General features: G+C 68.6%; 122 protein-coding genes, 4 tRNA genes, 1 other RNA gene, 7 pseudogenes and 2 riboswitches (1 of these 136 running past the window's edge). Of the genes and pseudogenes, 57 read left to right on the plus strand and 77 right to left on the minus strand.

Annotated elements, in window-relative coordinates; genetic code table 11:
• Window positions 1–83: 83 nt before the first annotated feature.
• The 18 genes from IQ220_RS00005 to IQ220_RS00080 all read right to left on the minus strand — a co-directional run bounded on the left by IQ220_RS00005 (window position 84) and on the right by IQ220_RS00080 (window position 13176).
• Window positions 84–509 carry a hypothetical protein gene (locus IQ220_RS00005; RefSeq protein ID WP_193912700.1) on the minus strand — a complete coding sequence of 142 codons (426 nt, stop codon included), beginning with the start codon at window positions 507–509 and terminating at the stop codon, window positions 84–86.
• A gap of 126 nt (window positions 510–635) precedes the next feature.
• Window positions 636–899, minus strand: a complete 264-nt coding sequence (locus tag IQ220_RS00010) for a hypothetical protein (protein WP_193912702.1) — start codon at window positions 897–899, stop codon at window positions 636–638.
• A 287-nt stretch (window positions 900–1186) separates the two neighbouring features.
• Entirely contained in the window at window positions 1187–1846 is a 660-nt protein-coding gene (locus IQ220_RS00015; protein ID WP_193912704.1) for a bifunctional 2-polyprenyl-6-hydroxyphenol methylase/3-demethylubiquinol 3-O-methyltransferase UbiG, read from the minus strand.
• Between the two features lie 86 nt (window positions 1847–1932).
• Window positions 1933–2229: a DUF2442 domain-containing protein gene (locus IQ220_RS00020; protein WP_193912706.1), complete on the minus strand. Its 297-nt coding sequence runs from the start codon at window positions 2227–2229 to the stop codon at window positions 1933–1935.
• A gap of 100 nt (window positions 2230–2329) precedes the next feature.
• Entirely contained in the window at window positions 2330–2440 is a 111-nt protein-coding gene (locus IQ220_RS16245; RefSeq protein WP_228008771.1) for a DUF4160 domain-containing protein, read from the minus strand.
• A gap of 136 nt (window positions 2441–2576) precedes the next feature.
• Window positions 2577–2792 carry a type II toxin-antitoxin system HicB family antitoxin gene (locus tag IQ220_RS16250; protein ID WP_193913097.1) on the minus strand — a complete coding sequence of 72 codons (216 nt, stop codon included), beginning with the start codon at window positions 2790–2792 and terminating at the stop codon, window positions 2577–2579.
• Window positions 2793–3145: 353 nt separating this feature from the next.
• Window positions 3146–3760 carry a DUF6338 family protein gene (locus IQ220_RS16255; RefSeq protein WP_228008772.1) on the minus strand — a complete coding sequence of 205 codons (615 nt, stop codon included), beginning with the start codon at window positions 3758–3760 and terminating at the stop codon, window positions 3146–3148.
• A 217-nt stretch (window positions 3761–3977) separates the two neighbouring features.
• Entirely contained in the window at window positions 3978–4322 is a 345-nt protein-coding gene (locus IQ220_RS00035; RefSeq protein ID WP_197686652.1) for a hypothetical protein, read from the minus strand.
• Between the two features lie 166 nt (window positions 4323–4488).
• On the minus strand, window positions 4489–4845 hold the full coding sequence (locus IQ220_RS15400) for an AAA family ATPase (protein WP_228008773.1): 357 nt from the start codon (window positions 4843–4845) through the stop codon (window positions 4489–4491).
• Window positions 4755–5537 carry an AAA family ATPase gene (locus IQ220_RS16260; protein ID WP_228008774.1) on the minus strand — a complete coding sequence of 261 codons (783 nt, stop codon included), beginning with the start codon at window positions 5535–5537 and terminating at the stop codon, window positions 4755–4757. The genes IQ220_RS15400 and IQ220_RS16260 overlap by 91 nt, the downstream gene beginning before the upstream one ends.
• Window positions 5538–5865: 328 nt before the next feature.
• Window positions 5866–6333: a PIN domain-containing protein gene (locus IQ220_RS00045; RefSeq protein ID WP_193912710.1), complete on the minus strand. Its 468-nt coding sequence runs from the start codon at window positions 6331–6333 to the stop codon at window positions 5866–5868.
• Entirely contained in the window at window positions 6320–7492 is a 1173-nt protein-coding gene (locus IQ220_RS16265) for an ImmA/IrrE family metallo-endopeptidase (RefSeq protein WP_193912720.1), read from the minus strand. The genes IQ220_RS00045 and IQ220_RS16265 overlap by 14 nt, the downstream gene beginning before the upstream one ends.
• A 396-nt stretch (window positions 7493–7888) precedes the next feature.
• Complete coding sequence (locus tag IQ220_RS00055; RefSeq protein ID WP_193912722.1) at window positions 7889–9349, minus strand: Ni/Fe hydrogenase subunit alpha; 1461 nt, start codon at window positions 9347–9349, stop codon at window positions 7889–7891.
• Window positions 9350–9367: 18 nt separating this feature from the next.
• Window positions 9368–9943 carry an oxidoreductase gene (locus IQ220_RS00060; protein WP_193912724.1) on the minus strand — a complete coding sequence of 192 codons (576 nt, stop codon included), beginning with the start codon at window positions 9941–9943 and terminating at the stop codon, window positions 9368–9370.
• A 7-nt stretch (window positions 9944–9950) separates the two neighbouring features.
• Window positions 9951–10676 carry a bidirectional hydrogenase complex protein HoxU gene (gene hoxU / locus IQ220_RS00065; RefSeq protein ID WP_193912726.1) on the minus strand — a complete coding sequence of 242 codons (726 nt, stop codon included), beginning with the start codon at window positions 10674–10676 and terminating at the stop codon, window positions 9951–9953.
• Window positions 10673–12286, minus strand: coding sequence for a NuoF family protein (locus IQ220_RS00070; protein WP_193912728.1), 1614 nt, complete (start codon window positions 12284–12286; stop codon window positions 10673–10675). Before IQ220_RS00070 ends, hoxU begins: the two co-directional genes overlap by 4 nt.
• On the minus strand, window positions 12286–12831 hold the full coding sequence (locus IQ220_RS00075; RefSeq protein ID WP_193912730.1) for an NAD(P)H-dependent oxidoreductase subunit E: 546 nt from the start codon (window positions 12829–12831) through the stop codon (window positions 12286–12288). Before IQ220_RS00075 ends, IQ220_RS00070 begins: the two co-directional genes overlap by 1 nt.
• Before the next feature lie 72 nt (window positions 12832–12903).
• Window positions 12904–13176 (minus strand): hypothetical protein, encoded by a 273-nt coding sequence (locus IQ220_RS00080; protein WP_228008775.1) that lies wholly within the window; start codon window positions 13174–13176, stop codon window positions 12904–12906.
• A 45-nt stretch (window positions 13177–13221) separates the two neighbouring features.
• Here IQ220_RS00080 and IQ220_RS00085 point away from each other — a divergent pair, with 45 nt between their 5' ends.
• The gene (locus IQ220_RS00085; protein ID WP_186700891.1) at window positions 13222–13362 is read left to right on the plus strand and encodes a hypothetical protein; all 141 of its coding nucleotides are present in this window, start codon (window positions 13222–13224) and stop codon (window positions 13360–13362) included.
• Here the strand turns inward: IQ220_RS00085 and IQ220_RS00090 are convergent.
• The 4 genes from IQ220_RS00090 to IQ220_RS00105 form a co-directional block, all read right to left on the minus strand.
• The gene (locus IQ220_RS00090; protein ID WP_193912732.1) at window positions 13331–13624 is read right to left on the minus strand and encodes a hypothetical protein; all 294 of its coding nucleotides are present in this window, start codon (window positions 13622–13624) and stop codon (window positions 13331–13333) included. The two genes, IQ220_RS00085 and IQ220_RS00090, sit on opposite strands and share 32 nt — an antisense overlap.
• A gap of 44 nt (window positions 13625–13668) precedes the next feature.
• Complete coding sequence (gene gluQRS, locus IQ220_RS00095; RefSeq protein ID WP_193913101.1) at window positions 13669–14640, minus strand: tRNA glutamyl-Q(34) synthetase GluQRS; 972 nt, start codon at window positions 14638–14640, stop codon at window positions 13669–13671.
• Window positions 14637–14912 carry an HU family DNA-binding protein gene (locus IQ220_RS00100; protein WP_186697163.1) on the minus strand — a complete coding sequence of 92 codons (276 nt, stop codon included), beginning with the start codon at window positions 14910–14912 and terminating at the stop codon, window positions 14637–14639. The genes gluQRS and IQ220_RS00100 overlap by 4 nt, the downstream gene beginning before the upstream one ends.
• 203 nt (window positions 14913–15115) lie before the next feature.
• Window positions 15116–15733, minus strand: coding sequence for an MBL fold metallo-hydrolase (locus IQ220_RS00105; RefSeq protein ID WP_370566280.1), 618 nt, complete (start codon window positions 15731–15733; stop codon window positions 15116–15118).
• A gap of 167 nt (window positions 15734–15900) precedes the next feature.
• On the opposite strand from IQ220_RS00105, the gene IQ220_RS00110 reads away from it, so the two are divergent.
• Window positions 15901–17970 (plus strand): isoamylase, encoded by a 2070-nt coding sequence (locus IQ220_RS00110; protein WP_193913105.1) that lies wholly within the window; start codon window positions 15901–15903, stop codon window positions 17968–17970.
• 107 nt (window positions 17971–18077) lie between these two features.
• The gene (locus tag IQ220_RS00115; RefSeq protein ID WP_186697162.1) at window positions 18078–18281 is read left to right on the plus strand and encodes a hypothetical protein; all 204 of its coding nucleotides are present in this window, start codon (window positions 18078–18080) and stop codon (window positions 18279–18281) included.
• Window positions 18282–18428: 147 nt separating this feature from the next.
• Here IQ220_RS00115 and IQ220_RS00120 read toward each other — a convergent pair whose 3' ends face one another.
• Complete coding sequence (locus IQ220_RS00120; protein ID WP_186697161.1) at window positions 18429–18572, minus strand: chlorophyll a/b-binding protein; 144 nt, start codon at window positions 18570–18572, stop codon at window positions 18429–18431.
• A 169-nt stretch (window positions 18573–18741) separates the two neighbouring features.
• Here IQ220_RS00120 and IQ220_RS00125 point away from each other — a divergent pair, with 169 nt between their 5' ends.
• Window positions 18742–19395, plus strand: a complete 654-nt coding sequence (locus IQ220_RS00125) for a DoxX family protein (protein ID WP_186697160.1) — start codon at window positions 18742–18744, stop codon at window positions 19393–19395.
• 83 nt (window positions 19396–19478) lie between these two features.
• Here the strand turns inward: IQ220_RS00125 and IQ220_RS00130 are convergent, their stop codons facing one another.
• Window positions 19479–20228 (minus strand): hypothetical protein, encoded by a 750-nt coding sequence (locus tag IQ220_RS00130; protein ID WP_193912734.1) that lies wholly within the window; start codon window positions 20226–20228, stop codon window positions 19479–19481.
• Between the two features lie 62 nt (window positions 20229–20290).
• Window positions 20291–20500, minus strand: a complete 210-nt coding sequence (locus tag IQ220_RS00135; RefSeq protein WP_370566281.1) for a hypothetical protein — start codon at window positions 20498–20500, stop codon at window positions 20291–20293.
• Between the two features lie 90 nt (window positions 20501–20590).
• Between IQ220_RS00135 and IQ220_RS16270 the strand changes: the two genes are divergently transcribed.
• The 12 genes and pseudogenes from IQ220_RS16270 to IQ220_RS00185 all read left to right on the plus strand — a co-directional run bounded on the left by IQ220_RS16270 (window position 20591) and on the right by IQ220_RS00185 (window position 29439).
• Entirely contained in the window at window positions 20591–21877 is a 1287-nt protein-coding gene (locus IQ220_RS16270; protein ID WP_370566282.1) for a PhoX family phosphatase, read from the plus strand.
• A complete protein-coding gene (locus IQ220_RS16275; RefSeq protein WP_370566312.1) occupies window positions 21835–22749 on the plus strand; it encodes an alkaline phosphatase PhoX in 915 nt (304 codons plus the stop codon). The genes IQ220_RS16270 and IQ220_RS16275 overlap by 43 nt, the downstream gene beginning before the upstream one ends.
• 3 nt (window positions 22750–22752) lie before the next feature.
• On the plus strand, window positions 22753–23202 hold the full coding sequence (locus tag IQ220_RS00145) for a CopD family protein (RefSeq protein WP_193912735.1): 450 nt from the start codon (window positions 22753–22755) through the stop codon (window positions 23200–23202).
• A 35-nt stretch (window positions 23203–23237) separates the two neighbouring features.
• Window positions 23238–23531 carry a hypothetical protein gene (locus IQ220_RS00150; RefSeq protein ID WP_228008777.1) on the plus strand — a complete coding sequence of 98 codons (294 nt, stop codon included), beginning with the start codon at window positions 23238–23240 and terminating at the stop codon, window positions 23529–23531.
• Window positions 23532–23559: 28 nt separating this feature from the next.
• Window positions 23560–23667 (plus strand): annotated as a pseudogene (locus IQ220_RS00155) (pyridoxamine 5'-phosphate oxidase); the annotation flags it as partial.
• Window positions 23668–23755: 88 nt separating this feature from the next.
• Window positions 23756–23898: riboswitch (cobalamin riboswitch) on the plus strand.
• Between the two features lie 25 nt (window positions 23899–23923).
• Window positions 23924–24301 (plus strand): HupE/UreJ family protein, encoded by a 378-nt coding sequence (locus tag IQ220_RS15410; RefSeq protein ID WP_228008778.1) that lies wholly within the window; start codon window positions 23924–23926, stop codon window positions 24299–24301.
• Between the two features lie 11 nt (window positions 24302–24312).
• Window positions 24313–24531, plus strand: a complete 219-nt coding sequence (locus IQ220_RS15415) for a hypothetical protein (protein WP_228008779.1) — start codon at window positions 24313–24315, stop codon at window positions 24529–24531.
• A gap of 32 nt (window positions 24532–24563) precedes the next feature.
• A riboswitch (cobalamin riboswitch) is annotated at window positions 24564–24739 on the plus strand.
• Between the two features lie 196 nt (window positions 24740–24935).
• Window positions 24936–25982 carry a fatty acid desaturase gene (locus IQ220_RS00165; protein ID WP_228008780.1) on the plus strand — a complete coding sequence of 349 codons (1047 nt, stop codon included), beginning with the start codon at window positions 24936–24938 and terminating at the stop codon, window positions 25980–25982.
• 1 nt (window position 25983) lies between these two features.
• On the plus strand, window positions 25984–26457 hold the full coding sequence (locus tag IQ220_RS00170) for a hypothetical protein (RefSeq protein WP_193912737.1): 474 nt from the start codon (window positions 25984–25986) through the stop codon (window positions 26455–26457).
• Between the two features lie 64 nt (window positions 26458–26521).
• Window positions 26522–27418, plus strand: a complete 897-nt coding sequence (locus IQ220_RS00175; protein ID WP_228008781.1) for an arsenic resistance protein — start codon at window positions 26522–26524, stop codon at window positions 27416–27418.
• 111 nt (window positions 27419–27529) lie between these two features.
• Window positions 27530–28696, plus strand: a complete 1167-nt coding sequence (locus IQ220_RS00180) for an acyltransferase family protein (RefSeq protein WP_193912739.1) — start codon at window positions 27530–27532, stop codon at window positions 28694–28696.
• Window positions 28697–28707: 11 nt separating this feature from the next.
• Window positions 28708–29439 (plus strand): TIGR04283 family arsenosugar biosynthesis glycosyltransferase, encoded by a 732-nt coding sequence (locus IQ220_RS00185; RefSeq protein ID WP_193912741.1) that lies wholly within the window; start codon window positions 28708–28710, stop codon window positions 29437–29439.
• A 12-nt stretch (window positions 29440–29451) separates the two neighbouring features.
• Here the strand turns inward: IQ220_RS00185 and IQ220_RS00190 are convergent, their stop codons facing one another.
• Both IQ220_RS00190 and IQ220_RS00195 read right to left on the minus strand, forming a co-directional pair.
• Window positions 29452–30138, minus strand: a complete 687-nt coding sequence (locus IQ220_RS00190) for a DUF547 domain-containing protein (RefSeq protein WP_193912743.1) — start codon at window positions 30136–30138, stop codon at window positions 29452–29454.
• A gap of 33 nt (window positions 30139–30171) precedes the next feature.
• Complete coding sequence (locus IQ220_RS00195) at window positions 30172–30375, minus strand: hypothetical protein (protein WP_193813906.1); 204 nt, start codon at window positions 30373–30375, stop codon at window positions 30172–30174.
• 143 nt (window positions 30376–30518) lie between these two features.
• Here IQ220_RS00195 and IQ220_RS00200 point away from each other — a divergent pair, with 143 nt between their 5' ends.
• Complete coding sequence (locus IQ220_RS00200; protein ID WP_193912745.1) at window positions 30519–31214, plus strand: DUF305 domain-containing protein; 696 nt, start codon at window positions 30519–30521, stop codon at window positions 31212–31214.
• 64 nt (window positions 31215–31278) lie between these two features.
• On the opposite strand, the gene IQ220_RS00205 is transcribed toward IQ220_RS00200, so the two are convergent.
• Both IQ220_RS00205 and IQ220_RS00210 read right to left on the minus strand, forming a co-directional pair.
• Window positions 31279–31734 carry a cupredoxin domain-containing protein gene (locus tag IQ220_RS00205; protein WP_193912747.1) on the minus strand — a complete coding sequence of 152 codons (456 nt, stop codon included), beginning with the start codon at window positions 31732–31734 and terminating at the stop codon, window positions 31279–31281.
• Window positions 31735–31751: 17 nt separating this feature from the next.
• Window positions 31752–33851, minus strand: coding sequence for a copper-translocating P-type ATPase (locus IQ220_RS00210; protein ID WP_370566283.1), 2100 nt, complete (start codon window positions 33849–33851; stop codon window positions 31752–31754).
• Window positions 33852–34095: 244 nt separating this feature from the next.
• Between IQ220_RS00210 and IQ220_RS00215 the strand changes: the two genes are divergently transcribed.
• Together IQ220_RS00215 and IQ220_RS00220 are read left to right on the plus strand one after the other, a co-directional pair.
• The gene (locus tag IQ220_RS00215; protein ID WP_193912749.1) at window positions 34096–34485 is read left to right on the plus strand and encodes a heavy metal-responsive transcriptional regulator; all 390 of its coding nucleotides are present in this window, start codon (window positions 34096–34098) and stop codon (window positions 34483–34485) included.
• 58 nt (window positions 34486–34543) lie between these two features.
• A complete protein-coding gene (locus tag IQ220_RS00220; protein ID WP_193912751.1) occupies window positions 34544–35350 on the plus strand; it encodes a hypothetical protein in 807 nt (268 codons plus the stop codon).
• Between the two features lie 155 nt (window positions 35351–35505).
• Here the strand turns inward: IQ220_RS00220 and IQ220_RS00225 are convergent, their stop codons facing one another.
• Together IQ220_RS00225 and IQ220_RS00230 are read right to left on the minus strand one after the other, a co-directional pair.
• Entirely contained in the window at window positions 35506–36021 is a 516-nt protein-coding gene (locus IQ220_RS00225) for a lysozyme inhibitor LprI family protein (protein ID WP_193912753.1), read from the minus strand.
• A tRNA-Gly gene (locus IQ220_RS00230) sits at window positions 36021–36091 on the minus strand. Before IQ220_RS00230 ends, IQ220_RS00225 begins: the two co-directional genes overlap by 1 nt.
• A gap of 80 nt (window positions 36092–36171) precedes the next feature.
• Here IQ220_RS00230 and IQ220_RS00235 point away from each other — a divergent pair.
• The 5 genes from IQ220_RS00235 to plsY all read left to right on the plus strand — a co-directional run bounded on the left by IQ220_RS00235 (window position 36172) and on the right by plsY (window position 40535).
• Complete coding sequence (locus IQ220_RS00235; protein ID WP_370566284.1) at window positions 36172–37575, plus strand: MFS transporter; 1404 nt, start codon at window positions 36172–36174, stop codon at window positions 37573–37575.
• 62 nt (window positions 37576–37637) lie between these two features.
• Window positions 37638–38384 (plus strand): ABC transporter permease, encoded by a 747-nt coding sequence (locus tag IQ220_RS00240; protein WP_193913116.1) that lies wholly within the window; start codon window positions 37638–37640, stop codon window positions 38382–38384.
• Window positions 38385–38406: 22 nt separating this feature from the next.
• Window positions 38407–38841, plus strand: a complete 435-nt coding sequence (locus tag IQ220_RS00245) for a DUF3119 family protein (protein ID WP_193912755.1) — start codon at window positions 38407–38409, stop codon at window positions 38839–38841.
• Entirely contained in the window at window positions 38834–39835 is a 1002-nt protein-coding gene (locus IQ220_RS00250; RefSeq protein WP_193912757.1) for a DUF3086 domain-containing protein, read from the plus strand. Before IQ220_RS00245 ends, IQ220_RS00250 begins: the two co-directional genes overlap by 8 nt.
• A gap of 37 nt (window positions 39836–39872) precedes the next feature.
• A complete protein-coding gene (gene plsY / locus IQ220_RS00255; RefSeq protein ID WP_193912758.1) occupies window positions 39873–40535 on the plus strand; it encodes a glycerol-3-phosphate 1-O-acyltransferase PlsY in 663 nt (220 codons plus the stop codon).
• 4 nt (window positions 40536–40539) lie between these two features.
• Here plsY and proC read toward each other — a convergent pair.
• The 7 genes and pseudogenes from proC to IQ220_RS00290 all read right to left on the minus strand — a co-directional run bounded on the left by proC (window position 40540) and on the right by IQ220_RS00290 (window position 45836).
• A pseudogene (gene proC / locus IQ220_RS00260) lies at window positions 40540–41294 on the minus strand (pyrroline-5-carboxylate reductase).
• Between the two features lie 89 nt (window positions 41295–41383).
• Complete coding sequence (locus IQ220_RS00265) at window positions 41384–41932, minus strand: cell division protein SepF (RefSeq protein WP_193912760.1); 549 nt, start codon at window positions 41930–41932, stop codon at window positions 41384–41386.
• Between the two features lie 23 nt (window positions 41933–41955).
• A complete protein-coding gene (locus IQ220_RS00270) occupies window positions 41956–42690 on the minus strand; it encodes a YggS family pyridoxal phosphate-dependent enzyme (protein WP_193912762.1) in 735 nt (244 codons plus the stop codon).
• On the minus strand, window positions 42650–42916 hold the full coding sequence (locus IQ220_RS00275; protein WP_186697135.1) for a PipX family protein: 267 nt from the start codon (window positions 42914–42916) through the stop codon (window positions 42650–42652). Before IQ220_RS00275 ends, IQ220_RS00270 begins: the two co-directional genes overlap by 41 nt.
• A 22-nt stretch (window positions 42917–42938) precedes the next feature.
• Window positions 42939–43888, minus strand: a pseudogene (locus IQ220_RS00280) (CbiQ family ECF transporter T component).
• An 11-nt stretch (window positions 43889–43899) separates the two neighbouring features.
• Window positions 43900–45264 (minus strand): ribosome biogenesis GTPase Der, encoded by a 1365-nt coding sequence (gene der, locus IQ220_RS00285; RefSeq protein ID WP_186697133.1) that lies wholly within the window; start codon window positions 45262–45264, stop codon window positions 43900–43902.
• Between the two features lie 80 nt (window positions 45265–45344).
• Window positions 45345–45836 (minus strand): DUF1823 family protein, encoded by a 492-nt coding sequence (locus tag IQ220_RS00290; protein ID WP_193912764.1) that lies wholly within the window; start codon window positions 45834–45836, stop codon window positions 45345–45347.
• A gap of 23 nt (window positions 45837–45859) precedes the next feature.
• Between IQ220_RS00290 and dusB the strand changes: the two genes are divergently transcribed.
• Window positions 45860–46897 (plus strand): tRNA dihydrouridine synthase DusB, encoded by a 1038-nt coding sequence (dusB, locus tag IQ220_RS00295; RefSeq protein WP_193912766.1) that lies wholly within the window; start codon window positions 45860–45862, stop codon window positions 46895–46897.
• Here dusB and cobI read toward each other — a convergent pair.
• Window positions 46846–47555, minus strand: a pseudogene (cobI, locus tag IQ220_RS00300) (precorrin-2 C(20)-methyltransferase). The gene dusB and the pseudogene cobI overlap by 52 nt on opposite strands.
• A gap of 76 nt (window positions 47556–47631) precedes the next feature.
• Between cobI and IQ220_RS00305 the strand changes: the two are divergent.
• On the plus strand, window positions 47632–48201 hold the full coding sequence (locus IQ220_RS00305) for an acireductone dioxygenase (protein WP_193912768.1): 570 nt from the start codon (window positions 47632–47634) through the stop codon (window positions 48199–48201).
• A 214-nt stretch (window positions 48202–48415) separates the two neighbouring features.
• Here IQ220_RS00305 and IQ220_RS00310 read toward each other — a convergent pair.
• Window positions 48416–48489: transfer RNA gene (locus IQ220_RS00310), tRNA-Arg, on the minus strand.
• Window positions 48490–48578: 89 nt separating this feature from the next.
• Between IQ220_RS00310 and IQ220_RS00315 the strand changes: the two genes are divergently transcribed.
• A complete protein-coding gene (locus IQ220_RS00315) occupies window positions 48579–49460 on the plus strand; it encodes a hypothetical protein (RefSeq protein WP_193912770.1) in 882 nt (293 codons plus the stop codon).
• Here IQ220_RS00315 and IQ220_RS00320 read toward each other — a convergent pair.
• Entirely contained in the window at window positions 49457–49684 is a 228-nt protein-coding gene (locus IQ220_RS00320; protein ID WP_186697127.1) for a hypothetical protein, read from the minus strand. The two genes, IQ220_RS00315 and IQ220_RS00320, sit on opposite strands and share 4 nt — an antisense overlap.
• Window positions 49685–49719: 35 nt before the next feature.
• Window positions 49720–50586, minus strand: a complete 867-nt coding sequence (rsmI, locus tag IQ220_RS00325) for a 16S rRNA (cytidine(1402)-2'-O)-methyltransferase (RefSeq protein WP_193912771.1) — start codon at window positions 50584–50586, stop codon at window positions 49720–49722.
• A gap of 62 nt (window positions 50587–50648) precedes the next feature.
• On the opposite strand from rsmI, the gene IQ220_RS00330 reads away from it, so the two are divergent.
• A complete protein-coding gene (locus IQ220_RS00330) occupies window positions 50649–51575 on the plus strand; it encodes a 3'(2'),5'-bisphosphate nucleotidase CysQ (RefSeq protein WP_186697125.1) in 927 nt (308 codons plus the stop codon).
• A 26-nt stretch (window positions 51576–51601) separates the two neighbouring features.
• On the opposite strand, the gene IQ220_RS00335 is transcribed toward IQ220_RS00330, so the two are convergent.
• From IQ220_RS00335 to IQ220_RS00365, 7 genes are all read right to left on the minus strand, one after another.
• The gene (locus IQ220_RS00335) at window positions 51602–53728 is read right to left on the minus strand and encodes a polyribonucleotide nucleotidyltransferase (RefSeq protein WP_186697124.1); all 2127 of its coding nucleotides are present in this window, start codon (window positions 53726–53728) and stop codon (window positions 51602–51604) included.
• A gap of 90 nt (window positions 53729–53818) precedes the next feature.
• Entirely contained in the window at window positions 53819–54121 is a 303-nt protein-coding gene (rpsN, locus tag IQ220_RS00340; protein ID WP_186697123.1) for a 30S ribosomal protein S14, read from the minus strand.
• Between the two features lie 36 nt (window positions 54122–54157).
• A complete protein-coding gene (nth, locus tag IQ220_RS00345) occupies window positions 54158–54811 on the minus strand; it encodes an endonuclease III (protein WP_186697122.1) in 654 nt (217 codons plus the stop codon).
• 12 nt (window positions 54812–54823) lie between these two features.
• Window positions 54824–55912 carry an RIP metalloprotease RseP gene (rseP, locus tag IQ220_RS00350; RefSeq protein ID WP_186697121.1) on the minus strand — a complete coding sequence of 363 codons (1089 nt, stop codon included), beginning with the start codon at window positions 55910–55912 and terminating at the stop codon, window positions 54824–54826.
• Entirely contained in the window at window positions 55913–56674 is a 762-nt protein-coding gene (locus tag IQ220_RS00355) for a pentapeptide repeat-containing protein (RefSeq protein WP_186697120.1), read from the minus strand. It lies immediately after the preceding gene.
• A 30-nt stretch (window positions 56675–56704) separates the two neighbouring features.
• Window positions 56705–57976, minus strand: coding sequence for a serine--tRNA ligase (serS, locus tag IQ220_RS00360; RefSeq protein ID WP_186697119.1), 1272 nt, complete (start codon window positions 57974–57976; stop codon window positions 56705–56707).
• A gap of 669 nt (window positions 57977–58645) precedes the next feature.
• Entirely contained in the window at window positions 58646–58906 is a 261-nt protein-coding gene (locus IQ220_RS00365; RefSeq protein ID WP_186697118.1) for a NifU family protein, read from the minus strand.
• A 443-nt stretch (window positions 58907–59349) separates the two neighbouring features.
• Between IQ220_RS00365 and lepA the strand changes: the two are divergent.
• The 6 genes and pseudogenes from lepA (at window position 59350) to IQ220_RS00395 (ending at window position 64115) form a co-directional block, all read left to right on the plus strand.
• Window positions 59350–61157 (plus strand): annotated as a pseudogene (gene lepA / locus IQ220_RS00370) (translation elongation factor 4).
• Between the two features lie 246 nt (window positions 61158–61403).
• Window positions 61404–61838 (plus strand): hypothetical protein, encoded by a 435-nt coding sequence (locus tag IQ220_RS00375; RefSeq protein ID WP_193912773.1) that lies wholly within the window; start codon window positions 61404–61406, stop codon window positions 61836–61838.
• 158 nt (window positions 61839–61996) lie between these two features.
• Entirely contained in the window at window positions 61997–62563 is a 567-nt protein-coding gene (locus IQ220_RS00380; RefSeq protein WP_193912775.1) for a hypothetical protein, read from the plus strand.
• Complete coding sequence (locus tag IQ220_RS00385; RefSeq protein ID WP_193912777.1) at window positions 62560–63018, plus strand: hypothetical protein; 459 nt, start codon at window positions 62560–62562, stop codon at window positions 63016–63018. The genes IQ220_RS00380 and IQ220_RS00385 overlap by 4 nt, the downstream gene beginning before the upstream one ends.
• Window positions 63015–63518 (plus strand): Tfp pilus assembly protein FimT/FimU, encoded by a 504-nt coding sequence (locus IQ220_RS16185; protein WP_370566285.1) that lies wholly within the window; start codon window positions 63015–63017, stop codon window positions 63516–63518. The genes IQ220_RS00385 and IQ220_RS16185 overlap by 4 nt, the downstream gene beginning before the upstream one ends.
• 9 nt (window positions 63519–63527) lie before the next feature.
• Complete coding sequence (locus IQ220_RS00395) at window positions 63528–64115, plus strand: prepilin-type cleavage/methylation domain-containing protein (RefSeq protein ID WP_193912780.1); 588 nt, start codon at window positions 63528–63530, stop codon at window positions 64113–64115.
• Between the two features lie 161 nt (window positions 64116–64276).
• Here IQ220_RS00395 and IQ220_RS00400 read toward each other — a convergent pair whose 3' ends face one another.
• Entirely contained in the window at window positions 64277–64753 is a 477-nt protein-coding gene (locus IQ220_RS00400) for a type IV pilin protein (protein WP_193912782.1), read from the minus strand.
• A gap of 395 nt (window positions 64754–65148) precedes the next feature.
• Here IQ220_RS00400 and IQ220_RS00405 point away from each other — a divergent pair, with 395 nt between their 5' ends.
• The gene (locus tag IQ220_RS00405; protein ID WP_186700701.1) at window positions 65149–65973 is read left to right on the plus strand and encodes an ABC transporter permease; all 825 of its coding nucleotides are present in this window, start codon (window positions 65149–65151) and stop codon (window positions 65971–65973) included.
• A 78-nt stretch (window positions 65974–66051) separates the two neighbouring features.
• A complete protein-coding gene (locus IQ220_RS00410; RefSeq protein ID WP_193912784.1) occupies window positions 66052–66300 on the plus strand; it encodes a hypothetical protein in 249 nt (82 codons plus the stop codon).
• Here the strand turns inward: IQ220_RS00410 and IQ220_RS00415 are convergent.
• The 3 genes from IQ220_RS00415 to trmH form a co-directional block, all read right to left on the minus strand.
• Window positions 66287–66985, minus strand: coding sequence for a fructokinase (locus tag IQ220_RS00415; RefSeq protein WP_193912786.1), 699 nt, complete (start codon window positions 66983–66985; stop codon window positions 66287–66289). The genes IQ220_RS00410 and IQ220_RS00415 overlap by 14 nt on opposite strands.
• 48 nt (window positions 66986–67033) lie before the next feature.
• Window positions 67034–67384 carry a hypothetical protein gene (locus IQ220_RS00420; protein WP_193912787.1) on the minus strand — a complete coding sequence of 117 codons (351 nt, stop codon included), beginning with the start codon at window positions 67382–67384 and terminating at the stop codon, window positions 67034–67036.
• A 366-nt stretch (window positions 67385–67750) separates the two neighbouring features.
• Window positions 67751–68440, minus strand: coding sequence for a tRNA (guanosine(18)-2'-O)-methyltransferase TrmH (trmH, locus tag IQ220_RS00425; RefSeq protein ID WP_193912789.1), 690 nt, complete (start codon window positions 68438–68440; stop codon window positions 67751–67753).
• A gap of 15 nt (window positions 68441–68455) precedes the next feature.
• On the opposite strand from trmH, the gene IQ220_RS00430 reads away from it, so the two are divergent.
• Window positions 68456–68797 carry an MGMT family protein gene (locus tag IQ220_RS00430; RefSeq protein WP_186697107.1) on the plus strand — a complete coding sequence of 114 codons (342 nt, stop codon included), beginning with the start codon at window positions 68456–68458 and terminating at the stop codon, window positions 68795–68797.
• Window positions 68790–70220, plus strand: a complete 1431-nt coding sequence (locus IQ220_RS00435) for a 16S rRNA (cytosine(967)-C(5))-methyltransferase (protein ID WP_193912791.1) — start codon at window positions 68790–68792, stop codon at window positions 70218–70220. Before IQ220_RS00430 ends, IQ220_RS00435 begins: the two co-directional genes overlap by 8 nt.
• 12 nt (window positions 70221–70232) lie before the next feature.
• Here IQ220_RS00435 and IQ220_RS00440 read toward each other — a convergent pair whose 3' ends face one another.
• The 3 genes from IQ220_RS00440 to IQ220_RS00450 are packed head-to-tail and all read right to left on the minus strand — an operon-like array spanning window position 70233 to window position 73685.
• Window positions 70233–72479 carry a PBP1A family penicillin-binding protein gene (locus IQ220_RS00440; RefSeq protein WP_193912793.1) on the minus strand — a complete coding sequence of 749 codons (2247 nt, stop codon included), beginning with the start codon at window positions 72477–72479 and terminating at the stop codon, window positions 70233–70235.
• 1 nt (window position 72480) lies between these two features.
• Complete coding sequence (chlG, locus tag IQ220_RS00445; protein ID WP_193815086.1) at window positions 72481–73461, minus strand: chlorophyll synthase ChlG; 981 nt, start codon at window positions 73459–73461, stop codon at window positions 72481–72483.
• An 8-nt stretch (window positions 73462–73469) separates the two neighbouring features.
• The gene (locus tag IQ220_RS00450) at window positions 73470–73685 is read right to left on the minus strand and encodes a DUF2862 domain-containing protein (RefSeq protein ID WP_193815085.1); all 216 of its coding nucleotides are present in this window, start codon (window positions 73683–73685) and stop codon (window positions 73470–73472) included.
• A gap of 113 nt (window positions 73686–73798) precedes the next feature.
• Between IQ220_RS00450 and hisF the strand changes: the two genes are divergently transcribed.
• The 3 genes from hisF to ubiE all read left to right on the plus strand — a co-directional run bounded on the left by hisF (window position 73799) and on the right by ubiE (window position 75714).
• Complete coding sequence (hisF, locus tag IQ220_RS00455; protein ID WP_193912794.1) at window positions 73799–74602, plus strand: imidazole glycerol phosphate synthase subunit HisF; 804 nt, start codon at window positions 73799–73801, stop codon at window positions 74600–74602.
• Window positions 74603–74678: 76 nt separating this feature from the next.
• A complete protein-coding gene (locus tag IQ220_RS00460) occupies window positions 74679–75005 on the plus strand; it encodes a hypothetical protein (protein WP_186697103.1) in 327 nt (108 codons plus the stop codon).
• Window positions 74992–75714 (plus strand): bifunctional demethylmenaquinone methyltransferase/2-methoxy-6-polyprenyl-1,4-benzoquinol methylase UbiE, encoded by a 723-nt coding sequence (gene ubiE / locus IQ220_RS00465; protein ID WP_193912796.1) that lies wholly within the window; start codon window positions 74992–74994, stop codon window positions 75712–75714. The genes IQ220_RS00460 and ubiE overlap by 14 nt, the downstream gene beginning before the upstream one ends.
• 48 nt (window positions 75715–75762) lie before the next feature.
• On the opposite strand, the gene IQ220_RS00470 is transcribed toward ubiE, so the two are convergent.
• Window positions 75763–76341, minus strand: a complete 579-nt coding sequence (locus IQ220_RS00470) for a hypothetical protein (RefSeq protein ID WP_193912798.1) — start codon at window positions 76339–76341, stop codon at window positions 75763–75765.
• A 173-nt stretch (window positions 76342–76514) separates the two neighbouring features.
• Here IQ220_RS00470 and glyQ point away from each other — a divergent pair, with 173 nt between their 5' ends.
• Together glyQ and IQ220_RS00480 are read left to right on the plus strand one after the other, a co-directional pair.
• Window positions 76515–77432, plus strand: a complete 918-nt coding sequence (glyQ, locus tag IQ220_RS00475) for a glycine--tRNA ligase subunit alpha (RefSeq protein WP_193912800.1) — start codon at window positions 76515–76517, stop codon at window positions 77430–77432.
• Window positions 77429–77620 carry a hypothetical protein gene (locus IQ220_RS00480; protein WP_370566286.1) on the plus strand — a complete coding sequence of 64 codons (192 nt, stop codon included), beginning with the start codon at window positions 77429–77431 and terminating at the stop codon, window positions 77618–77620. Before glyQ ends, IQ220_RS00480 begins: the two co-directional genes overlap by 4 nt.
• Before the next feature lie 66 nt (window positions 77621–77686).
• On the opposite strand, the gene IQ220_RS15430 is transcribed toward IQ220_RS00480, so the two are convergent.
• Window positions 77687–78049, minus strand: a complete 363-nt coding sequence (locus IQ220_RS15430) for a hypothetical protein (protein WP_228008851.1) — start codon at window positions 78047–78049, stop codon at window positions 77687–77689.
• 94 nt (window positions 78050–78143) lie between these two features.
• Here IQ220_RS15430 and IQ220_RS00485 point away from each other — a divergent pair, with 94 nt between their 5' ends.
• The 5 genes from IQ220_RS00485 to IQ220_RS00505 all read left to right on the plus strand — a co-directional run bounded on the left by IQ220_RS00485 (window position 78144) and on the right by IQ220_RS00505 (window position 82000).
• Entirely contained in the window at window positions 78144–79751 is a 1608-nt protein-coding gene (locus IQ220_RS00485; protein WP_370566287.1) for a ComEC/Rec2 family competence protein, read from the plus strand.
• A tRNA-Ser gene (locus IQ220_RS00490) sits at window positions 79738–79822 on the plus strand. The genes IQ220_RS00485 and IQ220_RS00490 overlap by 14 nt, the downstream gene beginning before the upstream one ends.
• Before the next feature lie 56 nt (window positions 79823–79878).
• Entirely contained in the window at window positions 79879–81168 is a 1290-nt protein-coding gene (locus IQ220_RS00495; protein ID WP_193912801.1) for an META domain-containing protein, read from the plus strand.
• Between the two features lie 235 nt (window positions 81169–81403).
• Window positions 81404–81595: a hypothetical protein gene (locus IQ220_RS00500; protein ID WP_193912803.1), complete on the plus strand. Its 192-nt coding sequence runs from the start codon at window positions 81404–81406 to the stop codon at window positions 81593–81595.
• Window positions 81596–81652: 57 nt separating this feature from the next.
• Complete coding sequence (locus tag IQ220_RS00505; protein ID WP_193912805.1) at window positions 81653–82000, plus strand: YciI family protein; 348 nt, start codon at window positions 81653–81655, stop codon at window positions 81998–82000.
• Here IQ220_RS00505 and IQ220_RS00510 read toward each other — a convergent pair.
• The 7 genes from IQ220_RS00510 to IQ220_RS00540 all read right to left on the minus strand — a co-directional run bounded on the left by IQ220_RS00510 (window position 81971) and on the right by IQ220_RS00540 (window position 87974).
• A complete protein-coding gene (locus IQ220_RS00510; RefSeq protein ID WP_186697094.1) occupies window positions 81971–82213 on the minus strand; it encodes a hypothetical protein in 243 nt (80 codons plus the stop codon). The two genes, IQ220_RS00505 and IQ220_RS00510, sit on opposite strands and share 30 nt — an antisense overlap.
• Window positions 82214–82263: 50 nt before the next feature.
• Window positions 82264–83277, minus strand: coding sequence for an adenosylcobinamide-phosphate synthase CbiB (cbiB, locus tag IQ220_RS00515; RefSeq protein ID WP_193912807.1), 1014 nt, complete (start codon window positions 83275–83277; stop codon window positions 82264–82266).
• Between the two features lie 43 nt (window positions 83278–83320).
• Window positions 83321–84283: a hypothetical protein gene (locus IQ220_RS00520; RefSeq protein WP_370566288.1), complete on the minus strand. Its 963-nt coding sequence runs from the start codon at window positions 84281–84283 to the stop codon at window positions 83321–83323.
• A gap of 71 nt (window positions 84284–84354) precedes the next feature.
• Window positions 84355–85350: a ketol-acid reductoisomerase gene (gene ilvC / locus IQ220_RS00525; protein ID WP_186697092.1), complete on the minus strand. Its 996-nt coding sequence runs from the start codon at window positions 85348–85350 to the stop codon at window positions 84355–84357.
• Between the two features lie 64 nt (window positions 85351–85414).
• Window positions 85415–86017: an ATP-dependent Clp protease proteolytic subunit gene (locus tag IQ220_RS00530; protein ID WP_193912809.1), complete on the minus strand. Its 603-nt coding sequence runs from the start codon at window positions 86015–86017 to the stop codon at window positions 85415–85417.
• Between the two features lie 60 nt (window positions 86018–86077).
• Window positions 86078–86776: an ATP-dependent Clp protease proteolytic subunit gene (locus tag IQ220_RS00535; protein WP_186697090.1), complete on the minus strand. Its 699-nt coding sequence runs from the start codon at window positions 86774–86776 to the stop codon at window positions 86078–86080.
• A 31-nt stretch (window positions 86777–86807) separates the two neighbouring features.
• Window positions 86808–87974: a PIN/TRAM domain-containing protein gene (locus IQ220_RS00540; protein ID WP_228008783.1), complete on the minus strand. Its 1167-nt coding sequence runs from the start codon at window positions 87972–87974 to the stop codon at window positions 86808–86810.
• 82 nt (window positions 87975–88056) lie between these two features.
• Here IQ220_RS00540 and hemW point away from each other — a divergent pair, with 82 nt between their 5' ends.
• Window positions 88057–89409 carry a radical SAM family heme chaperone HemW gene (hemW, locus tag IQ220_RS00545; protein WP_228008784.1) on the plus strand — a complete coding sequence of 451 codons (1353 nt, stop codon included), beginning with the start codon at window positions 88057–88059 and terminating at the stop codon, window positions 89407–89409.
• On the opposite strand, the gene panB is transcribed toward hemW, so the two are convergent.
• Window positions 89297–90109, minus strand: coding sequence for a 3-methyl-2-oxobutanoate hydroxymethyltransferase (panB, locus tag IQ220_RS00550; RefSeq protein ID WP_193913120.1), 813 nt, complete (start codon window positions 90107–90109; stop codon window positions 89297–89299). The genes hemW and panB overlap by 113 nt on opposite strands.
• 50 nt (window positions 90110–90159) lie before the next feature.
• Between panB and ffs the strand changes: the two genes are divergently transcribed.
• Window positions 90160–90256: signal recognition particle sRNA small type (gene ffs, locus IQ220_RS00555), an RNA gene on the plus strand.
• 132 nt (window positions 90257–90388) lie between these two features.
• Here the strand turns inward: ffs and ftsZ are convergent.
• The 6 genes from ftsZ to glsA all read right to left on the minus strand — a co-directional run bounded on the left by ftsZ (window position 90389) and on the right by glsA (window position 97514).
• Window positions 90389–91501 (minus strand): cell division protein FtsZ, encoded by a 1113-nt coding sequence (gene ftsZ, locus IQ220_RS00560; RefSeq protein WP_225875646.1) that lies wholly within the window; start codon window positions 91499–91501, stop codon window positions 90389–90391.
• Between the two features lie 267 nt (window positions 91502–91768).
• Complete coding sequence (locus tag IQ220_RS00565) at window positions 91769–92584, minus strand: cell division protein FtsQ/DivIB (RefSeq protein ID WP_186697088.1); 816 nt, start codon at window positions 92582–92584, stop codon at window positions 91769–91771.
• On the minus strand, window positions 92581–92991 hold the full coding sequence (locus tag IQ220_RS00570; protein ID WP_186697087.1) for a hypothetical protein: 411 nt from the start codon (window positions 92989–92991) through the stop codon (window positions 92581–92583). The genes IQ220_RS00565 and IQ220_RS00570 overlap by 4 nt, the downstream gene beginning before the upstream one ends.
• On the minus strand, window positions 92988–94157 hold the full coding sequence (locus IQ220_RS00575; protein WP_186697086.1) for a D-alanine--D-alanine ligase family protein: 1170 nt from the start codon (window positions 94155–94157) through the stop codon (window positions 92988–92990). The genes IQ220_RS00570 and IQ220_RS00575 overlap by 4 nt, the downstream gene beginning before the upstream one ends.
• 29 nt (window positions 94158–94186) lie before the next feature.
• Window positions 94187–95611, minus strand: a complete 1425-nt coding sequence (miaB, locus tag IQ220_RS00580; RefSeq protein WP_228008785.1) for a tRNA (N6-isopentenyl adenosine(37)-C2)-methylthiotransferase MiaB — start codon at window positions 95609–95611, stop codon at window positions 94187–94189.
• A gap of 61 nt (window positions 95612–95672) precedes the next feature.
• Window positions 95673–97514 (minus strand): glutaminase A, encoded by a 1842-nt coding sequence (gene glsA / locus IQ220_RS00585; RefSeq protein ID WP_193912810.1) that lies wholly within the window; start codon window positions 97512–97514, stop codon window positions 95673–95675.
• Between the two features lie 157 nt (window positions 97515–97671).
• Between glsA and IQ220_RS00590 the strand changes: the two genes are divergently transcribed.
• The 3 genes and pseudogenes from IQ220_RS00590 to IQ220_RS16285 all read left to right on the plus strand — a co-directional run bounded on the left by IQ220_RS00590 (window position 97672) and on the right by IQ220_RS16285 (window position 99918).
• Window positions 97672–98805 carry a dipeptide epimerase gene (locus tag IQ220_RS00590; RefSeq protein ID WP_193913126.1) on the plus strand — a complete coding sequence of 378 codons (1134 nt, stop codon included), beginning with the start codon at window positions 97672–97674 and terminating at the stop codon, window positions 98803–98805.
• 110 nt (window positions 98806–98915) lie between these two features.
• Window positions 98916–99418, plus strand: a pseudogene (locus tag IQ220_RS16280) (DUF1611 domain-containing protein).
• Entirely contained in the window at window positions 99391–99918 is a 528-nt protein-coding gene (locus tag IQ220_RS16285; RefSeq protein ID WP_370566289.1) for a DUF1611 domain-containing protein, read from the plus strand. The pseudogene IQ220_RS16280 and the gene IQ220_RS16285 overlap by 28 nt, the downstream one beginning before the upstream one ends.
• Before the next feature lie 24 nt (window positions 99919–99942).
• On the opposite strand, the gene IQ220_RS00600 is transcribed toward IQ220_RS16285, so the two are convergent.
• Window positions 99943–100015: transfer RNA gene (locus tag IQ220_RS00600), tRNA-His, on the minus strand.
• Between the two features lie 159 nt (window positions 100016–100174).
• Between IQ220_RS00600 and IQ220_RS00605 the strand changes: the two genes are divergently transcribed.
• From IQ220_RS00605 to IQ220_RS16290, 3 genes and pseudogenes are all read left to right on the plus strand, one after another.
• Window positions 100175–100552, plus strand: a complete 378-nt coding sequence (locus IQ220_RS00605; protein ID WP_193912812.1) for a DUF4359 domain-containing protein — start codon at window positions 100175–100177, stop codon at window positions 100550–100552.
• On the plus strand, window positions 100549–102006 hold the full coding sequence (locus tag IQ220_RS00610; RefSeq protein ID WP_370566290.1) for an amidohydrolase family protein: 1458 nt from the start codon (window positions 100549–100551) through the stop codon (window positions 102004–102006). The genes IQ220_RS00605 and IQ220_RS00610 overlap by 4 nt, the downstream gene beginning before the upstream one ends.
• Window positions 101931–102524 (plus strand): annotated as a pseudogene (locus tag IQ220_RS16290) (FAD-binding oxidoreductase); the annotation flags it as partial. The gene IQ220_RS00610 and the pseudogene IQ220_RS16290, both read left to right, overlap by 76 nt.
• A gap of 122 nt (window positions 102525–102646) precedes the next feature.
• Here the strand turns inward: IQ220_RS16290 and IQ220_RS16295 are convergent.
• On the minus strand, window positions 102647–102796 hold the full coding sequence (locus tag IQ220_RS16295) for a hypothetical protein (RefSeq protein WP_370566317.1): 150 nt from the start codon (window positions 102794–102796) through the stop codon (window positions 102647–102649).
• A 20-nt stretch (window positions 102797–102816) separates the two neighbouring features.
• Here IQ220_RS16295 and IQ220_RS16300 point away from each other — a divergent pair, with 20 nt between their 5' ends.
• Entirely contained in the window at window positions 102817–103407 is a 591-nt protein-coding gene (locus tag IQ220_RS16300; RefSeq protein ID WP_370566318.1) for a hypothetical protein, read from the plus strand.
• Here IQ220_RS16300 and IQ220_RS00620 read toward each other — a convergent pair.
• The 3 genes from IQ220_RS00620 to IQ220_RS00630 all read right to left on the minus strand — a co-directional run.
• The gene (locus IQ220_RS00620) at window positions 103404–103889 is read right to left on the minus strand and encodes a pentapeptide repeat-containing protein (protein ID WP_193913128.1); all 486 of its coding nucleotides are present in this window, start codon (window positions 103887–103889) and stop codon (window positions 103404–103406) included. The two genes, IQ220_RS16300 and IQ220_RS00620, sit on opposite strands and share 4 nt — an antisense overlap.
• Before the next feature lie 167 nt (window positions 103890–104056).
• Entirely contained in the window at window positions 104057–105328 is a 1272-nt protein-coding gene (locus IQ220_RS00625) for a folylpolyglutamate synthase/dihydrofolate synthase family protein (protein ID WP_225875643.1), read from the minus strand.
• Window positions 105321–105887, minus strand: the 3' end of a protein-coding gene (locus IQ220_RS00630) for an aspartate aminotransferase family protein (protein ID WP_193913130.1). 627 nt of this gene lie beyond the right edge of the window; 567 of the gene's 1194 nt are visible here — the last part of the coding sequence; the start codon falls outside the window, past its right edge; it ends in the stop codon at window positions 105321–105323. The genes IQ220_RS00625 and IQ220_RS00630 overlap by 8 nt, the downstream gene beginning before the upstream one ends.

Here is a 105887-nt window from a genome sequence, read left to right on the forward strand (position 1 = left end):
GCGCCGCGACAGCCTGGTCACGATCCCGATCCCCGCTGCGATCTCAGGCTCCAGCGGGCTTCCGAACAACCACTCTCTACCGGTCAACCAGATTGACGCCACCCGTCAACCTGATTGACACGGGACAGCCGAAGCCAGGGCATCACGGCAAACACCAGCAGCAGAACGAGATAGACCGATCCCGACACCGGGTCTCGGCTGGCGATGAACTCCGCGGGGGCCATGCCTCGGATAAGGGCGGCCAGGGCCAACTCCACGGCAACCATCAAGGCCAAGGCCAGCACACCGGCAATGATCGACCGACGAGGAGAGCCAATCTCAGGGAATTGGCGAAGGATCGCGCCTGCCGCCAGGTAGATGGCGATCGCCATGATGGGCATCTCCAACAGTTCCGCCCAGCGCTCGCCGATGCGTGGCACCAGGAACGGAACCCTCACCAGGCCAAGAGCAATTCCGGCGCCCAGCACCATGGCGAAGTAGACGAGGCCGGCTTGGATGGTCCTGGACATGGCAACTCAGGGCGAGTTGATGGGTTGGGAGCTGCCTGGGGTGGCGAACACTGCCCCTGAGTGGCAGGCAGGTAGATTGGGCTCACAGAGAGCAGTTGGTGGCGGCCTGTCCTCTCCAGGGGTTTGTTAGGCATTATCACGCAGCCTTTGATTGACCTGACGGAAAACCCAGGCCCAAGTGGCAGGGTTGATCTTTCCCTGTCCCCAATGTCTACTCGTCTTTGGAAATATCTCCTCGGCAATATCCTTTACTTTTTGCAAGAGCTCATCGCCGTGAGCAAGCACCGCGAACGGCTTTTCGCCATAAATCAGTTCATATTCTTTAGTTCCACGTTCTTGCCAGTACGTACGACAAAAGAGAACAGCGTGTGCACGAAGCCAGACCAACATGAATTCCGGATCTGCGACATTGGGGGCCTCTTTATGGCACTGAGCTCACAAGAGTACTAGGTTGCTAGGGCTTTCGTCCCCTTCAAGAGAGCGCGGAATGATGTGGCCATGCTGAAGTTTTCGCTTATGTGCGCAACGCCAACACAACTGTTCTGCCTTCGCCCAGTCGACGGGCAGACCGCATTCGCTTTGGTGACCAGTCCAGTAATCGACAATCTCGCGGTGAGTCGTGTCCATGGTCTTGCTCCCTAACGCCGCGAGATTAGGCGCGCGTTAGCGTGCCCTTCTTACTTGCCTTTGTATGTTTTTCGCAACTTCCTTGCCGCGACATAATAGCTCGATGCATCTTTATATATATCTTCAGATTCAACCGTTATAAACCTGCCAGTTTCTAGTAATCTGTCGACCTCAGAGCTAGTAATCCTTCTTATAGGTATTGGAATTAGTCCCAGTTTACACAAGATACTCACAAACTGGATTTGTAGATTGACTAAAAATGACATCTTCTGGCGTAAGCAAGGTGTTACAGAGATAAATAAACCATTTGGCTTTAGTAAGTCATATACCCGGAGCACTACATCCTGTGGGTTAGGTACTGTATGAAACATATTAAAAGCCAGAATGATATCATATGATTCGTTCGAATATTTGCTGTTAAAAATATCCGTTTGTTCGAAGCGTATGTTCTGAGCTTTCGCGGCAGCGGCTTTTCCCCGAGCCAACTCAATCATCTTCGATGATATATCAATTGCATGAACCGCCTTAACCTGCCCGGCAAACTGACAAGCTGTAGTTCCACTACCGCAGCCATAGTCAAGAACAAGATCGCCATCTTTTAGAAATTTCTTGGTGTTTTCTCTAGATCTACTATGAATGTACTCAAATCGCTCTTCGGTCTTGTCATAGTTTTTGGAAGCGCCATCCCAAAACTGTTCCGATTTATTCATTATCTATACCTTAACATGGAGGAAACATAATAACGCTGGCCATCACCTGGCCGCAGAGAGCTTCTGCCTCCGGATCTCGTTGGGCTTCAGGGAATTGATGGGGGCGGGTCAGGTGCATGGCCGGGTTGGGAAGTGCTCTTTACCATCAGCGGAAACCATTCAGGGTGGCGTATGGAATCGACTGATAAGTCGACATCAATATCAGGCCAATACAAATGATCAGCAGTCGGCCTTAAGACATTGAGGATCTGATGGATTGTCGCCGATTCAAACCAAGGAAATTCTGAATAGGGAAGAGCCAGCTCTTCGTCATCGACGAGGATCCAGACGCAGTGTCCAGAAACATTTGTGACCTCAGCCTTTAAAGTGGTTGTTCCAGGCATTGATGATCTCCTGTTGACGAGTCTTAGTCAGGCGTTCTGCTTCTTTAACTCTTGAAGAGCTTAGCCCGATATTCCGAGCCAGTTCAACGGTCGGACTGAGCTAGAACTTCGCCTCACCATCAGGATGACTGACATGGACATGAGGGCGACTCTCCTCGCGTGAAAAGAAGAAGAAACGAAATTCGCCTTCCCTGAAAACGGTTGGGGACAAAACTCAGTTCCTGATCCACCCACTCAGCATAGCCACGGCTGAAATGGTTGTTCGCATCTTTCTAACGCTCAAGATCGGCGGCGGGAAGTAGCCCAATACATCCATCAGGCATCTCCTGAAATTGCAGAATACCTCGTCACACTTCTACTGTAACTCGCTGTACTCCTACAAAATCAAGTGTCTCACACTCAGTGCTTGCAACCTCAAGGCAAAGCTCAATAGCTTCCTTGATACGTTCCATCAATTGATCCAGTGATTTGGCTTGCGTATGGCAACCAGGGAGAGCAGGGACCGTCGCCACGAAGAACCCTTCTGAATCCTTTTCGATTATTACATCAAACTGTCTAGACATTGAAGACACCTCCTCAAATCACTTTAGCTGCTTGGCCGCGGACTGGCACGGGGGTCTCGCTTACCGGTCGGTCCAACGCTTGCCATCACCTGGCCGCCGTAAGTTCAGGGCCAAACAGGAATCATTAGGAGGCGGCTCAGGTGAATGGCATTGTTAGATGCCCGCATATCGCAGCCTGATGTATCCAGAAATAACATCAAACCCTTGTTCTCCTCAAAAGCTACTTATTGGTTGCGGGAGGAGGGCTTGCTGGCGGAGGTGGCTTGTACCCTGTAGTTGGTGGGTTAACCGGTCTAGCCTGCGGCTGGCTTCCCTGGGAGGGACGGTTGGATGGTGGCGGGGGGTTAGAACCTCTACGCATCTTGCGGCTCTTGGGGCGCAACCATGAACTCAACCCATTCTACGGCAGAACTTGGGACCAAGAGGCCATCGACATTTTCCAAGGTGATTTGGCTTTCATCTTGCAGTACCCATGATGGCTCCTGAATATAAAAATGGCCCTTATCATGTTGATTCGGCCATTCACGAGGCCAACCATAAAGACGTCTGCCATCCTTGAGATGCAGAACAACATATGTAATCTTTCTTGAAAATACGCCTACCCATTCAGAAGGAAATGAGTTTCGTGTAGTTAATCCAAGTCTTCTGAGCCATTTGTGGGCGCCGTCGTTGTTAGTGTAAATTGCCAATAAAACGCCAGTGGCTATAGCTAGAATGAGTTTGCACAAATTCTGAGACGTGGAATCCCAAGGTCTCAGTGCATACACGTACCTACCTAGGAATACGAGGACTCCCCGTGCAACTGGGAGCATGACATGAATAAAGAATGTAAGGATTAGGGCTCCTATTACCCTTTCAAACTGGCCCGGCTTTGGATTTGAGGTTAGGCCGTAAAGAACCCACGCCGCAAGAAAGCCTGGCAACAAATAGCTGAGTAAAGTAATTGTGTCTTTGGCTATCTCGGGCATTTAGCAATCAGATGCGAACAACTTCTCGCTTGTCATTCTAGCGATTTCCAGTCGCACGCCCAGTGCATCTAACGCTCAAGATCAGCGGCGTGGATGAGTCTTGAAGATTTAACTGAGACCTCAGTGCGCACGCCCGCTGAATCTTGATGTTAGATGCCTATCAAGCCAAGGGTGCTTCCCGTTGCCCACTAGAAGCGGGATAATGCTTAATGGCGCACTACGCAACAGACCAGACTAGGCCATGCATCCTTCCAGTCTCTGCAACGATAGGATGAGGATCAATAGCCTTGAGCACTTGTCTGAGTTTTAGTTGTACATTTACGGGGTTGATGGCTCTTGGAAACAACTTTGAATGTTTTGCCGGCTGCTCTAGATGTAGTACAAGTCTAAGCCGGCCTCGTCTGAGAGTCTCAGCGGCAAACCTCCTTTCCGTGAGGTCAGTGGCGTTAGCCTTTGCAGGCAGCAGTGCTGAAAGTGTGTGCAGGACTTTCTCGGCGAACTCCTGATGGATGTCAACTATCTTCGTTCTGCGATGAACTCTGTAGTCCTTGACCTCAATCATCCATGCTGTATCGGGATTGAGCGCAATTAAGTCTACTGCTTTAATGCCAGGCCGCATGCGCAAAAACTGATTGCGATAGAAACTCCATTCGTCATACTTGCTTGCTAGCCAAGGCGAAGGGAAGTCGAATACTAACCCATCTACATGATGCACAGTCATGGCGAGGTCATTCTTCGATAAATCTATCGGACTGGGCAAGTTCTTCGTCAAGCGAGGTGATATCTCCGATCTCATCTATTGAGTCACCTTGAGATACGCTTACAGATCCATCAGTGTCTTTATGCAACCCGAAGAACCTTGCGCTTAGTTCATCAAAGGGCTGTTGAGATGTAAGGATCTCGATCTCTCGCAGCAAGAATAGACTGTGAGTTGCCAAAAAGACCTGAATGCCTGATGAACTTAGAGACAGAATGCTTTTTGCTACTTGTTTAATTAGCATAGGATTGAGATTCGCTTCCGGCTCATCCCAAAACAAGAAGCCTTTGTCCAGCAAGCTTCCAGTCGCAACCAACCTTGCAAGCATTCCAGCTTCCGCAGGCCCTCTGCGACTAGAGGCATCTCCAGTCGACCATTTGGAGTGCTGAGATAAAAGCGCCCAACTTTATCGAGCTCAATCTTTCCCCCCATAGCATCCTCGATAGGCGCTAAGAGTTCTTGAATGCGCTTTTCTCTAGGCCCTCTCTGTAGAGGCTCGCCTAACATTAAGCAGGTATCCCTCCAAGTCTCTTCAAACTCAAGATAGTGTCCCTCGTAAACTGAGACGAAGTTGGGAAAGATTGTGAGCAGCTCCCGTGTCGGGAAGTAGGCGGCAGACACTTCTAGCCAAGAACTTGGTGTCACTTCAAGTGCAACTTCGGTCTTACTGTTGGTGGCAAAGCTAAAGGATATGTTGTGCTTGCTGTCTGTGAACTTAAGGCTTACATCACATCTTTCTCGTCCAGGCTTTCTGCGAGCCAATCGCCCGAGTGCCTCCGGGCGGAAGACATTGACTAGCTTGTCTGCGAGTTTGACCTGCAGATGAGTCTTCGTAGGTGTAGTTGGACTCGGCTTCCTTCCTTCTTCCCAGAAAGTTGCAATCACTGAATAAGTCAGTTTTAAAAGGTGTGTCTTGCCGGCGCCATTCTCGCCAACAATTACATTTAGCCCCTTGCCAAAGGTCAAGTCAGCCTTAGTGAAGACGGTGAGATTCTTTGCTGTTAGGCGCTGCAGTGCCATTGAGGAACCAGTTTTAGGGGAGTTGCGCTAGATCTGTTAAGGTTGATTTTACCATGCTAGCCATCAATTGGCCTCCATGAACGAATGGGGGGTGGCGGTGCATAATCAAGCCCATTTCAGTCAGATCAAGGCACTGCAGCGACGGTATGTATTCAACACTTCTATTTCCCTGTGTCTTCAGTTGCTAGTCCGGCCTGAGTGGCTGTGCATCTAACGCTCCAGATCAGAAGCGGGCAGGGACGCATCGCCTTAATAGACAACCCCGCTCCCGTCTTCTGAATCTGGTTGTTAGAGAGTAGTCACCAAGTCTGTTGAAACAAATCATGCGCTAAAACTCCCATTCTTCCAATTCCATAAAGCCTTCAAGATTGGTGCATGGTACACCGAAGTGCTTGCATATATTCGGTATTTTCGTCCCATTGGCCTTTTCCTTTTCTTCAGTCACCACAGTGCCGTTGTGAACCTTTGCCCTTGCTATTATAAATGGATCAGCGAATGGCCCGCCTTTAAGCAGTTTCTTCCGCTCAAGGCCTTGCTGAAAATGATCAATTCCGTAGATCTCTCTCAGAAATAGTGCCTCAGCCACTGAAGGTTCTCTAAAGAGATCCTTATTCTGGATTGCCCATTGTGTATCAAGATGATCTGTACCCGAAGCCTGCATCTCTTTCAAGACTTCCCTTACTGAGAAAATCTCTCCTTGACTAACCAATTCATCAAAGTGCTTCCATAGCTGCGGAAATCTTCGTGGATAGAACCGAAAGAGTTCTCGAAACGAGTTCGTATCAAAGATATACATCAACCTTTGCTCTCTCTAAGAACTTCTCCTCAAGCCCAGGGAAGGACTTTGGCTTGATGTCAAGATAATCAGATGCTTGGACTATATCAATCTTGCCTTGATAGTAGTTCCTAAGGACAACAGAAATGTATGAGTCGCCAAGATAAGAGGACTTTGTGTTGTAGTAATTACCACTAGACTTATCAGTTTCAGCCGCAGCGCGTTCGCGTATACTATACCACTCGTGAATCATTCCCTCGTAAGACCTTCTAGAGACTAGGCCTTGGTCTAGTAACTTTCTGGCAATTACCTCGCTGCTTACATGGTAGGAGTCAGCAAGCTGGTCGACAAGAGTATTGTCTACAGGGAGAGAACCCACTTGCGAAATTAGATGCTCAACAGGAACGAGAATCTCTGAGGCAAGACTATTGCAAAGTGACTCCTCCTTGCCAAGATGCACTTGATTGGCAAGCCACGACTGCTCTGTCATAATATCCAAGAAGCTCTGCTTTAAGAGCAAATGGCACAGCTCGTGGAAAAGAGTAAAGATCTGCCTATTCTTAGGATGACTATTATTTATAAATATAATCGGGAACAGATCATCATAAACACAGAATCCAGATACTTCTGTGTTTTTAAATGCATCTTTGAACACAAAGACTCCCCGCAATGCAAGTCTACGTCTCCACTCCTTAAATGCATCATCACTACCTTGCCATGACTGCTGCTCTTCAATTGACACATCTAAGATCGACCGAAACCTTTCGGCGAATGACGAGCTCTCAATGGCTCCTGCTTGAGTAAGCCACGACAGACGATGTTTCTGTATCTCTTCTTGGCCTTCAAACAGCTCCGCGAGGCTCAGCTGAAAAACCTTTGCTTTTCTGAAAAGGTAATGAATAACAGGATTTAAGTTCTCAACTGAACTTTCAGAGACTGATCGGAGAGCTTTTTCAACAGGCTCTTCAGGAGGAGGTTTTGGGAAAAAGAATACAACAATCGGCCGGTGAAACTTCTCGGCCAACTTTTCTAGCTGTGAATATGTAGGACTTTCATCTCCAGATTCCCATTTGGCAATCTTTGAGAACTGCTTATTGGCTACAAGATCATCGATCTTGTAGCCTGCTGTCCTTCTGGCCCAGGTAAGAACCGCTGGATTTATGGGAATTCGATTTGCCACCCACTAGCCTGAGTTGATGAAGTTATGTTAACACTACAACGGCGTCGCTGCCCTGTCTAGCGTGATGTTGCGGGTTGTCATCGAATGTTAAACGGCACTAGGCGGCCGCGTCCACTCTTCTAGATCTCTCTAACGCCTTTTGGACGGACCCGTATAAACACCATCCTCATCTGTCTGCAGCCACATAAGAGCCCCTCAATCTCCGGTCAACACTACAAAAGCCCTTGTACCTCAGCGGCTCCTGGCTGGCCACCTCTAGCTCCTCGCGTCTTATGCGGGCCCGCAGAAGACCGTTCACAGGGCTACACAGCCAAGCACTGCTGCCATCCCCGGGAAGGGCATGGTCCTTCGGAGAAAGGCTCTTCAACCGTGGAGCTTGCCCCCCGATGCCACCCCTCACCCCCGCAGCCTCTCCGCCACCAACCCACCCTCCGCATCCCGCAACTCAATGTGCAGGGGCATCTGTCCCGCCGCGTGGGTGCTGCAGGAGAGGCAGGGATCGAAGCAGCGGATGCCCGCCTCCACCCGGTTCAGCAGGGGTTCGGGGATCTCGGCGCCGGCGGCCACCGGCTCGGGGATGAACTCCCGGGCAATCTGGGCCACGGTGCGGTTCATAGCCAGGTTGTTCTGGCCCGTGGCGATGATCAGGTTCACCCGGGTGATCAGGCCATTGTCATCCACCCGGTAGTGGTGAAACAGGGTGCCGCGCGGTGCCTCGCTCACGCCCACCGCTTCGTTGGCGTTGAGGTCGGCGCGGGCGCGGATGCGGCCGCCCATCAGGCTGTCATCCGCCACCAGCTGCTCGATCCCCTCCAGGCAGGCCACGATCTCCACCAGCCGGGCGTGGTGATAGGCAAACGAGGAGGTCACGATGCGGCCGCCGCTCTCCTCAGTGCCGCTGCGCTGGCGGAACTCAGCCAGCTCGGCATCGGCCCATTGCGTGCCGATTGAGTCGCACACATTCAGCCGCGCCAGCGGCCCCACCCGGTAGATGCCCTCGGGATAGCCCAGTGGCTTGTAGTAGGGGAATTTCAGGTAACTCCAGCTCTCCACGGCCTCGCCCAGGAAGCTGGCGTAGTCGTCTTCGCTGAGGCCATCGGCCACGATCCGGCCGTCGCTGCCGGTGAAGCGGATCAGGCCGTCGATGCACTCCCAGCGCCCGCCCGGCCCCACCAGGCCCATGAACAGCGAAGGGAAGTCACCGAAGGTGCTCTGCTCCCGCTGCAGCGGCCCGTCCAGCAGGGTTTTGTAGAGCTTCAGCGCCGTGGCCACCGTGGCCTTGGCCTCCGGCAGCCGCTCCAGGATCCACGCCCTGGCCTCGGCGCTCAGGGGCGTACGCACGCCCCCGGGCACCGCCCAGGCCGAGTGAATCTTGCGACCCCCCAGCAGCTCCAGCACCTGCTGGCCGAACTGCCGCAGCCGGATGCCGGCGCGCGCCAGATCGGGGTCGGCCGCCATCAGGCCGAACACATTGCGGCGGGCCGGATCGCTCTCCCAGCCCAGCAGGAAATCAGGACTGCTGAGGTGAAAGAACGACAGCGCGTGGCTCTGGCAGAGCTGGGCCAGGTTGAGCATGCGCCGCAGCTGGCGCGCCGCCGCCGGCGGCTGCACCGCCAGCAGCTTGTCGCCCGTTTTCGCCGCCGCCAGCAGGTGGCTCACCGGGCAGATGCCGCAGATGCGGGCCGTGATGCCGGCCATATCGGTGAACGGCCTGCCCTCGCAGAAGGTTTCGAAGCCGCGATACTCCACCACGTGGAAGCGGGCATCGGCCAGGCAGCCCGCCTCATCGAGATGCAGGGTGATCTTGGCGTGCCCCTCGATGCGGGTCACCGGATCGATCGTGATCGTGCGGGTCATGGGGATTCCTGCGGGCAGCTAGCCGAACTGCAGCATCGCCTTGCCTTGCATCGGCGGCATCTCGCCCCGCAGCAGCGGTTCGATGGCGGCCTGGATGCGCTGCGCCGACGGCGGGCAACCCGGCAGGTAGAGGTCCACCGGGATCACCTCATGCAGCGGCAGCACCCGCTCCAGCAGCTCCGGCACGATGCCGGGGGCATGGGGGTGCTGGGCGCCGGTGTCGGCCAGCTCCAGGTAGCCGCGATCCAGCACGCTCTGGCGGCTGCCGCCGTCCACCGCGCTCCAGAGGTTGCGCAGGGCCGGCACGTTGCCGGTCACGGCGCAGTCGCCGAAGGACACCACCAGCCGGGTGCGCTCACGTAGCTGCAGGGCCAGCTCGCGGTTGTCGGCATTGGCCACAGCCCCCTCCACCAGGCACACATCCACGTTGTCGGGATAGGTCTTGGCGTCGCTGGCCACCGGTGAGTACACCACATCCACGTGGGCCGCCAGCTCGAACAGCCACTCGTCGAGATCGAGGAACGACATGTGGCAGCCGCTGCAGCCGGCCAGCCACACCGTGGCGAAGCGCAGTTTCGGAGACGGGGTGGTCATGGCGAGCTCACGGGCACGGGTGCCTGCCCAGCTGCTGCTCCCGGGCGCGGCGCAGCAGCTGGGGCCGGGGCGGGTGCACCTGCTTCTCGGTGGTGGTGTCGTCCTTGTGGAAGATGGCGCCGGTGGGGCACACGTCCACACACTTGCCGCAGGAGGTGCAGGCCTCCACCTCGCCCCAGGGTTGATCGAAGCCGGCGATGATCGAGCACTGGGCGCCGCGCTGGGCCACATCCCACACATGGGCCCCCTCCACCTCGTCGCAGACCCGCACGCAGCGGGTGCAGAGGATGCAGCGGTGGTGGTCGATCACGAAGCGGGGGTGGGAGGCATCCACCCGCCGTGGCGGGTACTGGTAGGGGAAGCGGCTGTGGTCCATGCCCACGGCCACCGCCAGGGCCTGGAGCTCGCAGCTGCCGCTGGCCACACAGACGGCGCACACGTGGTTGCCCTCAGCGAAGAACAGCTCCACGGCCATGCGCCGGTAGCCGCGCAGCTGGGCCGTGTCGGTGTGCACCGCCATGCCCTCGGCGGCGGCGGTGGTGCAGGCGGGCAGCAGGCGGCCGCCGTCCTCCAGCTCCACCAGGCAGAGCCGGCAGGCCCCCACCGGGGTGAGCCCCTCCAGGTGACAGAGGGTGGGCAGCTCGGCGCCGGCCGCCCGCACCGCCTCCAGCAGCGAGGCGCCATCGGGCACCGCCACCTCCAGCCCATCCACCGTGAGGGTGAGCACGCTCATGGGGTCACCTCCAGCAGGCAGGCCGCCAGGTACTCCTGCCGGAAGTAGCGCAGGGTGCTGAGCACCGGGTTGGGCGCCGCCTTGCCCAGGCCGCAGAGGCTGGTGGCGCCCACCATGTGGCAGAGCTCCTCCAGGCGCTCGAGGTCGGCCAGGGTCGCCCGCCGCGCCACGAAGCGATCCAGCAGCTGGGCCAGCTGCACGGTGCCGGCGCGGCAGGGCAGGCATTTGCCGCAGCTCTCGTTCACGTTGAAGCCCATGAAATAGCGGGCCAGCTCCGGCATCGAGGTGGTTTCGCCCATCACCACCAGGCCGCCTGAACCCAGCATCGAACCCAGTTCTCGCAGGCGCTCGTAGTCCACCGGCGTGTCGAGCAGAGGGGCCGGGATGCAGCCGCCCGAGGGGCCGCCGGTCTGCACGGCCTTCACGCCGCCATGGGCTCCGGTGCCGCCGGGCACACCGCCGCCGATGGTCTGCACCACCGTGCGCAGGCTGGTGCCCATCGGCACCTCCACCAGGCCAGGGTTCAGCACCGCCCCCGAGAGGGAGAACACCTTGGTGCCCTTGCTGCCCTCGGTGCCGATGGCGGCATACCAGTCGCCGCCGCGGCGCAGGATCGCAGGGATCGCGGCCAGGGTCTCCACGTTGTTGATCAGGGTGGGGGCCCCGCAGAGGCCCACCTCGGCTGGGAAGGGCGGCCGCGGCCGCGGCGTGCCGCGCTCCCCCTGGATCGAGGCCAGCAGCGCCGTTTCCTCGCCGCACACGTAGGCACCGGCCCCCACCCGCAGCTCCAGCTGCAGCTGAAAGCCACTGCCATCGATCGGGGCCCCCAGCAGTCCGTGGCGGCGGGCCTGCTCCAGGGCCAGCCGCAGCCGTTCGATCGCCAGCGGATACTCGGCCCGCACATACACAAAGCCCTGTTCGGCGCCCACCGCAAACGCGGCGATCGCCAGGCCCTCAATCAGCCGGTGCGGGTCGCCCTCCAGCACGCTGCGGTCCATGAAGGCGCCGGGGTCGCCCTCGTCGGCGTTGCACACCACCAGGCGGGGGCCGGGAGGCTGCAGGGCCACGGTGTCCCACTTCAGGCCCGTGGGATAGCCGGCGCCACCCCGGCCCCGCAGGCCGCTGCGCTTCACCTGCTCGCGCACCTGCTCGGGGCTGCACTCCTGCAGCAGCCGCCGCAGCTGGCCGTAAGCCCCATGGGCCAGAGCGTCATCCAAGTTGGTGGGATCGATCAGCCCGCAGCTCTCCAGCACCACGGGGTGTTGCAGGGCAAAGAACGGCTGGCGCAGGTCGAGCTGCCGGTCCGCCAGGGCGCCGCCCCCTTCGCCCAGGGCCAAGGCCACAAGCGCTTCGGCCTCGCTGGGCTGGAGCTCCCCGAACAGCAGGGAGTCGCCGGGAGGGCCAGGGCCAGGGCCAGCATCAGGGCCAGAGCTCTCCCCTGGCCGATCGATGGCCACCAGGGGGCCGCGGCCGCAGAGGCGCAGGCAGCCCACGCTCTTGACGCCCACGCCAGCGGGGGCCGCCTGCTCGAGGGCCTGCCGCAGGACCTCGCTGCCGGCGGCGCGGCAGCCACTGGCGCCGCAGCAACGCAGCTGGACCGGGTCCGCCATCAGTTTCCTGCCTGTGTGGGGGCAGCGAGGGCCTCCGGGAGCAGGCCCGCCAGCCGTTGCTCAAGCCGCTCGGGTTGATCCAGCGGCAGCTTCGCCTCCAGCCCCCCGTCCACCACCAGCACCGGCGCCTGGCTGCAGGCCCCCAGGCAGCTCACGGTCTCCAGGCTCCAGGCGCCGTTGCCGGCGGGATCATCGAGCCGCAGCGCCAGCCGCCGCTCCAGCTGCGCCGCCAGCACCGCTCCGCCCTTCACGAAGCAGGCGGTGCCCAGGCACACGCAACAGCGGTGGGCGGTGGGGGCCCTCAGGCGGAACAGGTGGTAGAAGCTGGCCACCCCGTAGACGCGGGCCTGGGGCAGCTGCAGCTCCCGGGCCACCTGGGCCAGGGCCTGGGGCGGCAACCAGCCCAGCAGCTCCTGCACCCGGTGCAGCACCTCGATCAGCTCGCCGGGCCTGGCGCCATGGCGCCGCACGATGCGGCTGATGCGCGCGTCGGGGGCCGGTGGGGTGCCTTCGGCTGGGCTAGGCGGGAGAAGCGTCGCTGCCATGACCTGGACCGATCGCCAATCCAGGCCTAGCAGGGGATCAGGGCGCTGTCAGCGCCGGGCGCCGATCGGGGCTCAGGTCTCGTTGCCGCCGAACATCTCGTCATCGGCCTCGAATGGCTCGAATTCGTTCCAGCCGGGGCTGGCGGCGTCATAGAGGCCGAAACGGGCCGCCTCGTCATCCACCCGAGTCTCGCCGGTGGGGCGGGTGTCGCAGGTGACGCCACCGTCCGCCGTGGGCTGACAGTCATCGAACACCACGTTGGCCGCCGAGGGGGGACCCAAGCCCAGGCCCAGGGCGGCGGCAGCGGGGAGTGCTCCGAGCAGGGCGCGGGAGAGAAGTCGCATCACAAAGGCACGGGGACGGCACGCAGGGGAATCCTGGCTGGGATGATGGGATCCAGTGACTTGGCGGCGATGTACACCGACTGGACGGCCGTGATCCTGCTGCTGCTGACCGCAGCCCCCCTGGCCGTGGTCGTGGCCACCGCCGCCTTCTTCATCAGGCAGCAGCAGAAGAAGCCGACCCGCTGATCGGCTCCTGCAGCCGGGGCAGCGGAATCTGCAGCACCTCGGCGGCCAGCAGCGACCTGGGCCGTTGCCTGCCCTGTCCCACACAGGCCATGCAGGTGCGATAGCGCTGGCCATCCAGCCGCAGCACGCCACTGCCGCCGCACTGGCAGCACATCCCTGTGGACAGGGCTTCGCAGACACGCCGTTCAGTCATGCCGGCGCTCGCGAGCTGCCGGGCTGGGGTGTTGATCAACTCGGCCTCGTGCCAGCCGCTGGGGAACATCACCAGTGTGCGTGGATTCGCACACCACGCTCCCGAAAGCTTCCTTAAGAAGTGCGCTCCTGAGCGGCTGTCGCCCTCGTGGCCAGATGCTGCAGGAGCTCCGCGGCGCTCAGCCGCGATCCCGGCGGCACCAGAGCGGCGCTGGCAGCCAGCAGCCCCACCACGCCGGCCGCATCCAACCCCCTGGCCCGCAGGCCCTCAAGCCCCTCGGCTCCGCTGCGTTTGCTCAGCCGCTGGCCCGTGCTCTCCTCTCGCCAGAGGGGGACATGGGCATAGGCGGGAGGTGGGGCGCCCAGCTCGCGCATCACGGCCACCTGGGCGGCGGTGGAGCTCCACAGGTCTTCGCCGCGCACCACCGTCCCGATGCCGAGAGTGAGCTCATCCACCGCCGTGGCCAGGTGATACGTGATGAAGCCGTCGGCCCGGCGCAGCACCACATCGCCCACCTGGCTGGCTCCATCCAGCCGCCCCGGTGCTGACACCGGCACCAGGGCCGCAGCCTCCTGCCAGGCGATGGGACCGGCGGAGAGCCGCAGCCGCCAACTGGGCCATCGCCCCGCCACGGCCCCCCAGTCCACCTGGCTCTGGCGGCAGAAGCCCGGGTACACGGCCCAGTCGCCGTGGGGGGCCGACACATCGGCCAGGAGCCTGCGGCTGCAGCGGCAGGGGTAGAGCCGGCCGTCGTGGCGGAGCGCCGAGAGCACACTGGAATAGAGGCCACGGCGCTCGCTCTGGCGCCAGAGCGGCCCATCCCAGCTCAGGCCCAGCCAGGTGAGGTCCGCCAGGATGGCGGCCTCGGCGCCGGCTCTGTTGCGGGGCGTGTCGAGGTCATCGATGCGCAGAAGCCATTCGCCGCCGGCGAGGCGTGCTTCCAGCCAGCTCAGCAGTGCCGTGCGCAGGTTGCCGCGGTGCAGCGGGCCGCTGGGGGAGGGGGCAAAGCGACCGCGATAGCCCTGATCCCGCCGGCGCAGGCCGGCAGCGATCAGGGCCTCGACGTGGCGGGGAAGCGGCCTCAGCCCTGAACGCGGTCCTTGAACATCTTGCCGGCGGTGAAGGCGGGCACCCGCTTGGCTGGAATCTTGATCTTCTCGCCGGTCTTGGGGTTGAGGCCTTGGCGAGCGGAGCGCTCGCGGGGCTCGAAGGAGCCGAAGCCAAGGATCGACACCTTGTTGCCTTCCACCACCGAATCGATGATGGTCTCGATGGCGGCGTCGATGGCCTGGGACACGTCGGTCTTGGTGAGCTCGGTGCGGGCGGCCACGAGGTTGACGAGATCTGCTTTGTTCATAGGAGCGGGGGTGGCCTCTGGGGCAGCGATCAGAGCGTTGTTGGGGCGGCGCCGGGACGGGGAGGTTGGGAGGCCTCGGCAGGGTGGCCGCCCCGGCGGACCGGGTTCAGCGCGCCAATGGTATGGGTGCTGCCCGGGGACTGCAACAGAAAAGCGCCTTGCTGCAACGGATCTGGTGCCCGTTTGGTGCTGAATCGCCCAAATCAGGGTGCCGATCGCAACGCCACGGCCCCCTCCGTCACGAGTTTGGCGCCGCGCAGCGCACCCAGGCCGCCGCCGCAGGCGATCCACTCGGGGGAGCCTGGCGGCAACCAGCCCCGCAGCGCCTCGAGGCTGGCCAACTGTCGCGGCCAGTGGAAACAGCGCGCCGTGCGCAGCGGGGCGATCGCATTCGGGCCAACGGGGGCCAGCAGCCTGCCGCAGAACAGCACATCCAGCTCTGGGCCGCGGGCATGCACCACGCAGGCACCCGGCGTGGGCCCAGGCGTCCAGAGCAGGCGTACCCCCGGCGCCAGCTCACACGTCGCCCCGAAGCTGCGCAGCGGCGCCACCCCCGGCAACAGGTAGGCCTCCTGCTCCTGCACCAGCACCTCCCAGCCGATGGCCTGCTGCACGCGGCGGCAGCGGCCGTGGCCCTCGCGACTGGTGAGCACCAGCAGCCCAGGTCCGCGGGCGCTCAGCCAGTCGAGGTTGGCCTGGCTGTAGCCGGGGCAGTCGATCAGCAGATCAAAGCTCAGGCCAGTGGCGCTGGCCTCCAGCAGCCAGCTGCTGCCCCCCTGGCTGTCGCGGCTGGGGGCGAACAGCCACAGGCCGGGCCGCACCGCCTGGGGAGGGCGGCCGGGCTCAGCTGGAAGGGCAAGTGCTGACAGTGGCCTGAGCCGGGAAGGTCTGTCTAGTTTGTTGGGCAAGCTGGCCCGAGCCGTTGTCTGCCCCATCCATCTCGGCCCCAGCGGCGCCCGTGGCGACCCGCCGGAGTCGTCCCGGAGCCATCCATCCCGGGCGCCCGGGCCCGCTGGGTTCCTCCCTCACCTCCCGCGGGGTGAACTTCTCGGTGGTGGCTCCTCGGGCCACCCGGCTGGAGCTGCTGCTGTTCAGCCACCCGGACGCCCTCGAACCCAGTCGCGTCGTGGCGCTCGATGGCCGCCACCGCTCCGGCGATCACTGGCATGTGGAGGTGGAGGGCCTGGGGCTGGGCTGCTGCTACGGCTACCGGGTGTTCGGCCCCCTCCAGCCTGGCGGCCACAGCTTTGCCCCGTCCAAGGTGCTGCTAGATCCCTGCGCCCGGGCCATCGCCGGCTGGCAGGGCTATCGCCGCGACGCCGCGGTCGGCGCCGCCCCCAACAGCTCCTGCTGCCTGCGGGGCGTGGTCACCGAGCGCGACCGCTTTGATTTCGAAGCCGCGCCCCGCCCACGCCACAGCTGGCAGCGCAGCGTGATCTACGAGCTGCATGTGGGGGGCTTCACCCAGGGGGCCGGCTGTCCGGTGACGTCCGATCGCCAGGGCACCCTGCTGGGGCTGATCGACACCCTGCCCCAGCTGCGGGAGCTGGGCATCACCGCGATCGAGCTGTTGCCGGTGATGGCCTTCGATCCCGGCGACGCGCCGCCGGGCCGCCAGAACCACTGGGGCTACAGCCCCTTGAGCTGGATGGCCCCCCACCCGGACTACCTGGTGGGGAACGATCCCCTCGGCGCCCGCGACCAGGTGCGGCAGCTGGTGAAGGCCTGCCACCTGGCGGGCATCGAGGTGCTGCTGGATGTGGTCTACAACCACACCAGTGAGGGCAACCAGCACGGCCCCACCCTGAGCTGGCGCGGCTTCGCCGACCGCCTCTACTACCAGCAGAGCGCCCTGGGCGAGTACCAGGACGTGAGCGGCTGCGGCAACACGATCGCCGCCAACCGGCCGCTGGTGCAGCACCTGATCCTGGAATCCCTGCGCTGCTGGGCCACGGAGCTGGGCGTGGATGGCTTCCGTTTCGACCTGGGCATCGCCCTGAGCCGGGGCGAAAACCTGGCGCCCCTGGCCCGGCCACCGCTGTTCGAGGCCATGGAGGCCGACCCTGACCTCGCCGACCTGAAGCTGATCAGCGAACCGTGGGACTGCGGCGGCCTCTACAAGCTGGCCGACTTCCCAGCCCGGCGGGTGTCCACCTGGAACGGCCGCTTCCGCGACGACCTGCGCCGCTTCTGGAAGGGCGATGAAAACTGCTCCTGGGCCGTGGGCCAGCGGCTGAGCGGCAGCCCCGACCTCTACAACCTGATGCCGGCCCACCCGGGTCAGGCCATCACCTTCCTCACGGCCCACGACGGCTTCACCCTGGCCGATCTGGTGAGCTTCAACGGCAAGCACAACCTGGCCAACGGTGAGGACAACCGGGACGGCGACAACCACAACAACAGCTGGAACCACGGCGTGGAGGGCCCCAGCAGCGACCCTGCCGTGAGGGCGCTGCGGGAGCGGCAGCTGCGCAACCTGCTGAGCACCCTGCTGCTGGCTCCAGGCGTGCCCATGCTGCTGATGGGCGATGAGGTGCGACGCAGCCAGGGAGGCAACAACAACACCTGGTGCCAGAACAACCCCCTCGGCTGGATGCACTGGCAGCCCGACAGCAGCGATCTGGCCCTGCGCCGCTTCGTGCGGCGGCTGCTGAGCCTGAGACGGCATCTGGTGGACCTGATCAACCCCGAACTGCCGCTGCAGGAGCGGCCCCAGAGCCGCCACGACGATCACCAGCAGCGCTGGCGCCAGTGGCACGGCGTGGAGATCACCCGGCCGGACTGGGCCAGCTGGTCGCACACCGTGGCCTGGAGCATCAACGACCCCACCCAGGGACCGCTGCTGTGGTGTGCCATGAACGCCTACAGCAAAGCTGTGCACTTCGACCTGCCGGTCTCCACCTCCGGCTGGCTGCGGGTGATCGACACCGCTCTGCCGGCCGGCCAGGACCTGCCGGCCCGTCCGGGGATCTGGACGCCGGCCGGCATCCCCCTGGAGAGCCGCAGCCTGATGCTGCTGGTGGCGCGCCGCCGCCTGGAGGGGGTGAAGCTGGATTGAGCGCCAGGGACCAGGACGCCGCCGCAGGGGAGCGGCAGCAGGCTTAACAATCTGTCACGGTTAACACTTCTTTACACTAGGTTGGTGGTCGTTCCGAGCTGAGTGTCATGGTCTTTGCCCTTCTCTATGCGGTAGCTGCTGCTGTGCTGCTGTGCAGCTCCTTCGCGCTGATGAGCCAGGGCTTCAGCAGGGGTGCAGAGCGGCCGACGATCCGCAGCCGCCACCCGGAGGCTCCCCAGCCCGGTGAGCGCCTGCTCTACGTGGACCTCAACCGCGAGCGCCTCGAAGCCCTCTATCAACAGGCCTCCTGAGCCGTCCCTGGCCTCAAGGGGCCCCATTCCGGATGGGGGCATGCCGTCTCCCATCTGTTTGCTTCGGTCTGCATCCAGACAACCAGCAAAAAGCGGCGCTGTCCCTGGGGACGGCGCCGCTGCTGCGTTGGGGGCTTGGAGCCGGGATCAGCCGAGGCCGATCTGGCCGAGGATGCCCTGGCCGGTGAGAACTTCGGTGGCAAGACCGATCACGAAGCCGAGCATGGCCAGGCGGCCATTCCAGGTTTCGGCGAAGGCCACGAAGCCGAAGCGAGAAGCGGAGTCAGTCATGGTTGCGCTTGGTTGCGAAACGTGAAGAAATAGTAACAGTGGTTGGAGCCTTTTGGGGCGCCGCGGGGCCCGAAACGGGGGGCGGTTTTCCGGCCCTGCCCCTTTCTCAGTCAACACTTCACGTTTCGTTACCCAGCTTGCCAGAGTTTGGGGAGATCTCCCTTGAACGATGACCACCGCCCAACTCCTCGAGGGCTTCGCCGGGCTCACCGGCTCCCTGATGGCCCTCTGGCTGCTGCGCCTGAACCGGCCCGACCTCGCCCCGGCCGAGACCGCCGGCCCGCTCACCCGCCTGTTGCAACGTCCGGCTGTGCAGGGCGGTTTGAGCCGCTATGTGCTCGAGAAGGGCACTGCCGCCAACCTCGGCCTGCTGGCCCTGCGGCTGGCGATCGGCCTGATGATGATTCACCACGGCCAGGACAAGCTCGCCAATCCCCAGGCCTTCGCCGACACCTATGTGGCGCCGCTGCACCTGCCCTTCCCCCTGCTGCTCGCCTACGTGGCCGGCTTCTCGGAGGTGGTGGGCAGCTGGCTGCTGATCCTGGGCCTGCTCACACCGCTGGGAGCCCTGGCGATCACCGGCACCATGGCCGTGGCCGCCTATCACCACATCCTCACCGCCGGGCTCAACATCTACGTGCTGGAGCTGGTGGTGCTGTACCTCGGCGGCAGCCTGGCCCTGCTGTTGCTCGGCCCTGGGCGCCTTTCCTTTGACGGCGCCATCACCGCTGAACTGGTGCGCGAGTCGGTCGATGGTCCCCGCGACGGCCGTCCGGCTGCCCAGCCCCAGGCAGTTGCCGTCAGCGCCGGTCAGGGAGCCTGAGCGCCCAGCCCTCACACCCGGGGCCTGGACCATGGCTCCATGGTGCGCCTGCTCACAGTTCTGGGCTGCCCCCTGCGGCGCCGTCACCACTGCCGGGATGGCAATGGCGAAGGCGAGGCCTGCGAATCGCTGCTCTGAGGGCCATGGGCCCGCACCGTGGCGATCTGGCGGTAATGGGGGCTGGCGGCGCTGTCCACCGCGAAGGCGGTCCAGGAGGCGGCAGCCGCGGGCTCATCGCTCAGCACCGGCCATTCGAGGCGGACCCCCGCGTAGGTGATCCCCACGCAGGTGAGGTCCGGGTCGTCGGCCATCAGGGACCACAACAGATGCAGGGAGCTGCGGCGGTAGTCCGAGGCCGAGGGGCAGCAGGAAGGATCAGCGATGAAGCCTGGCGCCAGGGTGATGGCCTCAGCCCGCTCCCAGCAGAGGTAGGTGCCGTCGTCGGTGGGATAGAACCAGCAGGCTTCGTTCTCTGCCTGGTGCAGCGGGAAACGGTCCAGGGCGACGGCCTTGGTGCGGTCGTCCTCCAGCGCGTAGACCGCCAGCCACAACTGCGGCGGATCGAAGCGCGGGATCACCGCATCGCAATAGAGCTGGGTCGCAGGAGCCTGGGGCAGCCCCTCGGGAATGGTGCCGTTGAATGGAAGTGCCTCCAGGCCTGAGCCAGGCTCGGCAAGGCCCGGGGGTGCAGCCTCCGGCAGGGCATAGAGCCGGAAGGCCGCCGCTTGGCGGATGCCGTGGCGCTGGGCCAGGCTCAGCTGCTCCCAGTCGGTGTCGCCATCAGGAGGCAGGCCCGACTCAGGAGCCAGCACGAAAGCCAGTGACGCGGACATGAGCTGAGCTCCGGTTTCTGGGTGTACAGCCCCCCCTGGGGATCCAGCATGGCGGCGAACCCTCAGGCCAGCCGCGGCAACCGGCAGCCGAGCTGGATCACGCCCTGATCCAGAAGCCTGCCGAGGCGCAGGGCCGCGGCCTCCTCCACCCGGGAAAACTCCGTCTGGCGCCTGGCCAGCCAGTTCAGCTCTTCAGGAGTGATCACCCCGGTGGCCATCGACTCGAGAAACAGTTCGCCCATGGTCATGGCGATGTTACGAAGTGTGTTCATCCTGGCATCCTTCTGGGGGAGCCGTGAAGAGGGGGCGTTGCGAAGCGGCTGTCGCCTGGACGACCACGGTCTGGCCCGAGACTGGCCGTCATGAACCGTCGCTCCCTGCTGGTGCTGCTCGGCCTGGCGACAGCCGGATCGGCCCAGGCCGGGCGGGCCAGGCCAGGACGCGCCTCGCCAAGCCCGATCCGCGGCAGTGGCCGCAGCGGCGGGCTGCCCTTTCAGCCGGTGCCCACGCCGCTGCCCCTGCCCCTCGATGGCCTCAGCGCCGCGGAGCAGCGCCGCCACTACGGCCAGGTGCGCCTGGAGGATCGCCTCGTGGTGCCGGCTGGCTACCGGGCCGATCTGCTGGCGGTGTGGGGGGATCCGCTGGGGGATGGGAGCTTCGGATACAACAACGACCACCTCGCCTACCTGGCCCTGGCGCCGGGGCAGGCCCTGCTCACCGTCAATTTCGAGTACATCAGCCCCCTTCCCTGGGCGGAGGGGCTGGGTGAAGCCCGCGGCCTCAGCCTGCCCCTGGAGCAGCTCCAGGCGGCCCTGGCCGATCGCAACTCCCGGGTGGATGCCACCGCCCTGGCCAGTGGCGATTCCTTGCTGGCCATGGTGAAGGAGGTGGCCGGCGCTGCCCTTGAGGATCTCGGCATCGGCGTGGCGGGCCTGGAGCAGGGGCCCGAAGGCCGCTGGCGCCGCCAGCCAGGGCGCTTCGACCGCCGCATCAGCGGCCTCAGTGGCCTGCAGGATCCCGCCCAGGCCCTGCGCGCCAGTGGGCCGGCGGCGGCGGTGTTCCGCGCCGAGCGCCGTCTCGGCTACGACGACGGCCTCGGCGAGCGGATCATCGGCACCTTTGCCAACTGCGCCGGCGGCACCACCCCCTGGGGCACCGTGCTCAGCGCCGAGGAGAACATCCAGACGCAGGTGTGCGAGGCGGTGTACGCCGATGGCTCCTCCCTGGATCCGTCTGAGCTCCCCTTCCACTGGGACGGCCGCAGGCTCCGCGGCCTGGGCAACCCCTTCGCCCTGGCGGGCAACAAGTACGGCTGGATCGTGGAGGTGGATCCACGCCGGCCCCAGCGGCCTGCGGTGAAGCACACGGCCCTGGGGCGCTGCCGCCATGAGGCCGTGGCCGTGAAGGCCGAGGCGGGCCAGCCCCTGGTGCTGTACTCCGGTTGCGACCGCCACGGCGGCCACCTCTACCGCTTCGTGAGCGCGGGCCGGGTCCGAGACCCCCTGGATCCGGCCAATTCCGCCCTGTTCAGCGCCGGGCGCCTGGAGGTGGCCCAGTTCGGCGCCGGCGCCAGGGGCGCTGGATTCCGCTGCTGCCCTCCACCGCCCTGGCGCCCCAGCTCCCCAGCCACTACCAGCGCTGGGGCCTGAGCCAGGCCACGCGGCTGCCCGATCCCGACCGCCGCCAGCCCGGCGCCGTGGACCTCAGCAGCGATGCCGAGGTGAAGCGCTACCGCGAGCAGTTCAGCACCCTGGCCTCCCTCTACCCCGGCACAGGGGACGCCCAGCTCGGCGCGATCCTGATCGATGCCCATCTGGCCGCCAACGCCGTGGGGGCCACCGCCGCCGCCCGCCCGGAAGACACCGTGATCGATCCGGCCACGGGCGATCTGCTGATCGCTTTCACGGCGGGGGGAGCCGATCGGGAGGGTCGGGCCGACCCCGCCATCTTCTCCGGCCCGGCCGGGGAGCCCACCTGGCCCCATGGCTGGGTGATGCGGCTCAGCGAGAGCACGGCCAGCGCCGGCGGCTTCCGCTGGCAGATGGTGGCGGTGGGCGGCCTGCCCTGGGAGGGAGGCATGGGCTTCGCCAACCCCGACAACCTGGAGGTGGATGGGGCCGGCAACATCTGGGTGGTGACCGACCGCTCCTCCGGGGCCAGCCCCGCCGAGGCGTTCGGCAACAACAGTTGCTGGGTGCTGCCGAGGCGCGGGCCGGCCCGGGGCGAGGCCCTCTGCTTCGCCACCGGGCCCATGGAGTGCGAGCTCACCGGGCCGTGCTTCGACAGTGCTGAGCACACCCTGTTCCTGGCCGTGCAGCACCCCGGTGAAGTGCACGGCAGCCGCAGGGCCCAGGAGGTCAGCCGCCACACCACCGCCCTGGTGGATCGCGACGGGGCGGGTTTCGAGCAGGAGCGCTGGGTGCCAACCGGCTCGAACTGGCCCTCGGGCGTGCCCGGCAGGGTGCCCCGGCCTGGGATCGTGGCCATCAGCCGCCAAACCGGCGGGCCGCTGTTGCCCTGAGCGATGTCTCTGTTCTCCTGGCTGGTGATCGTGCATGCCCTGGCCGCCACGGTGTGGACCGGCGGCCACCTGGTGCTGGATCTGGGGGTGTTGCCCCGGGCCCTGCGCCAGGCCAGCGCCGCGCCGATCCGGGCCTACGAGGAGGTGTTTGAGCCCCTGGGGCTCACCGCCCTGGCGATCCAGGTGATCACCGGCCTGGCCATGGCCTGGATCTACCTGCCGGGCCTGCAGGGGCTGTTCAACCCGGCGAACCCGATCGCCGTGCTGGTCGGCACCAAGCTGCTGCTGCTGGCCGCCACCGTGGCCCTGGCCCTGGATGCCCGGCTGCGCCTCATCCCCAACCTCAGCGACGCCAGGCTGGGCCCCCTGACCTGGCACATCCGCGCCATCACAGCCCTGGCGATCGCCTTCGTGGTGGTGGGCGCCGGCATCCGGCTGGGGGGCTTCAGCTGAACAGGGGCAACGCCCGGCAGGGCCCACCCGCCAGCATGGGGGGCACTGCCCTCAAGCCATGCTGCTTCCCTGCCCCTTCAGCCTCATCAGCACCGCGGCCCTCGCCGCCAAGCGCCGGCCTGCAGGCCACGGTGCTGCTGCTGCTCACCCTGCTGATCAAGGCCCGCATCCAGATCAAGGCCGCCTCGGCCCTGGGCCTGTTCCTGCTGGCCCTGCAGACGCTGGGGTTCCTGGCCGTGGCAGGAGGTCTTGGCGCGCTGGCTGTAGGCGGAGCGGCTGTGGGTGGTGCGGGGCTGGCGTTCCAGCGGCGCTCCGGCCAAGCGGCGTGAGGGCGTGGCTCTTTGAGGGCGTGAGCGTTTGACCGAGCTCCCCCCCTGGCGCCCCCTGCTGCGGGCCGCCCGTGAGCGAGAAGGACGCTCCCCGGCGGCCCGCTGGCTGCAACTGGCCAGCGTCGCCGCCGCTGGAGGCTGGAGCAGGGCTGGCGCGAGGAAGACCTGAATCCCAGAGATCAGGTCTGTGGGATCAGGTCTGCGGCCGAATCGCCGCAGCAGGAGCACAATGGGAGCGGAGTGGTTTCCGAGCCTCTGGCCCGGAAGGCAACGAGGAAAGTCCGGTGCAACTCCGGCACTGTCCCGCAGCTGTGATGGAGAGACCTGCTCCTGAGTCAGAACGCTCGCCGCTTTGAGTTCTTTCCTGCCCGGCGCGGAAACCGGGAGAAACCATGCAACACCTCCGCTCCAGCCGCTCCCTCGGCCTTCTGGTGGCCCTGGCCACCGCCACGACCCTGCTGCTCGGCCAGCCGGCCCAGGCCCACAACGTGGCCTCAGGCGGCCTGGTGGGAGGCTTCCTGCATCCACTGGCGGGCACCGACCACCTGCTGCTGCTGATCGCCGTTGGCGCCGCGGCCTCCTACCTCTCGGCCGAGCTGCTGCTCTGGGGGCTGGCTGGCGCCCTGGCTGGAGGCGTGTTCGGCGCCATGGGCGGCGGGCTGCCTGGTGCCGAGCTGCTGGCGACCCTGGCCATCCCCGCCGTGGCCCTGCTGGTGCTGCGCAGCCAGAAGTCGCCGCTGGCGCCGGCCCTGGAGCTCTGCGGTGCCTGATCGCTGCAGCCGTGGCCGTGCACGCCATGCTCCATGGTCAGGAGGCTCCGGCCGGTGCCGCCTCAGCGCTGTGGTGGGCGGGTTCCTTCTCCGCCTCGGTGCTGGTGAGCGGCAGCAGCTATCTCGTGCTGCGGCAGCTGCCCAGCCGCTGGACCGCCGCCGTGGCCCTGCTGCTCGCCGTCGCTGGCGCGGCCCTGATCCTCGGCCCGATCGCCTTCGCTGCCCGCTGAACGCCGCAGAGGCGTCAGTTGGCTGACATCTGCACCAGACTGGCCGTGACGGTTCCAGTGGTTCACACCCTGGACGCAAGGAGGAAAGTCCGGTGGGGAGGGGGTTCTTGGACCCTCTGCGAGTCCGGCGCTGTCCCGCAGCTGTGATGGGGTTCGCTCCTGGGAGCACCCCTCAGTCAGAACGCTCGCCGTTGTGATCACCCCTCTCCCCCGGCGCGGACCGGGTTCCACGATGAGCCAAGCCTTTCTTTCCAGCCCTGGAAGCCACCCGCCTTCAGCCTGCCAGGGCCTGCCCGAGCGCTGAGACGCGCCGCAGACGTTCACGTCCCCAACAAGCACTCCAGGGCCGGACCGGGCCGGCGCCAGCCTCTGGTGTCCGCGCCGGCTGATCCGCTCGTGCCGTGATGCCCCCCTCGCCCTCCTGCATGACCACCGATCTCCGGCCAGCCGACTTCGTTCTGGCCCCCTATGCCCGCAGCAGCAACTGGCGCGGCGCCTATCAGATCCTCAGCGCCGTGGGCCCCTACCTGGCCTGCTGGGCCCTGGCCATCCATCTCGCCCAGCGGGCGCCCTGGGCCGTGCCCCTGCTGGTGATTCCCCTGGTGCTGTTCTCGCTGCGCTGCTTCTCCCTGATGCACGACTGCGGCCACCATTCCCTGTTCCGCAGCCGCTGGCTCAACCGGGTGGGGGGCTTCATCCTGGGGCTGGTGAATGCCATTCCCCAGCTGGCCTGGTCCAACGACCACGCCTTTCACCACCGCACCAATGGCGACTGGGAGCGCTATCGCGGCGTCACCGACCTGATCACCACCGACGACTACGCCCAGCTGAGTGCCAGGCAGCAGGCCACCTACGCCTTGCTGCGCCATCCGCTGATGGCCCTCCCCGGTGGCTTCTACTACCTCGCCATCCAGCCCAGGCTGGCGCTTCTCAAGGAGATCTCCCGGGCGGTCCGGGCCCAGGCCGTGCCGCGCTCGGCCGAGTTCTGGGATCTGCTGCTGAACAACGTGGTGCTGATCGCCCTGGTGGTGGCGGCCGGCCAGCGCTGGGGATTCGGCCTGGTGCTGGGGCTCTACGGCGTGACCCTCACCTTCTCGGCAGCCCTGTTCCTGTGGATCTTTTTCGTTCAGCACATCTTTGAGGGCAGCTACGCCCACAACACCGAGGGCTGGAGCCACATGCAGGGAGCTCTGGAAGGCACCAGCTATCTGCAGATGCCGGCCTGGCTGCGCTGGTTCACGGCTGACATCGGCTACCACAACATCCACCACCTCTCGGAGCGCATTCCCAACTACAACCTGCGCGCCGCCCACCAGGCCAATGCCCGTCTGCTGGCGGCTGTGCCCTGTCTGCGACTCGGCGACATGCTCAGTTGCGCCCAGTTCAAGCTCTGGGATCGGGAGACTGAGCGCCTGGTGCCCTGTCCGGAGCAGGTCGATGCCGTGGCCTGACTTGCCGGCTTGGCCAGGGCAGCCGTGGCGGGGACCGAGGTCCTGGCATGGGCAGGAATCCGCCTGCTCAGGGGCCTGGGAACCGCGCTTTCTGGAGCAGAACAGCCTGCTGATCGGCCATGCCGCCTGGGATGGTTATCGGCTCAGCGGCCGGGGTCTGCTGATCTGCCACCTGGCCGCTCCGCTCGAACCTGAGCACGACTGGCGCCTCGACGGCGTGCGGTTCAGCCGGCGCTATGTGGCGCGAAGCGAGGTGACCGCCCAGCTGCGCCACCAGGGGCTGGGACCGGCAGCGATCCGTCCGAGCCTGGGGGCCCTCGACAGCTACGACCCGGCCAGGGAGCTGGTGGTGCTGCTGAGTGGCCATGGCCCCGAGCTGATCGCCCTGCTCAGGAAGCTGCCCACGGCGCCACCGACCTGCTTTGAACTGGTGGAACGGCGCTGGAGTGAATTCGCCTGCGCCGCAGTGCCGTGACCCAATAACACCTGATTATGCGCATAAACGCGTAGAGTGATGACTTCGATGCGCTGCAGCCGCCATGGCCACCGCCCCCTGGCCCTTCGCCCTGCTGATGGCCCTGCAGCGGCGCCTGGTGTGGGCCATCCCAGCCGCCATGCTGCTCGGCCTGGCCTGGGGGGTGACCCTGCCCTCGGCCTGGCTGGTGAGCCTGGTGATGCCCCTCACCTTCCTGATGGTGTATCCGATGCTGATCGACCTGCGGTTGCCGCTGCTGCTGGGTGGCAGAGACCTCAGGCTGCAGCTCACGGCCCAGGCGATCAACTTTCTGGTGATCCCGTTCGTGGCCCTGGCGATCGGCCGGCTGTTCTTCGCCAGCCAACCCCTGGTGGCCCTGGGCCTGTTGCTGGCGGCGCTGCTGCCCACCAGCGGCATGACCATCTCCTGGACGGGGTTTGCCAAGGGCAACCTGGAAGCAGCGGTGCGCATGACCGTGGTGGGGCTGGTGCTTGGGTCCCTGGCCACACCGCTCTACGCCAGGGTGCTGATGGGCACAGCGGTGGACGTGCCGATGGCCAGGGTGTTCCAGCAGATCCTGCTGATCGTGTTCCTGCCGCTGCTGCTGGGGCAGATCACCCGCGTGGCGCTGATCGCCGCCAGGGGCGCGGAGCACTACAGGAAGGTGATCAAGCCACGGTTGGCCCCCTTCTCCACCCTGGGCGTGGTGGGCATCGTGGCCGTGGCCATGGCGCTCAAGGCGCCCCTGATCGTGGGCCAGCCCCTGCTGCTGGTGCGCATGCTGATCCCGCTGCTGCTGCTCTACGGCATCAACTTCGCCCTCAGCACCCTCGTGGCGCGCCGCTTCTTTCCCCGCAGCGACGGCATCGCCCTCGTGTACGGCACGGTGATGCGCAACCTCTCGATCGCCCTGGCCCTGGCGATGACGGCCTTCGGGCCCGAGGCTCCGAGATCGCCCTGATCATCGCCCTGGCCTACATCGTTCAGGTGCAGGCCGCCGCCTGGTATGTGAAGGCCACCGACCGCCTGTTCGGTCCTGCGCTGGCGGCGGAAGCCCCGGCCTGACGGGCCCGTGAGCGGTCCAGCTGCGGCTGCTTCCCCTGCGCCCCGCTGCCATGCCCTGGACGGCGCCCGCGTGCTGGCCGTGCTGCTGCTGATTCCCTTCCACGCCGCAGCGGTGTTCTACGCGGGCGATCTGGGCACGTTCTATGTGAGCAACCCCGAGAGCAGCGCTGCCCTGGGGGGCTTTCTGGTGCTGGTGCATCAGTGGCACATGCCCCTCTTTTTCTTTCTGGCGGGCTCGGCGAGCTGGTACTCCCTGCGATCGCGCGGTGCGGGGGCCTACCTGCGCGAACGCCTGCAACGGCTGCTGCTGCCCCTGGGGGTGGGCATCCTGGTGCTGGTGCCGCCCCAGGTGTACGTGCACGACCTGCAGAGCGTGGATTCAGCCCTGGGCTACCTGCGCTTCTACCCCCACTTCTTCGATGGGATTCGGCCGACGGGTCACTTCGAGTGGGCCCACCTCTGGTTTCTGGCCTACCTGCTGGTGATCACCCTGCTCTGCCTGCCGCTGCTGGGCCGGCTGAGTGCTCAGGCCAGCCCCAGCCCACCTGAAGGCGGTGCAGGCTGGCGGGTGAGCCTGGGCTCGTTGCTGCTGCTGGCCCTGCCCCTGATGCTCTCGGAGGCCCTGTTGCGGCCCCGCTGGCCGGGCTTCCAGAACCTCTACGACGACTGGGCCAATCTGCTGCTCTACCTGCTGTATTTCGTCTACGGCTACCTGTTCTGCCACCAGGGCGGCTTCTGGGTGGTGCTGGATCGGCGCCGCCGGCTCCTGGTGGCGCTGGCGATGGTGGGCATGGCGGTGTTCCTGGCCCTCACGCTCAGCGGCGCCACGCCCGCTGCGGGCGATGAGTCTGCTGCCGCCCAGCTGTTCCAGGCCTTTCGCGGCTGGAACAGCTGGTGCGCCGTGCTGGCCCTGGTCGCCCTGGCGCGCCGCTTCCTGAAGGCACCCCATCCGCTGGTGAGCTACGGCAGCAAGGCCGCCATGCCGCTCTACCTGCTGCACCAGCCGGTGCTGGTGGGCCTGGGCTGGTGGGTGGTGCCGCTGCCGCTCGCCATCGGCGCCAAATTTGCCCTGATCTGCGCCGGCTCCCTGCTGATCAGCCTGGGCCTCTACGAGGGGGTGATCCGGCGCCTGGGCCCCCTGAGCCCGTGTTTTGGCCTGGTGGGCCGGCCCTGAGCGCACTCCCCATGCAGCGCCTCTCGATCATCATTCCCACCCTCAATGAGGCCACCTGCCTGGCCGCCACCCTGGAGCGGCTGCAGGCCCTCGACCCGCCGGCCTGGGAGGTGCTGGTGGTGGATGGCGGCAGCCACGATCACACCACCGCCATTGCGGCGTCAGCGGGGGTGCGGGTGCTCCAGTCGCCGGCCACCGGCCGGGCGGTGCAGATGAATGAGGGGGCTCGCCAGGCCAGTGGGGCGCTGCTCTGTTTCCTGCATGCCGACACCCTGATCCCCACGGATCTGGTGGAGGTGGCGGAACGCGCCCTGGCCGATCCCTCGGTGGCCTGCGCCGGCTTTGTCTCCCTGATGCGCTCAGGCCAGCGCACCTGCTGGGGCGTGTCGGGGCTGAACCTGCTGAAAACCTATCTGGCGCCGCTGCTGTTTCGGCCGCTGCAGTTCCTGCGGGGGCTGAGGCTGCTGTTTGGCGATCAGGTGATGATCACCCGGCGCCACACCTTCTGGAAGGGCGGAGGTTTCGATGAAGCCCTGCCCCTGCTGGAAGACGGTGACCTCTGCCTGAGGCTGCTGAAGCAGGGCAGGATCCGGCTGATCCGCCGGGTGGTGGTGAGCTCCGATCGTCGGGTGCGGGCCTGGGGGGCCGGCAAGGCCATCGCCACCTATCTCGGCATCGGCATCCTCTGGGGCCTGGGCCTGCCACCTCGGCACCTGCGGCGCTTCTATGACGACGTTCGCTGAGAGGGCGCCGACTCAGCCCCTCTGCTGATTGAGGCTCCAGTCGTAGGGCAGGAACCGCACCTGGGGCTCTGGACCTGGGGGAATTCCATCTCCCAACCGGGGCAGGATGTAGCCGGGCAGAGAGGCGTTCACCGCCAGAAAGTCAGTCCGGTACCACTGAAAGATCCGGCTGACCCAGAGGATGTTGCGCTCCCGCTCGAAGCGCACCTTGGCGGGGTTGTGGATGAAGCGGTGAAGGTCAGCTTCGAGCTGCTGCTCCACGGCGTCGGTGCGGTAGGCGCGCTGGCGGAGCAAGGGACAACCCACCGAGGCACACACGATCGCGAAGTGAATGCGCGGATCCCCCAGCTGGCGCAACAGCTGATTTTCGATCTGGGCCAGGCTGAAGCAACCGTCCTGCAGCCGGTGCAGCGGCCGCTGAAAGAAGCGCAGAAAACCGACCCAGTTCGGCAGTCCCAGCAGGCTGGGGCGGATCGAGGCGATCGGGTAGGCCTCCAGCACGGCCTGAACCGTGAAGGCGTTGTAGAGGTTGATCCAGTGGGCCAGCTGCTCCTGGGGCCCTTCGGTGTGGGCCGTCTGGGCGGCCAGCCAGGCGCGGAGGGTGGCCACATCCCTGCTCTGCCAGCCGGCGTAATCCACCCTGCCGTCGCCATCCACATAGCGCTGCAGCAGCTGGTCCCAGACGGCCGGGTCTTTCAAGCGGCAGGGGGCGAAGGGGCAGAGGGCATCCGCTCAGGTGAGGTTGCCCTCGCGCTGATCCGGCATTGAGGGCGGTGTGGGCGGTGGCTGCAACACCGGCAGCAGGCTGTTCAGGCCCAGCATCACGAACGACAACGCCCCCACCAGGGCCAGCAGCCGCATGCCGAGGGGCAAGCCCCGATCCACCAGCCTGTCGTCGGCATCCTGGTCGTCGGGCTCGGGGGGCAGGGGCGTCATCGGGGGAAGCGGCTCAGCAGCCCATTCTCGCTGCCGCTGGCGAAGGGGGCAGGCGCCTTGGCGTGGAGCGCTTGCCTCCCTTGACTCTCCAGCTGGATGGAGACCATACGGTGGACTGAACCGCTTCGTTGTCCCCTTTCCCCATGGTTGGATCCGCCTTTCGGTTCGGAGTGTCCGCACTGGCTCTGGCTTCGTTGCTCTCCTCCCCGGCCCTGGCCCAGGTGGATCCCCACGAGGGTCATCACGGCATGGACGGCATGCCAGGCATGACGACCCCAGGCCACGCCCATGACGTGGGCCCCGCCGGCGCCACCTACGACCTGCGCTTCCTCGACGGCATGGTGCAGCACCACACCGGCGCCCTGCGCATGAGTGAATTCGTCTTCGGCATTGACCAGCCCGGTGTGGGGGCCCTGGGCAACACGATCTGGCGGGATCAGGCCAGCGAAATCCGCGCCATGGGGCTGTGGCGCAAGGCCTGGTATCCCCAGGCGCCGGTGTATCCCGTGGCGCTGGCGCCTGGCGGCGATCCCAACAGCCTCTCCGGCCTCACCCGCATGAGCCAGGCCCAGATCGAGGGCATGCGGATGATGGGCGCCGGACCCACCCTGGAGAACCGGGTGGTGTGGTTCCTCGAGGGCATGATCCACCACCACGGCGGGGCGCTGATCATGGCCCACGACGCCCTGGCCAAAAGCACCAACACCACGATCCGGCGCTTCGCGCGGGCTGTGATCGTGGCCCAGCGGGCCGAGATCATCGAGCTGCGCCGGATGCTGGCGGTGGAGGGATTGCGCAAGCCGGAGTACTCGCAGTACGACAAGCTCTTTGCCCTCTGAGCGGCCAGGCCGAGCGGCAGGGGGGCGTTCATGTGGCGCTGGTCATGATGGTGGGCCTGGCTGACTACTCCACCTCGAGCCTGCCCCGCACCATGTTCATGCCGCAGTGGAAGGGATAGCTGCCGGCAGCCCTGGCCGGCAAGTCCACGGAGGTGGTGGCATCCAGGGGCAGATCGAGGGATTGGTGGAAATCGGGGAAGATCACCTTCGCCACGCAGCCGCTCGGATCGATCCGGTGAAAGCTGAGCCGCACCGGCTGGCCGGCCTTCACCCGGATCCGCGAGGGGGCATAGCCGCCGTCCACGGTGATGGTGATCTCCTGCAGGCCGTGCTCCCCCTCGCGGGCCGCCACGCCACCACCATGGCGGCCGAGGAACCACCACAGCTCCCAGATGATCAGTGCCACCCCTGCGCCGGCCACCAGGACCTTCAGCAGCACAGGCTGCTCGATGCTGCGCCAGAGCGGCTCGGCGGTGGAGGCGCTGGTGGCAGCGGCAGCGAGGCCAGGCAGGAGCGACATCAGGGCTGGGAGTGTCATCAGGCAGCCCTCGGCAGGGGCGCAGGCCGGAAGCGGCGCAGCCGCAGGGCATTGCTCACCACCGACACGGAGCTGAAGGCCATGGCAGCGCCGGCCAGCATCGGGCTCAGCAGCCAGCCGGTGAGGGGGAACAGCACACCGGCGGCGATCGGGATGCCGGCCACGTTGTAGGCGAAGGCGAAGAACAGGTTCTGGCGGATGTTGGCCATGGTGTGGCGGCTGAGCTCGATCGCCGCCGGCACGCCGGCCAGGTTGCCGGAGATCAGGGTGACGTCGCTGGCGGCGATCGCCACATCGGTGCCGGTGCCCATGGCGAGGCCCACGTCGGCCTGGGCCAGGGCGGGGGCGTCGTTGATGCCGTCGCCCACCATCGCCACCGGGCCCTCCCCCTGCGCCTGCAGCCGTTGCACCACCGAGGCCTTGTCGGCGGGACGCACCTCGGCCACCACCCGCTCGATCCCCACCTGGGCGGCCACCACCTCGGCGGTGCGGCGGGCGTCACCGCTGAGCATCACCACCTGCAGACCCAGCCGCCGCAGCGCCGCCACCGCTGCCGTGGCACTGGGTTTGAGCGGATCGGCCACCCCGAAGCAGGCCTCGATCCGTCCGTCCACCACCACGGCCGCCACACTGCAGGCCAGGGCCTCCAGGCGCTCCACCAGGGGCTCGAGGGCCGCGGTGTCGATGCCGAGTTCGGGGAGCCAGCGGGGGGTGCCGACCCGCACCTGCTGGCCGGCGATCACCCCCTGCACGCCGCGTCCCGCCACGGCCTCGAAGTCCGTCACCGCCGGCAGATCGCCCGGCTGCAGCTGGTGTGTGGCATAGGCCACGATCGCCTCGGCCAGGGGATGCTCCGAGCGGGATTCCAGTGCGGCCGTCAGGGCCAGCAGGGTGTCAGCCGGCAGCGCGCCACCGTCGAGTCGCTCGAACTGGGTCACCTCCGGCTGGCCGCGGGTGAGGGTGCCGGTCTTGTCGAGCACGATGGTGCGCAGCGTGCCGGCGGTTTCGAGGGCCTCGGCGCTGCGGAAGATCAGGCCGTTCTCCGCCCCCTTGCCGGAGGCCACCATGATCGAGGTGGGGGTGGCCAGGCCCAGGGCGCAGGGACAGGCGATCACCAGCACGCTCACCAGAAACAGCATCGCCAGCACCGCATTGCCGCTCACCAGGAACCAGATCACAAAGGCGGCAATGGCCAGGGCGATCACCGCCGGCGCGAACCAGCTCACCACCTGATCAGCCACCCGCTGCACCCGGGTGCGGGAGCTCTGGGCCTGGCGCACCAGCTCCACGATCTGGGCCAGCACCGTGCCTGTCCCCACCCGGCTGACCCGGAAGGTGAAGCTGCCGCTGCGGTTCATCGAGGCGCCGATCACCGCATCGCCCACCGCCTTGGCCACAGGCGTGGGCTCCCCGGTGAGCATCGATTCCTCCACCCAGGAGCTGCCTTCGCTCACCACCCCATCGGTGGGCAGCTTCTCGCCCGGGCGCACCTGCACCAGATCGCCCACCACCAGCTGTGAGACGGGGATCTGCACTGGCTGGCCGTGACGCAGCACCCGGGCCGTGGGGGGCTGGAGCTGCAGCAGGCGCCGGATCGCCTCGGAGGTCTGCCCCCGGGCGCGGGCCTCCATCAGGTTGCCCAGCAGCACCATGGTGAGGATCACGGCGGCGGTTTCGTAGTAGACGTCTGCCGGCAGGCCCTCGGCGATCAGCAGCTGGGGGAACACGGTGCTGAACAGCGAGGTGAGCCAGGCGATGCCGGTGCCGGCCGCCACCAGGGTGTTCATGTCGGCGCTGTGCTGGCGAAAGGCCGAGGCGGCGCCGCTGAAGAAGCCCCGGCCGCACCAGAACAGCACCGGCGTGGTGAGGATCAGCTGGGTCCAGGGGCTGGTGAACCAGCCCGGCAGGAAGGGCAGGCTGTGGACCCCGAGCATGTGGGGCAGGCTGGCGAGCATCACCAGGGCGGTGAGCACCACCGCCACACTCACCTTGCGGCGCAGCTCGGTGCGTTCCCGGGCCAGCTCCCGCTCCATGCCATCGGCCGCGCCGGCTGGATCCTCGGCATGGCAACAGGGAGGGCTGGCGGACGGGGTGCTCATCGCGGGGGCTGGAGGAAGGGCTGGGGCGCTGCGGGTGACAGTGCCTTTAACCTATGGGCTCTAGTTGGCTGGAGAGTCAAGGCCAGGCTGCTCAAAGCCAGGGGCGGAAAGCCGCTCAGCGAGGGCTACAGTCTCCATTGAGATGGACAGTTTGCTTCCTGTGGCCTGCGCCCCCGTCACCTCCCGCGCGGCTACCACACCACGGGCCGGCCGTTCTCCATGTGTGGCGCCGGCACCTGCAGGCATGAAGATCGGCGCGCTGGCCAGCCGCAGCGGCCTGCCCGTGAAGACGCTCCGTTACTACGAAGAGCTCGGTCTGCTGCCAGCGGTGGGCCGTAGCACCGGCGGCTACAGGCTGTTCGCAGAAGACAGCCTGCGCCGTCTGGAGTTCATCCGGCGGCTCAAGACCCTGGGGCTCAGTCTTGATGACATTCAGGGATGCCTGGCGGTCCACGATGCCGGCCAACTCCCGTGTGGCGACATCCAGCGGCAGCTCCAGCGCCAGATCGATCTGGTGGATGAACGCCTGCGGGAGTTGCGCCAGTTCAGAACGGAACTGCTGGACCTGCTCGGAAACTGGCAGAGCGATCCACAGCCGAACACCAGCGTCATCTGTCCCAATCTCAACGTCTGAACGGGATGGCCTGGGCTGACTGGCTGGCTTGGGGACAGCGACTTCTTGAACGAAGGCCATGAAGATCATCACGGTCATCTCGTATCCGAGAACGGGATCCTCATTGCTGATTCGCAAAATTGGACAATTTCGAGTAACAGCTCTTCTTGAGATCTTCCATGTCAACCCGGCCATAGCAACACGCCATTTGCAACGTGATCGAGCCCTTAGGGCGTGCTCTGAGTTCATTCAAGGATACTCAAGGGAGGTCTATCGTCACGATCCTCTCGCCTTGATTGATGCCATTTCGGAGTTGAAACCCAACTCCGAGGCACTGGTGTTCAAGGTTTTCCCGGCACACTTGTCCGCCGAGGCGCTTGAGAGAGTAGTGGCGCGATCTGACGCTCTGGTGATCCATACCCGAAACCGGCTCCATTCGTTTCTTTCGGATGTGATTGCAACCCGCCTTGGTTCGTGGGGTGGCATGCAGACCGCAGACCAGCACGTGGTTTTCTCTGCCGATTCGTTTCAGTCTTATTCGGCCCACATCCATGACTTTCTATCATTGTCTCTGAAGCTGGCAATCGATCACAAGACCAGCATCTTATTTTCTGATTACGAGACGATTATCGAGCCATCTTGCTGTGCCGACTTTGTGGAGGCAATGTTGACCACCCTTCTCGGCCACAGGCCAAAGACTATGGCGGTCAACACATCTACTGGGCTTCCGGTAAGGCAGGATAGCCGGATACTGGCCACTCAGAAGGTTGCCAACCCTGACGAGCTGGCCGCCTTCCTGGCTCAGCACAGCCTGCAAATGCTCGACAGCGGCATAGTCGATATCGCTTTCTCTGACTACTCTTTGCTTGGCATCGCAACAGCGTGATGACGTCTTCCATGGCCTCTGCAGAGGCCAGTGCGCGTGACCCCGAAGCGGGCTCTGAACACCAGCCCGATTCCATGGCCATCAGGCGTAGAGCCTGAGCCAGGCAGGGGGAAGGTCACGGCATGGATCAGGACGTGATCTGCCAAGCGCTGGACTCAGGGCGCCGGCGCCCCGCTGAGCTGCTCGATCAAGGTGGCGTTGAGCGCGTTTTCGCAGCCCAGCCACACGATCGGCCCGATGCTGCCGCCCTCGACCGGGCGGGTGGTCTGCTCGCACACCTGGCGCCGGCTGGAGCGCCACGGCTCGAGCATGGCGCCCTGGCCCAGCAGGCCCTCCAGGCTCACATCGGCCTGGTTGCGCTGCTGCCAGAGGCAGGCCACGATCTCCTGGGTGTTGCCATCGCAGTCGGGCTGGAAGGGAAACGCCTGCCGCTGCCGCAGCGAATCCTGAAGGCTGTTCTGAGTTGCGGGCGCCTCAGCCGGGGAGGCCTTGCCCAGGGGAGACTCTCCTGAGCGGGCCGCGACCGGAGCCAGGGCTGGCCAGAGCAGCACCGAACTGAGCAGAAGCCAGCAGCGCGGAAGGGAACGGATCACCAAGGCGTGGAGCGGCAAGGCGTGGAGCGGCAAGGCGTGGAGCGGCAAGGCGTGGAGCGGCAAGGCGTGGAGCGGCAAGCGGGCGGCGGGAATCGAACCCGCATCATCAGCTTGGAAGGCTGAGGTTTTACCACTAAACTACGCCCGCATCAGTACGTCTGTACTGCTTCTGGCCCTGTCGGGCTCCGCCATTATGGCCTGCGTTCCGCGTCCCCTCCCCTGCAGCCCTTGGCGCCCACCGCAAGCGAAGCGCCAGCCCCACCGGTGCCCCTCACGGATGCCGCGGATCTGCGCGGAGCGGCCCGTCAGCGCCTGCTCTGGGCCTACGGCCTGGGCGACGCCGGCACCGGCATGGCCGCCTCGCTGATCGGCTTTTACCTGTTCATCTTCTACACAGCAGCGGCCGGGCTGCCCTCCTGGATGGCGGGCCTTGTGCTGATGATCGGCCGCCTCTGGGATGCGGTGAACGACCCGGTGGTGGGCTGGCTCAGTGACAAGACCCAGAGCCGCTGGGGACCGCGCATCCCCTGGATCCTCGGCAGTGCCCTGCCCCTGGGCGTGGCGATGGCGGCGATGTGGTGGCTGCCGCCCGGCAACCAGTGGGTGAAGTTCGCGGTGTTCCTGCTGATCTCGATGCTGGCCAACAGCTTCTACACCGGGGTGAACCTGCCCTATGCCGCCCTGGCGGCGGAACTCAGCACGGATGTGTCGCTGCGCACGCGGCTCAACTCCTCACGCTTCACCGGCTCGATCATCGCCAGCCTGGTGGGCATCGTGCTCGGTGGCCTGCTGCTGCGCGACCACCACAACCCCGCCAGCTACCTGCAGCTGGGCGTGCTCACCGGCCTGCTGGTCACCAGCTCCACCCTGCTGTGCGGCTGGGGCCTGGCCCCGGCAGCCCGCCACTGCCAGCGGCCACTGCAGCACGCCGGCACCACCCGCCGCCTGCTGAAGCGGGTGCGCGCCAACGGCCGCTTCCTGCGCGTTCTGGGCCTCTACCTGCTGCTGTGGTGCGCCCTGCAGATCATGCAGACCGCTGCTCTCATCTACCTGCCGGTGGTGATCGGTCTGCCGGAGAGCTGGAGCAACTGGATCCTGCTGCCCTTCATGGTGAGCACCCTGGCGGGCCTCTGGGTGTGGACGGCGGTGTGCCATCGCTCCGGGCGGCTGCGGGCCCTCCATCTGGGCACCTGGCTCTGGATCGCCGCCTGCCTCTCCGCCATGGTGTTGCCGGCCATGCAAGCCGGCATCGCCCCCTTGGGCTCCCTGGCCAACGGTCTGCGCCTGGCGGCGTTGCTGGCCACGATCATGGTGGCTGGCCTCGGCGCCTCGACGGCCTACCTGATCCCCTGGGCGCTCCTACCGGATGCCATCGACGCTGATCCTGAAAAACCGGCCGGCCAGTACAGCGCCTGGATGGTGCTGGCCCAGAAGATCTGCATCAGTCTGGCCCTGTTCTTCTTCGGCAACATGATGAGCCTGAGTGGCTACCAGGCGGTGCGCGATGCCCTTCAGCCCGCCAGTGCGCTGGTGGCGATCCGGCTCTGCATGGGCCTGATCCCAGCGGTGCTGGTGGTGCTGGGGCTGGTGGTGATGCGTCGCTGGCCGGAGCGGCTCCCTCTTCAGCCATGACCCGTGCTTCTGCCCTGGTGCGTTCCCTGCGGTTGACCCGTTCGCCTGGGTTGCCCAGCTGGCTGCGGGCCCCGCGTTGGCTGCGGCGGCTGGCGGTGAGCGGCCTGATCGGGGGCCAGGCGGTGAGCGCCATCGCCCGCGGCCGCATCGGCGTCAACGACCTGATGAACGAGCTGCTGGAAGCCGGCCCGGGCAGCTTCCTGATCGTGGTGATCACAGCCCTGGCTGCCGGCACCGTGTTCAACATCCAGGTGGTGGCCGAGCTCTCCAAGCAGGGCGCCAGCGCTGCCGTGGGGGGCCTGCTGGCCATGGGACTCTCCCGCGAGATCGCGCCCCTGCTCACCGCCACCCTGCTCACCGGCAAGGTGGCCACCGCCTACGCCGCCCAGCTGGGCACCATGAAGGTGACCGAGCAGATCGATGCGATCACCATGCTGCGCACCGACCCGGTGCAGTACCTGGTGGTGCCGAGGGTGCTGGCGATGGTGGTGATGGCGCCGGTGCAGTGCCTGCTGTTCTTCGGGGTGGGGATCTGGTCGGGGCAGGCCAGCAGTGCCTTCCTCTACAACATTCCCCCCAGCGTGTTCTGGAACTCCGTGCGCACCTGGATGCAGCCGGAGGATCTGCCCTTCATGCTGGTGAAGGCCCTCGTGTTCGGGCTGCAGATCGCCGTGATTTCCTGCGGCTGGGGCCTCACCACCCGGGGCGGCCCCAAGGAGGTGGGCACCACCACCACCGGCGCCGTGGTGATGATCCTGGTCACGGTGGCGCTGATGGACGGCGTGCTCACCTCAGTGCTCTTTGGATGACCCCGCCTCGAATGACCCCGCCATGACCACTCCCCCTTCTGCGGCCTCGGCCCCAGCTCCAGAGCCTGAAGCCACGAGCCTGCCGCGCCATTACGGCGTGGCCGGGGGCGTGCTGGTGCTGGCGCTGGGCTGTCTGGCGCTGCTGCCCCTCTGGGGTGGGGCCCTGTGGCTGAGCCTGGGGGTGGGCCTGCTGGGGCTGTTCCTGCTGCTGCAGACCGCTCTGCTGCGGCTCGAGTTTCAGGCCGACTCCCTGGTGGTGTGGCGCCAGAACACCGAGCTGCGCCGCTTTCCCTATGCCAGCTGGCTGGCCTGGAAGCTGTTCTGGCCGGGCCTGCCCGTGGTGTTCTATTTCCGCGAGGAGCGCAGCATTCACCTGTTGCCCCTGCTGTTCGATGCTGGGGCCCTGCGCCGACAACTGGACCGTCACCTGAGCCATCTCTCCGCGTCCGATGCCTGAGGAGCCCATCCCCACCGCCGCCTCCGAGAGCGGCGTCACCCCGCCAGGGCCTGACCCGGCTGAGCCCGCCCCCACTGAGCAGGCGGCCAGCGGCCCCCCTGACAGCGCCTCCCTCGGCTCCAGTGCGGACGCGCCGGCCTGGCAGGAGCTGGCCCTGGAGGAACTGCGTCATCGGCGCCAGCAGCTCCTGGACGAGATTCACCAGCTGGAGAGCCGCCAGGAGCAGATCAACCGCGAGATTCAGAGCAGCGTCACGGGCCAGGCCGATGGGATGGCCCGCCGGCTCAAGGGCTTCCAGGACTACCTGGTGGGCGCCCTGCAGGACCTTGCCGTGGCCGCCGAACAGGTGGACCTGGTGCCCCAGCAACTGCTGGTGGCCCCCTCGGCTCTCGATGCCGAGCAGGCGGCCCAGGCCAGCCCCCCGCCGCCCGGTCCCGCGGTGGCCGCCGCAGGCCAGTTCAGCGCCGATGAGGGCCTGATCCGCGAGCAGCTCGCCGGCTTCCAGGGCCAGCCCGATTTCTACGCGCCCGCCTGGAAGCTGCGCCGCAGCCTCGATGCCGAAGCCGCCGCCAGCCTCGACAACTGGTTTCTGGATCAGGGCGGTCGCGGCGCCCAGCCCAGCGGCGGCAGCCGCGGCCGCAATGCCCTGGTGAGCGCCGCCGCGATCGCGATCCTCGGGGAGCTCTACGGCGATCGCTTCCAGACCCTGGTGCTGGCCAGTCAGCCCGAGCGGCTGGGCGAGTGGCGCCGCGGCCTCCAGGAGGCCCTGGGACTCGACCGCGAAGACTTCGGCCCCAGCAGCGGCATCGTGCTGTTCGAGCGCCCCGATGCCCTGATCGAGCGGGCCGACCGGCTGGAGGAGCGCGGCGAGCTGCCCCTGATCCTGGTGGATGCCGCTGAGCAGGTGGTGGACATCCCGATCCTGCAGTTCCCCCTCTGGCTGGCCTTTGCCCCCGGCCCGGGCGAACTGATGCGCGACGAAGAGATCTACTGAGCCGCCTCTCCCTCCCCCAGCCAGCCCTGCCGATCCGATGACCCTGCCCCTTGCCCTGCCCCTGCTGCTCGCGGGCTACCTGCTGGGCTCCCTCCCCAGTGGCTACCTGGCCGCTCGCTGGCTGAAGGGCATCGACATCCGCCGCGAGGGCTCCGGCTCCACCGGCGCCACCAACGTGCTGCGGGTGGTGGGCAAGGGCCCGGCCCTGGCGGTGTTCCTGATCGACGTGCTCAAGGGCACGGCGGCGGTGCTGCTCGCCAAGGCCGTGCTGGAGCCCCTGGGCCAGCCCCTGGGGCCCGCCGCCTGGGCCATCGACAGCTGGGTGGTGGCCTGCGGCCTGGCGGCCCTGGCCGGGCACAGCTGGCCCGTGTGGCTGGGCTGGCGCGGCGGCAAGGCGGTGGCCACGGCCCTCGGCATGCTGCTCGGCCTGGCCTGGCCGGTGGGGCTGGCCAGCTTCGGGGTGTTTCTCGCCGTGCTCAGCCTCAGCCGCATCGTGTCGCTCTCCAGCGTGCTGGCCGCCGTGGCCCTGCCGCTGCTGATGCTGGGCTGGTTCCAGGGCCAGGGGGCCGGTGTGCGCTGGCCCTACCTGCTGCTGGCCCTGCTCACCAGTGCCCTGGTGATCTGGCGCCATCGCAGCAACCTGGGCCGCCTGCTGGCCGGCACCGAACCGCGCCTCGGCAGCAAGCCCGCTGGCTCCTGAGGGCTCAGCCCAGCTCGCGGCTGCGCTGCGCCGCCGCCAGCACCGCCTCGATCAGGGCTGAGCGCAGCCCGCCGCGCTCCAGCTGGCGCAGGCCGGCGATGGTGGTGCCGCCCGGTGAACTCACCAGGTCCTTGAGCTGGGCTGGGTGGAGCTCCTGCTGCTCCAGCAGGGCGGCGCTGCCCGCCAGGGTGAGCTGGGCCAGGTGGTGGGCCAGGGCCCGGGGCAGGCCGGCGGCCACGGCCCCATCCGCCAGGGATTCCGCCACCAGAGCCACGAAGGCCGGCCCGGAGGAGGTGAGGGCCAGGAAGGCATCGAGCTGAACTTCGGGCAGCTCATGCACCTCCCCCACCTGGGCAAACAACTGCCGCACCAACGCCCGCTCCGGCTCTTCCAGCTCGGGGGCCAGGGCCAGGCCCGTGAGCCCACAGCCCACCTGGCAGGGGGTGTTGGGCACGGCCCGCACACAGCGCCAGCTCGGGAACAGGCGCTGCAGCCGCTCCAGCTTCACGCCGGCCAGCACCGAGATCAACAGCCCCGAGGCCCCGGGCGGAGCCGTGGCCGCCACGGCCTCAAGCTGCTGGGGTTTCACGGCCAGCAGCAGCACCGGTGCCGCCCAGGCCGCCGCCGGATCGGTGCCCACCGCCAGGCCATGGCGCTCCTGCAGGCGGGCGGCGGAAGCCTGACTGGCCACCACTGCCTTCAGGCCCGGGGCCTCCAGCAGCCCTGCCTCCAGCAGGGGGAGCACCAGGCACGCGCCATGGTGCCGAATCCAACCACGCCGAGGCTGGGGAGCAGGGAACCGGAAGCAAGCGGCACCGGGTGCAACGGCAGCGGGGTGATCGAACGCTCTAGAGGGCGCTGTCCTGGCGGCCCCAGGCCGGCGAGGGAGCGGCTTCCTGGTCCTGGGCCAGCTCCCGGGAGATGGTGGTGGGGGCAGACACCTCTTCACCGCTGGCGGTGGTGACGCTGACGCAGCTGGGGGCGAACAGGAAGATGCTCTCGCCCACCCGCTCCTGGTGGCCGTCGATGGCGAAGGTGCCGCCGGCCACGAAATCCACGGCCCGCTGGGCCTGATCGGGCTCCATCATGGTGAGGTTGAGGATCACCGTCTTGCGCTCCCGCAGGGCCTGGATCGCCCGGGGCATCTCGTCGAAGCTGCGGGGCTCCATCAGCGATACCTCCGCCGCCGCGGAGGAGAGCCCCGGCATGCCGATCACATTGCTGCCGGCAAAGGGGTCGTCGGAGCTGAAATCGGAGCTGAGCGCCAGGGCGCTGCTGCGCTGGATCGGAGGGGGGTCCTGGGCGTCGCCACCGTCGTAATCGAGGTCCTCGTCGTAATCGCCTTCGAGGTAGTCATCGCCGGAGACGACGGCACGCAGGCGGGAGAACAACGACACGGAGCGAACCTCTTGGGGTGCTTTCAACCTGAATAGCGTCCCACGTCAGTGATGGCAAGCCGTTGGGACGGTCGCACACCAAACAGGGCGCTGCCGATCCGCACCCAGGTGCTGCCCGCCGCCGCCGCTTCGTGCCAATCACCGCTCATGCCCATCGAACGCTCGGGCAAGCCCAGCTGCGTGGCCAGGGCCGCGCAGGCCTGAAACAGAACCTGAAGCTCCTCGTGGCCGAGGCCCTGCGGGGCGATGGTCATCAGCCCCACCGGCCGCAGCGGCGCCAGCGTCGCCAGGCGTGGCCAGGCGGCGCGCAGCTCCTCTGGGCTGAAGCCGGTCTTGGAGGGGTCGGGCCGCAGCTTCACCTGGAACAGCGCCGCCGGGTTGAGGGATTCCTCGCCGGCGATGCGGGCCAGCCGCTCCGCCAGGGCCAGGCTGTCCACCGAGTGAATCGTGCCGAAGCGGCGGAGCACCGCCCGGGCCTTGTTGGCCTGCAGCCGGCCGATGAAGTGCCAGTCGAGTGGGGCCAGGTCGGCAAGCTCCTCCTGCTTGGCGCTGGCCTCCTGCAGCCGGCTCTCGCCGAAGCTGCGCTGCCCCGCCGCCACGGCGGCCCGGATCGCCTCGGCCGGATGGCCCTTGCTCACCGCCAGCAGACGGCAGCCGGGAGGCAACGCAGCGGTGATCGCCTCGAGCCGCGCCGCCAAAGGCTCAGAGGCCAGTGGCTCAGATGAAGGTCTGGTCAAAGAGCTGTCGCCAGTGGGCATGGGCCTCAGCGCCATCCCGGCGCACCCGGGCCAGGTTCTGCTCGGCGAAGTGACGGGCATCCATCAACGGCACCACCTCAAAACTGGCGCCCCTGGGCTGCAGGGTCACCACAAAGAAGATCCGCTGGGCATACAGCGTGGCGTAGAGATCCCTGCCGTCGGGCACTGGCGCCACTCGGTAGAGCATCCCGAAGGTGGGGTGATTGAGATAGCGCTCGGTGGTCACTCAGCCTTCTGATCTGCAGGTATTAAAGAGCACCGACACGCCATCGTAAGACCAGGAACAATCCCAGCCCCAGGCTCACCAGCAGATTGGCGGCCCGCGCCGGCGGCGCCAGGCGGTGCAGCTGCCAGGGCGGCTGCCAGGTTCCGCCCCGGGCCAGCAGGGCCTCGGCCCCCTGCTCGGAGCGCAGCAGCAGGTTGGCCAGCAGCCTCTCCCCCACCCCCAGCACCAGCCCCAGGGAGAGCTGCCAGCCGAGCCGGCGCAGGTTCACCGCCCGGGTGGCCACGGAGCGCACCAGGTTCTGCAGTTCCTCCTGCACCAGCGGCAGGAAGCGCAACGACAACAGCAGGGTGAACCCCAGCCGCTCCACCGGCCAGCCCAGCCGCGCCAGGGGGGCCAGCAGCCAGCCGAACGACCACACCAGCTCCTCCGGTGGGGTGCTGAGCAGCAGCAGGTTGGCGCTGTGCACCAGGGTGAACAGCAGCGTGGCGCCGTTGAGACCCAGCTCGGCGGAGCGGCGGTTGATCACCAGCGGGCCGAGGCTCACGGGGCCGAGGCTGATCGGCCCCCAGCGCACCAGCTCCCAGGGCATCCCGGCCCGCTGCGGTGGTGGCTCCAGGGGTGATCCAGGCAGCAGCCGCACCTCGGCCGGAGGCCGCTGCAGGGCCGCTGCGCCCACCCCACCCGCCGGCAACAGGTCGCCAGCCCCCCCACCAGCAGACACAGGGCCAGCAGCAACGGCAGGCTGCGGCGCCACAGCCGCCAGGGCAGGCCGCACACCGCGGTGATCAGCAGCAGCAGCCCCACCAGGGCCAGGCGCCAAATCGGGCCGGCCAGGATCGGCGTCACCAGGAAGGCCATGGTCCAGGCCAGCTTGAGGCGGGGATCCAGCCGCCGCAGCCAGCTGCCACGCCCGCCCTCACCGCCCTCCTCGGCCACGAACTGGCCGATCGGCATCTGGCGGAGGAGGTCCAAAGGCAGGAGGCTCAGCGGCCGCGATTCTGCTGGCGCAGCTGATCGCGCTCGGCGTCGCGCTGCTGCTTGCCACGCCAGAACAGCTTGATCGGCGTGCCCTCGAAGCCCAGGCCCTCACGGATCTGGCGCTCCACGTAGCGGCGGTAGGTGTCGCCGAACAGCTTGGGCTCGTTCACGAACAGGGTGAAGCTGGGCGGCCGCACCGCCACCTGGGTGCCGTAGTAGAGCCGGCCCTGGCGGCCGCCGCGGCTGGTGGGCGGCGAGCGCCAGCTCAGGGCCTCGGTGAGCACCTCGTTCACCACCGAGGTGGTGACGCGGCGGCGGTGCTGCTCCACCGCCAGCAGGGCCAGCGGAAAGATCGCCTGCACCCGCTGGCCGCTGAGGGCCGAGGTGAACAGCATCGGCGCCCAGTCGAGGAAGTAGAGCTTGGCCCGGAGCTCGCGCTCCATCGCCGGCATGGTGTGGCTGTCCTTCTCGATGGCATCCCACTTGTTCACCACCACCACGCAGGCGCGGCCGTCCTCCTCGATGCGGCCCGCCAGGCGCTGGTCCTGCTCGGTGACGCCATCGAGGGCATCGATCACCAGCACGCACACGTCGCTGCGCTCGATCGCCTTGAAGCTGCGGTTGATGCCGAAGTATTCGGGGCCGTAGCTCACCGAGCGGCGGCGACGGATGCCGGCGGTGTCGAGCAGCTTCCAGCTCTTGCCCTCCCGCTCGATCGTGGTGTCGATCGTGTCGCGGGTGGTGCCGCGGATCGGGCTCACGATCGCCCGGTTTTCGCCGCACACGGCGTTCAGCAGGCTGGACTTGCCCACATTGGGGCGGCCGATGATCGCCAGCTGGATCGGCTCCTCGCTCTCCACCTGCTCGGTGGGGGGCAGGTGGCCGATCACGGCGTCGAGCAGGTCGCCGGTGCCGGCGCCGTGGATGGCCGAGATCGGATGGGGTTCGCCCAGGCCCAGCCCCCAGAAGTCCGCCGCCATCGCCAGGCCGGCATCGGGCGACTCGCACTTGTTCACCGCCAGCAGCACCGGCACCCCCTGGCCCCGCAGCCACTCGGCGATCGACTGGTCGGCGCCGGTGCAGCCCTGCTGGCCATCCACGATCACCAGGGCCACGGCCGCCTCGGCCAGGGCCAGGTTGGCCTGCTCGCGGATCTCGGGCAGGAATTCACTGTCGTCATCGAACACCAGGCCGCCGGTGTCCACCACCCGGAAGCTGCGGTCGCCCCAGAAGCCCTCCTGGTAGGTGCGGTCCCGCGTCACGCCGGGCTGGTCGTGCACGATCGCCTCGCGGCTGCGGCAGAGCCGGTTCACCAGGGTGGATTTGCCCACGTTGGGGCGGCCGATGATGGCGACGACCGGTAAGGCCAAGAGTCTTATCGCAACGACTGTCCTGCCTTGACAGTACAGATAGGTCGGCTGCTGACCGTGCCACTCAGCCGGCAGGGCGCTCAGGAGATCGGCGGGTCGCCGGGGTGGCCGCGCACCGGATCGGCCGGGGCGTCCAGCAGCGGCGGCAGCGGCCCCAGCTCCGGCAGCGGTTCGCCGCGCTCGGCCAGGTGAGCCAGCAACCAGGTCACCGCCGTGGCGCGGCGGGTGCGGCGCGGGTAGAGCTCGCCGATGCGGTAGCCGCCGAAGCCCAGTTGCTGCTTGAGCAGCTGCTTGTGGGGCTTGGCGATCGAGCGGGTGAGCCGAACGCTGGCGGGGCGCTCGGCGATCAGCTGCGGGGCGAGGGGGAACGACTCCCGCCAGTCCGCCCCCGTGGCCGGGCCCGCGCTCCAGGTGCCGGAGCCATCGGGCCCATACCCCAGGCGCGGCCAGATCAGCTCACACACGAAGCGATCGCTGAGGCGGTCGGCCAGCACCGCCTCCAGCAGCGCCCGGCTGAGGGGGTAGGCCTCGGCCGTCGGGGCGGCCTGGGCAGGAGCGGCGGGGGGAAGCACGGCCTCATCCCAGAATCCTCGCCATGATCGCCGCCCCTGCCCCTGAACTGCTGCTGCTGGCCGGCCACGGCACGCCGCGGCGGTTGCGCTGCCGGGTGCTGCAGTCGCCCCTGGCGGGGGTGAGTGATCGGATCTTCCGGGGGCTGGTGCGGCGCTGGGCCCCCGATGCCCTGCTGTTCACCGAGATGGTGAATGCCACCAGCCTGGAGCTGGGCCACGGCCTGCAGAAGGTGGAGGAGCTGGGGGCTGAGAGCGGGCCGATCGGGGTGCAGCTGTTCGACCACCGGCCGCAGGCGATGGCCGATGCGGCCCGGCGCGCCGAGGCGGCGGGCGCCTTCCTGATCGACATCAACATGGGCTGCCCCGTGAAGAAGATCGCCCGCAAGGGCGGCGGCAGCGGCCTGATCCGCGACCCTGAGCTGGCCGCCCGGATCGTGGACACGGTGGCTGCGGCGGTGTCCATTCCCGTCACGGTGAAGACGCGGCTGGGCTGGTGCGGCGGCGGGGCTGACACCGCCGTGGCGTGGTGCCGCCGGCTGGAGCAGGCCGGCGCCCAGCTGCTCACCCTGCACGGCCGCACCCGCGAGCAGGCCTTCAGGGGCCGTGCCGACTGGGGGGCCATCGCCGCGGTGAAGCGGGCTCTGACCATCCCGGTGATCGCCAACGGCGATGTGGCCAGCCCCGCCGATGCCCTGCGCTGCCTGGCCGCCACCGGCGCCGATGGCCTGATGGTGGGCCGGGGAACCATGGGGGCGCCCTGGCTGGTGGGCCAGATCGACGCCGCCCTCAGCGGCCGGCCCATCCCCCCCAGCCCGGACGCCGGTGAGCGCATCCTGCTGGCCGCCGAGCAGTTGCAGGCCCTGGTGGCGGCCCGGGGGGATCACGGCCTGCTGATCGCCCGCAAACACATGGGCTGGACCTGCCAGGGCTTCCCGGGGGCGCCGCGGCTGCGCCATGCCCTGATGCGGGCGCCGACGCCGGCCGATGCCCTGGCCCTGCTGGAGGACGCCTACGGCAGCACCGCCGGCCAGCCCTGGCGGATCAGCAGCAGCGAGAAGTAGGGCTGCTCCGCCGCCGGCAGCGCCAGGGCCGGGGCCACCTGCTGGTCGGGCCAGCCCACCCGCTGGGCGAACAGGGCTGCCTCCAGCAGGCCCCGGGCCGCCAGCAGGGGGCGCACCCATTGCCAGCGGTGGCCCAGCTTGAGCAGGGCCAGCACCGTGGCGGAGGCCGCTGCCTGCGCCAGCAGCGCCTCCAGCTCGGCGGGGCTCTCGGGGGTGGGCCGGATCAGCAGGCTCTCCTGCTGCAGGGCCAGGGGCCAGGCGCCGGCCGCTGCAGCCGCCGCCACCGACGCGATGCCGGGGATCAGCCGCAGTGGGCAGCCGGGATGGCGCTGGCGCAGGGCCAGCAGCACATAGCTGCTGCTGGCGAACAGCGACACGTCGCCCTCACACAGCAGCACCACCGCCAGGCCGGCGGCCACCTCCGCCGCCAGGGCATCGGCGGCGGCGTGCCAGGCGGCGATGCGGGGGGCCGCCTCCGCCACCATCGGGAACAGCAGCGGCAGGCGGCGCTGCTGCGGACTCAGCCACGGGGCGGCGATCGCTGCGGCCATGCCCTCGGCGCCCTCGCGGGCCACCGGGTAGGCAACCACGGCGGCCTGCCGCAGCTGCGCACCGCCGCCACGGTGAGCAGCTCCGGGTCGCCGGGGCCCACGCCCACCAGGGTGAGACCAGGTGTGGCAGGGGCAGGGCCTGCTGCTGCGGTTTCTAGGCTGTCGCCCAGCGGCGCGGACGCCATGACTCTCCTGGCCATCTATCGGAACCCTGCCACCCCAGGCGGCCAGCCCGAGCTGGCCCTGCGCAGCAGCGATGGCGCCAGCATCGCCGCTGCCCTGGCCCAGCGCGGCATCACCTTCCAGCGCTGGCCCGCCCGGGCCCAGCTGCCCGCCGGCGCCGACCAGGCCCAGATCCTCTCCGCCTATGCCGCCGAGGTGGCCCGGGTGCAGGAGGGGGGCGCCTACCCCAGCGTGGATGCGATCCGCCTGGCCCCCGACCACCCCGATCGCCAGGCCCTGCGTCAGAAGTTCCTGGCCGAGCACACCCACAGCGAAGACGAAGTGCGCTTCTTCGTGGAGGGCCGCGGCCTCTTCTGCCTGCACCTGGGCGAGGAGGTGGCCCAGGTGCTGTGTGAAGCCGGCGACTGGATCGCCGTGCCCGCCGGCACCCGCCACTGGTTCGACATGGGTCCCGAACCCCACTTCTGTGCGCTGCGGTTCTTCGTCAACCCCGAGGGCTGGGTGGCGCAGTTCACAGGCGATCCGATTGCCCAGGCCTATCCCCTGCTCGATGCGCTGCAGGTGGCTTAGCTGTGTGTTCTCGCCAGGCCAGAGGCCTCAGCCAGCGCTCCCGGGCCGTCTCGGAAAGAGGCAGAAGAGCCCGCTGGAATCGTGATTGACGCTGCACGGCTCCACATCCACAACAACTGCGTGGCACGCACCCCATCGGCGGCGAGCTTCCGCTCGAAGGCGCCCAGCTCCGGCGCCTGGGTGAGCTTGAAGCGGCCCTGCTGAGCTGTGACAGCGCCCCCTGATGGATTCGAACCATCGACCGGCTGCTTAGAAGGCAGCTGCTCTATCCAGCTGAGCTAAGGGAGCGGGTCGGCCCGGTGGGCCGGCTGGGGCCATTGTGCCAGCAGCTCCTGGACAGGCCCTTAAAGTGTTCTGCTGCTCTGGATGGACGGTGGATGGTGGCTAGCCGGCTTTCCGAGGGCCAGAAGAAGGAGATCGTGGCGCGCTACCGGGCGGGAGACACCAGCACGGAGCTGGGCAAGCTGTATGGCTGCAGTGCCAACACCATCAGCCGCACCCTGAAGGCGTGCCTCGATTCGGCTGAGTATGAGCAGCTCAAGCAGCGGCGCGGCAGGCAGGCTGCTGCCGCAGCGCAGCCGGCCCCGGCCGCCGCCGCTGCTGCTCCGCCGATCCGCCTGCAGGAGAAGCCCCCAGAGGCCGAGCCGGCGCCACCAGCGGCTGAGCCGGCCGCCGGATCCGAGCCAGCAGAGAGCATTTTCGATCCGGATGAAGACCCCGTGGATGGCGGTCGACGGCGGGTGTGGGCCATCGACGACGCCGATGACTTCGGCGACGACCCCGACACGGACGACACCAACGCCGACGACCCCGACGGCGAGGACGCAGGCAGCGAGGACGACGGCCATGAGACCTTCGTGACCGTGCCGGTGCTGGCCCTCGACCATCCGCCCGAGCCGATCAGCTGCCGGCCCCTCTCCGAGGCGGAGCTGCCCAGCACCGCCTTCCTGCTGGTGGACAAGATGGTGGAGTTGCTGGCCAGGCCGCTGCGGGAGTTCACCGAGCTGGGGCCCCTTCCCCAGGACGAGGAGGAACGCCAGGCGGTGGGCGTGTTCGGCAATCAGCGCCTGGCCAAGCGCCACTGCGGCCGCAACCAGCGGGTGATCCCGCTGCCGAATCCCAGCCTGCTGCTGCTTACCGCCCCCTACCTGAGCGCCCAGGGCATCAGCCGCGTGGTGATCGATGGCAGCCTCTACGCCCTGCCGGAGCCAGGCACCCAGGCCGCGGCGAACCCCCCGGCCAGCGGTTCCGAGGCCTAGTTCCGGGGCCCCGGCCAGAGCAGGGCCGCCGAGCATCCGCCACTGACCACCCCGGCCACCAGGGCCAGCCCCACCAGGAAGCCGGCTGGCAGGGGGGCGGTGCTGCCCGCCCCCACCCAAAGCTTCGGGCGCTGCTCCAGGTTCTGGGCGCCCAGGCAGAGCAGCAGCAGCAGCAGAGCGCCGCCGGAGAGGCTGGCCAGCACCAGGCGCAGGCGCACGAGCATGGCAGCGGAGCGCGATCTGGCAGGAGTCTGCCTGCTCAGCTGCCGCGGTGCAGCAGGGCGTAGAGATCGCGGCGGCTGTGGCCGCTGCGCTCCGCCAGGTTCCGGGCCGCATCGCGGCCGCTGAGGCCGCCGGCCACCAGGGCTTCCAGCTCCTGGAGCAGCGCTGCCTCATCCCAGGCGGCTGGAGCCGCGGCCGGGGCGCCACCCAGCACGAGAGTGCACTCCCCCTGGGGAGGGGTGCGGCGGAAGTGCTCCAGGGCCGCCATCACCGTGGGGCCCACCTGCTCCTCGTGGCGCTTGGTGAGTTCGCGGGCCACCCGCAGGGGCCGGTCTCCGACCGTGGCCAGCAGGTCTTCGAGCAGATCCAGCAGGCGATGCGGCGCTTCGTAGAGCACCAGTGTGCGCTCGTCCTGGGCCAGCTCCTGCAGGCGCTGGCGGCGTTGGCTGGCCCGGGGCGGCAGGAAGCCCTCGAAGCAGAAGCGGCCGCAGGGCAGTCCACTGCTCACCAGGGCGGTGGTCACGGCGCTGGGTCCGGGGACGCAGATCACGGCCAGCCCGGCGGCGCGGGCGGCGGCCACCAGGAGTTCGCCGGGGTCGGAGATGCCCGGCAGGCCCGCATCGCTGATCACGGCGATGGCCTCACCGGCCTGCAGGGCGGCCAGCAGTTCGGGCAGCCGGGCGGCCTGGTTGTGCTGATGGAACGACAGCAGCCGCGGGCCATGGTCGCGGCCGCGCAGGCCCAGCTGGTGCAGCAGCAGGCCACTGCGGCGGGTGTCTTCGCAGGCGATGCGGTTCACCCCCGCCAGCACCTGCCGGGCCCGGGGCGAGAGGTCGCCGAGATGGCCGATCGGCGTGCCCACCAGGTAGAGCACCCCCGGCGCCGGTTCTGGCTGTTGGGTCACGGGATCAGGTCGCTTCGGGGATCAGCTGGGTTCTCCTGCACAATGCCCCCTGCAGCACCAGCATGTTGGCCACCACCCTCACCCTGCCCTCAGGCATCGCCCTGGAGGAGCTGCTGGCGGTGCTGCGGCGGCTGAGCTGGGGCGCAGCCGACATCCTGCGCGCCTATGCCCGCGGCGAGCAACCCCCCTACGGCTTTGCCGCCGCCCTCAGCGTGGACTCCGGCGGCGAGGGGCCGGTGAGTGCCGCTGACCTGGCCGTGAACCGCTGGTTGCTCGATGGCCTGGGCGGCGCCTTCCCTGACGCCGACTGGACCCTGCTCAGCGAGGAGACCGCCAGCGAGCAGCTCACGGCCGGCCAGCCCCTGGCGGCCGAGTGGATCTGGATCCTCGATCCCCTCGATGGCACCAAGGACTTTCTGCAGGGCACCGGCGAGTACGCCGTGCACCTGGCCCTGGTGCGCGCTGGCGCGCCGGTGCTGGGGGTGGTGCTGCTGCCGGAGATGGAGGAGCTCTGGATCGGCGTGGTGGCAGCTGATGGCAGTGAGGCCTGGTGCGAGAGCCGCAGCGGTGAGCGCAGCCCGGCCCGGCTCAGCGGGCGGCGCGAGCTGGGGGAGCTGGTGCTGGTGGCCAGCCGCAACCACCGCGACCAGCGGCTGGAGCAGCTGCTCGGCGCCCTGGAGCTGGGCGACACCAAGGCGATCGGCAGCGTGGGCGGCAAGGTGGCCACGATCCTGCGGGGCGAGACCGACCTCTACATCTCGCTTTCGGGCAAGAGTGCCCCGAAGGACTGGGACATGGCCGCGCCCGAGGCGGTGCTGCGGGCGGCCGGCGGCAGCTTCAGCCACGCCGATGGCGCGCCGCTCACCTACAACAGCGGCGACGTGCGCCAGGCCGGCTGCCTGATTGCCAGCCATGGCCTGGCCCACGGCCAGCTGTGTGAGCGGGCCGCGGCGGCCATGGCCGTGATCGACCCTGGCTTCCCGCTCTGACCCCAGCCCCTCAGACGGGCCCCGGCTCAGACGGGCACGGGGGTGTCGGCCTGGGGCACGCCGCGCAGGGTGAGGTTGATGCGGCCGCGGTTGTCGATCTCGCGCACGCGCACGGTCACCTGATCGCCCACATTCACCACATCCTCCACCTTCTCCACCCTCGATTCGCTGAGCTGGGAGATGTGGATCATGCCCTCCTTGCCGGGCAGGATCTGCACGAAGGCGCCGATGGGGATCACGCGGGTGACCCCGCCGCTGAACACTTCCCCTTCCGTGATGCGGCGGGTGAGGCCCTCGATGATCCTCTGGGCCTCCTCGGCGGCGGCGCCGTCGTGGCTGGCAATGGTCACCACGCCACCGTCTTCGATGTCGATCTTGGTGTTGGTGCGCTCGGTGATGCCCTTGATCGTGCGGCCGCCGGGGCCGATCACGGTGCCGATCAGTTCCGGATCGATGCGGAAGCTGAGCAGGCGCGGGGCGTGGGGGCTGAGGCTCTGGTTGGGCTTGTCGATCGCCTCGAGCATCTTCTCGAGGATGTGCAGCCGGGCCGGACGGGCCTGGTTGATGGCCTCGGCCACGGTGCTCACGGCCAGGCCGGTGATCTTCATGTCCATCTGCAGGGCGGTGATGCCCTTCTCGGTGCCCGCCACCTTGAAGTCCATGTCACCGAGGAAGTCCTCCATGCCCTGGATGTCGGTGAGGATGCGCACCTCCTCGCCCTCCTTGATCAGGCCCATGGCGGCGCCGCTCACGGGGGCCTTCAGGGGCACACCCGCATCCATCAGGGCCAGGGTGCTGCCGCACACCGAGCCCATGGAGGTGGAGCCGTTGGAGCTGAGGCACTCCGACACCACGCGCAGCACGTAGGGGAAGGATTCCTTGGCGGGCAGCACCGGAATGATCGCCCGCTCCGCCAGGGCGCCGTGGCCGATCTCGCGGCGGCCGGGGGAGCGCATCGGCTTGGTTTCGCCGGTGGAGTAGGGGGGGAAGTTGTAGTGGTGCAGGTAGGTCTTCTCGGTGGACGGGTTGAGGTCGTCCATCTCCTGGGCGTCGCTGGGGGTGCCGAGGGTGGCGCAGGAGAGCACCTGGGTGAGGCCGCGCTGGAACAGGGCCGAGCCGTGCACGCGCTTGGGCAGCACGCCGGCGGCGGCCTGGATCGGACGCACCTCATCGAGGCTGCGGCCATCGACGCGCTTGCCTTCGCCCACGATCTGGGCGCGCATCAGCTGCTTGGTGAGGCGCTTGTAGGCGTTGCCGAGGGCCTTGCCGCCGGAGGCCTTGCGGATGGGGTCGTCCTCACCGAGGCCGGCGATCTTCTGGCCCACCTCGGCCTTGATGGCGTCGAGTTTCTCATCGCGCTCGGCCTTGCTGAGGCTGAACTGCTTGAGCAGCTCGCCGATGGGCTGGCTGCACTCCGCTGCCAGGAAGCCGGGCAGGGCGGGATCTTCCTCCAACGGTTCGGGGATCACCTGCTCGATGCCCAGCTCCTTGAGCAGGTTCTGCTGGGCCTTGATCAGTTCGCACACCGCTTCGTAGCCGAAGTCGATGGCCTCGATCACATCCTGCTCGGGCAGCTGGTTGGCGCCCGCCTCCACCATGATCACGCCCTGGGGGGTGCCGGCCACCACCAGGTCGAGCTCGGAGCGCTCGGTTTCGCGGTAGGTGGGGTTGAGCACGAAGTCGTCACCTAGCAGGCCCACGCGCACGGCGGCCATGGGGCCGTTGAAGGGAATCCTGGCCAGCAGGGTGGCCATCGAGGCGCCGGTCACGGCGAGCACATCGGGCGGCACCCGTTCATCCAGCGACAGGCAGGTGGCCACGATCTGGAGGTCGTCGCGCATCCAGTTCGGGAACAGCGGCCGCATCGGGCGGTCGATCAGGCGGCAGATCAGGGTGGCGCGCTCGGGGGGGCGCGACTCGCGGCGCATGAAGCTGCCGGGGATGCGCCCGGCGGCGTAGAGGCGCTCCTCGTAGTCGCAGATCAGGGGGAGGAAATCGATGCCTTCACGGCCTTTGGAGCGGGTGGCGGTCACCAGAACCGACGTATCACCACACTCCACCATCACAGCACCCCCTGCCTGGGGAGCAAATCGCCCGGTGGTCAGCCGGATCTCCCGACCATCGAAGGAGATCGACTGAGTTTGTCCTTGCACTTGGCCTTATCTCTCTTTGTCAACCACCATTCTCGCATTCAGCCGTGCTGGGGTGCGGCAGCGCCCCGCCAGCACGGCTGGAGGTGAGGCTCACCAGGACGACTTGACCACACCGGGCAGTTCACCCTTGTGGGCGCGGTCGCGCAGCTGGTTGCGGCAGAGGCCGAAGTCGCGGTAAACGCCGCGGGGCTTGCCGGTGGCCCAGCAGCGGTTGCGCACCCGGTTGGGGGCGCTGTTGCGCGGCAGGGACTGGATCTTGCGGTGGATCTCCAGCCGCTCCATCGGATCGGCGGCGGCTTCGAAGGCGGCCTTCAGGGCAGCGCGCTTGACGGAGAAGCGCTCCACCATCTTCTTGCGCTTCACGTCGCGCGCAATCATCGACTTCTTCGCCATGCGGGCCGGAGTGGTAGCGGTCAGGAATCGTTGAGCCTACCGCGTGGCCCCTGCCCCCATCGGGCAGAGGTCGGCGATCGGGCAGCTGGGGCAGCGGGGGCTGCGGGCCGTGCAGACGGCGCGGCCATGGAAGATCAGCCGGATCGAGAGGGTCTGCCACTCGGGCTGGGGGATCAGCTTCATCAGATCCGGCTCGATGCGGCGCGGTTCGCTGTGGCGGCTGAGGCGCAGCCGCTGGGCCAGGCGGCTCACGTGGGTGTCCACCGTGACGCCGGCGTTGATGCCGTAGCACCAGGCCAGCACCACCGAGGCGGTCTTGCGGGCCACGCCCGGCAACTCCAGCAGCTGCTCCATCGTGCGCGGCACCTCGCCGCCATGGCGCTCGATCAGCAGCCGTGAGGCGGCCACGATGTTCTTCGCCTTGTTGCGGAAGAACCCTGCCGAGTGCACGTAGGGCTCCACTTCGGTGGCATCCACCACGGCGGCGCTGGCGGCGTCGGGGAAGCGCTCGAACAGGGCCGGGGTGATCCGGTTCACCCGTTCATCGGTGCACTGGGCCGAGAGCATGGTGGCCACCAGCAGCTCGTAGGGCGTGCGCCAGTCGAGGGAGCAGGTGGCATCGGGGTAGAGCACGCCGAGGCGCTCCAGGATCTGGGGCGCCCGCTGGCGGGCCGTGGCGAGGCGCGGCATGGGGTGGCCCGATCAGCGCCCGAGCAGTTGCTGCACGGCGGGGAGCTGGGAGGTGTCCTTCACGATCAGCAGCATGCTGAGGCCCACCAGGAACACAAAGCCCGACTGCATGAAGGCCATCTGGAAGCGTTGCGGCAGCGGCCGCCCCCGCACGCCCTCCAGCAGCAGCAGGGCGAGCTGGCCGCCATCGAGCAGCGGCAGCGGCAGGGCGTTGAGCACCGCCAGGTTGATCGAGATCAGTGCGGTGAACAGAAAGAGGCTGCCGCCGCCCTGCTGGGCCAGGGTGGCGCCCATCTCCACGATCTTCACGGGTCCGGACACCTGGGAGGCCGTTTCACCGAAGTGGGTGACCAGGGTGACAAAGCCGCCGGCGGTGCGCTTCAGCAGCAGCCAGCTGTCGCGGCTGGCCTGGCCCATCACCTCCAGGGGGCTGCGGGCCGGGCGGAACAGCTCGGTGCCGTTGGGCTGGAGCTGGGCGCCGATGCGGCCCACGCCATCGAGATCGCTGGGGGTGAGCCGCAGGGCCAGGCGCTGATCGCCGCGTTCGGCCACCAGCGTGAGATCGCGCTCCGGCGCCGCCTTGATCTGCTCCACCAGGGAGGCCACGGCCTGCTGGCCGCCGCCGATGTCCTCACCGGCCAGGGCCACGATCCGATCGCCCGGCTGCAGGCCGGCGACGGCGGCGGGCTGGCCGGGCAGCACGCCCGACACCAGCACCCCAGGCGCGGAGGTGAAGCCGGCCGGCAGGCCCACCACCACCCCCTGAGCCACCAGCACCAGCCAGGCCAGCAGCAGGTTGGCCAGCACCCCGGCGGCGATCACCAGGGCGCGCTGGTGCAGGGGGCGGTTGGTGAGCAGGTCGGGATCGTTCTTGGCGATCGGGCTGTCCTCGTCGTCGTCGGGGAAGGCCACGAAGCCACCCAGGGGGATGGCCCGCAGGGCGAACTGCACGCCCCGGCGCTGGCGCTCCAGCAGCACCGGCCCGAAGCCGATCGAGAAGCTGCTCACCCGGATGCCCTGCCAGGTGGCCGCGAAGAAATGGCCGGCCTCGTGCACCACGATCAGTCCCGCCAGGATCGCCAGTGCCGTGAGAACGCCCATTCAGGTCGTGTCGCTGAGAACATCCATTGTGGGGCCGCTGGCGGCGGTACCGCTTGGCGGCAGGGGCTGATCGGAGAGGGCCTGGCTGAGATCGGCATCCTGGAAGTCGGTGCCGGTGAGGCGGGCGCCGCGCAGATCGGCCTGGTGCAGCCGGGCCCGCAGGAAGCTGGCGCCACGGAGATCGGCCGCGGAGAGATCGGCGCCGCTGAGGTCGGCGTCGCTGAAATCGGCCCCCTGCAGGTCCACGCCGTGGAGGTCGGCATGGCGCAGCACCGTGCCGGAGAAGTTGGCGCCCCGCCAGCGGCTGAAGGGAATGTGCAGGCCCTCGAGGTTGGCGCGCTGCAGATCGAAGTCGTCCTGCCAGATCCCAGCGGCTGAGAGATCCTCCAGGGCGCGGATGCGGCCGAGGCTGTTGGTGGTGCCGGCCTGTCGGTCAGAGAGCAGCAGATCGAGCATCTCGTGGTGCTCGCGCTCGCGGCGCTTGCCCGCCTCGAAGATGAACACGAAGGCGGCGGCCACGATGCTGAACGCTTCGGCGTTGTCGATGCTGATGATCTCGAGATAGTTGCTGGTGAGGCAATCGGGCTCCAGGCGGGCGCGATGGCAGTTCTCGAAGCGGTTCACCGCCGACAACAGTACGAACGAGCAGGCCGCGGCGATCAGCACCCGGAACTGGAAGGAGCGATCGAGCTGGCGGAAGAAGGGTGAGCGGCGGCGCCGCTGCTGCTGGTCGTACCAGGTGCTGGTGGGCCTCTGTCTCATGGCGTGGGGGGCTGTTCAGGTGCCTGCGGCTCAAGCGATCCGCTCGCCTCCGAAGTAGGGCGCCAGGGCGGCGGGCAGCATCACCGAGCCATCGGCCTGCTGGCCGTTTTCGAGCAGGGCGGCCATGGTGCGGCCCACGGCCAGGCCGCTGCCGTTGAGGGTGTGCAGCAGCTGGGTGGTCTTGCCCTGCTTGAAGCGGATGGCGGAGCGGCGGGCCTGGAAGTCGTGGCAGAGGGAGCAGCTGGAGATCTCGCGGTAGGCGCCGGCGCCGGGCAGCCACACCTCCAGGTCGAAGGTGCGGGCGGCGGAGAAGCCGAGATCGGCGCCGCAGAGCTCGATGCGGCGGTAGGGGAGCTGCAGGGCCTCGAGGATTGATTCCGCCTGGGCGGTGATCAGCTCCAGGGCCGCCGCCGACTGGTCGGGATGGCAGAACCAGTAGAGCTCCACCTTGTTGAACTGGTGCAGGCGGATCAGGCCGCGGGTGTCGCGGCCGTAGGAGCCGGCCTCACGGCGGAAGCAGGGGGTGTAGGCGCAGTAGCGCAGGGGCAGCTGCTCGGCGGGGATCACCTCATCGCGGTGCAGGGAGGTGAGCGGCACCTCGGCGGTGGGGGTGAGCCAGAGGTCGTCGCCGGCGCACTGGAAGCTCTCCTCGGCGAACTTGGGCAGCTGGCCCGATCCTGTGAGGCTGGCGGAGTTCACCAGCACCGGCGGCAGCACCTCGGTGTAGCCGCAGGCGGTGTGGTGATCGAGCATGAAGCCGATCAGGGCGCGCTCGAGGCGCGCGCCGGCCCCCAGCAGGGTGATGAAGCGGCTCTGGGCGATGCGCACCGAGCGCTCGGTTTCCCACAGGCCCAGGCGCTCGCCGATCTCCCAGTGCTCCTGCAGGCCGGCGGGGGGCCGCGGCTCGCCCCAGCGCTTCACCTCCACGTTGTCGGCCTCGCTGCGGCCTTCAGGCACCTCGGGGGCGGGCAGGTTGGGCAGGGTGAGCAGCTGCTCGCGCAGCTGGCTCTGCAGCGCCTTCTCCTCCTCCTCCAGCACCGCCACCTGCTGCTTCACCCGGTTGCCCTGCTCCCGCAGGGCCGCCACCTCCGGCCCGCCCGGATCGGCGCCGCCGCGGATCAGCTGGCCCACCTCCTTGCCGATGCGGTTGCCCTCGGCCTGCAGGCCGCTGCGGCGCTGCTCGAGGTCGCGCTCCTCGGTGGCCACCAGCTGCAGGCCGATCAGATCCACGCTCAGGCCGCGGCGGGCCAGCTGGCTCACGATCTGGTCGGGATGGCTGCGCAGCAGGCGCTGATCGAGCACGGCAGGGGGGCGGATCGAGGCAGCCTAAAAGCAGGCCTGGCAGCGGCTTGGGGCATGACCCCGTGGGCCTTCAGTCGATGAAGAGCTGCACGCCGGCGCGCAGGATGAGGTAGCGCGGGGGGCAGGGTCACGGGGTGAGTGGGATCGCGGTGGCGGCCTACGACGCCACCGTGAGGACCAGGTGGGCGCGGGTACAGGCTGAGGCCGGCGTCCTTCTCTCTGGTATGGAACAGCGAGGCTGCCTCGGCTTGGCCGGCGAGCCGGGCGGAGGCATCGGTGTGTCTGTTTGATCGTGTGCCGAAAGTTGGGGGTTGGGACCGAAGCTGAACCCCATTCAGGCTGCCAATTTTAGTGGGCTGATCAAGATGATCATGCAGGTGCCTGACTTCAACAGCACCGCGAGCCCGGTGGGGATGATGGCCAATTGAAATGATCCACTCGATCAGGCGGGGGCGATAAATCCAGAGATTGAGAGCTTGTAGCTACGCCTGCATTGTGCGTTTAATTTGATTTGGTTTTGATTTGATAGTTATTTCAAGAGGGAATCCGGCTGCTACTTGGCTAGAGCTTCGACAAAATGCGTTTTGATCCATTCAATAGTTGTATGGTGACAATAATCGTGATTGTCCCCAGAGCCTCTTGTGAGCCCTTATGTCGACAGGGTCGGCTTCAGAGCACCTGCACCACCTCGCTGACTTCAGGAATGGCCTCCCGCAGCTTGCGTTCGATGCCCATCTTCAGGGTCATGGTGCTGCTCGGGCAGCTCCCACAGGCTCCCTGCAACCGCACTTTCACAATAGGCCCCTCGATTTCCACCACCTCGACGTTGCCCCCATCGGCCATCAGGTAAGGGCGCAGCTCATCAAGGGTGCGCTCCACGTTCTCCACGGTGAGGGCACGAGGATCAAGAGTGGGCGTCTCAGTGGTCATGACGTCAGTTCGGGAATCAGCTCCATCCTAATGAGGGGCTCCTCTGGGTGGCTAGATCTGGGGTTTGCCCATGTCAGGGCCCAGGGAAAGCGTTTGCCGAAGCCGATTTTCCTGGCCAGGGCCCGGGGCGTTTGGCTGATGAAGCAGCCAAGGCTGGGTTGACCAGAGCTTGGGCTGCCGCATGCTCCGGCAAGCCAGCTGCTGGTGGCATGCCAATCCTGCTCGACGGCCCTTTTAGGGCTCGCGCAAGCGAGCTCGGCTGTCAGGTTCAGTGGATTGGTCCTGGGCGGGCTGGTAGGTGAATGTTCGTGATACCACCCCCCACCCCCGCCTTTAGGAAGCCCTCCTGAGTGGGGCTTCTCCAGGGGGTCCCCTGCCCCTGCCTAGGATCATGCTGCCTCCGCCCCTGGCTTCGACCTGCGGGAGCGGCTGAATCTGAGCGCATGACCGACGTTTCTGTTTCCCGCATCCGCAACTTCTGCATCATTGCCCACATCGACCACGGCAAATCCACCCTCGCCGATCGACTGCTGCAGGACACCGGCACCGTGGCCGTTCGCGACATGCAGGAGCAGTTTCTCGACAACATGGAGCTGGAGCGTGAACGGGGCATCACGATCAAGCTGCAGGCGGCGCGGATGGATTACACCGCCGCCGATGGCACCGACTACATCCTCAACCTGATCGACACCCCCGGCCATGTGGACTTCTCCTATGAGGTGAGTCGCTCGCTGCAGGCCTGCGAAGGGGCCCTGCTGGTGGTGGATGCGAGCCAGGGGGTGGAGGCCCAGACCCTGGCGAATGTGTATCTCGCCCTGGAGAATGATCTGGAGATCATTCCGGTGCTCAACAAGATCGATCTGCCCGGTGCCGATCCGGAGCGGATCAAGGAGGAGATCGAGGCGATCATCGGCCTTGATTGCTCCAGGGCGATCGCCTGTTCGGCCAAGACCGGCCTCGGCGTGCCGGACATCCTGGAGGCGGTGGTGGAGCGGGTGCCGCCTCCGGCCAACCGGATGGCCGAGCCGCTGCAGGCCTGATCTTCGACTCCTACTACGACGCCTACCGCGGCGTGATCGTGTACTTCCGGGTGATGGCCGGCTCGATCAGCCGCAAGGACAAAGTGCTGCTGATGGCCTCCGGCAAGAGCTACGAGCTCGATGAGGTGGGTGTGATGGCGCCGGATCAGCGCCAGGTGGAGAGCCTCCACGCCGGCGAGGTGGGCTACCTGGCCGCCTCGATCAAGGCCGTGGCCGATGCCCGCGTGGGCGACACGATCACCCTGGCCGCCAACCCGGCGGCGGCGGCCCTGCCGGGCTACACCGAGGCGAAGCCGATGGTGTTCTGCGGGCTGTTCCCCACCGATGCCGATCAATACCCCGATCTGCGCGAGGCCCTCGACAGGCTCCAGCTCTCCGATGCGGCCCTGCGCTACGAGCCGGAAACCAGCAGTGCCATGGGCTTCGGCTTCCGCTGCGGCTTCCTGGGGCTGCTGCACATGGAGATCGTGCAGGAGCGGCTGGAGCGGGAATACAACCTCGATCTGATTGTTACCGCCCCATCGGTGATCTATCAGGTGAACCTGCTGGATGGCTCGATGCTGATGGTGGATAATCCCGCCACCCTGCCGGATCCGCAGAAGCGTGAATCGATCGAAGAGCCCTATGTGAAGCTCGAGATCTATACCCCCAACACCTTCAACGGCACCCTGATGGAGCTGTGTCAGGAGCGGCGCGGCGAGTTTGTGGACATGAAGTACATCACCACCGATCGGGTGACGCTCCACTACGAGATGCCGCTGGCTGAGGTGGTAACGGATTTCTTCGATCAGATGAAGAGCCGCACCAAGGGCTATGCTTCCATGGAATACCAACTGATCGGCTACCGCCGCAATGAGCTGGTGCGCCTCGATGTGCTGATCAACAGCGAGAAGGCCGATCCCCTCACCACCATCGTGCACCGCGACAAGGCCTACAACGTGGGCAAGGGGCTGGTGGAGAAGCTGAAGGAACTGATCCCCCGCCAGCAGTTCAAGATTCCCATCCAGGCCTCGATCGGCAGCCGTGTGATCGCCTCGGAGAGCATCAGTGCCATGCGCAAGGACGTGCTCGCCAAGTGCTATGGCGGGGACATCTCCCGCAAGAAAAAACTGCTGAAGAAACAGGCCAAGGGCAAGAAACGCATGAAGGCCATGGGCAAGGTGGAGGTACCCCAGGAGGCCTTCATGGCCGTGCTCAAGCTCAACAGCTGATCGCTGCAGCCTGGCGCAAGAGGTGGCAGTCAGTTCCCGATCTGGCTGCGGCCACTCTTGCCAGTCGCGCCGCCAGCGTTACAAATTCTGCTCCACTGGACGCCATGCGTGTCTGCCGCACTCTCGACTTTCGTCAGCAAGCCTGACTGGATCTCGGCCCGACGGGTCAAAGGTCGCAAATCGTCGATCATTCAGCTCACAGGAGGCTCCAGCTGGCTGAATCAGCCGGTTTCATGGACCGCCACCATGAAGGTGTCGTCGTTGAAGCAACGGCAAGCCGCTGCCGAAGGCAGGGCGAATCCCCGGGACATCGTCACCGGCTTCCGGGTGAACAACGCCATGGCCCGCAACTGGATCTTCCAGGGATCCAGGGGCAGTGATCTGATCGACTTTCAGTCGACGGCCGGAGCGATCACCAAGCGTTCCCAGAGTGTGATCAATTTCGGTAGAGATGAGGTGCGTGATCGCTTCTTCTTCACCAACAACACACGCACCCACGGACCGTTCAATCACATGCAGCGCTTCGTGATCCGCAACTTCGGCCGCCAAGATCGGGTGACCCTGCGCAACATCGGCCGCAGTTTCGGTTACAACGATCTGGTGTCCTACGGCAACGGCGTGATGGGCTTTGCCGGCGTGGATCCCACCAAGCTGCGGGTGGTGCCGATTGCGGGGCTCTGATCCCTCGCCAGAGCCGCGCGGCGGGAGTGTGGCAACGCTGAGCCGTGCCCTGCGCCTGCTCGCCCGTGGCTCTCTGGTCACGACGGCGTTCCCGCCCTTTTAGCCGCCGATGGCAGCCCGCCCCCAGGGCGGCTGCCTCGGCCGGTTTTCTGCTGCCGTTGGCTTCCACGGCCTCGCTGTTTCTGGTGCTGAGCAGCCTGTCGCTGCAGGCCATGGCCCTGCAGGAGCGTCGCCAGCTGGTTGTGCGCCAACGCCTGCAGGCCCGGGAGGACCGTCTGCAGGCTGCCGCCCAGGCCGTGGCCGGCAGCCTGCAACGCCGCCACCGCTGCCTGATTGCCCTGCCCGTGTCGGCCTGGCAGTGGCAGAGCGAGCAGCCGGGTGGCTGCGCCCAGTCGGGGGAGGTTGAAGCGTTGCTGCGAGGGCCGTTGCTGGCCAGCCAGCCAGCCCCGCAGAGCGCTTCCTACACCCTGCTGCAGTACTGCCCGCAGGAGGCGGAACCACCCGCGGCGCCCGCAGCGGCCCCGGCCCCGGCACCTGTGCTGGAGGCCCATTTGCTCCTGGAGATCGAGGAGGACGGCGCCACCTATCGCTCCGCCTCCAGGCTGCTGTGGAGCTGGGGGCCTGGCCCCACGCCGCGGCTGAGGGGCTTCCAGCATCTGGGGCTGCGCAGCGCCGCGGGGGCGTTGCCGCCCTGCCCTCTGGCCAGCTCCGAGGCGAACCCATGAGCCTGGTGGAACTGATCGTATCGGCGGCGGTGTTCACCGCCTCAGCCAGCTCCTCGCTGCAGCTGTGGAGTGTCACCAGCCGCTGGAGCCTGGGCTCGGAGCGCCAGCTGCAGGCCCTGCAGCAGCTCGATCAGGAGCTGCTGGCGGTGGAGGCCACGTTGCAGAGCTGGGCGGGCAGGCAGCAGGCGGAGGAGCCGCTGCGGGCTGATTGCAGCCTGATCGCGGGGTTGCTGCCCACCACCACCACCGCCCGGCCCGATGCCCTTGAGGGCAGCGCCGTTCAGGTGACGCTGCGCCAGGCGGGCAACGAGGGCCGATTCCTGGTGAGGGCCGAGCTGCCAGGCCTGGGCCTCAGCCGCGAGCGCCAGCTCGATCCCGCCGCCTACGGCCTCTGCGGCGGTGAGAACGCCGATCACGACGCAGGGGCCCCTGCCCCGGAGGCGGAGGAGCTGTGATCAGGAGCCACTGCCGGCCACGCTGTTGCAGAACCTGCCGAAGCAGCGGCGGCTTTTCGCTGGCGGAGGCGCTGGTGGTGCTCACCCTCCTGGGCCTGATGGCGGCCCTGGTGATCGACAGCGGCCGCCGCCAGCTGGCGGCGGTGAAGGTGGAGTCCGCCGCCCGGCGGCTCGGCACCTTGCTGGAGCACAGCCGCGAGCGGGCCGAGGATCGCCGCCAGCCCCTGGATCTGCCCCTGCACGGGGAGGAGGGCCTGGAGGCCCGGGTGCTGGAGGGCGACAGCAGCCTGCGGCTCCACCACACTCTGCCCTCGCAGCTGCGCTTCACGGCCAATGGCCTGGCGATCGATGGCGGCACCGTGGTGATCGGCAGCGCCGGCACCGACCTGCGCCGCTGCCTGGTGATGTCTCCGCCGCTGGGGATTGTGCGGGTGGGCCGCTACCACGGCGATCCCGGCGCCCTGGCCAGTGACGCCTGCCTGCCAGACGCCAGCCTCTGAGTCTGAGCCATGGTCCTGCGCCGCCGCTGCCGCCTGAACCCGCTCGCCCGCCGCTTGGCCGGGGGGTTCTCCCTGGTGGATCTCTCACTCACGCTGCTGCTGGGCTCGGTGCTCAGCGCCCTGATGCTGCAGCTGCTGCTCAGCGAGGGCCGCCACGGCCAGAAGCTGGCCCGGCTGCTGCGGGAGCGTCAGAGCAGCGCCCGGGCCGTGCAGCTGATCCGCGCCGAGCTGCAGCAGGCCAGGGAGGTGCGGCTGGGCGGGGAGATCCAGGCCGGCCTGGCCGGCAGCTGCGCCACGGCCGGGCGGCAGCTGGTGCTGCAGCTCCACTCCACCGCCGGCACGATCACCTACGCCCGCGGCCCCGCCAGAGATCCGATCTGGCGCGGAGAGGTGGTGTGGCGCTGCGGCCCCGCCTACGACCGCCTGGGAGCCCTCACCTCCGCTGCTCCCCAGACCCGGGTGCTGATCGATGCCCTGCCGCCGGGCGCGGGATTAGCGGCGGTGTCGCAGCAGGGGGTGGTGCAGGTGCGGCTGGATCGGCTCGGCGGCCATCAGGTGATCCAGGCGATCAGCCGCGGGAGCGACGCAGTCCCATGATCTCATCGCCTGCTGGCACGATCAAGACGGATGCGGCAACCCTCGCCGGAGGCTTGCGAACTTAGATGCACAACAGCCTGAAACGTCGATTGGAGTCGAACGTTTCAGGCCACATCATGGGTCAACTTCGGTGGCAAACCTGAAGGCCGATCCGGTTGGCGTCAGCTCCGGGTGGGATTGCACGAAGGTGCGGTTCCTGCCGTCCAGCCACTTGCAGCTGCGCAGGTTGTGAGACTTGTCGCACCAGCTGATGTGACCGTGGCGACAGGTGCTGTGGTCAGGTTGAAGTCAGCTACGCTTGCTGTGAAGTCAACCTGGGTTCCTGCGGCAGGACAGGGGCCGCCGGTGATGTTTGCAGGAATCACTAAGTCAGCCTGTTCACCCGTCACCTGGGCTGCCGTGCAGGCTCGCGCCATATCCATGACAGCTATCTGGGCCGCGTTGATGCGGGCTCTGCCTTGCTGGTTGAGGAAGGCTGGAATCGCAATCGCTGACAGTACGCCGATGATGATCACAACAATCAACAGCTCCATCAGGGTGAAGCCGGTTTTCAGGCCTTTGTGTTTTTTGTTTGCACTGCTAAGAACCTGGATCAGGGAGCGCTGGGCCAGGAACCTGGGCTGAAGGGACGTGGTCATGGTGAGGATCTGCTTCAGGTAGCACGAACGTCATTCAGTGTTGACACGCACGGCGCGTTTGCCAAGTCACTGTGACGAAGGACTCCCTGAGGACCGTCTTTCAGCGTGACCATGGGGCTGCCAGAGACAGCGGATCAAGCGGTTGCAGCTCTGGCAGCAAAGACTTTTGAGGCTGTTGCCTCATCCGTGGAGCTAATCACGCTTCGCCAGTCAGCGGCTCGGTCTGCCCTGAGCATGAGTCTCAACTCTGGGTGTTGAGTTGAAGCCTGAGGAGTTGAAGTCTGTTAGTCAGGAGCCGCCGCGCAAGCGGGCCAGGGGGGGCGGGGGTTGAATGGGCCCACCCGATCCGCGCCTGAGTGCCGTTCCGCTGGCAACCCACCACCCTCTCGGCCCGCATGGCCCGCTGGGGGGTGGTGATCGTGCTCACCTATGTCCTGGTGGCCGTGCTCACGCCGTTGCTGGTGCAGCTCGGCTGGCTACCGGATCCAAACGCCGGCTTGCAGAACCCCATCTACGCCCCGCCGTCGCCGGCCCACTGGTGCGGCACCGACCGGCTCGGCCGGGACGTGTGCGTGCGCACCCTCTCGGCCAGCGGCGTGGCCCTGCAGGTGGTGGCTCTGGCCCTGGTGGTGGCGTTGATCGTGGGGGTGCCCCTCGGCATGGTGAGCGGCTATCTGGGCGGCTGGGTGGACCGGCTGCTGGTGCTGCTGATGGACACCCTCTACACCCTGCCGGTGCTGCTGCTCTCGGTGGTGCTGGCCTTCCTGCTGGGGCGCGGCCTGCCCAATGCCGCCGCCGCCCTCTGCGTGGTGTACATCCCCCAGTACTTCCGCGTGGTGCGCAACCAGACGGCCCAGGTGAAGGCCGAGCTCTACGTGGAGGCGGCCCGCTCGCTGGGCGCCGGACCCGCCTGGATCCTGCGCAACTACCTGTTCCGCAACGTGATCACCTCGGTGCCGGTGCTGCTCACGCTCAATGCCGCCGATGCCGTGCTGGTGCTGGGGGGTCTGGGCTTTCTGGGGCTCGGCCTGCCGGAGACCATTCCCGAGTGGGGCGGCGACCTGCAGCAGGCCCTCACGGCCCTGCCCACCGGTATCTGGTGGACCGCCCTCTACCCCGGCCTGGCCATGTTCGTGCTGGTGCTGGGGCTGTCGTTTCTGGGGGAGGGCCTGGAGAGCTGGCTGAGCGGCAACGCCCAGACCGGCCGCGCGGCGCGCTGAGGCCCAGCTCGCCGCAGCGCCGATCGCCCACCGGCATCAGAATGGGATCTCTCACGTGGCCCGGGTCGGGCGCTGGCGATGCCCTGGTGGTTGGATCTGGTGCTGCTCAGCCTCGCCGCGACGCTCTGGTTCAGTGGCAGCGCCGATCGCGACGACGTCTGGAGCCTGCTGCAGCGAATGCTGGCGGTGGTGTCGGTGGCGGTGGTGCTGCTGGGCGGGCGCCAGATCCCCCTGGAACTGCTGGCCCTGGGGGTGGCCCTGTGGCTGCCCAGTGCCGGCAGCCGCCGCCTCTCGAGCGGCGATGCAGCCCGTCTCAGCCGTCGCTGAGGGGTGCAGAGCCAGCCAGGGCGGCGCTGAGCAGCTGTTCCGCCATGCCATCCGGGTCGGCCACGGCGTCGAGGCCCGGGCCGGCATTCCCCAACAGCTCGGGGTGGCTGGAGAGGTTGTCAAGCAGCCGGGTCAGGAACAGGTCGTGGTCCTGCAGCATCGAGGCCTCCAGACTGCCCTGGCGTCCGCCGATGCACCAATCGAGAGCGCCGCTGTCAGCGCGGATCAGCACAGCGGGCCGCTGGGGGAGGCTGTCGTGGCGATGCACCCGCACCGGATCCGCGCTGCCGAAAAAGGCCTCGGCCTCCTCACGGCTGCAACGGATCAGCTGAGCACTCCAGGCCAGCGGCTGGACACGCCGCAGCACCTCGGCGCTCGGCGGCGCCTGGGGCGGCAGGCCCCAGCGTTGCGGTTGCCAGTCCAGATCGAGGGCCACCGAGACACCGCTGGGGATGGCCCGTTCCAGGATCATGCTCACCGCCTGGGCGTGCTGGGCCTCGATCACTGAATTGCTGGAGACCAGCAACCAGAAAGAGTCCCTGATTCTGGGCAGCATGGCCTCAGTGAGGGCGGCGGGGCTGTCGGCGCTGGAGGCGATCGGCAGGGCCTGGCTGAGATCGAACAGCGGGGTGTGCCGATCGGTCTGGGTCGGGCGGGTGGTTGTGGGTGTGGATGTGGGGGTCAACGTCATCGTGAGGAAAGCGGAACAGCTGGACAGGGCACGACGGCCTGCTCAGCTCTGGCTGCTCACGAACTCGTGGAAACGCCCAGCAAGGTCCTGGAAGAAGCTGTCGCTTTGCTGCAGCAGGGAGTCCCAGCTGTCCTTGGTGGCCAGCTGGAGGCTCTCCAGCTGGACCTGGGCCTGGTCGCGGGCCTGGCGCAGTTCGGCGAGCCGCTTCTCGGTTTCGGCGCGCACGCTTTCGGCGGCGTTCTGCAGGCCCTGCTGCAGCTGGTCGATCTGGGCAGACCAGGCTTCGATCTGGGCCTGCTTCTTGTCGAGGATTGCCTGGCGGAGCTGCTCATCGGCAAGGCGCTGATCCAGCTCGCTGCGGCTGGCCTGCATCGTGGTGTTGGTGGGGGTCATGGATGGTTCCTGAAGTGCAACAACGGATGCGCCCCTGCTCTCTCCTGTTGGGGAGTGTCTGGAAGGAAACACCAGAGCAGCGCCACAAGGCGTGAAGGCTGAGGGGAGACGTGCTTCCCAAATCCACTGTCAACGCGTCATTGCCAGAGCTGTTGGCAAGCGCAGAGAGACGAGCTGGATGTGACTGTTAAGTCGGAAGCGAACGTTGCGTCCGTTATTTCGAACCTAGCACGAAGTGATTTGTTGTCAACTCTCTGGTGCGTGATCAGTGACGTTCCGAGATCACAATTCTGCCCAGATCGGTTGTGCTCAGAGGCCTCTCGGAGGCTGTGACGGCTGAACCTGAAGCCGCTGCATGCCAGCCGCCTAGTAGCGCAGCCGCACCGTGCGGGGCAGGGCTTCGCTGATGGCGCCTTCGGCATCGAGGGGGGGATAGGGCCGGCCCTGCTGGCGGCACCAGGCGGCCACCTCCGGGTAGGCCCATTCGAACAGCAGCCGCCCGTAGCGCTCCGGCCCCACCCCCTCGCCCTGGCTGGGCAGCAGCCCGGCGGCCTGGCGCTGGCGCAGGGCCTCGAACAGCAGCGTGGCCGTGGCCACGCTCACATTCAGCGACTGCACCATGCCGCTCATCGGAATCATGATCGCCTGGTCCACCAGGGCAATCGCCGCCGGGCTCAGCCCCCACTTCTCGGCCCCCAGCACGAAGGCGGTGGGGCCGGTGAAGTCGCAGCTGCGGTAGTCCACCGCCGTGGCGCTGAGGTGGGTGCCGTAGAGGCGGAAGCCCTGCTGCCGCAGGGTCTGCAGGCCATCGGCGGCGCTGGCGTGGCGCTGCAGCGGCACCCATTTCTGGCTGCCCTGGGCCGTGGTGTTGAACAGGGGCAGGCGCCCCTCCAGGCACACCGCGTGGGCCTCCAGCACCCCCACCGCATCGCAGCTGCGCAGGATCGCCGAGAGGTTGTGGGGTTTGTGCACCTCCTCCAGCAGCACCGTGAGGTCGGCCATGCGGTGATTCAGCACAGCCTTGAGGCGCTCGAAGCGGCGGGGCAGCAGCGGCATGGGCACGATGGCGGCATGGAGGCTCCCAGCTTCGACCAGCGCGTCTACGCCGCCGTGGCCCGCATCCCGCAAGGGCGCCTCGCCACCTACGGCCACATCGCCGAGTCGATCGGTGCCTACGGCTGCGCCCGCCAGGTGGGCTGGGCCCTGCGCCGGCTGCCCCTGCCCTCCGAGCTGCCCTGGCACCGGGTGGTGAACGCCCAGGGGCGGATCAGCTTCAACCCCAGCCGGGAGGGGAGCGACTGGATCCAGCGGCAGCTGCTGCTGGCCGAGGGCATCCCGGTGGACGGGGAAGGCCGTCTGCCCCTGGGGCGCTATCTGTGGGTGCCCCCCCTCGACCCACCCCTGCTTGCCTGAGCCCGTCTCCGCTGTCCCGGCTGACGCCGCCGATCGAGCCGCCCGCTCCGACTCCCCAGCGGCGGCCGGTCTGGCGTCGCGGCGGCTGGCCTGGGAGGTGCTGCTGGCCGTGGGCGGCGGCGCCTACGCCGATGTGGCCCTGGAGCGGGCGCTGCAGCGCAGCAGCCTGGAGGGGGTGGACCGAGCCCTCGCCACCGAGCTGGCCTACGGCGCCATCCGCCAGCGGCTGCTGCTCGATGCCTGGCTCGATGGCCTCGGACGGGTGCCGGCCCTGCGCCAGCCGCCCAAGCTGCGCTGGCTGCTGCACCTGGGGCTCTACCAGCTGCTGTTCAGTGGGCGGGTGCCGGCCTCAGCGGCGGTGAGCACCACCGTGGAGCTGGCCAAGCGGGGTGGCCTGGCCCGCCTGGCGCCGGTGGCCAATGGCATGCTCCGCCAGCTGTTGCGCCGCCGGGCCGGGCTCGCCAGCAGCGCTGGAGCCGGCGGGCCCGGCCTGGAGCTGGAGCCCTGGAGCGGCCTGGAGCTGCCTGCCGGGGCGGCCGCCAGCCTCGCCCTGCGCCAGTCGCTGCCCGTGTGGCTGGCTGAGCTGCTGCTGCAGTGGCTGCCGCCCGAGCAGGCCGAGGCCTTTGCCCTGGCGGCCAACCAGCCCCCTGGCCTCGACCTGCGGGTGAACCCCCTACGCTGCAGCCGCGACGCCCTGCTTGAGGCCCTGGAATCGGCGGGGCTGGCGGCGGCGGTGCTGCCAGGGAACGATGACGGCCTGGCCCTGGAGGGGCGGGTGGGGGATCTGCGCCGCCTGCCCGGGTTTCAGCAGGGCCACTGGAGCGTGCAGGACCGCACCGCCCAGCAGGTGGTGGCCCTGCTCGATCCCCAGCCCGGCGAGCGGCTGCTCGATGCCTGTGCCGCCCCTGGCGGCAAGTGCACCCAGATGGCGGAGCGGATCGGGGATCGGGGCGAGGTGTGGGCCATCGACCGCTCCGCGGCGCGCTTGCAGCGGCTGGAGCGCAATGCCGCCCGGCTGGGTCTGGGCTGTGTCAGCAGCCTGGCGGCCGATGCGGCCGAGCTGGCGGTGGTGCGTCCCGACTGGTTGGGCCACTTTGATCGCATCCTCGTGGACGCCCCCTGTTCGGGGCTGGGCACCCTGGCCCGCCACGCCGATGCCCGCTGGCGGCTGCAGCCCGCCGCGATCCCGGAGCTGGTGCGGCTGCAGCGGGCCCTGCTGGAGGGGGTGCTGCCGCTGTTGCGGCCCGGCGGCCAACTGGTGTACGCCACCTGCACCGTGCATCCGGCCGAGAACGACGAGCAGGTGAAGGCCCTGCTGGCGGCCCATCCCGGCTGGGAGCTGCTGCGGCAGTGGCAGGCCTGGCCCCGGCCCGGCGGCGGCGATGGCTTCTTTGCCGCCCTGTTGCGGGCACCAGGGGGGTAGCGCTGAAGGGCCTCAGGGCGGCGGTGGCGGTGCGGGGGCCGGTGGTGGTGGCGGCGGTGGCGGCGGCGCAGGAGCCGGGGCGGGCGCTGGTGCAGGCGCAGCCACCGGGGCTGGTGCAGGCGTAGCGCCGCTGCTGGGGGCTCGGGCTGGAGCGGGCGCCGGAGCTGGAGAAGGGGCGGGGGCAGGCCTTGGTGCGGCGGCTGGTGCTGGATGTGCTGCCGGGCGGGCCGGTGGTTCGGCCGAGCGGGGCGGCGGGGTCCAGGACGATTCCGGTTCGCCCGTGGAGGCGGGATCTTGCGGGGCCTCATTCCTGGGGGCACGCTCCGGCGGCGCATCGGACCTGGGGGCCTGGCGCGGGCTGGTCGGCCGGGCCGGCTTGGTGGGTTTGGCGGGCTTCTTGAAGGTGTCAGCGAGGGCGGGTTTGGGCGGGAACGCCTGCACCGGCAGGTCTTTGCTGATCGCGCCCATGAAGCGCCGCCAGGCATAGGCGGCCACCACGCTGGTGCTCTTGGTCTCGCGGCTGTTGTCGTAGCCGAGCCACACGCCGGTGGTGAGCTGGGGGATCGAGCCGATGAACCAGAGGTCGCGGCCCCCTTCCGAGGTTCCGGTCTTGCCGGCCACGGGGTGCCGGCCGAGGGAGGCGGGGCCGCCGGTGCCACCGCGCACCACCTGCTGCAGCATCCAGGTCATCGCATCGGCGATCGTGCTGTCCACGGCCCTGCGGCCGGGGTCCCCGTCGGTGCGGCGGCTCCAGAGCAGTTCACCATCGGGGCCGAGGATCTCCTCGAACGGGGTGGGCTTCACAAACACGCCCCGGTTGTTGATGGCGGCATAGGCGGCGGTCATGTCGAGCACCCTGTCCTCCTCCGCGCCCAGGGCGAGGGGATAGAACTTGCCCAGGGGCTGGGTGATGCCCAGGCTGCGGGCCATGGCGATCACCTTGTCGAAGCCCACCTCCTGCAGCAGCCCCACCGCCACGGTGTTCACCGAGTTCTGGAAGGCTCGCACCATCGTGATCTTGCCCAGGAAGCCCTTGCTGAAGTTCTTGGGGCAATAGCCGGCAAAACAGCGCCTGCGGTCCACCACCGTGCGCTCCGGTCGCATGCCCTCCTTGAGGGCTGTGAGATACACGAACAGCTTGAACGTGGAGCCGGTGGAGCGCAGGGCCTGGGTGGCCCGGTTGAACTGGCTTTCTTCGTAGTCGCGGCCGCCCACCATGGCCCGCACCAGCCCGGTGCCGGGCTCCATGGCCACCAGGGCCCCCTCCAGGCCGCCGGGGGTGGATGCCGTGATCGCCTTCTGGGCCTGCTCCTGCCAGTCGAGATTGACGCTGCTGCGCACCGTCACCCCGCCCACCTCCAGCTGCTCGGGGGTGAGCACCTCGGTGAGCTCCTGTTCCACCCAGGTGCTGAAGAAGGGGGCCTGGCTCACCCAGTATTTGGGGTCGGCCGGTTTGAGGGCCAGGGGTGAGCCCTCGGCCTCCATCTGCTGGGCCAGCGTGATGTAGCCCTCCTCGCGCATGCGGCGCAGCACGATCGCCCGGCGTTGCAGGGCCAGATCGGGGTTCACCAGCGGCGAGTACACCGAGGGGGCGGGGGGCAGCCCGGCGATCAGGGCGGCCTCCGCCAGGTTGAGGTCGCTGGGAGCCTTGGAGAAGTAGATCCAGGCCGCATCCGCCACCCCGTAGGCGCTGGAGCCCAGATACACCAGATTCAGATACTCGGTGAGGATCTGGCGTTTGCTGAGCTGGCGCTCGAGCTTGCTGGCCAGGGCCGCTTCCTTCAGCTTGCGGGCGATGGTGCGGTCCTGGCTGAGGAACACGGTGCGGGCCAGCTGCTGGGTGATCGTGCTGGCTCCCTCCTCCACCGAGCCGCGCGAGATGTTGCGCACCATGGCCCGGGCGATGCCGGTGGGGTCGATGCCCTCGTGCTGGTAGAAGCGACGGTCTTCCGCCGCCACGAAGGCCTGCTCCACCAGGGGCGGGATCGAGCTGGCGGAGAGCTTCTCCCGTGACACCGGCCCCACCTTGTGCACCACCTGGCCATCGGCCGCCAGGATGGTGAGGGTGCCGGGCCGGTTGAAGTGGTTGATGCCGCGGGCATCCGGAAGCAGGCTGTCGAAGCTGGCCACCAGCGCCGCCTGGCCCACGGCCACCCCAGAACCGAGGCTGGTCGCCACTGCGGCGATGATCACCAGGTTGCGCTTGCTGCCTCCCCTACGGCGGGGCTGGCGCGCTTTGGCAGGAACGGCGGTGCTCACCTCATGCCACCAGGGCGCTGTGGCCGATGGCCAGGGCTGTGACCAACATGCCCAGCACCAGGAAAGGCTGGGCGCTGGCCTGATACTTCACATCGAACGCCACCGGATCGCGCAGCAGCCACACATCCTGAAAGGTGATCTGGGGCACGATCAGCAACACCAGCAGCACGGCGGCGAAGTGCTGGCCGATGGCGATCAGCACCGCCACCATGGCCAGCTGGAACACATCAATCATGGCGGCGCTGATCCAGCTCGCGCCGGTGATGCCGAACACCACAGGCAGGGATTGCAGCCCCAGGGCCCGGTCGCCCTCCACGCTCTTGAAGTCGTTCACCACGGCAATGCCGAGGCCGGCCAGGGAGTAGGCCAGGGTGAGCAGGGCGGTGGTCCAGGTGAGGTGGCCGAACAGGGCCTGTCCAGCCCACCAGGGCAGGGCGATGTAGCTGGCGCCCAGGGCGTAGTTGCCGAGCCAGCCGTTCTGCTTGAGCTTCAGGGGCGGGGCTGAATAGATGAAGCTGACGAAGGAGCCCCCCAGGGCCAGCAGCAGCAACACAGGCGTGGTGTGGCCGGCCCAGCGGTCCAGCCCCCAGGCCACGGCCAGGCCTGCCAGCAGCAGCACCCAGATCTGAAGCTTCACCTGGGGCAGGGGAATGGCGCCGGAGGGAATGGGCCGGTAGGGCTCGTTGATTGCGTCGATGTCGCGGTCGTAGTAGTCGTTGATCGTCTGGGTGTAGCCCGCCAGCAGCGGGCCACTCATCAGCATGCAGGCGATTGAAGCGGCCACGTTCGGCAGGGTCCAGCTGAACTGGCCCGAAGCGGCCGCGCCGCATAGCACGCCCCAGATCAGGGGAATCCAGGTGACCGGCTTCATCAGCTGCAGCCGGATCTTCCAGATGCTGCTGCTGCCGCCGGCACCCTTCATGCCCAGCAGCTGACGGGCTGCCGAACCCCTTGGGGCCTCAGGGTTTGGGCTGTTGGTCAAGGCCGGTTTCAGGCGAGGGTGACTTCATCGTCGAAGAACCAGGCGCTCTGGCCGGCGCCGAGATCCACCACCAGGCCGATGCCCTGGCCATCCACGGTGCGGAAGCCGGTCACGGTTCCGGTGGGGTCACTCTTGAGGGCCTCGACCAGAACGGCGGGGATGCGATCACGCACACGCAGCACGCGCACCTTGGAGCCGATCGTGATCGGGGCTGCCTGCACCATCGCCGTCGAGACAGTCAAAGTCCAGCAACCTTAACAGCGAAGAGCCGTTGGACCGCTGCCCTGAGGCTGCACTGGCCCAGCATGGTGCGCACCCACCGGCCTGCCCCTCCGCCATGGTTGCCAAGCGCATCATTCCCTGCCTCGACGTGGCCGATGGCCGGGTGGTGAAGGGCATCAATTTCGTCGGTCTGCGCGATGCCGGCGACCCCGTGGAGCTGGCCTGCCGCTACAGCGCCGCCGGTGCCGATGAGCTCGTGTTCCTCGACATCGCCGCCAGCCACCAGGGCCGCTCCACCCTGGTGGAGCTGGTGCAGCGCACCGCCGAGGCGGTGACGATCCCGTTCACCGTGGGCGGCGGCATCGCCAGCGTGGAGGGGATCACGGCCCTGCTGCGGGCCGGCGCCGACAAGGTGAGCCTCAATTCCGCCGCCGTGCGCGATCCCGAGCTGGTGAGCCGCGGCGCCGAGCGCTTCGGGGTGCAGTGCATCGTGGTGGCGATCGATGCTCGCCGCCGCGGCGGCGGCGAGCCGCCGGGCTGGGATGTGTACGTGAAGGGGGGCCGCGAGAACACCGGGCTCGATGCCCTGGCCTGGGCGCGGCGGGTGGTGGCCCTGGGGGCCGGCGAGATCCTGCTCACCTCGATGGATGGGGACGGCACCCAGGCCGGCTACGACCTGCCCCTCACCCGCGCCGTGGGCGAGGCGGTGGCGGTGCCCGTGATCGCCTCCGGCGGGGCCGGCTGTCTCGACCACATCGCTGCGGCGCTGTCGGACGGGCCAGGCGGCGGCGGCGCCTCGGCGGCCCTGCTGGCCTCCCTGCTCCACGACGGTATTCTCAGCATGGAGGCGATCAAGACCGATCTGCTGGCCAGGGGCCTGCCGATCAGGCCCCTGCTACATCGTCACGCCGGGACGTAACGGCTTGTTACTTTGGTTAAGGAAGATGGCGTGGCGTCCCGCTCGTGCTTCCCTCCACGGCAGGCCAGCGCCAGAGATGTTCTTCCACCCCTTGCCACCCCCCTACGCCACCGTGCTGCCGCTGGTGATGCTGGTGGCCGTGGTGGCCCTGGTGGCCTGGGCGCTGCAGCTGATGCAGGCCGCCAATGACCGCCAGGAGTTCTCCCTGATGCTGGCCGGCTGCATGGTGTGCTCCGCCGCCGTGGGCCTGGCCACCGTGACGGTGATCATGGTGACGGCCCCCCAGCGGCTGCCGGTGCTGAGTCTGGAGTCGTCGCCGCCTGGTGGCGTCAGCCTCGACGCCGTGTCACTGCCTGAGATGCTGCCGGATTCACTGGTGTTCCCCTGGGATGGGCAGCTTTGAGCCGGGGCAGCCGCAGCAGGTGCAGAGCCTGTTCGAGCAGATTGCCCCGCGCTATGACCTCCTCAACGACCTGCTCAGCCTCGGCCTGCACCGGGTGTGGAAGCGCCAGGCGATCGCCTGGCTGAGCCCGCGTCCGGGTCAGACCCTGCTCGATCTCTGCTGCGGCACGGGTGATCTGGCCCTGGTGCTGGCCTCAAGGGTGCGCCCTGCCGGCAGGGTGATCGGTCTGGATGCCGCCGCGGCGCCGCTGCAGCTGGCGGCCCGCCGTTCCGCCCGCGCCCCCTGGCTGGTCCTGGAGTGGCGCCAGGGTGATGCCCTGGCCAGTGGTCTGCCGGACGGGATGGCGGCGGGCGTGGCCATGGCCTACGGGCTGCGCAACCTGGCAGATCCCGCCGCGGGGCTGGCGGAGGTGCGGCGCCTGCTGCGGCCCGGCGGCCGGGCCGCCGTGCTGGATTTCAACCGCCCGGATGGCGCTGGCCTGCAGGGGCGGCTCACGGCGGGCCTGCAGAAGCTCTGCCTGCGTGGCCTGGTGGTGCCGGCCGCCAGGCTGGCCGGCCTGGAGGAGCACTACGCCTACCTCGAGCCCAGCCTGGCCCGCTTGCCCACAGGCGCCGAGCAGGAGCGCCTGGCCCGCCGGCTCGGCTTCCGCCGGGTGCATCACCGTCCCCTGGCGGCTGGATTGATGGGCCTGCTGGAGCTGCAGGCCTGAGTGGGTCGCCGGGCCCCGGGGCCGAACAGCTCCAGGCTCTCGGCCAGGTCAGCGGGGCTGGAGATCAGATGGCTGGGCAGGCCTCCAGCCAGGTGTCAGTGCAAACCAGCGCTGCAGGCCGCAGAAGCGGTGGCTGGTCTTCAGGTCGTCCATTTCGGGGTCGCTGGAGATGCGATCGAGATCCACAGGCAGGAAGCGCGGATCGGCGTTCACCTCCAGCATGCGGCGGATCGTGCGGCCGGCCACATGCTCGATCTCAAAGCAGATCTGGTCGTCCAGTGAGTTCAGGGATCTGAGTTTTTCGGCATAGGTGAGGCCAGAAAATTCCTGCTGCGGCTTATGTGCCCAGCGCTCGTCTGTTCTGAGGTGGTAGCGCACCGAGGAGAGAATCAACCGGGCCGGGTTGCGGGTGCTGTGGATTCCCCTGAAGTCAAGAGCGTCGAGATTGAGGCGCCAGTGGCAGTTGTTCTGGAAATAGCAATCCCACTGCTCCGGCAGGCGCAGCTGGCGCTGATTGTGCTTGGTGTCGAGCCAGAGCCGTAGGTCCGTGAGGCGCTTCAGGGTTTTGAGGGCTTTGCTGAAGAATTTCGAGCCGGTCTTGTGGTGGGTGCCGACGACGAACTTCAACGCTCAGGGCCGATCTGGTCGGCTCACTGTCGAGCTCCGGCCTGCCCTTGTCAAATGGCTGCCGGGGCTGGCGCCGCCTCCAGAGGGTGCTGTGCCATGGCAACGTTGTTCGGCGCCGGTTCGCTGGCCAAGCCCCTTCCCTCTCTGCCCCCTCCGCCGGGCACCAGGCCCCGATGCACTTCCAGGACATCATCAGCACCCTCAACCGCTTCTGGGCTGAGCAGGGCTGTCTGATCCTGCAGCCCTACGACACCGAGAAGGGCGCCGGCACGATGAGTCCCCACACGGTGCTGCGGGCGATCGGGCCCGAGCCCTGGGCCGTGGCCTACCCGGAGCCCTGCCGCCGCCCCACCGACGGCCGCTACGGCGACAACCCCAACCGGGCCCAGCACTACTTCCAGTACCAGGTGCTGATCAAGCCGTCGCCCGATGCCATCCAGGAGACCTACCTGGCCTCCCTGGAGACCCTGGGCATCCGCGCCGCCGACCACGACATCCGCTTCGTGGAGGACAACTGGGAATCCCCCACCCTCGGCGCCTGGGGCGTGGGCTGGGAGGTTTGGCTCGATGGCATGGAGGTGACCCAGTTCACCTACTTCCAGCAGTGCGGCGGGCTCGACTGCCGGCCGGTGTCGATCGAGATCACCTATGGCCTCGAGCGTCTGGCCATGTATCTGCAGGACGTGGAGAGCATCTGGGATCTCTCCTGGAACGGCGTGCGCAGCTACGGCGACATCTGGCTGCCCTTCGAGAAGGGCCAGTGCACCTACAACTTCGAGGCCTCCAACCCCGAGCGGCTGCAGCAGCTGTTCGCCCTCTACGAGGCCGAGGCCGGTGATCTGGTGGAGCGGGGCCTGCCGGCCCCGGCGCTGGATTACGTGCTCAAGTGCAGCCACACCTTCAACCTGCTGGAGGCCCGCGGCGTGATCTCGGTGACCGAGCGCACGGCCACGATCGGCCGCATCCGCGTGCTGGCCCGCCAGGTGGCCGAGGCCTGGCTGGCGGAGCGCACGGCGCTGGGCTTCCCGCTGCTCAGCCCCGAGCGGCGCCGGGCCTGGCTCGAGGCCCAGGCCCCGCAGCCCGTGGCGTGACGCACCTGCGTCGGCGCCTGCTGCTGGCGGTGCTGCTGCTGGGCAGTTTCCAGCTGGGGCGCAGCAGCGAGCGCCAGATCTGGCCCTGCCGGCTGCGGCCTCTGGCCGCCCTGGTGGAACCCTTGCTGCAGAGGGAGCTCCCCAGCGAGCAGCTGTGCGACCTGCTGCTGCGGCTGCCCGGCAGCTGAGGGTTGGCCCGGGGGCAGCAGAGGGCATGACGCTGCTGTGGCAACGCTGGGGCCATGGGATTGCCCTCAGGCCCGCTGCGAGAGCCCGTGCCAGTGCCACCATCGCGGTCGCGCCCCAGGCGGCGGCGGATCGTCTGGGCGGCCCTGGTGGCGCTGGTGCTGCTGCGGGCCCTGTGGGTGTCGCTCACGCCGCCCCCGGCGGCCCCCGGGGATCCGGTGTGGCAGCTCGATGCCCCAGGGGCTGGTGGCGGCGCTCCACTGGTCGTGACCCTGCGCGGCACCCTGCTCAGTGATCCCCAGCCGACGGGGCCGGATGGGACCTGCCGGGCCCTGCTGCAGCTGCCCCAGGGGCGCACCGAGCTGCGCCTGGCCTCCTGCGGCGGCCTGCAGCAGGGCTGGCGCGTCGAGGCCCGTGGCCGGCTCAGACAACCTCAGCCGGCTCCCCACCCGCTGCTGGCCGGGCCGGCGGAGCGGCTGCGGCGCCAGGGGGCGGCCACCCAGCTGCAGGTGGAGCAGGCCAACGGTGCTCGCCCGTCCCCCCACTCCCCTGGCCGACCTGCGCCGCCAGCTGGCCCAGCGGCTGCTGGCGGGCGCGGGAGCGGAGCGGGGCGGGCTGCTGGCGGCCCTCGTGCTCGGCAGCGCCCGGGTGCCCCTGCCGCTGGAGCTCAAGGAGGCCTTCCGCGCCGCGGGACTCTCCCATGCCCTGGCCGCCTCCGGCTTCCATCTCAGCGTGCTGCTGGGAGCGGTGCTCCCCCTGGGGCGCCGGCTGCCGCGCTGGCCGCGGCTGGGGCTGGCTGGCGCGGCCATGCTGCTGTTCGTGCTGCTGGCCGGCCCGCAGCCCTCGGTGCTGCGGGCCGTGCTGATGGGCGGCCTGGCCCTGGCGGTGCTGGAGAGCGGCGGCCGCGGGCGGCCCTTCGGGATCCTGATGGCCAGTGCCCTGATTCTGTTGCTGTGGCGGCCCGAGTGGCTGGCCGATGTGGGCTTCCAGCTCAGCGTGGTGGCCACGGCCGCCCTCGTGGTCTGCGCCTCTCCCCTGGAGCAGGGCCTGCGCCGCCGGCTGCCGCCCTGGTGCCCGGGCTGGCTCGCCGCCGCCAGCGCCGTGCCCCTCGCCGCCTCGCTCTGGACCCTGCCGCTGCAGCTGTTCCACTTCGGCGTGGTGCCCCTCTACGCCGTGCCGGCCAATCTGGTGGCGGCGCCGCTGCTCACCCCCCTCACCCTGGGGGCGATGGCCCTGGCCCTGGTGGCGGTGCTGGTGCCTCCCCTGCTCGGCCTGCTGTTGCCGCCGGTGGCCTGGTGCTCTGGCCTGCTGGTGATCGTGGTGAAGGGCTTCGCGGCGCTGCCCATGGCCCAGTGGCAGCTGGGCAGGCCGGAGCCCCTGCTGGTGCTGCTGCTCGCCGCAGGTCTGCTGGGGCTGAGTGTGCCGGGCCCCGCCGGTCTGCCGCGGCTGGGCCGCGGCCGGCGCCGGCGCTGCTGCTGCTGGCGGCCTGGGCCACCTGGCCCTGCTGCGGGCCGACCAGCTCGTGCTGGTGCACCAGGGCCACCGCGACCTGCTGCTGGCCCGCCACCAGGGCCGGGCGGCGCTGGTGAGCCTCCAGGCCGATGGCTTCAGTTGCCGTCAGGCCCGCCAGCTCGCCACCGGTTTCGGCATCCCCCGCCTGGACTGGGCTCTGCTGCTGGATCCCGTGGCCCCGGCCGAGCCCGCCTGCTGGCAGGCCCAGGCGGGGCTGGTGCTGGCCAGTGCCGATGGCAGCCTGCCGCTGCAGCCTGGCCAGTGGCTGGGCAGCCCAGGGCTGGTGGCCGAGCCCCTCAGCGCCGACAGCCGGGCCATCAGCCTCGTACTGGGGCAGCGGCGCTGGCTGCTGCTACCCGACCGCCAGGCCCTCAGGGCCTGGCGGGCCACCGAAGCCAAGGCTGGGACGGCATCTGGCTGGGGGTGCTGCCGCGGCGGCCCGAGCGCCAGGCCGTGACCGCCGCCAGCCGGGGAGCCATCTGGCTGAGCGGCGGCGGGCCGGCCGATGCCCCGCCGGCTGGAGCGCCAGCGGCCCGCGGGGCTGGCTGCAGCAGGGCTGGGGCTGAGCGGTCCGTAAACTCGTGGCCGGAGCTTCGGGCTCCTGGCTGGAGAGGTGGCTGAGTGGTCGAAAGCGAACGACTCGAAATCGTTTGAAGGGCAACCTTCCGTGGGTTCGAATCCCACCCTCTCCGTTTCCCGCCCGACTTCCAGGCTCCGCTCCGAGACCCCGTTGTCCATCAGCCTGGCCATGAAGCATCACAGCCCTGTTTGCCTGGTTGGAGGGATCCTCACGGCGGCGCTGGTGCTGCAGGCCCCCGCCCAAGCCGGCACGCTCTCGGGCACGGCCAGTGACCGGGAGCGGATCGCCCTGCCTCCTGATGCGGTGTTTGAGGTGGTGATCGAGGACATCGCCCGGGCCGATGCCCCCGCCACGCTGCTGGGCCGGGTGCGCCTGGAGCCCGCCGGCCAGCCGCCTTTTCGTTTCTCCATCCCCTACAGCGAGGGTGATCTGAGCCCCACGGGCCGCCAGCCATCCGCGCAGGCAGCCCTCGGCCGTCTGCCGGCCAGCTGGCGCGGCGATCTGCCCGCCGCCAGCGGCCGCAGCCGCTGGCAGGTGGACCTGTTCAGCGATGGCAGCTTCCAGCTGCGCCAGACTTTTCTGGATCGCCCTGCCCCCAACAGCTTTGATGACATCGGCCGCTGGCGCCTGGAGCCGCAGGGGCCTCGCCTGGTGCTGCGGGGCGGCCGGGAAGCACCCGTGCTGCTGCAACCCATCGACGGCGGTGCCGCCCTGCGCAAGCTCGACCTGCAGGGTGAGCCGATCCGCTCATCCCTGAACGATCGCCTGATGCGGCTGCCGGCAGCGGAGCCGATTGAGCCCCGCCTCCATCTGCAGGGGATGTTCCGCTACCTGGCCGATGCCGCCAGCATCCGGCTCTGTGCCACCGGCGCGCGCCTGCCGGTGTCGATGGAGGCCGACTATCTGGCGCTGGAGCGGGCCTACCTGGGGGCCCAGGCGGGGGGATCGGCCGGCCAGCCGCTGCTGGTGAATCTGGAGGGCCTGATCAGCCAGCGCCCCTCCGCCGAGCCCGGTCAGGGGCTGCGGCGCACCCTGGTGGTGGAGCGTTTCGTGGGGGTGCACCCCGGCGAGGGCTGCCCGAAGACCGATGGCGCCGCCATGCCTGCGGCTGCCCCAGCGCCCGGGCCCAGCCTGAGGGGCACGCTCTGGAGGCTGCAGGCCCTGCAGGATGGGGATGGCCCTGAGCTGCGGCTCGATGCCGACGCCGACCGGGTGAGTGGCAGCGGCGGCTGCAACCGGCTCATCGGCGGCTTCCAGCTCGAGGGCGAGCAACTCCGCTTTTCCGAGCTGGCCAGCACCAAGATGGCCTGCCCAGCTGCACTGATGGCCATGGAGCAGCGCTACATGGAGGCGCTGGGCCAGGTGCGCCGCTGGAGCATCGACAAGCGCAACCTGCTGCTCCAGGACGGACAGGGGCGCACGCTGCTGCTGTTCAAGGCAGCCCCACCAACCCCCTGAGCCAGCACCGCTGGGCGTGCCCAACGGCGCCCCAGCACCAGGCAAGAAAAAAGGCGGTACCCAAGAGGGTGCCCGCCCAGAGGAACGTCTTCGTGAAAGATTGTATTACAGAGCGTGAACGGGCTCTCTCAGGATCAGGCCCGTCCCGGGGTGGGCTCTGGTGGGTCGCCGCTTTCGTGGCGGCCTCCTGCTGAACGCCCTAGCGTCTGGATGGCCAGGTTGCTCGTCGAGGGCGATGCGCATCACCCAGTACGACGGTCAGTTTCTGATGGCCCTCAGTGCCCAGGAGGCCTCCAGGCTGATGGACACCTGCGCGGTGGTGGTGCTGGCCGCCGATGCTGAACCCGCCGTGCCCTTGCCCGTTGAGATGACGTCTCTGCTGGCCGATCTGCTGGAAGGTCTGCGCAGCCAGGCGAGTGTGGAGTGACGCCTCCGCTGGGGCTCAGGGGTAGCAGAGTGCCCGAAGTCGCAGGTGGGCGGAGCGATGCCCTGGTTTGTGAAGCTGGAGGAGGGTCTGGTGGACAAGGCCCAGTTCGATGCGGTGGTGCCGTTGCATCTGGCCTGGTTGGCTGAGCTCGAAGCCCAGGGCCATCGCCCCGTGAGTGGCTACTGGGCCGACCGCCGTGGTGCTGAGGGTGCCGGCGGCATGCTGCTGTTCTGGGCCGGGTCGTGGGATGAGGCCTCCCGGCTGGTGCGCCACGATCCCCTGATCGAGCAGGGATGTGTGAGCTGGACCCTGCACGAATGGGCACCGGTGTTCGGCGTTCCGGCTCCGGTCTCGCCGCCAGCCACCGCCGCTGCCTCAGGAATGAAACAGCAGCACCAGTCCTGAGCTGATCTGGTGAAATTCCCGCTCCTCGCGGCTGAGGTCGAGCCCCACCTGCAGGGCCTCCTTGAGGGCGTCCTCATAGGGCGGGGCCGAGGGTGCGGTGCCGGCGTGCCAGAGCGCGGCGATGCCCACGGGTGTGGCATGCCACCGGAAGCAGGCTGTGGTCCCGATGTCCGGCTCCTGGAGGGCTTCTTCAAGGAGGTCGCGAATCGGCATGGGCCCTGGGACGTGCCCGCAGCTTCGGCAGGATCCGTCCATCCGGGCAATCAGCTGAGAGCTTTCGTGATGAAAGGCGGCAGCCCCGCCACCAGAAGGGCTGCGGCCAGCCAGAGCGCTTGCAGCCGCAGCGACAGCCGCAGCATGCGCCGCACAGCAGCGGCATCCGCTGCCGGCCGGCCCTGCGCCAGTAGCGGTTTGCGGCGCAGGCAGCCGCCATAGCGGTTGCTGCCCCCCAGCTGCACCCCCACGGCGTGGGCATAGGCCGCCTGGGACACCCCAGCATTCGGCGAGGGATCGGGCGCCCCATCCCGCAGGGCGAGCTCCAGCCCCCGCCAGGCTCCCGCCAGCTCCTGGCCGGCGGCGAGCGGCAGGCTCACGGCCACCAGGCGGCAGGGCAGCCACACCAGCAGGTCGTCGAGCCGGGCTCCGGCCGTGCCCAGCCAGGCCAGGCTGCCGCGGCGGTAGCCCAGCATCGAATCCAGGGTGCTGGCCGCCTTGAAGCTCCAGGCCAGGGCCAGAGGACCAGGCAGGACCGGTGCCAACGGGCTCAGAACCGCCCCGGCCAGCATCCAGAACAGGGGCGCGAACAGGCCGTCCACGGCGTTCTCACTGGCGGTTTCTGCCAGGGCGCGCAGGATCTCCTCCCTGCTGAGCTGGTCGGTGTCGCGGCCCACGATGCGCCCCAGCTGCCGCCGGGCCGGCTCCGGATCCGCCTCCGGCAGCAGCGCCAGCACCCCGTTCACGGCCTCCTCGAGGCTGCGGCCGGCCAGGGCGCTGGCCAGCCCCACCACCAGCACCGCCACCCCCAGGGCGCTCTGGTCCGCCCAGCGCTCCAGCAGCCAGCCGGCAGCACCGCTGAGCCCCACCACCAGCAGCGTGATCGCCGCCCCGGCCAGGCGCAGCCGGCCGGGGCGGCCGGCGGCCCAGCCCTCGGCCAGCCGTCGCAGCCGGGCAATGCCCCAGCCCATCACCTGCACCGGATGGAGCCAGCGCTGGGGATCGCCCAAGCCGCGATCGAGCAGGGCGGCCGTGAGCACCTGCAACACCAGCAGCAGCGGCATCAGCGTGAAAGTGGGATCGGCGGGATCAACGGGATCAACGGGATCAGCGGCAGCGGCCCAGGGGCCAGGCCAGCGCCGCGAAGGCCAGCAGCTGCAGCGGCAGGGCCAGGCCGAGGCCGAGCAGCTGGCTCAGCAGACCCATGCCGAGGCTGCCGGCCAGGCCGCCCACCGCCCCGGAGCGCTGCAGCACCGTCCAGCGCAGGGGGGCGTCTCCCAGGGGGCCCAGGGCTCCCACCAGGGCGGCATCACTGGCCGCGGCCAGCCCCCCCAGGGGCAGGAACAGCAGCACCGCGCTCCAGCCCGGAACCAGCTGGGCCGTCCCCAGCAGGACCGCCATCAGGCCGTAGCGCAGCGGCCCGTTCAGGGGCGGCAGCAGTCCCGTGAAGCCCCGGCCGAGCCCGTAGGCCGCCAGCAGCATGGCGAAATCAAAGCAGTCGCCCTCGCCCACCGCCCGCACCCACAGGGGTAACAGGGCGAACAGACCCCCGAAGAGCAGGCCCTGCAGTGCGCAGAGCCGGCTGAAGGGGATGGTCTGAGCCGGAGCCTTCGGGAGCTCACCCTCGGCGACCGCGGGGCCCGTGCCCCGGCCCCGCACGGCCAGCAGCAGCCCCAGTGGCAGCAACAGCAGCAGGGCCGGCCCGAACTGCAGGGCTGCCGGGAACAGCAGGGCCGTGAGCAGATAGCCCACCAGGGAGCCCAGGTCGGAGCCGCGCCGCAGCTGCTCGATCGAGCTGCCCGGCTGGCGCAGCAGTCGCCGCTGCAGGGGCAGCCCGGAGAGTTCAGCGCCGAGGGCGAACAGCAGCACGGCCAGCAGCGATGCCGCCAGCAGCAACGGCGCAGGCAGCCACTGCAGCGCCTGGGCCGCTGCCACCGCCAGCAGTGCCAGCACCGCCAGCAGCTGCAGGGCATAGGCCCAGGCACGACGCCGCAGCGGCAGCAGGGCCGGCAGGGTGCCGAGGGCCGGCAGCAGGCTGTTGAGCAGCGGTGAGGGGCTGAGCCCGCTCACCAGCCAGGCCGTGGAAGCCAGGGTGAGGCTGCCCCCTGCCTGGGTGCTGCCCCAGAGCAGGGAGGGGGGAATCAGGCTGCCTTGAGCCAGGAGAACATGGCCCGCAGACCTGTGCCCACCTGCTCGATCGGATGCTCGGCGTCCCGCTGGCGGATCTTGGCCATCTCGGGCTTGCCGGCCTCGCACTCGGCCACGAAGTTGCGGGCGAAGGTGCCGTCCTGGATGTCGGCCAGGATGCGCTTCATCTCGGCCTTGGTGGCGGCGGTGATCAGGCGCGGGCCGCTCACATAGTCGCCGTATTCGGCGGTGTTGGAGATCGAATCGCGCATGGCGGTGAGGCCGCCCTTCACCATCAGATCCACGATCAGCTTCACCTCGTGCAGGCACTCGAAATAGGCCAGCTCGGGCTGATAGCCCGCCTCCACCAGGGTTTCAAAGCCTGCCTTCACCAGTTCGCTGAGGCCACCGCAGAGCACGGCCTGCTCGCCGAACAGGTCGGTTTCGGTTTCCTCCTTGAAGTTGGTTTCGAGGATGCCGGCGCGGGTGCCGCCGATGCCCTTGGCGTAGGCCATGGCCAGGGCACGGGCGTTGCCGCTGGCGTCCTGCTGCACCGCAAACAGGGCCGGCACACCCATGCCGTTCTGGTATTCCCAGCGCACGGTGTGGCCGGGACCCTTCGGGGCGATCATCACCACGTCCACCTCGGCCGGGGGCTGGATCAGCCCGAAGCGGATGTTGAAGCCATGGGCGAAGCTCAGCACCTTGCCGGCGCTGAGGTGGGGAGCAATCTCCGCCTCGTAGATCGCCTTCTGGATCTCATCGGGCAGCAGCACCATGATCCAGTCGGCCTTGGCGCAGGCAGCGGCCACGCTGAGCACCTCGAGGCCATCGGCCCTCGCCTTTTCGGCGGAACGGCTGCCCTCGTAGAGGCCCACCACCACGGCCACGCCGCTGTCCTTGAGGTTCAGGGCGTGGGCATGGCCCTGGGAGCCGTAGCCGATGATGGCCACCGTCTTGCCCGCCAGCAGGCTGAGATCGGCATCGGAGTCGTAGAAGAGCTGGGCCATCCGGGCTGAAGCTGAGGGCGGGGAGCAGTGTTCGAGCTTACGCAAGGGCCGCCGGCCGGCCGGCTCAGGCCTCGCTGGGGTGGGCGATCACCCGATCGATCAGGCCGTACTCCTTGGCCTCGGCGGCGCTGAGGAAGTAGTCGCGATCGGTGTCCTTCTGGATCTTTTCGAAGTTCTGGCCAGTCATGTCGGCCATGCTGTGGTTGAGCATGTCCTTGATCCGCAGGATCTCCTTCGCCTCGATGGCGATGTCGCTGGCCTGGCGCTGGCTGGTGCCCCCGAGCGGCTGGTGGATCATGATCCGGCTGTGGGGCAGAGCCAGCCGCTTGCCCTTGGTGCCAGCCCCCAGCAGGAAGGCCCCCATGGAGGCGGCCAGACCCACACAGATGGTCACCACGTCACTCTTGACGTACTGCATCGTGTCGTAGATGGCCAGACCCGCCGTCACCGATCCTCCCGGCGAATTGATGTACACGTAGATCGGCTTGGAGTTGTCCTCGGAGTCGAGGTAGAGCATCTGGGCGACCAGCGCATTGGCCACGGCGTCATTCACTTCCGAGCCGAGGAAGAGGATCCGCTCCACGCCGAGGCGGGTGTAGATGTCAACCCAGCGCTCGTACTGGCTGCCGGGCAGGCGGTAGGGAACGCTGGGGGTGCCGATGGGCATGGCTGGGAGGCGGCGGGTGTTGGTGGTGGAGTGAACTGGGGGGTGGGCCCTGGGCCCGGATCAGCCGATGCCGGCGGGGCTGCGCTGGGCGGCCAGAGGGGTGCCGCTGGGGAGGTCCTTCTGGCTGGTGAGCACGCGGTCGATCAGGCCGTACTCCAGGGCCTGGTCGGCGGTGAGGTAGGTCATGCGGTCGGAGTCGCGGGAGAGCTCCTCAACGCTGCGGCCGGTGTTGGTGGCCAGCATGCCCAGCATGGTGCGCTTGTTGTGCAGCACTTCCTGGGCCCGGATCTGGATGTCGCTGGCCTGACCGCGGGCGCCGCTGCGGGGTTGGTGCAGCACGATCGTGGCGTGGGGCAGGGCCGCCCGCTGCCCCTTGGTGCCGGCGCTGAGGATCATCGCCGCGGTGCCCATCGCCTGGCCGATGCAGATGGTGTGCACCGGTGGCTTCACATAACTGATCGTGTCAGCAATGGCGAAGGCCTCGGTTTCGAAGCCGATCGCATCGCCTGTGAACCAGGAGGTGCCGGTGGAGTTGATGTAGAAGAAAATGGGCTTGTCTGGGTTGTCGAACTCCAGATAGAGCAGCTGGGCGATGATCAGCTCGGTCACATCGATGCCCATCTGGCGCTTGGCCTCGTCGTCGCTGAACAGCGGCAAGCCCAGATACACAATCCGCTCCTTGAGCAGCAGGGAGGGGAGGTCCGGCGGCGGTGTGCGCATCACGGCGGAATCGCCGTAGTAAGGAGCTGACACCGACATCCGTTGACCCTGACAGGCACTGGATCGGAGCCTAGCGGGAGGCCCTCGGCTTGCGCTTGCTGGCGGGAGGTGTGGATCGCTCCCCCCCCCGCTCGTTGCCATGGCTGCCCGCCTCGGTGGCGCTGGCATGGAGCACGGGCTCGCGCCGGGCGAAGACGATGCGGCCGGTTGGGTTCTGCAGGGCGCCGGTGACCACCACCGGCAGGCGCTCGCCGATGTTCTCGCGGGCTCCCTCCACCACCACCATGGTGCCGTCATCCAGGTAGCCCACGCCCTGGTCGGCCTCCTTGCCCTCACGGGCGATCTTGAGCTGGAACTCATCGCCGGGCTGCACCTCGGGCCGCAGGGCGATCACCAGCTCACTGAGGTTGAGCACCTTGAGGCTCTTCAGCTCGGCCACCTTGGCCAGGTTGTAGTCGGTGGTGAGCAGGGTGCCGCCGGTGTCGGCGGTGAGGGCCTGCAGCTTGTCGTCCACCCCCTTGCCCTCGTAGCGGGTGCTGTTCACCACCAGGCGGCGCACGTACTGCTCGCGCAGCTCGGTGAGCAGCTTGAGGCCGCGGCGGCCGCGGCCGCGCTTCTCGGCGTTGCTGGAATCGGCCAGGGCCTGGAGTTCGTCGATCACGCACTGGGCCACGATCACCTGGCCCTCCAGCACACCGGAGTCGAGCAGGCCGCGCAGGCGGCCATCGATCACCACGCTGGTGTCGAGGATCTTGGCGCTGGCTGGCTGCAGCACCCCTTCGGCCACCAGCAGGGCCTCGGTGCTGCTGGGGTTGAACAGGCGCAGCAGGGTGCGGCCATGCACCTCGGCGAGGTTGTAGCCGGACACGCCGAAAAACACGTTGCTCAGCACCGCCGCCAGGGGCTTCACGAACACCACCTCCCAGGGCAGGGGCAGCAGCAGGATCGGTGCCAGCAGCAGGTTGGCCACCAGCAGGCCGAGAATCAGCCCCACGGCGCGGCTGACCAGCAGGTCGGTGGGCATGCTGCGCACCTGGCGCATCAGGCTGCGGCGCAGCTGGCCGAAGAACACCCCGGCGATCAGCCCGAAGAAGGCCCCGAAGCCGCCCAGCACCGTGCGCAGGCCCTCGGGGTTGTCCACCTCGGCCAGCATCGCCCTGGGCAGCAGGTCCACCCCCAGCCATCCGGCGGCGGCACCGGAGATCATGAACAGGATGAGGATGAGGGAGTCCACCATTGACGCTGTGTGGCGAGCTCCGGGCGATCCAGTGCGCAGCATGGCTGAAACCCGCCGGTTTGGCCTGCGGAGGTAACCGCACTTGATCGCCTCCACACCGTTGGTGCGGCCGCTGGGGTCCGCCGCCCTGCCCCCCCGCAGCGCCTACCTGCACATCCCCTTCTGTCACCGGCGCTGCTTCTACTGCGACTTTCCGGTGGTGCCCCTGGGCGACCGGGCCGGGGCGGCCCAGGGCCAGCCCGGTTCCGCCTCGATTGCGGCCTACCTGGAACTGTTGCTGCGGGAGATCGCCCTGGCCCCCTGGCCCTTGGGCCCGCCGCCGCCGCCTCTGTCGACGGTGTATCTGGGCGGCGGCACCCCCTCGCTGCTGGAGCCGCAGCAGGTGGGGGCGCTGCTGGGGGCCCTGGAGCGGCGCTTCGGGCTGGTGCCAGGGGCGGAGATCAGCCTGGAACTGGATCCCGCCAGCTTCGATCGCGCCCGCCTGCTGGCCTACCTGGACGCCGGCGTGAACCGGGTGAGCCTCGGTGGCCAGAGCTTTGACGACACCGTGCTGCAGCAGCTGGGGCGACGCCACAGCGGCCACGACCTGCGCCAGGCCTGCCGCTGGCTGGCCCAGGCCCGGCGCGACGGCGGCCTGGCCAGCTGGAGCCTGGATCTGATCCAGGCGGTGCCCGGCCAGAACCTGGAGGGCTGGCGAGACCAGCTGCGCCAGGCGGTTGCCACGGGCGCTCCCCACCTCTCGGTGTACGACCTCACGATCGAGCCGGGCACCGTGTTCGCGAGGCGCCTGGAGCAGGGCCGGCTGGCCCTGCCCGATGACGATCTGGCCGCCGACCTGATGGAGCTCAGCAGCGCCGCGCTGGGGGCGGCCGGCTATGGCCACTACGAGGTGTCCAACTACGCCCTGGCCGGCCACGCCTCGCGCCATAACCGCGTGTACTGGAGCGGGGCGGGCTGGTGGGGCTTTGGCATGGGGGCCACGGCGGCCCCCTGGGGGGAGCGCCAGGCCAGGCCCCGCACGCGGGAGGCCTACGCCCGCTGGCTGGAGCAGCAGGCCGCGTCGCTGGCTCAGGTCGGGACGCTGGGCCAGGCCGGCGCGTTCCAGGCGGCGGGGATGCCCCTCGATGAGCGCCTGATGGTGGGGTTACGGCGGCGGGAGGGGGTGCGGCCTGCCCAGCTGCTGCGGGCTGAGGGCTGGCAGGAGCAGAGGATCAGGGCCGAGCTTGGCCAGCTCAGGCAACGGCTGCAGCCCTGGCTGGCCCGGGAGCTGCTGCTGCTGGAAGGGGAGCGCTGGCGGTTGAGTGATCCCCAGGGCCTGGCCCTCAGCAATGCGGTGCTGCGGGAGCTGTGGTGCTGGATGGACGACTCTGGGCTGCCAGCCACAGGCGCAGCGCCTCCAGCGCCAGGGAGCGACCCTGCAGCAGCGGCGGGCTGAAGGGCGGTTGGCTGCCGGTGAGCCCGAGCAGGTCGGCGGTCACCCGCACCTGTCCGTCACAGCTGTCGCCGGCACCGATGCCGATCACGGGGATGGTGAGCGTGTGGCTGAGTTCTGTGGCGGCCTCCGCCGGCACATGCTCCACCACCAGGGCGAAGCAGCCGGCCTGCTCCAGGGCGCGGGCCGCGGTCCGCAGTCGTTCACGGCTGGCGGCATCGGTGGCCTGGCGCCGGTAGCCCGTGCGGTGCACGGACTGGGGCGTCAGCCCCACATGGCCCATCACCGGAATGCCGCTGCGCACCAGGCGGTCGATCACCGCCAGGGTTTCGGGTTCAGCACCTTCCAGCTTCACCGCCGCTGCGGGGCTCTGCTTGAGCACCCGGCCGGCGGCCGCCACGGCGTCATCGGGTTGACACTGATAGCTGAGGAAAGGCAGATCGCAGATCAGCAGGGGTTCATGGCCCGCCGCGCAGGCGCTGGCCATGCCGCGCGCCGTGGCGCGGCAGTGATGCAGCATCTCGTCGAGGGTCACCGGCAGGGTGGTGGGGTGGCCCAGCACCACCATGGCGAGCGAATCGCCCACCAGCACCGCATCAGCCCCCGCTTCGGCCACGAGGGCACCGGAGAGGGCATCCCAGGCGGTGAGCACGGTGATCGGCAGGCCCGCCTGTTTGCGACGGGCCAGATCGGCGGGGCGCACGGGCACGGGGCGCAGGGCGAGAGGGAGGGGGCCATTGCTAGCATCCACTCGACTCGGACCCACGCGGCCCAGACGCCCAAACCTGGTCAGGACCGGAAGGCAGCAGCCACACGGGATGCTCAGGGCAGGCGTGGAATCCGGGTCACCCCCTTCGGGCTGCCCATCCGCAGCCGTGCCGCACCGCCAGAGCGGCCATGAATGGATCGGCCGGCGGAGTTCCACCACTCACGTCTGATTGGGCTCTCTGTTGGAGCTGCTAAGCGATGGCGGCGGTAGACCTCAGCTCTCCTGATCACCTGGCCGCGTCTGGCGGTTCAGCAGGAACGGCGGGATCTTGGCGCCGCGCTCTTCGGGTGTGGGAGTGGGGGTGAACGGCGGGCTGGTGGCGAAGCTCACCGCCGGTCGTTCGGGGCGGTAGGTGGTGCCACCTGCGAAGCCGGTGGCGATCACCGTCACATGAATCTCGCCCTCCAGCCGCTCGTCCACCACGGCGCCCACGATGATGTTGGCGTCGGGGTCGACCACGTCATAGATCACCTCCGAGGCCGTGGTCATGTCCTCCAGGGTCATGTCGATGCCGCCGCTGATGTTGATCACGCAGCCCTTGGCGCCATCGATGCGGGCCGACTCCAGCAGCGGGCTGCTCATGGCGGCCTGGGCCGCCTCGCTGGCGCGGCTGCGACCCGAGCCCACGCCGATGCCCAGCAGGGCGGTGCCGGCATCGGCCATCACCGAGCGCACGTCAGCGAAGTCAACGTTCACCAGGCCGGGTTTGGTGATGATGTCGCTGATGCCCTTCACGCCCATGCGCAGCACGTCATCGGCGGCGCGGAAGGCCTCATTGAGGGGAGCGCCGGCGATCTCGTCCCGCAGGCGGTCATTGGGAATCACGATCAGGGTATCGACATGCTCGGCCAGCCGGGCAATGCCCTCCTCGGCCTGGCGCATCCGCTTACGGCCCTCGAATCCGAACGGCTTGGTGACGATGCCCACGGTGAGCGCCCCCACCTCCTTGGCCACTTCCGCCAGGATCGGTGCCGCGCCCGTGCCGGTGCCGCCGCCCATGCCGGCGGCAATGAAGATGAGATCGGCACCCTGGAGCGACTCCTGCAGTTCAGCCCGGGATTCCTCCGCGGCCTTCTGGCCGATCACCGGGTTGCCGCCGGCACCGAGACCGCGGGTGAGCTTCTGCCCCAGCTGAGTGCGCTTCTGGGCCGCCGACTGCAACAGCGCCTGGGCATCGGTGTTCAGCACCCTGTAGCCCAGCCCGTGCAGCTCAGAGGCAATCATCCGATTCACGGCGTTGCTGCCGCCACCACCTACACCGATCACCTCGATCCGGGCCGTCTGGCTGGGAACAATGCCGGCGGCATGGGTCGGGGTATGGGTCATCGCGTCGCGGTTGGCGAGGGCACCATTGGCCGTCGGGCTCGCAGGCAGAGTAATCGAATCACCCGTTTGGATCGGCGGCACGGAATTGGGGCCGTCGTCTTGCGCCATGGGGCTGGAATGCCGGTGAGCTGGGCGCATTATGTCCGCAAGTGGCCACCATGACTTTGTTCGATGGCGACCCTTTGCTCTTTTGCCGACAGACATCGGTGAGCCCGTGTCGTGGGCCAAGCCGGTTGAAGGCCCGATCAACCGGTGCTGAGCAGAGGCTCAAGGGGAGGCTGGCTTGGCAGTGGGCGCTTTCTTGAGGGCGAGCTCGGGCTGTTCCGGATCAGTGAGGTCGAGAGTTCTGAGTGGTTTGCCCTTGAGCTGAGCTGGGAGGGTCTTGACGAGGTGAGCCAGCACCTCCAGGCGGCGGGGGAGCTGGGCGTCGGCTGGCCCCAGGCGCACCAGCCCCAGGCTGGCGCTTCGCAGCCACAGGCCTCCATCAGGAGCAAAACGGATCTCCAGCAGATCGCTGCCCAGGGCGTCGCGGCGCTCCAGAACCTCAGCCAGCACCGGCCGAAGCCGCGGTTGCCAGCCGCTCACCAGCAGGCCCGAAGCCGCTGCATCGGCCATCAGCGCCCCCTGGCGGCTGTTCATCCAGTAGCCGGAGCGATCCACGAAGCCGGTCTCGTTGCCCTGGGCGGTGCGCCGCCGGGCGCGGGCCACGGCCTGGCGGTCGGTGAGCTGCACCTGCAGCCGCGGCGGTGCCATCAGCCGCGTCACCCGCACCTCCTCCACGGGCAGGGCCTCGGCGAGGGAGGCGGCGACCTGGCTGGGCTCCAGGCTGAGCAGGGTCTGGGGGAAGGTCAGCCCCGCAGCCTCGATCACCTGCTCGGCGCCCACCTGCTTGCTGCCCAGCACCTCCACCTGCTGCGGGTCGCTGAGGGTCCAGCCCTGGCGCAGCAGGGTGTAGCCCAGGCCGCCGGCGAGGCCGAGCAGCACCAGCAGCCGCCAGCCGTTGCGCAGCCGCTCGCGGCGGCGCTCAAGGCGCAGCTGGCGTCTGCGCTCAGCTCCTGGGGGAAGGGGCCTGGACGGACTCACAGCTCGCAGCGGGAACTGGCCATCAGTTCATCCATCCAGCGCCGGGCTCGCTCGGCATCGGCGAAGGGGAGATCCTTCTGGGCGCCGCCCCCCACCAGGCGCAGCCGGCAGGCCCCCTGGGATTCCTCGGTGAGGGGCGCCTCGCCCGATCCGAGCGCCAGCAGTTCCACCAGCTCCAGTTGCTTGATGCTGAAGGAGTCCTGCTCCACCAGGGCGCCGGCATCGAAGGTGCTCCAGCTCAGCACCCCGTCCACCAGCCGGGCGGCACCGCAGCCGTCGAGCTTGGCCAGTTCAGACCCCTCGGCCCAGTCCCGGAACAGCTGTTGCCGCCGCCGCTCCAGCCAGCCCAGGGACGTGAGCAGCACGAAGACGAGCAGCAGGGGCAGCCAGAGCAAGCCGTGAATCATGGGGAGACTCCTTTGAAGCGTCCTGGGGCCGGGTCGGCAGGGGAAGGCCACTCCAGGGCGGCCTGGATCAGTTCATCCACCAGGGTGTCCAGGTCGACGCCCGTGGCCTGCCACAGCATCGGGTACATGCTGAGGCTGGTGAAGCCAGGCAGGGTGTTGATTTCATTGAGCCAGAGGCCGCCACCCGCCGTCTCGCTCCCCGCCTCGCCCTCAGCCTTGCTCCCCACCTCGCCCTCGGCGTAGAAGAAATCGACCCGGGCCAGCCCCGAGGCGTTCAGGGCCTCGCAGGCCTGCACGGCCATGCTGCGGGCCCGCTCCGCCACCGCCTCCGGCACCGGTGCGGGGATCAGGGTGCGGCTCCTGCCATCGCTGTACTTGGTCTCGTAGTCGTACCAGTCGGCGTCGAAGCGGATTTCCCCCAGCACCGAGGCACTGAAGGGCCTGGGGCCGCCGCCGCGCACGGCGCACTCCAGCTCCCGGGCGGTGACGCCCTGCTCCACCACCACCCGCGGATCGAGGTCGGCGGCATCGCGCAGGCCCTCAAGCAGCGAGGGCCGATCCCTGGCCTTGCTGATGCCCACGGAGGAGCCCAGGTTGGCGGGCTTCACGAAGCAGGGGTAACTGAGCTGGGCCTCCAGCCGATCCAGCACGGCCTCGGCATCGCTCTGGACTTCGGCGGCGCTCACGGCGGCATAGGGCACCTGAGGAAGTCCTGAGGCGGCAAAGGCGGCCTTCATGGCCAGCTTGTCCATGCCCACGGCCGAACCGAGCACCCCGGAGCCCACGAACGGCACCTGCATGAGGGCGAACAAGCCCTGGATCGTGCCGTCCTCGCCGTTGGGGCCGTGCAGCACCGGGAACCACACCTGCACCGCCAGGGCTGCATCGGGAAAGCCCTGAAAGCCAGAGCGTTCCGTGCCGGGAGCGAGCTGGGTCGCGTTCGCCGGAGTGCCCTGGGCCAGCACCCGGTCGGCCAGTTCCGGACCCCACCAGCGGCCGCGCTGGTCGATATAGAAACAGCTCAGGGCGTAGCGAGCGGCATTGGCTTCAGCCCGCAGGGCGGCGGCCACCGTGGCGGCCGAGCGGATGGAGATGGCGTGCTCGCCGGAAGCCCCGCCGAAGATCAGGCCCACATGGATCCGGCCTTGGCTTGGGGCAGGGGTCATCGCGGCGGGCAGCCATCCCGGGCTGTAACTCAGGCCAGTGTGCCGCTCAGCGAGAAGGCCCGCACCTCCTCGATGCGCACGTTCACCAGATCGCCGGCCTGCACGGCCGGAGCCCCTGAGCCAGGGCCGGCCCCGGCCGGCTGATCAGCGCTGAAGAAGGTGAGCCGGTTGGTGCGGGTGCGGCCCATCCACTGACTGGCCTGGCGGGGGTTGGGGCCCTCCACCAGCACCTGCACGAGACGGCCCTGATAGCGGGCGCTGCGCCGCCGTGCCGTGCGCTCCACCAGGGCATTGAGCTCCTGCAGACGCTCCACCTTCACGGTCTCGCTGAGCTGGTCAGGCCAGTCAGCGGCAGGGGTGTTGGGGCGTGGCGAGTAGGCGGCGGTGTTCACCTGATCGAAGCCGATCTCCTCGATCAGGGCCAGGGTGCGGCGGAACTGGGCCTCGGATTCGCCTGGAAACGCCACGATCACATCGGCGCTGATCGCCGCATCGGGCATGCGCTCACGGATGCGGCTGAGGATGCGGCGGTAGCGCTCCACCGTGTAGCCCCGGGCCATCGCCTTCAGCACGGCGTCATCGCCGCTCTGGAAGGGGATATGGAAATGCTCACACACCTTCGGCAGGGCGGCGCAGGCATCGATCAGCCGCTCGGTGAAGTAGCGGGGGTGGCTGGTGGCAAAGCGGATCCGCTCCAGGCCCTCCACGTCGTGGACGTGGTGCAGCAGGTCGGTGAGGGTGTGCTGGCGGCGGCCCTCGGGGGTGATGCCGGGCAGGTCGCGGCCATAGGCATCGATGTTCTGCCCGAGCAGGGTGATCTCGCGGAAGCCCCGCGCCGCCAGCCCCTCCATCTCCAGACGGATGGCTTCGGGCCGGCGGCTCTGCTCCTGGCCGCGCACCGAGGGCACCACGCAGTAGGTGCAGCGTTCGTTGCAGCCGTAGATCACGTTCACCCAGGCGCACACGGCGCTGTCGCGGCGGGCGGTGGTGATGTCCTCAAGGATGTGGTGCTCCCCGGTGGCCACCACCTGCTGGCCCTGCTCCACCTGGGCCAGCAGGGTGTCGAGCCGGTTGGCGTGCTGGGGGCCCATCACCAGATCCAGCTCAGGCACGCGCCGCAGCAGCGCCTCACCCTCCTGCTGAGCCACACAGCCCGCCACCACCAGGGTGAGGTGGGGGTTGAGGCGCTTGCGCTGGGCCTGGCGGCCCAGGTAGCTGTACACCTTCTGCTCGGCGTTGTCGCGGATGGTGCAGGTGTTGTAGAGCACCAGATCGGCGCTGAGCTCGGCGCTGGCCTCGCGGTAGCCCAGGGTCTCGAGGATTCCGGCCATGCGCTCGGAATCCGCCTTGTTCATCTGGCAGCCGAAGGTGGTGATCCAGTAGCTGCCCCGGCCCGGCCCCGCGGGGCTCTGGGCAGCTGGGGGCGCCAGTTGGAGGGAGTGGGTTGCCGTCATCACGCCATTTTCCCGCATGGCGGCCGGGGCCGCCTTTAACCCATGGCGGCCGGGGCCGGCTTCAGCCCTCCTCCAGCAGCACCAGCTCCTGGTTGGTGCGCTCGAGCTTGCAGGCCAGCTCGCCGTGGAGCAACCGCATCAGCTGGATCAGCACGGCGGGATGCTGCCGCTCCAGCTGCTCGAGGCCCGCGCGGCCCAGCACCAGGCAGCTTCCGGGGGCCTCGGCCAGCACATCGGCACTGCCCTCGCCGCTGCCCAGGAAGGCCACTTCCCCGAACCAGCAGCCGGCGCCGAAGCTGGCGAGACGATCCTGGCGCCCGTCGGAGCCCACGGCGTTCAGCACGCTGAAGCGGCCCGATTCGATCAGAAACAGATCGCTGCCGGGGCCCCCGCCACGGCAGGCCAGCTCTCCGGCCTGGAACCTCCGCCGCTGCAGCAGGGGCTCGAGCACCCTGCGACTCGCTTGTGGCAAGCGCTCCAGCAGCCCCGGCCGCTGCTCCAGGGGTGGAGCGGCCGGAGCGAGCCGCTCCGCCAGCAGCAGCTCCTCGGCGTGCTCCAAGGCCTCATCCAGGCTGCTGAAGGTCTGCAGCCAGGGGATTGGCGTCGCCATGCCCAGGCCTTCCGGCCACAGCGCCTCCCCGTGCCTGCCCATGCAGAGCAACACGGTGCTGTGCCGGGGGCCGAGGCTGCCGAGCTGCTGCCGCATCAACCTGGCGCCCACGGCGGGCAGGCTGCTGACCCTGGTCAGGTCGAGCACCAGCACGGACCCCGCCGTGGCCTGGCGGTCGATCTCCGCCAGCAGCTCCTCGCCGGCGGCGAAATCGAGCACCCCCTGCACCTCCAGCAGCTTCAGCCGGGCGCCCTGGCGATCGAGCCAGTCGCGCTCCCCCTGCTGGCGCCAGCGGCGCGAATGGCGCCGGCAGCCGTCGCTGCTGGAGCGCAGGCAGCGCCCCGCCGGGGCTGGCTGGTTGAACAGGTGCAGATCCAGCTGCCGGGACAACCACTCACACACCGCAACGCCCCGAACGGAGTTGCCCAGACTGTCCAGGGGCGGGGAGTACACCGCCAGCCCAAGACGGCCGGGCACCACGGCCAGCAGGCCGCCGGCCACGCCGCTCTTGGCCGGCATGCCCACATCATGCAGCCACTGGCCGGCGTAGTTGTACATGCCGCAGCTGCCCATCACGGCCAGCACGTTGGTGGTGGTCTGCGGCTCGATCACGCTGACGCCGGTGCGGGGATGGCGGCCCTGGCAGGCGAGAGTGGCGGCCATGCTGGCCAGATCGAGGCAGCTCACCGACACGGCGCACTGCCGGAAGTACAGCTGCAGGCTGGGCTCAGGGTCGCTGCCGATGATCCCGAACTGGCGCAGCAGGTGGCCGATGGCGCGGTTGCGGTGGCCGCTGTCCCGCTCGGAGCGGAACACGGCCTCATCCACCGTCAGGGGCCGGCCGGCCAGGCTGGAATAGAAGTCGAGCAGCAGGCCCGCGGCATGGTCCGGGGCCTGGGCCATCACCTGGGCCGTGGTGGCGATCGCGCCGGCATTGATCATCGGGTTGCGCGGCCGGCCTGACGCCCCATCCAGGCTGATGGCGTTGAAGGCATCCCCCGAGGGCTCCACCCCCACCGTCTGCAGCAGCTGGCCCGCCGGCAGCAGTTTCAGGGCCAGGGCGTAGGTGAACGGCTTGGAGATCGACTGAATCGTGAAGCACTCAGCGGCGTCTCCGACGCTGTACACATGGCCGCTGGTGGTGGCCAGGGCAATGCCGAAATGGTCGGGGTTGGCCTTGGCCAGCTCCGGGATGTAGCGGGCCGGCTGGCCATCCTTCAGGTCTGAGAAGCGGGCGTGGGCCTCGTTGAGAATCTCCTGGATCGCTGTGGCGTTGACGCTGGACGGAGCCATCGCGAGGCTGCGGGGAGGGGGCCGATGCCGGGGCCGGCCGACGCCTGGAGTCTGGAGCCCCGCCCAGCCCCAGCCCCCCGCTGGCCCGCAGGCCCTTCGCTGCGACCGACCCCGTGCCAGCGTGGTTTCACGCCGCACCCGCCAGGGGCCCGAACCGATGCGCTGCCGCCTGCGCCCGTTCCGCCTCACCAAGGCCGTGCCCCTGGCGATCAGCCGTGGCAGCACCAGCGCGGTGGAGCATCTGCTGGTGGAGGTGAGCTACGAGGGCCTCACGGGCCTGGGGGAAACCGGCGGCTTCGACACCGGCCATCGCCACTACGACACCGCCGCCGTCGCCGCCGAACTGGAGGCCCTGGCCCCGCATCTGCAGGGGGCCTCACCCCTGGGGTCGCAGAGCCTGGAACCGCTGCTGGCGCAGCTCTCGCCCCCCGCCCGCTGTGGCCTCGATCTGGCCCTGCACGACTGGCGGGGCAAGCGCCTCGGCCAGCCCCTCTGGCGGCTCTGGGGCCTGGATCCAGGCGCCTGTGTCGCCACCAGCGTCACCCTGGGGCTGGGCACGCCCACGGCGGTGCTGGCGCGGCTCGAGCGCTGGTGGCAGCAGCTGCCCGCCAGCCGCATCAAGCTCAAGCTGGGCAGCCCGGAGGGCCTCGATCACGACCGCGCCCTGCTGCAGGCGGTGGCGGAGGCCCTGGAGCGCAAACGGCAGCAGGCTGGCGCGGCCTGTGAGCTGCAGGTGGATGCCAACGGGGGCTGGACCCTGGAGGACGCCCTGCGTCTGCTGCCCGAGCTCCAGGCCCATGGGGTGGTGCTGCTGGAGCAGCCGCTGGCGCCGCAGCTTGACCCGACGCGCGACACGGCCGGCTTCGCGGCCCTGCATCCCCACTGCCCCCTGCCCCTGGTGGCCGATGAGAGCTGCTGGAACCTCGAGGATCTGCTGCGGCTGGCCCCCCACACCGATGGGGTCAACATCAAGCTGCTCAAGAGCGGCGGGCTCACGGAGGCCCTGCTGATGGCCCAGACGGCGCGGCGTCTGGGGCTGGGGGTGATGCTGGGCTGCTACTCCGACGGCGCCCTGCTGAACGGCGCCGCGGCCCAGCTGCTGCCGCTGGTGCGCTGGCCCGATCTCGACAGCCACCTCAACCTGGTGGACGACCCCTTCACGGGCCTGGACTGCCAGGGCGATCAGCTGCTGCTGCCCGGTGGGCCGGGCCTGGGGATCGGTGTGGCGGAGGCCTGGCCCGGGCTGGTGCCCAGGGTGGCTGCGGGGCTGGCGCCGGAGGGGCTGCCGTGAGAGCCGAGCCGCCAGGGGGGGGCGCCCGCACCTTCCTGCAGCCCCAGGATCCGGTGGTGCTGCTGCTTCACGACGGCCTCGACAACCTCTCCGGCAAGACCGGCCTGGCGATGCTGCGCTACCGGCCCGGGCCGCTGCTGGCCGTGGTGGATCCGGCCCATGCCGGCCGCAGCCTGAAGGAGGTGACCGGCATCGATCGCGCCGTGCCGGTGCTGGAGAGCGTGGCGGCAGCCCTGCCCCTGGGGCCGGCGGTGGCGGTGGTGGGGCTGGCGCCCTCCGGGGGGCTGATGCCGCGGCGCTGCGGGCCGACCTGGCGACCGCCCTGGGGGCGGGCTGGTCGGTGGCCAGTGGCCTGCACAGCCGCATCGGCGACGACCCCGGCTTGGCGGCCCTGCTGGCGCCTGGGGCCTGGATCTGGGACCTGCGTCAGGAGCCCTCCGGGCTGGCGGTGGCGTCGGCGCGGGCGGCCGATCTGCCCTGCCGGCGCCTGCTGGCCGTGGGCAGCGACATGGCCGTGGGCAAGATGAGGCGCCAGCCTGGAGCTGCTGGACGGAAGCCCGGCGGCGCGGCCGCGCGGCGCGCTTCGTGGGCACCGGCCAGGCCGGCATCCTGATCGCCGGTGGCGGTGTGCCCCTGGACGCTGTGCGGGTGGACTATGCCGCCGGTGCCGTGGAGGCCGCCGTGCTCGAGGCGGGCGCTGGCCTCGGCCCGGACGGTCTGCTGCTGGTGGAGGGGCAGGGCTCTCTCTGCCACCCGGGCTCCACCGCCACCCTGCCGCTGCTGCGGGGCAGTCAGCCCACCGAGCTGCTGCTGGTGCACCGGGCCGGGCAGCGCCACATCAAGGGTCTGCCCCACCTGGTGATCCCGCCGCTGCAGGAGCTGATCGCCGTGGTGGAGGGCCTGGCGGCTCTGGGTCGTGCCGACGGCCTGCGGCCCAGGGTGCGGGCGGTGGCCCTCAACACCATGCAGCTGGCGGAGCAGGAGGCCGTTGCGGCCACCGCCCGCACGGCGGAGCAGCTGGGGCTTGCCTGCGCCGATCCCGTACGCCAGGGCGCCGGGATGCTTCTGGAGGCCCTGGATGGGTCAGCCGGGGCTGATCTCCTGGCCTCCTGACGGCCCCCTGAGCGGGGATGGAAGGGCGAGCGAGGGGATTCGAACCCCCGAATGGCGGCGCCACAAGCCGCTGCCTTAACCACTTGGCGACGCCCGCCATGGCCTGGGCCAATGTACCAAGTCGTGCGCTGGCGTCCGGGGCTGGCCCGGGGCTCCGGTCCTGCGCTGAACGCCTCCTCCTGGTGCCAGGCTGGCAGCACTTCCGGCCTCCTCCGCCCTGCCTGACCCGCGCAGCTCCGCCTGGTGTGCACCCCTGGTGGGAGGCGCCGTCCTGCTCGCTGGGGCCGGGGGGATGCTGGCCTGGACCAACCCCGGCCCTGCCGAGTTCGCCGACTTCGCCGCGGGCCGGTTGGTGGAGGAGATCTCCAGCCGGGTGTGTGAAAGCAGCACGCTCCCCTCGGTGCTGGGCCTGGCGGTGGCCGACTGCGCCGCCCTGGTGGCCTCCCAGCGCACCGCCTTGGGCGCGGTGGTGCAGCGACAGACCCGCCGCACCAATTTCGGGGTGCTGAGCGTGTATCACAGCCAGCTGGGTGGTCAGCAGGTGCTGCACTGGCGGGTGCCCCGCTTCGAGGCCACCGTTGTGGGTGTGGCAGGACGGTTCGTGATCGTGCAGGCGCGGGAGCCTGGTTCATGAGCGCCCATCCACCCGGCGCCACCCCCGCCAGCGCCCTCGGGAGCAGGGCGGGCCGTCTGGAGTTGCGCCTGCCCAGGGCCCTGCTGGAGGCGCGGCAGTCGGATCTCGCTCCGGTGGATGCCGAGGGCCTGGTGGCCGTGGAGCTCAGCTGGCAGGAGGGACGGATCACCGGTCTGCGCCCCCTGGGGCCGGAAGCCGCTGCCGAGTCGCTGCCCCTGGCCCTGCCCCCCCTGGTGGAGCCCCACGCCCATCTCGACAAGGCCTTTTCGGCCCCGCGCTTCCCCAACTGGGACGGCACCATGGCCGGCGCCCTGGCCCAGAACCAGAGGGAGTACGGCGAGCGCAGCGAGGCCCAGGTGCTGGAGCGGGCCGAGCGCGCCCTGCAGCTGGCCTGGCGCCAGGGGGTTCGGGCCCTGCGCAGCCATGTGGACAGCGTCGGTCCAGGGGCCGTGGCGAGCTGGGAGGCCCTGCTCGAGATCCGTCGCCGCTGGGCCGGCCGGGTGGAGCTGCAGCTGGTGGCCCTGACGCCCCTGCTGCACTGGCTCACCCCCCAGGGCGAGGAGCTGGCCCGCTGGGTGGCCGAGCGGGGTGGCCTGCTCGGCGGGGTGCTCAGCCCGCCCTACGGCGCCAGCCTCTCCGACCGCGAGGCCCTGGCGGCCCTGCTGGCCCTGGCCGAGCGCCATGGGGCGGCGGTGGATCTGCACGTGGACGAGGCCGACACCCAGCCCGCCCGGGGGGTGGAGCTGGTGGTGCGCCTGGCCCTGGAGCAGCGCTGCGAGGTGCCGATCGTCTGCAGCCATGCCGCCAGCCTGGCCCTGCTGTCGGATCGCCGCGCCGACCGGCTGGCGGAGCGGCTGGCCCAGGCCGGCATCGGCGTGGTGGCACTGCCGCTCACCAACCTCTGGCTGCTGGGCCGGCGCCCTGGCCGCACGCCGGACCGACGGGTGCAGGCCCCGATCGCCACGCTGCAGCGGGCCGGCGTGCGGGTGGCGATCGGGGCCGACAACGTGCAGGATCCCTGGTTCCCAGGCGGTGACTTCGATCCGATCGAGCTGCTGCGCCTGGCAGCCATCACCAGCCACGTGGTGCCCAGCCGCCGCCAGGGCCTGGCGCCCTTCAGCACCGCGGCCGCCGCTTTGCTGGGGCTGGAGTGGGATGGGGTGCTGCGGACCGGCGCCCCGGCCGACCTGGTGGTGCTGGCGGCGCGCAGCAGGGCGAGCTGCTGGCCCGCAGCCCCCAGCGCCGGGTGCTGCGGGCCGGGGTGTGGCTGGAGCCGCCACCGATGGAGCAGCCCTCCCCTCTGCTCCGCGCAGTGGGGCCAACGCCGCGCCAATGATGGTGAGCTCGGGGCCTGTGGGCTCCCCTGGGTTGCGCTGCGATGGCATCACCTCCCCCCGCTGCTGGATCGGCTCTCTGCCTGGAGGGGCTGCCGCCGAGGCCGGATCCGGCCGTGATCGCCCAGTTGGCAGAGGAGCTCGCTGGTGAGCTGGCCCCAGAGCAGGCCCCAGACCAGGCCGCTGCTGGTGCTGGCCTGGAGCTGGTGGGGGAGGGGCAGCCGGCGGAGCTCGAGCGCCTGTCGCGGGATTTTTTCGACTACTCCCCCCTGCTGGTGCCGGTGTTCCAGGCTCAGCGGGCCCAGCTCGCTGTAAGGGCCTCGACGGTGGGGCAGGTGCGGGCCGTGGCAGCCGGCTGCGCCCGGCTGGGGGTGCCTCTCACCGTGCGGGGGGCCGGCACCGGCAACTACGGCCAGTGCGTGCCCCTGGCCGGTGGCGTGGTGCTGGAGCTGATGGGGCTGAATCGCCTGCGCAGCCTGGATCCCCGCAGCGGCGTGATCGAGGTGGAGGCGGGCCTGGTGATGGCGACCCTCGAGCAGCAGCTGGCTCCCCACGGCCGGGCCCTGCGGCTGCAGCCCAGCACCGCCCGCAGCGCCAGCATCGGCGGCTTCGTGGCGGGGGGATCCGGCGGGATCGGCTCGCTGCGCTGGGGCTTCCTGCGGGATCCGGGCAACCTGCTGGGTCTGGAGGTGGTCACGGTGGAGCCTGAACCGCGGCTGCTGCGGCTGGATGCGACGGCCAGCCAGCCGCTCAACCATGCCTATGGCACCAACGGCATCCTCACGGCCCTGCGGCTGCCCACCACCGAGGCCGTGGCCTGGCAGCAGCTGGTGGTGGGCTTCGAGTCCTGGCAGCAGGCCGTGGCGGCGGCGTCCGCTCTGGCCGGCACCGCCCTGCTGCTCCAGGCCATCACCCTGCTGGAGGCACCAATTGCGGCCCGCTCCCCCTGGCCGGCGGGCTGCCCGGCCGCGCGCCCGGGGAACACCGCTTGCTGCTGCTGGCCGCGCCGAGAGCCTGGAGCTGCTGCCGGGCTGGCTGCAGGCCAGGGGCGGCTGCCTGCGCTGGCAGGCCCCCCAGGGGGAGAGCCGGGGCCTGCCGCTGCGCGAGCTCAGCTGGAACCACACCACCCTGCACTGGCGTGCCCAGCAGCAGGGCTGGACCTACCTGCAGATGCTGCTGCCCCAGCCGGAAGCCCCCTGCCTGGCGGCCCTCAGCGAGCGCTGGGGCGACGACCTGCTCTGGCATCTGGAGGCGGTGCGCCAGCAGGGACGGGCCCGCCTGGCGGCCCTGCCCCTGCTGCGCTGGCAGGGGGAAGCTCCCCTGGCGGCCCTGATGCAGCAGGCGCGCCAGCTGGGGGCGGTGATCTTCAACCCCCATGCGATCACGGTGGAGGACGGCGGCCTGGGCGCCATCGACGCCGACCAGGTGGCCGCCAAGGCGGCCTATGACCCGGGCGGCCTGCTCAACCCCGGCAAACTCAGGGGCTGGCTGGAGCGTCAGCGCCAGCAGCCCCAGCCCTAGCAGCCCAGGCTGAGCCGGGTGTCGGCGCCGGTCACGGGGTGAGTTCCCTCGGCGTCGCGGCAGAGCAGGCGCTGGTCGACCCGGTCGAGCAGGGCGCCGCTGAAGTCGGCATCGGTCACCGTGGCGCCGCTGAAATTGCTGCCGGCGGCGATCACGTCGCTGAGGTTGGCGCCACTGAAATCGGCGCCGCTGAAGTCCACCTTGTCCATGAGCACGCCACTGAGGTCGGCCCCGGCGAAGCTGGCCTCGGGGAAGGCGGCCTGGGTGAGGATGGCGCCATGCAGGTTGGCGCTGGAGAAGTCGGCCTGGCGGCCGGAGGCGCCCGCAAAGGAGGTGTTGGCCAGGTCCTGGCCGCTGAAGTCCTTACCGCTCTGGTTGGTGAGGGTGTAGTCCACACCGGAGAAGTCCGCTGCTGCTGGCCCTGCCCCGGCGGTGAGTACGCCGGCCAGCAGGCCCAGCATCAGGCCGAGCCCCAGGGCCATGCGCAGCAACGGCCGCCGCCGCCGCCATGGCTGCAGCAGCTGGTGGCCACGGCTCAGCAGCTGGCTCAGCAGCTGGTCCCCCAGCCCTGCCGGTGAAATGGTGCGGAGGCGGGGGGCCATGGCGAGCGGGGCGGTGGTCTTCACTCTGGGCCCACGGGGCGCTGCCGTCACCCTGGCGCTGCCGCGCTGGCGAGCAGGTGGCCCAGCAGGTAGAGGGATCCCGCCACCAGCACCGGCCCCCGGCCCTGCCGGGCGGCGGCCCGCAGCGCGGTGGGCAGGTCTGGGGCGCTGTGCAGCCGGGCGGCCTGGCCTGGGCCCAGACCGCCCAGCAGTGCGCTCTGGCGCCACGAGGCATGGCCGGGCACCGGCACGATCCAGGCCTGATCCCCCGGGCCGAGCAGGGCCTGGAGGATCTCGGCCCCCTGCTTGTTGGCCAGCATTCCCAGCACCCAGCGGCGGGCACCGGGGGGCAGGCCGTGGCGCCGGCCGTGCTGATCGAGCTCTGCTCTCAGTCGCTGGGCCGCCGGCGCGTTGTGGGCGCCGTCGATCAGCAGCGGCAGGCCCTGCCACTGGAGCCGCTGCAACCGCCCCGGCCAGCGGGCCGCGGCAAAGCCCTCCCGGATCGCCTGCTCGGGCAGATCCCAGCCCTGGCGCCCCAGGGCCTGCAGCATGCCCAGGGCCACGGCGGCATTGAGCTGCTGCACCTGCCCCGGCAGCCCCAGCGTCCAGGTGTTGTCATCCAGGGGGGTCACCCACCTCAGGCGCACGCCCAGCCGGGCCGCCTGCTGCCGCAGCACCGCTTCCACCGCCGGCATCTGGGGGCCGCTGACGGCTTCCACCCCCGCCCCCAGGGCGCCCGCCTTCTCCAGGGCGATGCTGGCCGCATCCGGGCCCAGCACCTCCAGGTGATCGAGGCCGATGCTGGCGAAGCCCACCACGCGCCGATCCGGATGGCAGCTCGTGGCATCGAGCCGGCCCCCCAGGCCCACCTCCAGCACCACCAGCTCCAGATCCGCCTCGGCGAAGGCCAGGAAGGCGGCGGCCGTCACCAGTTCGAAGGGGGTGAGCCGGTGGCGTTCGGCCACGGGCCGCGCCGCCTGCAGCTGGGCCCGCAGCTGCAGCTCCGAGATCGGTGCGCCGCCGAGCTGGATGCGCTCGGTCCAGCTGCTCAGGTGGGGCGAGGTGTAGAGGCCGGCGCGGATGCCGGCGGCGAGCAGGGCGGCATGCACGAGGGTGCAGATCGACCCCTTGCCATTGGTGCCCGCCACCTGAACCGCGGCGAAGCGGCGCTCTGGGTGGCCGAGCTCCGCCAGGGCAGCCTGCAGGCGCTCCAGGCCGAGCTCCACGCCCCGGTGGCTGAAGGGCTGGATCAGGTCGGCGAACGGATCGGAGCTGGGCAGGGTCCCGGCGGACCCGGCTCGAGGGATGACGTCAGGCAAGGCTGAGCAGGGCCCGCTCCAGCAGCGACACCGCCTGGTGCAGCTCCCGGGGGCGGATGGTGAGCGGGGGTACAAAGCGCACGACCGTCGGTCCGGCCGGCACCACCAGCAGCCCCTGGGCCAGGGCCGCCTTCACCAGCTCCGGAGCGCTGGGCCCGTTCCCGCTGAGCACCAGTCCCTGCAGGAGGCCCCAGCCGCGTACCCCGGTGAGCTGGTGTTGGTGGCGCTGCACCAGGGCGGAGAGTTCCTGGCACAGCAGCGCTTCCATCGCCTGCACGTGCTGGAGCAGCTGCCGCCGCTCGATTTCGGCCAGCACCGTGAGAGCGGCCCGGCAGGCGAAGGGATTGCCCCCGAAGGTGCTGGCGTGATCGCCCGGGCGGAAGTGATCCACGGCCCGTTTCACGGCCAGGGCACCGATGGGGATGCCGCCTCCCAGACCCTTGGCCAGGGTGATCGCATCGGGCTCCACCCCCAGGCGCTCGTAGCCCCAGAGGCGGCCGCTGCGGCCCACGCCGATCTGCACCTCATCGAAGATCAGCAGGATCTGATGGGCGTCGCA

Source organism: Cyanobium sp. LEGE 06113 (assembly GCF_015207615.1).

Coding starts and splice junctions, on each gene's coding strand:
- IQ220_RS00005 (WP_193912700.1), bottom strand. CDS start 509: ATGTCCAGGACCATCCAAGCCGGCCTCGTCTACTTCGCCATGGTGCTG.
- IQ220_RS00010 (WP_193912702.1), bottom strand. CDS start 899: ATGTTGGTCTGGCTTCGTGCACACGCTGTTCTCTTTTGTCGTACGTAC.
- IQ220_RS00015 (WP_193912704.1), bottom strand. CDS start 1,846: ATGAATAAATCGGAACAGTTTTGGGATGGCGCTTCCAAAAACTATGAC.
- IQ220_RS00020 (WP_193912706.1), bottom strand. CDS start 2,229: ATGCCTGGAACAACCACTTTAAAGGCTGAGGTCACAAATGTTTCTGGA.
- IQ220_RS16250 (WP_193913097.1), bottom strand. CDS start 2,792: ATGTCTAGACAGTTTGATGTAATAATCGAAAAGGATTCAGAAGGGTTC.
- IQ220_RS16255 (WP_228008772.1), bottom strand. CDS start 3,760: ATGCCCGAGATAGCCAAAGACACAATTACTTTACTCAGCTATTTGTTG.
- IQ220_RS00035 (WP_197686652.1), bottom strand. CDS start 4,322: ATGATTGAGGTCAAGGACTACAGAGTTCATCGCAGAACGAAGATAGTT.
- IQ220_RS15400 (WP_228008773.1), bottom strand. CDS start 4,845: ATGCTTGCAAGGTTGGTTGCGACTGGAAGCTTGCTGGACAAAGGCTTC.
- IQ220_RS16260 (WP_228008774.1), bottom strand. CDS start 5,537: ATGGCACTGCAGCGCCTAACAGCAAAGAATCTCACCGTCTTCACTAAG.
- IQ220_RS00045 (WP_193912710.1), bottom strand. CDS start 6,333: ATGTATATCTTTGATACGAACTCGTTTCGAGAACTCTTTCGGTTCTAT.
- IQ220_RS00055 (WP_193912722.1), bottom strand. CDS start 9,349: ATGACCCGCACGATCACGATCGATCCGGTGACCCGCATCGAGGGGCAC.
- IQ220_RS00060 (WP_193912724.1), bottom strand. CDS start 9,943: ATGACCACCCCGTCTCCGAAACTGCGCTTCGCCACGGTGTGGCTGGCC.
- hoxU (WP_193912726.1), bottom strand. CDS start 10,676: ATGAGCGTGCTCACCCTCACGGTGGATGGGCTGGAGGTGGCGGTGCCC.
- IQ220_RS00070 (WP_193912728.1), bottom strand. CDS start 12,286: ATGGCGGACCCGGTCCAGCTGCGTTGCTGCGGCGCCAGTGGCTGCCGC.
- IQ220_RS00075 (WP_193912730.1), bottom strand. CDS start 12,831: ATGGCAGCGACGCTTCTCCCGCCTAGCCCAGCCGAAGGCACCCCACCG.
- IQ220_RS00080 (WP_228008775.1), bottom strand. CDS start 13,176: ATGCGACTTCTCTCCCGCGCCCTGCTCGGAGCACTCCCCGCTGCCGCC.
- IQ220_RS00085 (WP_186700891.1), top strand. CDS start 13,222: ATGGGATCCAGTGACTTGGCGGCGATGTACACCGACTGGACGGCCGTG.
- IQ220_RS00090 (WP_193912732.1), bottom strand. CDS start 13,624: ATGTTCCCCAGCGGCTGGCACGAGGCCGAGTTGATCAACACCCCAGCC.
- IQ220_RS00100 (WP_186697163.1), bottom strand. CDS start 14,912: ATGAACAAAGCAGATCTCGTCAACCTCGTGGCCGCCCGCACCGAGCTC.
- IQ220_RS00115 (WP_186697162.1), top strand. CDS start 18,078: ATGGTCTTTGCCCTTCTCTATGCGGTAGCTGCTGCTGTGCTGCTGTGC.
- IQ220_RS00120 (WP_186697161.1), bottom strand. CDS start 18,572: ATGACTGACTCCGCTTCTCGCTTCGGCTTCGTGGCCTTCGCCGAAACC.
- IQ220_RS00125 (WP_186697160.1), top strand. CDS start 18,742: ATGACCACCGCCCAACTCCTCGAGGGCTTCGCCGGGCTCACCGGCTCC.
- IQ220_RS00130 (WP_193912734.1), bottom strand. CDS start 20,228: ATGTCCGCGTCACTGGCTTTCGTGCTGGCTCCTGAGTCGGGCCTGCCT.
- IQ220_RS00135 (WP_370566281.1), bottom strand. CDS start 20,500: ATGAACACACTTCGTAACATCGCCATGACCATGGGCGAACTGTTTCTC.
- IQ220_RS16270 (WP_370566282.1), top strand. CDS start 20,591: ATGAACCGTCGCTCCCTGCTGGTGCTGCTCGGCCTGGCGACAGCCGGA.
- IQ220_RS00145 (WP_193912735.1), top strand. CDS start 22,753: ATGTCTCTGTTCTCCTGGCTGGTGATCGTGCATGCCCTGGCCGCCACG.
- IQ220_RS00150 (WP_228008777.1), top strand. CDS start 23,238: ATGGGGGGCACTGCCCTCAAGCCATGCTGCTTCCCTGCCCCTTCAGCC.
- IQ220_RS15410 (WP_228008778.1), top strand. CDS start 23,924: ATGCAACACCTCCGCTCCAGCCGCTCCCTCGGCCTTCTGGTGGCCCTG.
- IQ220_RS00165 (WP_228008780.1), top strand. CDS start 24,936: ATGCCCCCCTCGCCCTCCTGCATGACCACCGATCTCCGGCCAGCCGAC.
- IQ220_RS00175 (WP_228008781.1), top strand. CDS start 26,522: ATGGCCACCGCCCCCTGGCCCTTCGCCCTGCTGATGGCCCTGCAGCGG.
- IQ220_RS00185 (WP_193912741.1), top strand. CDS start 28,708: ATGCAGCGCCTCTCGATCATCATTCCCACCCTCAATGAGGCCACCTGC.
- IQ220_RS00195 (WP_193813906.1), bottom strand. CDS start 30,375: ATGACGCCCCTGCCCCCCGAGCCCGACGACCAGGATGCCGACGACAGG.
- IQ220_RS00200 (WP_193912745.1), top strand. CDS start 30,519: ATGGTTGGATCCGCCTTTCGGTTCGGAGTGTCCGCACTGGCTCTGGCT.
- IQ220_RS00205 (WP_193912747.1), bottom strand. CDS start 31,734: ATGTCGCTCCTGCCTGGCCTCGCTGCCGCTGCCACCAGCGCCTCCACC.
- IQ220_RS00210 (WP_370566283.1), bottom strand. CDS start 33,851: ATGAGCACCCCGTCCGCCAGCCCTCCCTGTTGCCATGCCGAGGATCCA.
- IQ220_RS00215 (WP_193912749.1), top strand. CDS start 34,096: ATGAAGATCGGCGCGCTGGCCAGCCGCAGCGGCCTGCCCGTGAAGACG.
- IQ220_RS00220 (WP_193912751.1), top strand. CDS start 34,544: ATGAAGATCATCACGGTCATCTCGTATCCGAGAACGGGATCCTCATTG.
- IQ220_RS00245 (WP_193912755.1), top strand. CDS start 38,407: ATGACCACTCCCCCTTCTGCGGCCTCGGCCCCAGCTCCAGAGCCTGAA.
- IQ220_RS00250 (WP_193912757.1), top strand. CDS start 38,834: ATGCCTGAGGAGCCCATCCCCACCGCCGCCTCCGAGAGCGGCGTCACC.
- plsY (WP_193912758.1), top strand. CDS start 39,873: ATGACCCTGCCCCTTGCCCTGCCCCTGCTGCTCGCGGGCTACCTGCTG.
- IQ220_RS00270 (WP_193912762.1), bottom strand. CDS start 42,690: ATGCCCACTGGCGACAGCTCTTTGACCAGACCTTCATCTGAGCCACTG.
- dusB (WP_193912766.1), top strand. CDS start 45,860: ATGATCGCCGCCCCTGCCCCTGAACTGCTGCTGCTGGCCGGCCACGGC.
- IQ220_RS00305 (WP_193912768.1), top strand. CDS start 47,632: ATGACTCTCCTGGCCATCTATCGGAACCCTGCCACCCCAGGCGGCCAG.
- IQ220_RS00315 (WP_193912770.1), top strand. CDS start 48,579: ATGGTGGCTAGCCGGCTTTCCGAGGGCCAGAAGAAGGAGATCGTGGCG.
- IQ220_RS00320 (WP_186697127.1), bottom strand. CDS start 49,684: ATGCTCGTGCGCCTGCGCCTGGTGCTGGCCAGCCTCTCCGGCGGCGCT.
- IQ220_RS00330 (WP_186697125.1), top strand. CDS start 50,649: ATGTTGGCCACCACCCTCACCCTGCCCTCAGGCATCGCCCTGGAGGAG.
- rpsN (WP_186697123.1), bottom strand. CDS start 54,121: ATGGCGAAGAAGTCGATGATTGCGCGCGACGTGAAGCGCAAGAAGATG.
- nth (WP_186697122.1), bottom strand. CDS start 54,811: ATGCCGCGCCTCGCCACGGCCCGCCAGCGGGCGCCCCAGATCCTGGAG.
- rseP (WP_186697121.1), bottom strand. CDS start 55,912: ATGGGCGTTCTCACGGCACTGGCGATCCTGGCGGGACTGATCGTGGTG.
- IQ220_RS00355 (WP_186697120.1), bottom strand. CDS start 56,674: ATGAGACAGAGGCCCACCAGCACCTGGTACGACCAGCAGCAGCGGCGC.
- IQ220_RS00365 (WP_186697118.1), bottom strand. CDS start 58,906: ATGACCACTGAGACGCCCACTCTTGATCCTCGTGCCCTCACCGTGGAG.
- IQ220_RS00375 (WP_193912773.1), top strand. CDS start 61,404: ATGAAGGTGTCGTCGTTGAAGCAACGGCAAGCCGCTGCCGAAGGCAGG.
- IQ220_RS00385 (WP_193912777.1), top strand. CDS start 62,560: ATGAGCCTGGTGGAACTGATCGTATCGGCGGCGGTGTTCACCGCCTCA.
- IQ220_RS00395 (WP_193912780.1), top strand. CDS start 63,528: ATGGTCCTGCGCCGCCGCTGCCGCCTGAACCCGCTCGCCCGCCGCTTG.
- IQ220_RS00400 (WP_193912782.1), bottom strand. CDS start 64,753: ATGACCACGTCCCTTCAGCCCAGGTTCCTGGCCCAGCGCTCCCTGATC.
- IQ220_RS00405 (WP_186700701.1), top strand. CDS start 65,149: ATGGCCCGCTGGGGGGTGGTGATCGTGCTCACCTATGTCCTGGTGGCC.
- IQ220_RS00410 (WP_193912784.1), top strand. CDS start 66,052: ATGCCCTGGTGGTTGGATCTGGTGCTGCTCAGCCTCGCCGCGACGCTC.
- IQ220_RS00420 (WP_193912787.1), bottom strand. CDS start 67,384: ATGACCCCCACCAACACCACGATGCAGGCCAGCCGCAGCGAGCTGGAT.
- trmH (WP_193912789.1), bottom strand. CDS start 68,440: ATGCCGCTGCTGCCCCGCCGCTTCGAGCGCCTCAAGGCTGTGCTGAAT.
- IQ220_RS00430 (WP_186697107.1), top strand. CDS start 68,456: ATGGAGGCTCCCAGCTTCGACCAGCGCGTCTACGCCGCCGTGGCCCGC.
- IQ220_RS00450 (WP_193815085.1), bottom strand. CDS start 73,685: ATGGTGCAGGCAGCCCCGATCACGATCGGCTCCAAGGTGCGCGTGCTG.
- hisF (WP_193912794.1), top strand. CDS start 73,799: ATGGTTGCCAAGCGCATCATTCCCTGCCTCGACGTGGCCGATGGCCGG.
- IQ220_RS00460 (WP_186697103.1), top strand. CDS start 74,679: ATGTTCTTCCACCCCTTGCCACCCCCCTACGCCACCGTGCTGCCGCTG.
- ubiE (WP_193912796.1), top strand. CDS start 74,992: ATGGGCAGCTTTGAGCCGGGGCAGCCGCAGCAGGTGCAGAGCCTGTTC.
- glyQ (WP_193912800.1), top strand. CDS start 76,515: ATGCACTTCCAGGACATCATCAGCACCCTCAACCGCTTCTGGGCTGAG.
- IQ220_RS00495 (WP_193912801.1), top strand. CDS start 79,879: ATGAAGCATCACAGCCCTGTTTGCCTGGTTGGAGGGATCCTCACGGCG.
- IQ220_RS00500 (WP_193912803.1), top strand. CDS start 81,404: ATGCGCATCACCCAGTACGACGGTCAGTTTCTGATGGCCCTCAGTGCC.
- IQ220_RS00505 (WP_193912805.1), top strand. CDS start 81,653: ATGCCCTGGTTTGTGAAGCTGGAGGAGGGTCTGGTGGACAAGGCCCAG.
- IQ220_RS00510 (WP_186697094.1), bottom strand. CDS start 82,213: ATGCCGATTCGCGACCTCCTTGAAGAAGCCCTCCAGGAGCCGGACATC.
- cbiB (WP_193912807.1), bottom strand. CDS start 83,277: ATGCCGCTGCTGCTGGTGTTGCAGGTGCTCACGGCCGCCCTGCTCGAT.
- ilvC (WP_186697092.1), bottom strand. CDS start 85,350: ATGGCCCAGCTCTTCTACGACTCCGATGCCGATCTCAGCCTGCTGGCG.
- IQ220_RS00530 (WP_193912809.1), bottom strand. CDS start 86,017: ATGCCCATCGGCACCCCCAGCGTTCCCTACCGCCTGCCCGGCAGCCAG.
- IQ220_RS00535 (WP_186697090.1), bottom strand. CDS start 86,776: ATGTCGGTGTCAGCTCCTTACTACGGCGATTCCGCCGTGATGCGCACA.
- IQ220_RS00540 (WP_228008783.1), bottom strand. CDS start 87,974: ATGGTGGACTCCCTCATCCTCATCCTGTTCATGATCTCCGGTGCCGCC.
- ftsZ (WP_225875646.1), bottom strand. CDS start 91,501: ATGACCCATACCCCGACCCATGCCGCCGGCATTGTTCCCAGCCAGACG.
- IQ220_RS00570 (WP_186697087.1), bottom strand. CDS start 92,991: ATGATTCACGGCTTGCTCTGGCTGCCCCTGCTGCTCGTCTTCGTGCTG.
- IQ220_RS00575 (WP_186697086.1), bottom strand. CDS start 94,157: ATGACCCCTGCCCCAAGCCAAGGCCGGATCCATGTGGGCCTGATCTTC.
- miaB (WP_228008785.1), bottom strand. CDS start 95,611: ATGACGGCAACCCACTCCCTCCAACTGGCGCCCCCAGCTGCCCAGAGC.
- glsA (WP_193912810.1), bottom strand. CDS start 97,514: ATGGCTCCGTCCAGCGTCAACGCCACAGCGATCCAGGAGATTCTCAAC.
- IQ220_RS00590 (WP_193913126.1), top strand. CDS start 97,672: ATGCGCTGCCGCCTGCGCCCGTTCCGCCTCACCAAGGCCGTGCCCCTG.
- IQ220_RS00610 (WP_370566290.1), top strand. CDS start 100,549: ATGAGCGCCCATCCACCCGGCGCCACCCCCGCCAGCGCCCTCGGGAGC.
- IQ220_RS16295 (WP_370566317.1), bottom strand. CDS start 102,796: ATGGCCTGGAGCAGCAGGGCGGTGCCGGCCAGAGCGGACGCCGCCGCC.
- IQ220_RS00620 (WP_193913128.1), bottom strand. CDS start 103,889: ATGGCCCTGGGGCTCGGCCTGATGCTGGGCCTGCTGGCCGGCGTACTC.